The sequence below is a fragment of the Kitasatospora sp. NPDC002040 genome (assembly GCF_040296785.1).
In the GTDB taxonomy this organism is placed as follows: Bacteria; Actinomycetota; Actinomycetes; order Streptomycetales; family Streptomycetaceae; genus Kitasatospora.
In genome coordinates, this window is the sequence record NZ_JBEOXV010000006.1 from 1 (window position 1) to 113,995 (window position 113,995).

100 protein-coding genes and 2 pseudogenes (1 of these 102 cut by a window edge) are annotated in these 113,995 nt (G+C 71.3%); 53 read left to right on the forward strand and 49 right to left on the reverse strand.

Annotated features, from left to right (window positions below):
• Positions 1–198 precede the first annotated feature (198 nt).
• The 11 genes from ABT118_RS17035 to ABT118_RS17085 form a co-directional block, all read right to left on the reverse strand.
• Positions 199–3,393: a condensation domain-containing protein gene (locus tag ABT118_RS17035; RefSeq protein WP_350669279.1), complete on the reverse strand. Its 3,195-nt coding sequence runs from the start codon at positions 3,391–3,393 to the stop codon at positions 199–201.
• A gap of 102 nt (positions 3,394–3,495) precedes the next feature.
• Positions 3,496–4,752: a DUF3326 domain-containing protein gene (locus tag ABT118_RS17040; protein WP_350669280.1), complete on the reverse strand. Its 1,257-nt coding sequence runs from the start codon at positions 4,750–4,752 to the stop codon at positions 3,496–3,498.
• Positions 4,753–4,813: 61 nt separating this feature from the next.
• Entirely contained in the window at positions 4,814–6,574 is a 1,761-nt protein-coding gene (locus ABT118_RS17045; RefSeq protein ID WP_350669282.1) for a carbamoyltransferase family protein, read from the reverse strand.
• A 98-nt stretch (positions 6,575–6,672) separates the two neighbouring features.
• Entirely contained in the window at positions 6,673–6,891 is a 219-nt protein-coding gene (locus tag ABT118_RS17050; protein ID WP_350669651.1) for an MbtH family protein, read from the reverse strand.
• A gap of 80 nt (positions 6,892–6,971) precedes the next feature.
• Positions 6,972–8,264, reverse strand: coding sequence for an MFS transporter (locus ABT118_RS17055; protein WP_350669283.1), 1,293 nt, complete (start codon positions 8,262–8,264; stop codon positions 6,972–6,974).
• A complete protein-coding gene (locus tag ABT118_RS17060; RefSeq protein ID WP_350669285.1) occupies positions 8,261–9,490 on the reverse strand; it encodes an aminotransferase class V-fold PLP-dependent enzyme in 1,230 nt (409 codons plus the stop codon). The genes ABT118_RS17055 and ABT118_RS17060 overlap by 4 nt, the downstream gene beginning before the upstream one ends.
• 2 nt (positions 9,491–9,492) lie before the next feature.
• Entirely contained in the window at positions 9,493–10,773 is a 1,281-nt protein-coding gene (locus tag ABT118_RS17065) for a phenylacetate--CoA ligase family protein (protein WP_350669286.1), read from the reverse strand.
• Positions 10,770–11,660: a TauD/TfdA family dioxygenase gene (locus ABT118_RS17070; RefSeq protein ID WP_350669287.1), complete on the reverse strand. Its 891-nt coding sequence runs from the start codon at positions 11,658–11,660 to the stop codon at positions 10,770–10,772. Before ABT118_RS17070 ends, ABT118_RS17065 begins: the two co-directional genes overlap by 4 nt.
• Positions 11,661–11,785: 125 nt before the next feature.
• A complete protein-coding gene (locus ABT118_RS17075; RefSeq protein ID WP_350669288.1) occupies positions 11,786–14,905 on the reverse strand; it encodes a non-ribosomal peptide synthetase in 3,120 nt (1,039 codons plus the stop codon).
• On the reverse strand, positions 14,905–15,495 hold the full coding sequence (locus ABT118_RS17080; protein ID WP_350669290.1) for a DUF6817 domain-containing protein: 591 nt from the start codon (positions 15,493–15,495) through the stop codon (positions 14,905–14,907). The genes ABT118_RS17075 and ABT118_RS17080 overlap by 1 nt, the downstream gene beginning before the upstream one ends.
• A gap of 544 nt (positions 15,496–16,039) precedes the next feature.
• Positions 16,040–16,237 (reverse strand): hypothetical protein, encoded by a 198-nt coding sequence (locus ABT118_RS17085; protein WP_350669291.1) that lies wholly within the window; start codon positions 16,235–16,237, stop codon positions 16,040–16,042.
• Positions 16,238–16,836: 599 nt separating this feature from the next.
• On the opposite strand from ABT118_RS17085, the gene ABT118_RS17090 reads away from it, so the two are divergent.
• The 4 genes and pseudogenes from ABT118_RS17090 to ABT118_RS17105 all read left to right on the forward strand — a co-directional run bounded on the left by ABT118_RS17090 (position 16,837) and on the right by ABT118_RS17105 (position 20,110).
• Positions 16,837–17,838, forward strand: coding sequence for a helix-turn-helix transcriptional regulator (locus ABT118_RS17090; RefSeq protein WP_350669292.1), 1,002 nt, complete (start codon positions 16,837–16,839; stop codon positions 17,836–17,838).
• 759 nt (positions 17,839–18,597) lie between these two features.
• A pseudogene (locus ABT118_RS17095) lies at positions 18,598–19,029 on the forward strand (chitin binding peritrophin-A domain-containing protein); the annotation flags it as partial.
• Positions 19,030–19,178: 149 nt separating this feature from the next.
• Positions 19,179–19,442, forward strand: a complete 264-nt coding sequence (locus ABT118_RS17100; RefSeq protein WP_350669293.1) for a hypothetical protein — start codon at positions 19,179–19,181, stop codon at positions 19,440–19,442.
• 80 nt (positions 19,443–19,522) lie between these two features.
• A complete protein-coding gene (locus ABT118_RS17105; RefSeq protein WP_350669295.1) occupies positions 19,523–20,110 on the forward strand; it encodes a hypothetical protein in 588 nt (195 codons plus the stop codon).
• Between the two features lie 274 nt (positions 20,111–20,384).
• Here ABT118_RS17105 and ABT118_RS17110 read toward each other — a convergent pair whose 3' ends face one another.
• Entirely contained in the window at positions 20,385–20,585 is a 201-nt protein-coding gene (locus ABT118_RS17110) for a hypothetical protein (RefSeq protein WP_350669297.1), read from the reverse strand.
• A 310-nt stretch (positions 20,586–20,895) separates the two neighbouring features.
• On the opposite strand from ABT118_RS17110, the gene ABT118_RS17115 reads away from it, so the two are divergent.
• On the forward strand, positions 20,896–21,264 hold the full coding sequence (locus tag ABT118_RS17115) for a hypothetical protein (protein WP_350669298.1): 369 nt from the start codon (positions 20,896–20,898) through the stop codon (positions 21,262–21,264).
• Positions 21,265–21,288: 24 nt separating this feature from the next.
• On the opposite strand, the gene ABT118_RS17120 is transcribed toward ABT118_RS17115, so the two are convergent.
• A complete protein-coding gene (locus ABT118_RS17120) occupies positions 21,289–21,513 on the reverse strand; it encodes a hypothetical protein (protein WP_350669299.1) in 225 nt (74 codons plus the stop codon).
• 474 nt (positions 21,514–21,987) lie between these two features.
• On the opposite strand from ABT118_RS17120, the gene ABT118_RS17125 reads away from it, so the two are divergent.
• From ABT118_RS17125 to ABT118_RS17135, 3 genes are all read left to right on the forward strand, one after another.
• The gene (locus ABT118_RS17125; protein WP_030918248.1) at positions 21,988–22,191 is read left to right on the forward strand and encodes a cold-shock protein; all 204 of its coding nucleotides are present in this window, start codon (positions 21,988–21,990) and stop codon (positions 22,189–22,191) included.
• A 359-nt stretch (positions 22,192–22,550) separates the two neighbouring features.
• Positions 22,551–24,074, forward strand: a complete 1,524-nt coding sequence (locus tag ABT118_RS17130) for a DEAD/DEAH box helicase (RefSeq protein ID WP_350669302.1) — start codon at positions 22,551–22,553, stop codon at positions 24,072–24,074.
• A gap of 192 nt (positions 24,075–24,266) precedes the next feature.
• Positions 24,267–24,659: a CBS domain-containing protein gene (locus tag ABT118_RS17135; RefSeq protein WP_350669303.1), complete on the forward strand. Its 393-nt coding sequence runs from the start codon at positions 24,267–24,269 to the stop codon at positions 24,657–24,659.
• A gap of 46 nt (positions 24,660–24,705) precedes the next feature.
• On the opposite strand, the gene ABT118_RS17140 is transcribed toward ABT118_RS17135, so the two are convergent.
• Complete coding sequence (locus tag ABT118_RS17140) at positions 24,706–25,554, reverse strand: YihY/virulence factor BrkB family protein (RefSeq protein WP_350669654.1); 849 nt, start codon at positions 25,552–25,554, stop codon at positions 24,706–24,708.
• Positions 25,555–26,003: 449 nt separating this feature from the next.
• On the opposite strand from ABT118_RS17140, the gene ABT118_RS17145 reads away from it, so the two are divergent.
• Positions 26,004–26,297: a hypothetical protein gene (locus ABT118_RS17145; RefSeq protein ID WP_350669305.1), complete on the forward strand. Its 294-nt coding sequence runs from the start codon at positions 26,004–26,006 to the stop codon at positions 26,295–26,297.
• A gap of 248 nt (positions 26,298–26,545) precedes the next feature.
• Here the strand turns inward: ABT118_RS17145 and ABT118_RS17150 are convergent, their stop codons facing one another.
• The 3 genes from ABT118_RS17150 to ABT118_RS17160 form a co-directional block, all read right to left on the reverse strand.
• Positions 26,546–27,169 (reverse strand): hypothetical protein, encoded by a 624-nt coding sequence (locus ABT118_RS17150; protein WP_350669306.1) that lies wholly within the window; start codon positions 27,167–27,169, stop codon positions 26,546–26,548.
• 77 nt (positions 27,170–27,246) lie between these two features.
• The gene (fxsT, locus tag ABT118_RS17155) at positions 27,247–30,927 is read right to left on the reverse strand and encodes an FxSxx-COOH system tetratricopeptide repeat protein (RefSeq protein ID WP_350669308.1); all 3,681 of its coding nucleotides are present in this window, start codon (positions 30,925–30,927) and stop codon (positions 27,247–27,249) included.
• The gene (locus ABT118_RS17160; RefSeq protein WP_350669309.1) at positions 30,920–31,306 is read right to left on the reverse strand and encodes a hypothetical protein; all 387 of its coding nucleotides are present in this window, start codon (positions 31,304–31,306) and stop codon (positions 30,920–30,922) included. Before ABT118_RS17160 ends, fxsT begins: the two co-directional genes overlap by 8 nt.
• 788 nt (positions 31,307–32,094) lie before the next feature.
• On the opposite strand from ABT118_RS17160, the gene ABT118_RS17165 reads away from it, so the two are divergent.
• On the forward strand, positions 32,095–33,966 hold the full coding sequence (locus ABT118_RS17165; protein WP_350669310.1) for an FG-GAP-like repeat-containing protein: 1,872 nt from the start codon (positions 32,095–32,097) through the stop codon (positions 33,964–33,966).
• A gap of 598 nt (positions 33,967–34,564) precedes the next feature.
• Here the strand turns inward: ABT118_RS17165 and ABT118_RS17170 are convergent.
• Positions 34,565–35,266, reverse strand: a complete 702-nt coding sequence (locus tag ABT118_RS17170; RefSeq protein WP_350669311.1) for a pyridoxamine 5'-phosphate oxidase family protein — start codon at positions 35,264–35,266, stop codon at positions 34,565–34,567.
• Between the two features lie 72 nt (positions 35,267–35,338).
• Positions 35,339–36,238 carry a slipin family protein gene (locus tag ABT118_RS17175; protein WP_350669313.1) on the reverse strand — a complete coding sequence of 300 codons (900 nt, stop codon included), beginning with the start codon at positions 36,236–36,238 and terminating at the stop codon, positions 35,339–35,341.
• A gap of 421 nt (positions 36,239–36,659) precedes the next feature.
• Here ABT118_RS17175 and ABT118_RS17180 point away from each other — a divergent pair, with 421 nt between their 5' ends.
• The 4 genes from ABT118_RS17180 to ABT118_RS17195 all read left to right on the forward strand — a co-directional run bounded on the left by ABT118_RS17180 (position 36,660) and on the right by ABT118_RS17195 (position 39,128).
• A complete protein-coding gene (locus tag ABT118_RS17180) occupies positions 36,660–37,454 on the forward strand; it encodes a GAF and ANTAR domain-containing protein (protein WP_350669314.1) in 795 nt (264 codons plus the stop codon).
• A 172-nt stretch (positions 37,455–37,626) separates the two neighbouring features.
• Complete coding sequence (locus ABT118_RS17185) at positions 37,627–38,370, forward strand: hypothetical protein (protein ID WP_350669315.1); 744 nt, start codon at positions 37,627–37,629, stop codon at positions 38,368–38,370.
• 116 nt (positions 38,371–38,486) lie between these two features.
• Positions 38,487–38,855 (forward strand): PRC-barrel domain-containing protein, encoded by a 369-nt coding sequence (locus ABT118_RS17190; protein ID WP_350669317.1) that lies wholly within the window; start codon positions 38,487–38,489, stop codon positions 38,853–38,855.
• 102 nt (positions 38,856–38,957) lie between these two features.
• Entirely contained in the window at positions 38,958–39,128 is a 171-nt protein-coding gene (locus ABT118_RS17195; protein WP_350669319.1) for a hydrophobic protein, read from the forward strand.
• 88 nt (positions 39,129–39,216) lie between these two features.
• Here the strand turns inward: ABT118_RS17195 and ABT118_RS17200 are convergent, their stop codons facing one another.
• The 5 genes from ABT118_RS17200 to ABT118_RS17220 all read right to left on the reverse strand — a co-directional run bounded on the left by ABT118_RS17200 (position 39,217) and on the right by ABT118_RS17220 (position 42,269).
• Positions 39,217–39,651 (reverse strand): ATP-binding protein, encoded by a 435-nt coding sequence (locus ABT118_RS17200; protein ID WP_350669321.1) that lies wholly within the window; start codon positions 39,649–39,651, stop codon positions 39,217–39,219.
• A gap of 140 nt (positions 39,652–39,791) precedes the next feature.
• Positions 39,792–40,172, reverse strand: coding sequence for an STAS domain-containing protein (locus ABT118_RS17205; protein ID WP_350669322.1), 381 nt, complete (start codon positions 40,170–40,172; stop codon positions 39,792–39,794).
• Positions 40,173–40,289: 117 nt separating this feature from the next.
• Positions 40,290–41,183, reverse strand: coding sequence for a SigB/SigF/SigG family RNA polymerase sigma factor (locus ABT118_RS17210; RefSeq protein ID WP_502884576.1), 894 nt, complete (start codon positions 41,181–41,183; stop codon positions 40,290–40,292).
• A 122-nt stretch (positions 41,184–41,305) separates the two neighbouring features.
• A complete protein-coding gene (locus ABT118_RS17215) occupies positions 41,306–41,764 on the reverse strand; it encodes an ATP-binding protein (RefSeq protein ID WP_350669325.1) in 459 nt (152 codons plus the stop codon).
• Between the two features lie 85 nt (positions 41,765–41,849).
• Positions 41,850–42,269, reverse strand: a complete 420-nt coding sequence (locus ABT118_RS17220; protein ID WP_350669326.1) for an SsgA family sporulation/cell division regulator — start codon at positions 42,267–42,269, stop codon at positions 41,850–41,852.
• 373 nt (positions 42,270–42,642) lie between these two features.
• On the opposite strand from ABT118_RS17220, the gene ABT118_RS17225 reads away from it, so the two are divergent.
• From ABT118_RS17225 to ABT118_RS17240, 4 genes are all read left to right on the forward strand, one after another.
• On the forward strand, positions 42,643–44,769 hold the full coding sequence (locus ABT118_RS17225; RefSeq protein WP_350669329.1) for an MMPL family transporter: 2,127 nt from the start codon (positions 42,643–42,645) through the stop codon (positions 44,767–44,769).
• A 19-nt stretch (positions 44,770–44,788) separates the two neighbouring features.
• Positions 44,789–45,976, forward strand: a complete 1,188-nt coding sequence (locus ABT118_RS17230; protein WP_350669330.1) for a sensor histidine kinase — start codon at positions 44,789–44,791, stop codon at positions 45,974–45,976.
• Positions 45,973–46,689, forward strand: coding sequence for a response regulator transcription factor (locus ABT118_RS17235; RefSeq protein ID WP_350669333.1), 717 nt, complete (start codon positions 45,973–45,975; stop codon positions 46,687–46,689). The genes ABT118_RS17230 and ABT118_RS17235 overlap by 4 nt, the downstream gene beginning before the upstream one ends.
• Positions 46,690–46,920: 231 nt before the next feature.
• The gene (locus ABT118_RS17240) at positions 46,921–47,865 is read left to right on the forward strand and encodes a DUF389 domain-containing protein (RefSeq protein ID WP_350669336.1); all 945 of its coding nucleotides are present in this window, start codon (positions 46,921–46,923) and stop codon (positions 47,863–47,865) included.
• A gap of 8 nt (positions 47,866–47,873) precedes the next feature.
• Here the strand turns inward: ABT118_RS17240 and ABT118_RS17245 are convergent, their stop codons facing one another.
• Together ABT118_RS17245 and ABT118_RS17250 are read right to left on the reverse strand one after the other, a co-directional pair.
• Positions 47,874–48,479 carry a hypothetical protein gene (locus tag ABT118_RS17245; protein ID WP_350669339.1) on the reverse strand — a complete coding sequence of 202 codons (606 nt, stop codon included), beginning with the start codon at positions 48,477–48,479 and terminating at the stop codon, positions 47,874–47,876.
• A gap of 197 nt (positions 48,480–48,676) precedes the next feature.
• Entirely contained in the window at positions 48,677–49,372 is a 696-nt protein-coding gene (locus ABT118_RS17250) for a VC0807 family protein (RefSeq protein WP_350669340.1), read from the reverse strand.
• Positions 49,373–49,669: 297 nt separating this feature from the next.
• On the opposite strand from ABT118_RS17250, the gene ABT118_RS17255 reads away from it, so the two are divergent.
• Positions 49,670–50,473: an NPP1 family protein gene (locus ABT118_RS17255; RefSeq protein WP_350669341.1), complete on the forward strand. Its 804-nt coding sequence runs from the start codon at positions 49,670–49,672 to the stop codon at positions 50,471–50,473.
• Between the two features lie 74 nt (positions 50,474–50,547).
• Here ABT118_RS17255 and ABT118_RS17260 read toward each other — a convergent pair whose 3' ends face one another.
• Positions 50,548–50,757, reverse strand: coding sequence for a hypothetical protein (locus ABT118_RS17260; protein WP_350669342.1), 210 nt, complete (start codon positions 50,755–50,757; stop codon positions 50,548–50,550).
• A 313-nt stretch (positions 50,758–51,070) separates the two neighbouring features.
• Here ABT118_RS17260 and ABT118_RS17265 point away from each other — a divergent pair, with 313 nt between their 5' ends.
• On the forward strand, positions 51,071–53,068 hold the full coding sequence (locus tag ABT118_RS17265) for a TerD family protein (RefSeq protein ID WP_350669656.1): 1,998 nt from the start codon (positions 51,071–51,073) through the stop codon (positions 53,066–53,068).
• Positions 53,069–53,136: 68 nt separating this feature from the next.
• Here the strand turns inward: ABT118_RS17265 and ABT118_RS17270 are convergent, their stop codons facing one another.
• Both ABT118_RS17270 and ABT118_RS17275 read right to left on the reverse strand, forming a co-directional pair.
• Entirely contained in the window at positions 53,137–54,180 is a 1,044-nt protein-coding gene (locus tag ABT118_RS17270; protein WP_350669658.1) for a chitinase, read from the reverse strand.
• Positions 54,181–54,372: 192 nt separating this feature from the next.
• Positions 54,373–54,933 (reverse strand): annotated as a pseudogene (locus ABT118_RS17275) (carbohydrate binding domain-containing protein); the annotation flags it as partial.
• 192 nt (positions 54,934–55,125) lie between these two features.
• Here ABT118_RS17275 and ABT118_RS17280 point away from each other — a divergent pair.
• Positions 55,126–56,385 carry an NAD(P)/FAD-dependent oxidoreductase gene (locus ABT118_RS17280; protein WP_350669344.1) on the forward strand — a complete coding sequence of 420 codons (1,260 nt, stop codon included), beginning with the start codon at positions 55,126–55,128 and terminating at the stop codon, positions 56,383–56,385.
• A 65-nt stretch (positions 56,386–56,450) separates the two neighbouring features.
• Positions 56,451–56,915, forward strand: a complete 465-nt coding sequence (locus ABT118_RS17285) for a GNAT family N-acetyltransferase (protein ID WP_350669345.1) — start codon at positions 56,451–56,453, stop codon at positions 56,913–56,915.
• 291 nt (positions 56,916–57,206) lie between these two features.
• Here ABT118_RS17285 and ABT118_RS17290 read toward each other — a convergent pair whose 3' ends face one another.
• A complete protein-coding gene (locus ABT118_RS17290; RefSeq protein WP_350669347.1) occupies positions 57,207–57,716 on the reverse strand; it encodes a mycothiol transferase in 510 nt (169 codons plus the stop codon).
• 180 nt (positions 57,717–57,896) lie between these two features.
• Between ABT118_RS17290 and ABT118_RS17295 the strand changes: the two genes are divergently transcribed.
• The 4 genes from ABT118_RS17295 (at position 57,897) to ABT118_RS17310 (ending at position 63,171) form a co-directional block, all read left to right on the forward strand.
• On the forward strand, positions 57,897–58,445 hold the full coding sequence (locus ABT118_RS17295) for an LURP-one-related/scramblase family protein (RefSeq protein ID WP_350669348.1): 549 nt from the start codon (positions 57,897–57,899) through the stop codon (positions 58,443–58,445).
• A 138-nt stretch (positions 58,446–58,583) separates the two neighbouring features.
• Complete coding sequence (locus tag ABT118_RS17300) at positions 58,584–60,164, forward strand: aspartate:alanine exchanger family transporter (protein WP_350669350.1); 1,581 nt, start codon at positions 58,584–58,586, stop codon at positions 60,162–60,164.
• Positions 60,165–60,398: 234 nt separating this feature from the next.
• Entirely contained in the window at positions 60,399–61,007 is a 609-nt protein-coding gene (locus tag ABT118_RS17305) for a hypothetical protein (RefSeq protein WP_350669352.1), read from the forward strand.
• 1 nt (position 61,008) lies between these two features.
• A complete protein-coding gene (locus ABT118_RS17310; RefSeq protein WP_350669354.1) occupies positions 61,009–63,171 on the forward strand; it encodes a M48 family metalloprotease in 2,163 nt (720 codons plus the stop codon).
• On the opposite strand, the gene ABT118_RS17315 is transcribed toward ABT118_RS17310, so the two are convergent.
• The gene (locus ABT118_RS17315; protein WP_350669355.1) at positions 63,172–63,423 is read right to left on the reverse strand and encodes a LapA family protein; all 252 of its coding nucleotides are present in this window, start codon (positions 63,421–63,423) and stop codon (positions 63,172–63,174) included. It lies immediately after the preceding gene.
• A gap of 218 nt (positions 63,424–63,641) precedes the next feature.
• On the opposite strand from ABT118_RS17315, the gene ABT118_RS17320 reads away from it, so the two are divergent.
• Together ABT118_RS17320 and ABT118_RS17325 are read left to right on the forward strand one after the other, a co-directional pair.
• Complete coding sequence (locus ABT118_RS17320; RefSeq protein WP_350669357.1) at positions 63,642–65,087, forward strand: glyceraldehyde-3-phosphate dehydrogenase; 1,446 nt, start codon at positions 63,642–63,644, stop codon at positions 65,085–65,087.
• Positions 65,088–65,494: 407 nt separating this feature from the next.
• On the forward strand, positions 65,495–66,646 hold the full coding sequence (locus ABT118_RS17325; protein ID WP_350669358.1) for a CopD family protein: 1,152 nt from the start codon (positions 65,495–65,497) through the stop codon (positions 66,644–66,646).
• A gap of 30 nt (positions 66,647–66,676) precedes the next feature.
• On the opposite strand, the gene ABT118_RS17330 is transcribed toward ABT118_RS17325, so the two are convergent.
• From ABT118_RS17330 to ABT118_RS17345, 4 genes are all read right to left on the reverse strand, one after another.
• Positions 66,677–67,354 carry a TetR/AcrR family transcriptional regulator gene (locus ABT118_RS17330; protein WP_350669362.1) on the reverse strand — a complete coding sequence of 226 codons (678 nt, stop codon included), beginning with the start codon at positions 67,352–67,354 and terminating at the stop codon, positions 66,677–66,679.
• A gap of 56 nt (positions 67,355–67,410) precedes the next feature.
• Complete coding sequence (locus tag ABT118_RS17335; RefSeq protein WP_350669363.1) at positions 67,411–68,145, reverse strand: DUF2306 domain-containing protein; 735 nt, start codon at positions 68,143–68,145, stop codon at positions 67,411–67,413.
• Positions 68,146–68,296: 151 nt separating this feature from the next.
• Positions 68,297–69,262 (reverse strand): DMT family transporter, encoded by a 966-nt coding sequence (locus ABT118_RS17340; protein ID WP_350669365.1) that lies wholly within the window; start codon positions 69,260–69,262, stop codon positions 68,297–68,299.
• Positions 69,263–69,455: 193 nt separating this feature from the next.
• A complete protein-coding gene (locus ABT118_RS17345) occupies positions 69,456–70,550 on the reverse strand; it encodes an ROK family protein (protein ID WP_350669367.1) in 1,095 nt (364 codons plus the stop codon).
• 63 nt (positions 70,551–70,613) lie between these two features.
• Here ABT118_RS17345 and ABT118_RS17350 point away from each other — a divergent pair, with 63 nt between their 5' ends.
• Both ABT118_RS17350 and ABT118_RS17355 read left to right on the forward strand, forming a co-directional pair.
• Entirely contained in the window at positions 70,614–71,705 is a 1,092-nt protein-coding gene (locus ABT118_RS17350; protein ID WP_350669369.1) for a Gfo/Idh/MocA family oxidoreductase, read from the forward strand.
• Complete coding sequence (locus ABT118_RS17355) at positions 71,702–72,178, forward strand: heme-degrading domain-containing protein (protein WP_350669371.1); 477 nt, start codon at positions 71,702–71,704, stop codon at positions 72,176–72,178. The genes ABT118_RS17350 and ABT118_RS17355 overlap by 4 nt, the downstream gene beginning before the upstream one ends.
• Positions 72,179–72,199: 21 nt before the next feature.
• Here the strand turns inward: ABT118_RS17355 and ABT118_RS17360 are convergent, their stop codons facing one another.
• Both ABT118_RS17360 and ABT118_RS17365 read right to left on the reverse strand, forming a co-directional pair.
• The gene (locus ABT118_RS17360) at positions 72,200–73,225 is read right to left on the reverse strand and encodes a hemolysin family protein (RefSeq protein WP_350669372.1); all 1,026 of its coding nucleotides are present in this window, start codon (positions 73,223–73,225) and stop codon (positions 72,200–72,202) included.
• Positions 73,222–74,571, reverse strand: coding sequence for a hemolysin family protein (locus tag ABT118_RS17365; RefSeq protein ID WP_350669373.1), 1,350 nt, complete (start codon positions 74,569–74,571; stop codon positions 73,222–73,224). The genes ABT118_RS17360 and ABT118_RS17365 overlap by 4 nt, the downstream gene beginning before the upstream one ends.
• Before the next feature lie 278 nt (positions 74,572–74,849).
• Between ABT118_RS17365 and ABT118_RS17370 the strand changes: the two genes are divergently transcribed.
• Entirely contained in the window at positions 74,850–75,110 is a 261-nt protein-coding gene (locus tag ABT118_RS17370) for a hypothetical protein (protein ID WP_350669375.1), read from the forward strand.
• Between the two features lie 55 nt (positions 75,111–75,165).
• The gene (locus ABT118_RS17375) at positions 75,166–75,870 is read left to right on the forward strand and encodes an AAA family ATPase (RefSeq protein ID WP_350669377.1); all 705 of its coding nucleotides are present in this window, start codon (positions 75,166–75,168) and stop codon (positions 75,868–75,870) included.
• Here ABT118_RS17375 and ABT118_RS17380 read toward each other — a convergent pair.
• The 3 genes from ABT118_RS17380 to ABT118_RS17390 all read right to left on the reverse strand — a co-directional run bounded on the left by ABT118_RS17380 (position 75,852) and on the right by ABT118_RS17390 (position 77,942).
• On the reverse strand, positions 75,852–76,427 hold the full coding sequence (locus ABT118_RS17380; RefSeq protein ID WP_350669379.1) for a TerD family protein: 576 nt from the start codon (positions 76,425–76,427) through the stop codon (positions 75,852–75,854). The two genes, ABT118_RS17375 and ABT118_RS17380, sit on opposite strands and share 19 nt — an antisense overlap.
• Before the next feature lie 131 nt (positions 76,428–76,558).
• Positions 76,559–77,518 carry a M56 family metallopeptidase gene (locus tag ABT118_RS17385; protein ID WP_350669381.1) on the reverse strand — a complete coding sequence of 320 codons (960 nt, stop codon included), beginning with the start codon at positions 77,516–77,518 and terminating at the stop codon, positions 76,559–76,561.
• A gap of 7 nt (positions 77,519–77,525) precedes the next feature.
• Positions 77,526–77,942, reverse strand: a complete 417-nt coding sequence (locus tag ABT118_RS17390; RefSeq protein WP_350669384.1) for a BlaI/MecI/CopY family transcriptional regulator — start codon at positions 77,940–77,942, stop codon at positions 77,526–77,528.
• Between the two features lie 199 nt (positions 77,943–78,141).
• Between ABT118_RS17390 and ABT118_RS17395 the strand changes: the two genes are divergently transcribed.
• Together ABT118_RS17395 and ABT118_RS17400 are read left to right on the forward strand one after the other, a co-directional pair.
• Positions 78,142–78,717: a TerD family protein gene (locus ABT118_RS17395; RefSeq protein WP_350669385.1), complete on the forward strand. Its 576-nt coding sequence runs from the start codon at positions 78,142–78,144 to the stop codon at positions 78,715–78,717.
• Positions 78,718–78,826: 109 nt separating this feature from the next.
• Positions 78,827–79,408: a TerD family protein gene (locus tag ABT118_RS17400; RefSeq protein ID WP_350669387.1), complete on the forward strand. Its 582-nt coding sequence runs from the start codon at positions 78,827–78,829 to the stop codon at positions 79,406–79,408.
• 13 nt (positions 79,409–79,421) lie between these two features.
• Here the strand turns inward: ABT118_RS17400 and ABT118_RS17405 are convergent, their stop codons facing one another.
• Positions 79,422–80,987, reverse strand: a complete 1,566-nt coding sequence (locus tag ABT118_RS17405) for a serine/threonine-protein kinase (protein WP_350669391.1) — start codon at positions 80,985–80,987, stop codon at positions 79,422–79,424.
• A gap of 135 nt (positions 80,988–81,122) precedes the next feature.
• Between ABT118_RS17405 and ABT118_RS17410 the strand changes: the two genes are divergently transcribed.
• The 4 genes from ABT118_RS17410 (at position 81,123) to ABT118_RS17425 (ending at position 86,280) form a co-directional block, all read left to right on the forward strand.
• Positions 81,123–81,701: a TetR/AcrR family transcriptional regulator gene (locus ABT118_RS17410; RefSeq protein ID WP_350669395.1), complete on the forward strand. Its 579-nt coding sequence runs from the start codon at positions 81,123–81,125 to the stop codon at positions 81,699–81,701.
• A 139-nt stretch (positions 81,702–81,840) separates the two neighbouring features.
• Positions 81,841–82,941: an agmatine deiminase family protein gene (locus ABT118_RS17415; protein ID WP_350669398.1), complete on the forward strand. Its 1,101-nt coding sequence runs from the start codon at positions 81,841–81,843 to the stop codon at positions 82,939–82,941.
• Positions 82,942–82,997: 56 nt separating this feature from the next.
• Positions 82,998–84,164: an agmatine deiminase family protein gene (locus tag ABT118_RS17420; protein ID WP_350669399.1), complete on the forward strand. Its 1,167-nt coding sequence runs from the start codon at positions 82,998–83,000 to the stop codon at positions 84,162–84,164.
• Between the two features lie 109 nt (positions 84,165–84,273).
• A complete protein-coding gene (locus ABT118_RS17425; RefSeq protein ID WP_350669400.1) occupies positions 84,274–86,280 on the forward strand; it encodes a transglycosylase domain-containing protein in 2,007 nt (668 codons plus the stop codon).
• An 18-nt stretch (positions 86,281–86,298) separates the two neighbouring features.
• Here ABT118_RS17425 and ABT118_RS17430 read toward each other — a convergent pair whose 3' ends face one another.
• Together ABT118_RS17430 and ABT118_RS17435 are read right to left on the reverse strand one after the other, a co-directional pair.
• Positions 86,299–87,576, reverse strand: a complete 1,278-nt coding sequence (locus ABT118_RS17430) for a polysaccharide deacetylase family protein (protein ID WP_350669401.1) — start codon at positions 87,574–87,576, stop codon at positions 86,299–86,301.
• An 87-nt stretch (positions 87,577–87,663) separates the two neighbouring features.
• Positions 87,664–88,236, reverse strand: coding sequence for a TetR/AcrR family transcriptional regulator (locus tag ABT118_RS17435; protein ID WP_350669402.1), 573 nt, complete (start codon positions 88,234–88,236; stop codon positions 87,664–87,666).
• A gap of 256 nt (positions 88,237–88,492) precedes the next feature.
• Between ABT118_RS17435 and ABT118_RS17440 the strand changes: the two genes are divergently transcribed.
• From ABT118_RS17440 to ABT118_RS17480, 9 genes are all read left to right on the forward strand, one after another.
• A complete protein-coding gene (locus ABT118_RS17440; RefSeq protein ID WP_350669403.1) occupies positions 88,493–89,641 on the forward strand; it encodes an agmatine deiminase family protein in 1,149 nt (382 codons plus the stop codon).
• Positions 89,642–89,691: 50 nt separating this feature from the next.
• On the forward strand, positions 89,692–90,690 hold the full coding sequence (locus tag ABT118_RS17445) for an agmatine deiminase family protein (RefSeq protein WP_350669404.1): 999 nt from the start codon (positions 89,692–89,694) through the stop codon (positions 90,688–90,690).
• 62 nt (positions 90,691–90,752) lie between these two features.
• The gene (locus tag ABT118_RS17450; protein ID WP_350669405.1) at positions 90,753–92,423 is read left to right on the forward strand and encodes an ABC transporter substrate-binding protein; all 1,671 of its coding nucleotides are present in this window, start codon (positions 90,753–90,755) and stop codon (positions 92,421–92,423) included.
• Positions 92,420–93,379 (forward strand): ABC transporter permease, encoded by a 960-nt coding sequence (locus tag ABT118_RS17455; RefSeq protein WP_350669406.1) that lies wholly within the window; start codon positions 92,420–92,422, stop codon positions 93,377–93,379. Before ABT118_RS17450 ends, ABT118_RS17455 begins: the two co-directional genes overlap by 4 nt.
• Positions 93,376–94,230, forward strand: coding sequence for an ABC transporter permease (locus tag ABT118_RS17460; protein ID WP_350669407.1), 855 nt, complete (start codon positions 93,376–93,378; stop codon positions 94,228–94,230). The genes ABT118_RS17455 and ABT118_RS17460 overlap by 4 nt, the downstream gene beginning before the upstream one ends.
• Positions 94,227–95,249 (forward strand): ABC transporter ATP-binding protein, encoded by a 1,023-nt coding sequence (locus tag ABT118_RS17465; protein ID WP_350669408.1) that lies wholly within the window; start codon positions 94,227–94,229, stop codon positions 95,247–95,249. Before ABT118_RS17460 ends, ABT118_RS17465 begins: the two co-directional genes overlap by 4 nt.
• A complete protein-coding gene (locus ABT118_RS17470; RefSeq protein ID WP_350669662.1) occupies positions 95,242–96,078 on the forward strand; it encodes an ABC transporter ATP-binding protein in 837 nt (278 codons plus the stop codon). The genes ABT118_RS17465 and ABT118_RS17470 overlap by 8 nt, the downstream gene beginning before the upstream one ends.
• 129 nt (positions 96,079–96,207) lie before the next feature.
• The gene (locus ABT118_RS17475; protein WP_350669409.1) at positions 96,208–97,401 is read left to right on the forward strand and encodes an agmatine deiminase family protein; all 1,194 of its coding nucleotides are present in this window, start codon (positions 96,208–96,210) and stop codon (positions 97,399–97,401) included.
• Positions 97,398–98,276: a DUF8686 domain-containing protein gene (locus ABT118_RS17480; RefSeq protein ID WP_350669410.1), complete on the forward strand. Its 879-nt coding sequence runs from the start codon at positions 97,398–97,400 to the stop codon at positions 98,274–98,276. The genes ABT118_RS17475 and ABT118_RS17480 overlap by 4 nt, the downstream gene beginning before the upstream one ends.
• A 49-nt stretch (positions 98,277–98,325) precedes the next feature.
• Here the strand turns inward: ABT118_RS17480 and ABT118_RS17485 are convergent, their stop codons facing one another.
• On the reverse strand, positions 98,326–98,949 hold the full coding sequence (locus ABT118_RS17485; protein WP_350669411.1) for a TetR/AcrR family transcriptional regulator: 624 nt from the start codon (positions 98,947–98,949) through the stop codon (positions 98,326–98,328).
• Positions 98,950–99,146: 197 nt separating this feature from the next.
• On the opposite strand from ABT118_RS17485, the gene ABT118_RS17490 reads away from it, so the two are divergent.
• Both ABT118_RS17490 and ABT118_RS17495 read left to right on the forward strand, forming a co-directional pair.
• Positions 99,147–100,388, forward strand: coding sequence for an agmatine deiminase family protein (locus tag ABT118_RS17490; protein ID WP_350669412.1), 1,242 nt, complete (start codon positions 99,147–99,149; stop codon positions 100,386–100,388).
• A gap of 198 nt (positions 100,389–100,586) precedes the next feature.
• Positions 100,587–102,122, forward strand: a complete 1,536-nt coding sequence (locus ABT118_RS17495) for an MFS transporter (protein ID WP_350669413.1) — start codon at positions 100,587–100,589, stop codon at positions 102,120–102,122.
• 94 nt (positions 102,123–102,216) lie between these two features.
• On the opposite strand, the gene ABT118_RS17500 is transcribed toward ABT118_RS17495, so the two are convergent.
• Positions 102,217–103,185, reverse strand: coding sequence for a hypothetical protein (locus ABT118_RS17500; RefSeq protein WP_350669666.1), 969 nt, complete (start codon positions 103,183–103,185; stop codon positions 102,217–102,219).
• 66 nt (positions 103,186–103,251) lie between these two features.
• Here ABT118_RS17500 and ABT118_RS17505 point away from each other — a divergent pair, with 66 nt between their 5' ends.
• Both ABT118_RS17505 and ABT118_RS17510 read left to right on the forward strand, forming a co-directional pair.
• Complete coding sequence (locus ABT118_RS17505; protein ID WP_350669414.1) at positions 103,252–103,896, forward strand: TetR/AcrR family transcriptional regulator; 645 nt, start codon at positions 103,252–103,254, stop codon at positions 103,894–103,896.
• A gap of 182 nt (positions 103,897–104,078) precedes the next feature.
• Positions 104,079–106,598, forward strand: coding sequence for an ATP-binding protein (locus tag ABT118_RS17510; RefSeq protein ID WP_350669415.1), 2,520 nt, complete (start codon positions 104,079–104,081; stop codon positions 106,596–106,598).
• A 17-nt stretch (positions 106,599–106,615) separates the two neighbouring features.
• Here ABT118_RS17510 and ABT118_RS17515 read toward each other — a convergent pair whose 3' ends face one another.
• The gene (locus ABT118_RS17515; protein ID WP_350669416.1) at positions 106,616–107,110 is read right to left on the reverse strand and encodes a MarR family winged helix-turn-helix transcriptional regulator; all 495 of its coding nucleotides are present in this window, start codon (positions 107,108–107,110) and stop codon (positions 106,616–106,618) included.
• Between the two features lie 95 nt (positions 107,111–107,205).
• Here ABT118_RS17515 and ABT118_RS17520 point away from each other — a divergent pair, with 95 nt between their 5' ends.
• On the forward strand, positions 107,206–107,655 hold the full coding sequence (locus ABT118_RS17520) for an SgcJ/EcaC family oxidoreductase (RefSeq protein WP_350669417.1): 450 nt from the start codon (positions 107,206–107,208) through the stop codon (positions 107,653–107,655).
• Positions 107,656–107,723: 68 nt separating this feature from the next.
• Here the strand turns inward: ABT118_RS17520 and ABT118_RS17525 are convergent, their stop codons facing one another.
• Entirely contained in the window at positions 107,724–108,164 is a 441-nt protein-coding gene (locus tag ABT118_RS17525) for a hypothetical protein (protein WP_350669418.1), read from the reverse strand.
• Between the two features lie 245 nt (positions 108,165–108,409).
• Positions 108,410–108,985 carry a hypothetical protein gene (locus ABT118_RS17530; RefSeq protein WP_350669419.1) on the reverse strand — a complete coding sequence of 192 codons (576 nt, stop codon included), beginning with the start codon at positions 108,983–108,985 and terminating at the stop codon, positions 108,410–108,412.
• Positions 108,986–109,108: 123 nt separating this feature from the next.
• On the opposite strand from ABT118_RS17530, the gene ABT118_RS17535 reads away from it, so the two are divergent.
• Positions 109,109–112,201: an AfsR/SARP family transcriptional regulator gene (locus ABT118_RS17535; RefSeq protein ID WP_350669420.1), complete on the forward strand. Its 3,093-nt coding sequence runs from the start codon at positions 109,109–109,111 to the stop codon at positions 112,199–112,201.
• A gap of 364 nt (positions 112,202–112,565) precedes the next feature.
• On the opposite strand, the gene ABT118_RS17540 is transcribed toward ABT118_RS17535, so the two are convergent.
• Positions 112,566–113,995 carry the 3' portion of an ATP-binding protein gene (locus ABT118_RS17540; protein WP_350669421.1) on the reverse strand. 1,102 nt of this gene lie beyond the right edge of the window, so only the last 1,430 of its 2,532 coding nucleotides appear in the window; the start codon falls outside the window, past its right edge — the gene reads right to left on this strand; it ends in the stop codon at positions 112,566–112,568.

Below are 113,995 nucleotides of genomic sequence, written 5' to 3' on the forward strand. Positions count from 1 at the left end.
GCACCACATCCCCACACACCACAGCCACCGCACCAGGAGCCCGCCGCACCTGCTCCTCAAACAACCCCGGCAAACACCCCCCAACACCCCGCCCAACCGGTGCAAGACGACGGTCAACCGCCAACTCCGCACTCATCAGCACATCTTCCTTCCAGTCTTGGTTCAGGTGCCTTGTCAGGCGGTGTCGAGATCGTTGACTCAGGACATGGGAACAGCCGGGTGCACAAACGGCTTTCGCTGAGATTGCGTAGGCCTGCGGGATGAGGCCACGGGCATCACCGGTGACGTCGCATCGGCCGCGAAATCGCGCAGCAGTGCGACGTAAAGGTCCGCAAACCCTTGCACTGTAGAGCAGTTGAAGAGATCGGAGTTGTAGCGAAGCTCCCCACGGACCCCCTCACATTCCCCTTCGGCGGACTTCGCCTCAGCAAGGCCCAGCCAGAGATCGAAGCGCGCGATGGGGAGGTCAACGGGACGCTCCGTGCTGTGCAAACCGGGGAGTTGCAGACCGCTGCCGAACTCGTTCAGTGTCAGCATCACCTGGAACAACGGGTGCCGGGACATCGAACGGGGCGGGTTCAGCAACTCGACCAGTCGCTCGAAGGGCAGGTCCTGATGACTGAAGGCATCCAGATCCGCCTCCCGGACCCGCTCAAGCAACGCCCGGAACGAAGGGTCACCCGAAGTGTCCACCCGCAACACCAAGGTGTTGACGAAGAACCCCACCAGATCGTGCAACGCCTCATCGGTGCGGCCGGCCGTCGGAGCACCGACCACGATGTCATGCCCAGCCCCGAGACGCGTCAGCAGCACCGCCAACCCGGCCTGGATAACCATGAACACACTCGTACCGGTCTGCCGCGCGAGCCCCGCCAGCGACCGGTGCAACTCCGCGTCCAGAACGACCGGAACCCGGTCACCCCGATAAGAGTTCACCACAGGACGCGGACGGTCGAACGGAAGGGCAAGCTCCTCCGGAATCCCCGCGAGAGCCTCACGCCAGTACCGCGACTGCGCACTGGCAACGCTGCCCTCATCACAATCGTCCCCCAGCAACTCACGCTGCCACACCGCATAATCCGCGTACTGGGCCGGAAGAGGCGCCCACACCGGAGCCAGTCCCGCGACACGCGCACCGTAGGCAACCGACAGATCACGGCACAACGGCGCCAGCGACCAACCGTCCACCGCAATGTGATGCATCACCAACAGCAGCACGCGATCCTCCGGACCCAGCTCGAACAGCCAGGCCCGCAAAGGAAGTTCCGCGGCAAGATCGAAACCTTGGCCAGCCGCAGCCGCCAGCTCCCCAGCCAGATCCGACTCCGCCACCACCACCACACTCAGCGGAACCTCGACCTCCCCCAGCTCCACCACCCGCTGCCAGGGAACACCCCCCTCATCAACAAAGACCGTCCGCAGACTCTCGTGCCGCACCACCGTGTCGACCAACGCCGCACCCAGCGCAGCCCGATCCACCACCCCCCGCAGCCTCACCGCGTAAGGCAGGTTGTAGGTCGCCCCACCACCCTCGAACTGGTTGAAGAACCACAACCGCTGCTGCGCGAACGACGACCTGACCTGTCCGGCCCGCTTTTGCCGGACCACCGGAGGGCGGGTCACTTCGCCACCGTCGATCACCCTCATCAGTGAGGAAACGGTCTGCGCCTGGAACAGGGCCTTGAGCGGCACTTCCACGGAGAACACGGAACGCACACTGTTGATCAACTTCAGTGCGAGGAGGGAGTGACCGCCCAACGTGAAGAAGTTGTCGTGCAGGCCGACCTGTTCCAGGCCGAGGGCATCGGCGAACAACCCGCAGAGAACGCGCTCCTTCTCGGAGACGAGAATTCGCTCCGGCCTACGGCTCTCGGAGGCGGCGCCATCCTGTACCGACAGCACTCGCTGATCGCCCCTACCGCCCTCCGCTACGGGATACTCGTCAGCCATGACGACCGTACTCGGGGTGTGCGGGCCCTGCGCATCCGTCGACTCCGCCAGAAGCACCTGGCGTGCGGTGACACACCCCTCCTCCGTCTGCCGGATCCGGTGCCCGAGCACCGGGAGGGCCGTCACCGCCCCGATCCCCCCATCTGGCTGGACGACGGCCGCCGCGAGGATGCTTACCAGCCCCTCTACCAAGGCCTCGATGGTGCCGCGGTCGAACAGGTCGGTGGCGTACTCAAGGTGCCCGATCATTCCCCCGCCGCGAAGGCCCGCCCCTGGCACCTCGGCAAGGGTCAGGTTCAGGTCGAACTTGGCGATGGGGAGGTCGACGGGACACTCCGTGCTGTGCAGACCGGGGAGTTGCAGACCGTCACCGGTGTTCTCCTCCAGTGTCAGCATCACCTGGAACAACGGGTGCCGGGACATCGAACGGGGCGGGTTCAGCAACTCGACCAGTCGCTCGAAGGGCAGGTCCTGATGACTGAAGGCATCCAGATCCGCCTCCCGGACCCGCTCAAGCAACGCCCGGAACGAAGGGTCACCCGAAGTGTCCACCCGCAACACCAAGGTGTTGACGAAGAACCCCACCAGATCGTGCAACGCCTCATCGGTGCGGCCGGCCGTCGGAGCACCGACCACGATGTCATGCCCAGCCCCGAGACGCGTCAGCAGCACCGCCAACCCGGCCTGGATAACCATGAACACACTCGTACCGGTCTGCCGCGCGAGCCCCGCCAGCGACCGGTGCAACTCCGCGTCCAGAACGACCGGAACCCGGTCACCCCGATAAGAGTTCACCACAGGACGCGGACGGTCGAACGGAAGGGCAAGCTCCTCCGGAATCCCCGCGAGAGCCTCACGCCAGTACCGCGACTGCGCACTGGCAACGCTGCCCTCATCACAATCGTCCCCCAGCAACTCACGCTGCCACACCGCATAATCCGCGTACTGGGCCGGAAGAGGCGCCCACACCGGAGCCAGTCCCGCGACACGCGCACCGTAGGCAACCGACAGATCACGGCACAACGGCGCCAGCGACCAACCGTCCACCGCAATGTGATGCATCACCAACAGCAGCACGCGATCCTCCGGACCCAGCTCGAACAGCCAGGCCCGCAAAGGAAGTTCCGCGGCAAGATCGAAACCTTGGCCAGCCGCAGCCGCCAGCTCCCCAGCCAGATCCGACTCCGCCACCACCACCACACTCAGCGGAACCTCGACCTCCCCCAGCTCCACCACCCGCTGCCAGGGAACACCCCCCTCATCAACAAAGACCGTCCGCAGACTCTCGTGCCGCACCACCGTGTCGACCAACGCCGCACCCAGCGCAGCCCGATCCACCACCCCCCGCAGCCTCACCGCGTAAGGCAGGTTGTAGGTCGCCCCACCACCCTCGAACTGGTTGAAGAACCACAACCGCTGCTGCGCGAACGACGACCTGATCATGTGAGCTTCTCCAGCTGGTGCTTCGGGGACAAGAGAGGTGCGGGTGCTCCCGGAAGGCCGGCTCTCCGGGACCGCGCCACCGGCGCGACGGAGCCTGGCCGTTTAGACGGACCTGCCGAGCGTGCGCATCGGCCTGGCAATGGACTCGGGGTCGATGCCGCCACGCAGTGCGGCGATCAGCCCGGCGGCCTCGGCATAGTTGGATACCTCGATGACGCCGGGTAGACCGAGTTCGGCGGCCGTGACCTCAAGGATGGTGGTGTTTCCGCGCACCGCGATGACGGGAATGCGGCGGCTGAGTGCCTCAAGTACGGGAATGCCGCCGAGGGCACCGGCCGGTACCACCACCGCGACCACATCGTCGAACGTGATCTCGTCGGTCAGGCGGGACCCGCGGACGGCCTGCATCTGGGGAGCGCTTGCAAGCCCGATCAACACACACGCGAGCCCGCTAGTCGAGACGATCTCGCCGGCCGAACGAGCGTCCACCACGGCGTGGTCGAGGCTCAGCTCCTTAAAATTGATCATGGGCGCGTGGGCGGCGGGCACTCCCAGCGTGCGCACGATCAGGTGGGAGATGATCGCCTCTACGCCACCCACCGGATTGGCCTCGCGACCGCTGAAATGTGCCGAGTAATCATCGGCGACGAGGTCCTGCACGTTCGTCGTGACCGCGATGCTGGTGGCGCCGCGCTCGATAAGCTGCTGTGCCGCCTTCAGTAGCACGTCGGGGGCATCGACGGAGCCGACGTACGCTCCAGATGCGTTGCGAACGCACCGTGAACCGATGGGCTGATCCGTAATGACATAGTCGATGAGGTTGACGCCGTGCACGGCGCGAACTGCGTTCGTCACGTTGAGAATGTGCTCGATCGCCGCCTCGTCCGACCGCTCGATGATCAGCCCCACCCGATTGCCGCGTGAGCGGTGGAGGTTGATGTCCCCTCGGCTGAAGGCATCGATGCACGAGCCCTCCGTGTAGAGGACTCGTTCGCCGGAGCGGATGAAGTTCGACGCGTTCACGGCGTTCGGATTGGTCACAACAAGGTCAGCAACCTCCGCCAGGAGGGCAGTGACGGGCGCCGCATCCCCGGCGTATCCACCGATCGAGCACCCGATTCCAGTAGGAACAAGGCTCACGACGACGTCCAGCCCGGATCGCCTGGAATCCGGCTCGGGAGCCGGCTCGGGGAGTACGCCGCCATATTCGGTGCTCTCCACGATGATCCTGGCTTGATTGGCCTCGCTGATGTACCAGCGCAGCGCCGGCTCTTCAAAGGAATTCTCGACAAGCTCGAGCAGGCCCGCTGCACTGACGACATCGGAACGATCGAGTTCGTATCGACGATTCGTAATCACGTGTTCTCTTTCTCCATCCATCTGGATAATCGGTCTGGTGTGCCCCGCGCGAAGCGATGGCTCAGCTCTCGGTCAGCCGAGTGCGGTGGGGGTGTCGCTCGTGCTGCACGTGATCCGGCTTAGAAACCAGCAGGCCCTCCAGGTACAGGTAGTCCATCTCTGTCCGGTAGAACGTCCGCAGTGCGTCGGCAGGCGTCTCAACGATCGGCTCACCGTTGTCGTTGAAGGACGTGTTCATCAGGAGCGGAACCCCAGTGCGCCGATGGAAAGCGCTGATCAGCTGGTGGTAAAGGCCGTTGACGTCCGGTCGCACCGTCTGGACCCGCGCCGTTCCGTCGACGTGTGTGATAGCCGGAACGAGTTCGCGCTTGTCCTCCTTGACGGCCGGCACAAGGAGCATGAAAGGGCTCTCGCCCTCGCTGTCGAACCAGTCCGACGCATGCTCGACGAGAACCGATGGCGCGTATGGACGGAAAACCTCGCGGTGCTTGACGACCTCGTTGAGGAAGTCCCGCGTGGCCGGATGCCTTGGGTCGGCGAGAATGCTGCGATTGCCCAGGGCTCGCGGACCCATCTCCGATCCGCCCGCGACCCACCCGACCACGTGATGCTCGGCGAGCAGACCAGCCACCTCGCCAGGCGTGGACTCGCGCCAAGTCAGCTTTCCCTCATACGGCTTGAGCGCCTCAAGGACATTCTCGCGGCTATAGGTGCGACCCAACGACGCGGAGCGCATCGGAGTCCTGACCTTCCCGTCGAGAAGATTGTGGTATCCCCACAGCGCCGCGCCGATGGCACACCCGGCGTCGCCGGCCGGTGCCGGGATGAAGATGTCCTCGAACGGGCCCTCGGCGCGCACTCGCTGGTTCGCAACCGAGTTCAGCGCGACGCCACCACCGAGGCAGAGGTACTTCTTGCCCGTCAGCTCGTGGACCTGGCCCGCCAGGTAGAGCATGGCCTTCTCAAGCTCGTCCTGCACCTTGTACGCGACGTCCTTGGCCAGCTGGTGCTGCCACGAGCCGTTGTGGCGAGGATCGTAGTCGACGCCCTCCGAAGCCATCAGATCGGTCCAGATCGCCTCAAGGTCCTTCGGCTTGCAGGTGACGTCCAGACCGTCGAACGTGAGCCAGTCGCCCCACTCCGGCCGGGGCCGGCCGTACGGCGCCAGGCCCATGGTCTTCCCGCCCTCCGGGTACCCGCCGGACTTGAAGACGCCGAAGTCCGGCGCTCCCCACCGGGTGATGAAGTTCAGCTTCGCGGTGAAGAAGTCATAGAACAGGCCAAGGCCCATGTCGTCGTACTCGACGGGGTACTCGGGAGCGGAGTATGTCGTCGCGGCGATGCTCCGCAGCTCCGTACCCTCACCGACCAGGACGGTGTGCTTCTCAATGTTCTTCGTCCCCGGGAACCTGCTGCCGGCCTGGTCGACGATGAGCACCGCGGCATCGTCAAACGGCGAGGTGTGGTAAGCCACCGCAGCGTGCGCAAGGTGATGCGACGGCATCGGCAGCTGGTGGATCTTACTCTTGTCCTTGATCGGCAGCTCGTTGGCGATGCGCTGCGCCGCGCCGTCGCCGATCGGACGGTTGCCGACGACCAGGCCGATATCGTCGATTCCGATTCCCACGGATTCCAGGCAGTAGGTCACGGACCGCATCGGAATCGTCTTGGTGAGACGATCGAAATAGCCCTGAATCAGAAATCCCTCAGTGTGCTTGATCCGGTCGAGGCGCTCTTCCTCGATCGCGACCAGGACCTCACCGTCCTTGATGATGGCAGCAGAGCGGTCATGACTGAGGTTGAGCCCCAGGATGTAGGTCATTTCTTTCCTCCCCCTGCCTGCATCAACAGACAGGAATCTTCTCCCCTGACATGCGGTTCCACATGTCGGAACGCTGGCACCGAATACGTACTGCGGGCTCAGCCCGCGAGCTCCGCAGCATGCTTGACAAGGCTCTGGCGGCGCATGTCAACCCAGTTGGCATTGACGTACTCAAGGCACGATTCACGGCCGGACGGCCCGTGCACTGGATCCCATCCAGCCGGGACTTCCACAAACTCCGGCCAGAGCGAATGCTGATTCTCTGAATTTACCAGGACTAGATACATCGCATCTGGGTCATCAAATGGATTAGAGATAATGCGACTCCTTGATCAAATTTTCCAACGTTAGCCCATCACTGTTTCAGCCAACGCGGCGACGGGGAGGATCTGAAACCTCAGTCGACCTGTGCTGCGATCGCTTCTGAGGAATCAACGCCCTTGACAGCGGCATCGGATATTCCCCGAATCCGTCGGATAGGCGAGACCAGCGTGAGGGCCGCCGGCAGTAGGAGCATGGCACCGACGGCCGCGATCGTAGATCGAATTCCGAACGCCTGGCCCAGCAGGCCGCCCAGCAGTGCGCCGATCGGCATCGACCCCCAGGCGATGAATCGCATGGCCGCAGTCGTTCGTCCCATGAGGTGGCTCGGGGTGATCGCCTGTCGAATGCTGATGACGTTGACGTTGAAAAGGGTTGTTCCGAAACAAATGAGCATGAAGCCGAAGCCGACTACAGCAAGGTTCCAAAGCGATGCCCCGTTCGCTGTGGCCAGGAGCATGCCGCCTGCGCCGCTCAAGCATGTGGCGAAAACGATGCCTAGCCCCAGACCGCACACCCTGTTGATCCGCCCCACTGCCGCGACGCCAAGAATGGCGCCCAGGCTACCCTCGATCACGACAATCGCGATCTTCGTCGAACCCAGTTGAAGATCTCGCGCAAGATAGACGAAGAAGATTGCAAGAAGGGCCTGTAGCAGCAGGTTCCAGGTCGCCGCGATGATGGCGTTCCACCGGAGGAAGGGAGATCTGCGGATGAATCGAAGCCCCGCTCGAAGCTCTGCCCGCAGCGGCTTCGGATCGTGCGACCGTGAAGGAGCCGGATCGACCGATCGGATCGAACGCAGAATCATGGCCGACAGTGCGAATGAGACCGCATCCACCACAAGAGTGAACGGCGCCGACAGCACCTTGAGAAGTGCTGCCGCAACTCCCGGTCCCGCCATCTCCACCACGGACCGGCTGCTTTCGAGGCGTCGATTGGCGCCCAGCAGGTCATTTCGATTGACGATGGCGGGAAGGACGCTCTGGTGGGCGACGTCGAAGAAGACCGTACAAGTGCCCACCACGACAGCGACGGCACAGAGCCACTCGATGGTGAGGAACCCGGCCGATGCGGCGACCGGGACCAGCCCCACCGCCGCCGCACGGACCCAGTCCGCGACCATCAGGACACGTGGTAGGTACCAGCGGTCGACAAGAACACCGGCGACCAACCCGAATATCAGGAAGGGTGCCCTCTCTACTGCGGTCAGGACACCGAGCTGCCACGTCTCGGCTTCGAGGGATGAGATCGCTATGAGCGGGAAGGCGATCAGGCTGATCTGCGAACCGCCGAGCGAGAGGGTCTGCGCGACCCAGAGCTTGCGGAAATCCGACCGTCCAGCGGCAATCGGTAGCTGCTTCTTCATCGGCGCGCACCGCCCGCGACCGGCCCCATCCAGCCCAGCAGTTCGTCCAGCGCCTGGTAGAATCCCTCAATCTCCGAGACCTCGTTATACAAGTACGCCGAAACCCGGAGGACTTCACCGCCAGCTAGGTCGGATATCAGGGGCTGCGCACACAGGTGACCGCTGCGCACCATGTAGCCGTAGGAGTCGCTCAACAGGCGGGCGACCTCACCGGCGGAAATGCCCTCCGGCAGGCGCAAGCTCGCGAGTGCGATCCGATCGGTCTCGTCCGGCGGGCCGATCAGGCTCACCTCGGGGCGAGCGAGCGCCCCTCCGACCAGCGAAGCACAGAGCTCGCGTTCGTGCTGGTGGCGCTTCGGAGCATCCAACGCTTCGAGGTACTGGATCGCTGCGGTGCAGCCGATTACGGAGGCGATGGCCGGTGTACCCGTTTCGAACTTGAAGGGGATACGCCGATCGACACTGCCGTCGAGGTCGACCCAGTCGACCATCCCGCCACCCACCGTCAAAGGGCGCAGCCCCGCGAGCATCTCGCTGCGGCCGTAGAGACAGCCGACCCCCGTGGGGCCCAGCATTTTGTGCATCGAGAACGCCATGAAGTCGACATCCAGCTCTCGGACGTTGACGCGCTGGTGAGGCATGGACTGCGCGGCGTCCAGGACGATCGTGGCGTCGCAGGCTGCGCGGACCTCGGCTATCAGTTGCGCCACAGGGTGGACCACGCCCGTGGCGTTGGAGCAATGGGTGAGCGCGACCACCTTCGGCCGACCACGCAGAAGCGCCCGGAAGTGGTCCAGATCGAGCCGGCCGTGGGAATCCACCCGCACCAGGTCGAGGTGCCCGACCCTCCGCCACGGCAGCAGTTGGGAGTGGTGCGCGTCCAGACAGCCCACAATGTACGCGTCCGAGTCCAGGCCCAGACCGCTGGCGACCAGGTTCAGTGCCTCGCTCGTGTTCCGGACTAGGACCACTTCGTTCGCTGCGGCGCCGATGTGGCGCGCGATTTCCACGCGGGAGGCCTCGTAGGCATCCGAGGCCTCCTCGGACAGCCGGTGCTTCCCTCTGTGGATGTTCGCGCCGTTGGACTCGTAGTACTCAGTGATCGCCCGGATGACCGACCGCGGCTTCAGGGTCGTGGCTGCGTTGTCCAGGTACGAGATCTTCTTCTCATCGATCTCCCGCAGCAGCGCAGGGAAATCGTCCCGGTGGGTATTCAGACCGGACATGGTCACCTAGTCCCGGAAAGGCGGGAGACGCACGGCTGGAACTTGCCGCTGCGCTCGCCCGCGATGTAGTCCACTCGCTCGACGCGCACGAGGTCCGGCCCCAGAGCCTCCGTCAGACGCGCCTCCAGGGCGGTGATGTCGCCCGAGCGCACGTCGGCGCTGGGGACGTACCGGAAGGTGCATGCACCGTTCTGGTCCTGCTCCAGCTGGTAGAGATCGATACTGGGGGCATCTCCGACCAGCGCATCGGCAGCACCTGGCGTGACGACGCGGCCGTCCCGCAGCCGCACCGCCTGCGTGGCCCGGCCCTCGATCCGAACCATTGGCATGTCACTTCCGCAGTCACACGAGCCGCCCAGCGGTGTGAAGTAATCACCGGTGGCGTAGCGAATGCGCGGGATCAGCCCGTCATCCACTGTGGTGACGTACAGCTCGCCCATTTCACCGTCCTCCACCGGCTTGTCATCCCGAATGAACTCGACGTAGAAGTCCCTGTCGTTGATGTGCCGCTGCCCGTGGTGGCATTCGAAGCCGAGATAGCCCAGCTCTGACATTCCGATCATGTCGCCGATCGGAACGTCCGGTCCCATGAAGTCTTCGATCTGGCGCCGCGCCACACGCGTCATGAGGGTGTACCCGCACACGATGTGCAAGGGGCGCGGTGAAGTGATCTGTCTGCCGAGCCGCCGCGCCCACCTCGCTAGGAAGGCGAAGTGTGTCGGGTCCACAACCAGCAGGTCGGGTTGGTAGAGATCGATCTCGTCGAGTGCCTTGATGACCTGCCACTCCGGCGTGGTGAGGAGGTCGTGGGCGACGGTCAGTACCAGAGTGCCGTCCGGCAGCGTTCGGTCCTCCATGGACGCGAATCCTGTCGCGCACTCGACGTCCGAGCAGTTCGGCGGAGCGAACCGGCAGATTCTGGGCCTGCTGCCAGGACGCCAGAGCCCGTCGAAGCGACGGTTCACGCCCAGCGCGGCCGCCTGCCGCCGGGCGAGGTCGTACGCCAGGATGGCGCTGTTGAGACGGTCGCCGGACGTCCCGGAGCTCTGGAAACGCATGACATGGGGCGAGTTGAGGGTGTAGCCCTTGGCAAGCACCCCTGCGGGGAAGTTTCGCCGGTAGTGTGACTTCGAGGTGGGTGGAAGCCGCAGGAAGTCCGCCCTGTCCCGGATATCCGTGGGCTGGAGGCCGCTGGCCTCCATGTGGTCGCGGAAGAAGACGGTGCTGTTGAACGCGTAGGCGATCTCTTCCTGCACGGCCTCGAACGTGGTCGCGTCAGTCATGCCATGGCCACCAGGATCGAACGGTCCCCGGTATACGGCTTCCTACCATGTGCGAATTGCTCGTTATCGACGACCATGATGTCGCCTGTCTGCCAGGGGAGAGAGATCTCCTCCGCCGCGTAGGCGGCCCGGATGTGGGCCAGATCGGCTGGGTCGAGCGGGGTACCGTCGCCGTACATGGCGTTGCGGGGCAGCTCGTCCTCGGAGAAGCTATCGCGCAGCTCGCGTTCAACGCTCGCGGGAAGCGAACTCACGTGGAACAGGTGGGCCTGGTTGAACCAGACCTTCTCGCCGGTGGCCCGTGACTTGACGGTGGCCTGCACTACGTGCCGGGTACGGAGCCTCTCCCCTCCCAGCCACTCCGCCTGGATGCTGTGCTTCGCGCAGTACGCGTCGACCTCCCCGCGGTCTCGGGTTTGGAAGACCTCCTGCCAGCTCAGGTCCATGCCGAGACCGAAGTTCCGGACATACATGACACCGTGCCGCTCAAAGCGCTCATGTGTGGACGTCGGCACCCGGGCAGCAACGCGGGCGCTGTCGGCGATGGGCGTCTCCCCGCCTTCAGGCGCCGGCACCACACAGCCGAGAAAGAGTGTGGACGGCCATGAGTCCGTGTAGGACATCTCGTTGTGCTGGGGGATGGTCTGATCAGACGGGTACTCCGTCGACGTGAAGACTCTGCCCTTGACCCGCTGCCGCGGAGTCGAGCGATTGTCATAGTCGCGCAGTTCGCCAGCGAGACCTGTGGCCAGCTCGGCCAACCCCTCGGCGTCGAGCGGGGTGAAACCCCGCAGCAGGACGGCCCCGTGCTCATCACGTAGCCGCGCCAGCGTGTTCTCCGAGCTGGACAGCCACTCCCGCGCGTCGAGCCGAGCAACGGTCGGCATACACGCCACCGCTCGCGATCCGTCGACCAGCGGGGCGACTCGAACCAGCGCCGCGTTACTGACCGAGATGGACTTCCGCGCTCTCCCGAAGCGTCCCGTGGGGCTCACCTCGGTCTCCGAGGGCGTCATGCCTTCCCCGCCTTCTTCTCAAGGAGCTCGTCGATGAACCCGGCAAGCTCGGACACGATGGGGTGCTCGAAGAGACTGCGCAGCTTGACGTTCACCGTGAACTCCTCGCGCAGCTTTGCGATCAACTGGGTCGCCAGCAGCGAATGGCCGCCGATCTCGAAGAAGTCGTCGTCGGCTCCGGTGCGGTTCAGCAGTAGGAGCTTCGCCATGATGTCGGCGACCTTCTTCTCGGTCGGAGTCCGAGGTTCGGTGTACGACGCGGAGCCTTGGCTGTAGAAGCCGGGTTCAGGAAGCATCGATGCGTCGATCTTCCCGGTGCTCGTCAGCGGGAAGGCGTCCAACGCCACCAGGTGGGCGGGCATCATGAAGTCGGGAAGCCACTCGGCCATGAACTCGCGGACCCACTCCGCAGACCCGCGGCCACCCTCCGCATCGAGCAGGTATCCCACGAGGTGCGCGGTCGTACCCTCACCGGCCTCTACCACCAGGCTGTCCTTCACCCGCGGGTGTCGGCGCATGACCGCCTCGATCTCCCCCAGTTCCACCCTGAAGCCGCGGACCTTGATCTGACGATCGATGCGGCCGAGGATCTCGATGCTGCGGTTGGGAAGGAAGCGCGCCTTGTCACCCGTGCGATACATCCGTGCCGCCGGAGCAGAGTTGAAGGGGTCGTCGACGAATCGCTCCTGCTGCTCCACCGTTCCGGCGAGGTAGCCCTGGGAAACGGACGACCCGCCGATCCAGAGCTCCCCCGCAAGACCCGCGGGCAGAGGCCGGCGCTGAGGATCCAGGATGTAGGCACGCGCGTGCCTCAGCGGTACACCGACCGGCACGCTGGAGGCCAGAGCAGCCTGATCGTTGGAGGTGGCCTGCCCGCACAGCACGCCGACAGTCGTCTCGGTCGGGCCATAGTGGTTGAAGAGCTCGCAGCCGCCGAGGAAGCGTTGGAACAGGTTGTACCAACCCCAGGCAAATGGCTCTCCGCCCACGACCAGGGCCGTTCGAGGCATCAGCTTCTCTGGCGCCTCGGCCAGGGTGATCAGGGCACCCAGGTGGGACGGCGTGATCTTGAGGAGATCGTAGCTCTCCCGTGCCAGCAGCTCGGCGAGCGCCTGCGAGTCTGCGGAGACGTCCGGAGCGACGACCAGGAGCGACCCGCCGCTGACGAGCGGGGGGAACAGTGCTGTGTTGCCCAGGTCGGTGCCCAGCGAGCTCAGCGCGACCGAGTCGATCTTGCCGGTGAGCTGCAGGCGGTCAACGACGCCGTCCAGGTAAGCCACAAGTTGCCTGTGTCCGACCACCACGCCCTTCGGCGTACCGGTGGAACCCGAAGTGAAGAGCACATAGGCGGGGTCGTCATCGGCTGTCACCACGTCGGGTCGCTCACTGCTGCGGTGGGCGCACACCGTAAGGTCCGCGTCAAGGAGGACGATGTCGCAGTCCGGCGGCAGGTCCGAGCACGTTTCGGCGGTCGCCACCACGTGAGTGAAGCCAACTGCGGCGCTGATGGCGGTTCGACGCTTGGCGGGCAGATTCGGGTCGACCGGGACATAGCCCGCTCCCGCCTTGGCCGCCGCCAGCATCGCGACAATGGCCAGGTCAGAGCGCTCGAGGCAGAGGCCCACCAGTGTTCCGGCTCCCACACCGCGCTCGACCAGCTCGTTGGCCAGGCGGTTGGCGGCCTGGTCGAGCTCACGGTAGCTCCAGACGCGTGAGCCTGTCCTGATTGCCTGGCCGCCGGGCGCCCGCCGCGCGGTCTGTTCGACCTGCCGGTGCCAGTGCTCTGCGGGGCGGCCCGGCAACGCTGCGGGATTCGTGGCTGCCAGGAGGTGCCCTGCGGCGTCCTGATCCAGCATGGCGAGCGCCTGAACGGCGACGGAGAGGTCTCCGCCCAGTGCCGAAACGGCGGCCCGCAGACAGACGAACAGCGCCTCGGCGCCGCCCTCGGCCATTCCCAGGGCCCGGTAACCCAGCTTCAGGCGGACTTCGCCGTCCACACCCTGCGCCGAGAGATGGACTTTCCCGGCGTCATCGGATGGTTCGATCCACAGGTCGGAGAAAGCGGGTACTTCCTGCGAGGTGAACTCCGCGACGTCGCTGAACCTGAAGCCCGGCATACCGCGGCCGTGCTGCCGGGCCGGGTCCATGGAACTCTCGTCCGCGCGCTCGAACAGGTCGAGTTCCAGGTCCACAGACCGCAGAAGATCGTCCAGCGTGGTCTCATCGGACACCGAGGCGAAGATTGGCATCGGGGTTTCGAATTGGCCGATCGAGGTGAGCATCTCCTGGAACGGCCTGCGCGTGAACGCCGTGTTGACCGCCAGGCGATCCGGCCGTCCAGCGGCATGCCAGAGGGCGACGATCCAACCGGTCAGCAGCACGCTGCGCAGACCGCCGTCGAGCCTGTCACCGAGGCTCCGAAGCCTGTGTGCCAAGGGCGCCGGGACCGTCCAAATCAGCCCGTCCCGAGCCGATTCCTCGGAGTGCAGCTCCAGCGGCAGGTGCAGCGCGGGCAGGGCCGCCAGCTGCATTTCGCGGTCGGCCGCAAGCTCCCTCTCCCGCCCCAGAGCCGTGCCTTCTTCGTACTGCCACTGGGCGTAGTCGGCATACTGGAGGACATCCTCCCGGTGCCAGGCAGTGGCGTTCAGCCGTGAGGCGTACGCACGACGCAGGTCCTGGAAGAAGACCTCGACCGAGGCTTCGTCCATATTGACCCGGGGGACCGCCAGGACAAGTACCTGCTGCTCACCCGCGGTGGTGAAGAGGGTCAAGCGCAGCGCCTGCTCGTCACCCTCGTCGAGGTGTGTGTACAGCTCCTCGCGCATGAGCGCGGTCAGCGCCGCGTCGTCGCCGGACCGCTCCGACACCTGGATCCGGGGCTCGTCCTCGATCACCATCAGTACGGTGCTGTTCTCACCGAGGACCTCGCGGTACGCCGTGCGGAGGCTCTCGTGTACCAGCACCACGTCATTGAGCGCGAGCTCCAACACCTCGCGGTCTACCGGGGCCGCGAGGCTCACCCCGGCGACCGTCCGGGTCGCCGATCCGCCGGCCGCGAGACCGAGGACATGCTCCTGCTGCCTGGACAGGCGGAAGCCTTCCCAGTTCTGGGTCATCAGTTCTGCTCCGTGTCGATCCATAGTCTCCCCCCCGTGAACTTGTTCCATGTGTTGATTTCATTCGGGCCGAGGTAGTCGGCGGCGAGCTTCCAGAACTCGGCATACTCGGCCGGCACGTTGAGGTGGGCGTGACTGGCCTGCGGCGGCATGTGCGCCAGGACGTCGCCCAGCTTCATACGCAGGAGTTCCTCGAATCCATCCCGGCTCAACGGAATGTCCTCACCGGTCCGCCGGTCCTTCATCTCCGGCTTCCCGTTCGGGCGCATCATATTGCGGAAGCTCTTGCCCAATGACGCGTAGCTCATTACGGAGAAGTTGAAGATCAGCTGCTCCACCACTGATCCGACGACCGCTCGGAGCTCGACACGCTTCTCGTCGGGGATCGAGTCAACGTTGTCGTTGTGCAGCCCTTCTGTCCCGTAGGCACCGTGGAACAGTCCGGCAAGGCAAACGTGATCGTCGGCCTTCATGTCCTGAAGGATGCCGCATGCCCGGAACATGTGGTCCAGCAGCGTCTCCTCTTGGTGCGCGGCCTTATGCAGACCCAACTGCACCAGTTCGCGTCGGTATTGTTCGGCGTCAAGCATCCGACACTCCTTGTTTTTCTGCCCCTTGGATTTGGCGCGGGAACCACCGGAACTGCATGGCCTGCACAGTGCTGTGCTCTGCGCCAGCCCGTCTACTCGGCGCACATTCGTTGACCCGGGCCTCGCGTCCCGACAGCAGGGCACAGCTGTCCCCAGTAGTCGGGCTCACCACTCTGCAGAGCACGGCGAATGGACTTGCCGATCAGCCGGGCCGGCGGGAAACAGGCCACGTAGCTCTGATGCCGCAGACACTTGTCCGGCGCACTCAGCAGCTGACCGCAGACGCCCGTGCCGGACAATCAGCGAGGACATCCACTCACCGAGACCTCGCCTCGAAAATCCTGCTGGGTACTCATCGCAGAATTCGAAGATCACCAAATGATTAAAGATTCGGAGGAGCCGGACAAGAATCTCCGACCCCGAACCGAGACGTAAGAAGTCACGCACCGATCATGGCTGCCAGGATGGGATTCCCCCGGAAGAGAATCCCATCCTCTGGCTCAAATTCCGCGCTGCCACCGCGCACGTCAAAATCTGGCGAGAATCACGAGCCCCAGGTCACGTCGGCCGGCATCTGCACCTTGGCCGCGTAGGCAACCGGCGCCTGGGCGGAGCTGAGCAGCGCCGGGCTCGAAGTCGGAACGACACCAGCAGCGGCCGCCGGTGCGGCCGACACAAGCAGTCCTGAGCCGACAGCCAGAAGAACCGTGGTGGCAACCTTCGCAAGACGCTTCTTGAACATGACCTTCGTTTCCTGGTTTCGGAAGGAGGGGTCGGGGTCCCCGCCCCTCCTTCCGGGTGGATCTTGATGTCCATCAGTGTGTCCGCAGCTCAGAAGCCTAGGAAGGGGTTGGAGCTGTCATGATCCGGCCTTGGCATAAGCCGTCCAGGGAGCTCCGGGTCGAGCAGTCGATCAAAGTAGGCGGCGACCAGCCGTACGTCGCAACTGAGCAACAGGAAGCCGCTCAGCTCCAGATGCAACGCGAGCGCCCGCCCACACACCTCCGTCGCAGCCGCCTCTGCATCCTCCAGAGAGGGAGCCAGCATGAAGAGGCCGATGACTGGGCCGCCTGGAGCGTCTGGGTGCGCAACCACGTACTGGAGGGACTCAGTCGGGGTCGCGCACCTGAGGAAAAGGCTCGGCGCTTCGTTGGGCAGCCGAACGCCGGTTCGTGCGGCTAGCTGGGCATGAACCAAATACATGTGGCCAGAGTTACACCTCTACCAAACGCCCCAAAACCCCTCAGATTGGACGCTTTATGCCATTGCCTAAACCTGAAGGCTGGGGAATCCCGCTATGATCGTCTACAAAGCAGAACGTCGGCGGTGCAGGAGGAAGCGGTGCTCGAGCCACTCGGCTTGGACTCCACGGCAGAACAGCTCTACAAGTCCATGCTGGCCCATCCGGACGAGGACTTTACCGAACTGTCGACCCGTCTCAGGATGGACGAGAAGGACATCCACCGGGCCCTGCACGAGCTCAGCGCGCTTGCACTTGTTCGGCCTACTCTCCAGGAGGGAACCGGCTACCGCGCGGTCAGCCCTGATATGGCCATGGAGGCGCTGATCGCCCGCCAGCAAGCAGAACTTACGGCCCATCAGCTCCGGATCGACACCTCGCGCGCGGCCGCAGCCCAACTCATCGCTGAATGTTCGGCCATGACGATCGGTGCGACACTTGCAGGCGGCGACGCGGAGCGGCTCGTCGGCCCAGACGGCATCCGCGAGCGGCTGGCCGTCCTAGCCACGCGGGCTGAGCACGAGGTCATGACTTTCGCCCCGGGCGGCGGCCATCCCGCCGCCGACCTGGAAGCCAGCCGCCCGCCAAACGCCGCCCTGCTCGACCGTGGCATCCGAATGAGGACCATCTACCTCGACAGCGTCCGCAATCACTCCCCGACGCTGGACCACGTGAGCTGGCTCAGCGCCCGCGGTGGGCAGGTCCGCACTGCGGCTACCCTGCCGGTCCGCATGGTCATCATCGACCGCCACCAGGTGGTCCTACCCCTCACTACCTCGGATGCCCGTACGGGAGCAATGCTGCTCAAAAGCGAGGGAGTCGTTACCGCTCTCTGCGCCCTCTTCGAGAGTGTGTGGGCCACCGCCATACCCCTGGGCGAGGCCCCAACCACCGACCAGCATGGCCTGAGCAACCAGGAGGCCGAGATTCTTCGCCTCCTCGACACTGGCTTCACCGACGAGGCGATCGCCAAGCGCCTCGGTATCTCATCCCGGACTGCTCGCCGTCTCACCGCCGTTCTCATGGAGCGCCTGGAAGCCCGTAGCCGCTTCGAAGCTGGTGCCAATGCCGTGCGCCGAGGCTGGCTCTCGCCCACTCGCTGACAGGCCCGGTTGGCCCGTGAACCATCCAGATTCGAAACCGCACAAGCTCGTGTTGGCCCAGGCGGAGCTGAGAGAAATTTCGGCAGCGCCGCGCGGGCGCATGCCCGCCGTCCAGTACGGCCCCCATGGCCGGCTGAGTCGTTTGCTGTAACGGCCCCATAGCGATCCGTCGGCATGCACGAGCCAGGCCAAGCAACCTCCTACCCCGACGGTACGGCCTGCCGTGCTGCTCGGCTGATGACGGAAAAGGCTAGTGATCCGCTTGACGTTGGTATGCGAGCTCACGCTGGTCCATGACGCGTACGGACATCACATCGCCCTCACAGCAAGCGGAAACCCGTCTCCGGGTGGGTCCCGGCACCTTGGTGAAGCTGTCGCGCTCGTGCTGCTCGGGCTCTTGGCCCTAGGGGTCGGGTCCTTGTGGGCTGCCGACTTCCGAACGATGGTCACCCGCCTGTATCACCGTCAGATGGCGGAGAGGGAGAACCTGCCATCGCCGCTTCGCCGGCTAGCCCCTCCCCCCACAGGCCCTTCCGTTCAACGGGCGTTGGGAGCAGTGCTGGCGGTGGTCGGATGTGTCTTCGTCATCGGCGGCGTGTGCGTGGTCATGCCATAGCTGCGGTGCGTCGGATCGGCCTGGCCGCCCTCGACCGCCGCCCTGTTCCTGACCCTCCTCGGCGCAAGCCCCGCGCATGCCGCCTCGCAGACCCGACCCTGCCCCGGTGACCGGCAGTACTACACCGAGCCCAACAATCCGCCCAGTTCTGGGAGTGCTCCAACGGCGTCGCCTACCGCTTTGACTGCCCCGAGGACCTGTGGTGGGGCCTGTCCGTCCTCACCTGCACCGAACCCGCCCTGGCCGCCGAGGGCCGGGCCACCACCCTCACCGCCGGCCCCGCCCGCCTGACCCTGCTCCCGCTCGGACTAACGAAGATCAACGCCCGCTTCGACGCCGGCGGAGGCATCGCCCGCTGGGCCGACATCACCTTCACCTCCGCCGACGGCACCGTCCTGTGCACCGCCCGCGCCGACGACGACGGCAACGCCTCCTGCAACGCCACCCCCTCCGCCCTGGCCCTGGCCGGTGACCTGCTCACCGGCTACGCCGCCACCTACCGCGGCATCGGCCCGGACCACGACACCCACGTCATCCGGCCCGCCGGCGCCCACAGCACCATCGCCCTCCTCTGACCGCCCCAGGACGGCTGCGCGGGTAGGGCCCAGGACGCGCTGGGCCCGGGTCGCGACGAGGCACTGGCCGAGTCCGTCAACGCGGACAGCTACCGGCAGTCCTTGCAGAATCCGAAGGTCGTGGCGGCCTCGACGTATGGTTCGGCTGCATGAAAGACAAGGGGCACGGCGTCGCGAGCCCGCTGGAGCCGTTCGAGGCGGCCTCGGCCGTGGCCGGGCCCGCCGAGATCAGGCAGGCGCAGGACGACGTCGCCTGCAAGCGGCGGACGGGACTGGTCGAGACCTGGTCCGGGGTGGAGACCGCGCTCCAGAACCGGATGATCGCCCGCAACCTCGGCCCCCTCACGGCGATGCGCGACGCGACCGAGCGCACCCTCAGGGCCGCCGACACCGTCCTTGCGGACCGCGACTGAGGCAGCCCGCTTGGGGGTCGACGGCACGGGGCCAGCGACACGGCACGATCGGCGGCCGAGCGGATGAACGGAGTGAAGTGGTGAAGAACGGATCCGAATGCCCGGCCCCGGCCCGGCGCGGGCGCAGACCAGGGTCACGGGCCCTGCCCGGCCCGGCGGTCCGCCTGGCCCTGGGGCTCATCACAGGCACGGCCCTCGTCGTGATCCACGGGACCGGTGGCGCCGGGTCCGTTTCCGGGATCGCGCTCAAGCCCGCTCGACCGTCCGCCCAGGCCACGCCGCAATCCGCGTCCCGGGCCCAGGACGCGGACCGGATCCACGACGTCCTCGGCAACCGGCTCACCGAGGACGAGGACCCACTCGGCTCCGGCACCGGCTCCCCGTGCTCGACGTCATCGGCTCTCATGCTCACTCAGAAGTGCTACCGGGCCACGGATGCCACACTCCGTGACGCGCAACTGGCCCTGTCCCTGTCCCTGGCCTCGGCCGAGGACAGCTTCGGCACGCTGTCCTCGGCCGCACAAAAGATCACAGCCGCGGCCCGGACCTATTGCGGCCTCGGCTGTGCGGATAACCCCTCGTCCGCACGGACCCGCCACGACTGCCTCGCCCCGGCCGGCGTGATCGCCCAGGGACTCCCCGAGCTGCGCGACGGCCTCAGTCAGTGACCCGCAGAACCCTCTGGCAACCCGCCCTCCCACACCACCGGCAACTCCCTTCGCAGACAAGGCCGCCAGGGCCGCACGTTCGCGAAACGATCAGACCACCGGTCGGCGCGCGAAGCACACTCGGCCATCCCTGCCGAGGCCAGGGATTCGCGTGGTGACACGATGAATCCCGCTTGACCGTCGCCTGATCCAGGACCGGTGATCCCAGCAGCCCCGATGGATCACCAGGCAAGGTCCACCTGCTGCCGGCCGGGCGGGATCTTCGGCAGGCCGATCAGGGTGACGATACCCAGATGCTCCAGCAGCAGAGCCGCAGGTCCGGCCAGCCACCGAGCGCGCCCACCACGGTGGTGTCCGCCGCGAGCTTGAACCGGCTCGGGTCGAACTCGACGATCGGCGGGACCGGTTCGAGGTCGTGCGGGTGCTGGGAGACCACCGTTCGGGACGGGCGCAGCCGTTCCCCCAGAGGTCTCACTCCTGCTTTCTCCGGCCTCCACCACGTTGGCGACCGGAGTCAGCTCAGCCTACGAACTTTCAGAGCGTCAGCCGCGGTCAGCCCCCGCCGAAGTGCCGGTCACACTGCACACTGAAAGCCCAACTCCCCTGGATCCACCGAAACTTGAGCACCAGAAACCAAAGCGCAAGCTCGGCCGAGTTGAGGATCACGCGAAGGCCGCTCACGGGTCTCGGACGGTGGCTGGCCACGGCCCGGGCGGGAGGTCCCCCGGGGGTGGGGGTGGGTATTCGTGGGGTCGGTGGGCGTTCCGGATGAACGGGGCAGCGGAGTGTTCCTCGACGACCTGGGTCGGAAGCTCATCGTGACTCTCGGGGCGTGGCTGCTCTCGGCTGCGCCTTTCGCGATCGTTCTGGTGCGGGTGGCCCCGGGTCCCGTGCTGGTGTGGGCGCTCGTGGGCCTGGCGGCCGGTCTCCTGACGCGCCACTACCTGGAGCACATCCTGAACTCGCGGCTGTATCCCTGGCGCCGACGTCGGCGCCGACTCCGGCGCGAGCGGGCCGGACAGCCCGCCATCTGGATCAGACCCCGCACCTGGCGCACCATGAACCCCAACACGAAGGACCTCGTGCTCAGCCTCGCGGGCAGTTGGGCGATCGCGGCTGCGGCCGCAGGCCTCATCGCCCTGGCGCGGTCCTGACCGGCCAGGAGGCACGGACCGTGGTCAGAGTTTGAACAGTGCGGCGTACGGCTGGGTGATCCGCCTCTGCTGTGGGCCGAAGTCGACGAGGACCGCGATGTCGCTGTCGGCCTCGACGCTGACGACCCGGCCGAGGCCGTGCCGGTCGTGCGAGACCCGGTCCCCTGCCGCGAACCGCTTGCGCGGTGCTTCGACCTGGACTTTGAAGGGGCTGGTGGGCAGGTGGCGCCGGACTACTGATTTCGTCATCTTTTTCAGTATGCAGCGAAAGACACAGATCGACCCCACCCGGAAGCCCGAATTCGGCCGACCCCGAAATGGCGAGCGTCCTTGCGGTCTCCGGCTCGGGGTCGTCGCCCTGCGTGTGCACAGGGTGACGCCGGGGCCAGGTCGGTCGAACCACCCCCTCCCACTGGCAGGGGCGAGCTCAGAAGCTCCAACTACCTTGCCAGGCTGACCACTTCGCCCCATGTGTGCGGCCGGCACCTTGCCCTTGGCGTGGAGCTCCGGCATCTCCGGGGCGGTATTTCCCACCACTGTGAGCTGCGGCCTGCTAGAGTCTCCATTAGTTGCAGTAGTGGTTCCCATGAACTTTGCGTACACCTGCTGATGTCTCGCAGGTGCATTTGTTGTTTCCCGGCTCTTTCCGGGTGGGTACTCATCGCGGCGACTCGGATTCCGCACTGTGCGGGCTCCGGACAGCCCCTTGAAGGAGATTTCTTTATGGCTAATGGCACTGTGAAGTGGTTCAACGCGGAAAAGGGCTTCGGCTTCATCGAGCAGGAGGGCGGCGGTCCTGACGTGTTCGCCCACTACTCGAACATCAACGCCAACGGCTTCCGTGAGCTGCTCGAGGGCCAGAAGGTCGAGTTCGACGTCACGCAGGGCCAGAAGGGCCCGCAGGCCGAGAACATTCGTCCGCTGTAGTTTTTCTGTTGAGGCACCCGCTTGGCAGCGAGGGGCCCGCACCGCGTACACGCCCGGTGCGGGCCTCTCGGCATCGCTCCACCCCCGGCCGTTGAGGCCCCCTTGGCTCCGCCACCGGCAGCCGTCCCCACGCGAGTCGCACAGCGCCGCGTCCGGATCGGTGCCCCGCCGTGACATTCCACGGTTCGAGGATCTGCGCTCCCGCCCACTGCGGTGAGCGCCGACCTGAGGTGACGTGCCGCACGGTTCTACCGTCCACGCTCCACCCCGTCATACTTTTCGGCCCGCTTCCCCGCGGGCTCCGCCGGCGCCTCGCGCTGCGGAGCCGCGTCATGGCGTGCTGCCCAGGAAGGTCGCCCATGAACCGCTCCAGCCGCTCCTCGTACCAGAGCTCCAGCTCCCGCTCCGCCGCCGCCTCCCGCTCCGGCGGCAGCACCCGCTCCGGCTCCCGCTCCGGCGGCAACTCCTTCTACGGCGACCGGCCGTCCGGCGGCCGGAGCAGCCGTCAGCGCTCAGGCCCGCAGGGCGAGTTCGCGATGCCGGTGAGCACCACCCCGGCGCTGCCCGCCGTCGAGTCCTTCGAGGAACTGGGCCTGCCGAACGCGCTCCTGTCGGTGCTGACCCGACAGGGCGTCACCTCGCCGTTCCCGATCCAGGCCGCCACGCTGCCCAACTCGCTGGCCGGCCGTGACGTCCTGGGCCGGGGCCGCACCGGCTCCGGCAAGACCATCGCGTTCGGCCTCGCCGTGCTGGCCCGCACCGCCGGGCAGAAGGCCGAACCCCGCCGCCCGCTGGCCCTGATCCTGGTCCCCACCCGCGAGCTCGCGCAGCAGGTCACCGAGGCCCTCACCCCCTACGCCCACGCCGTGCGCCTGCGGATGGCGACCGTGGTGGGCGGGATGTCGATCGGCCGCCAGGCCCAGGCACTCAACCGCGGTGCGGAGATCGTGGTCGCCACCCCCGGTCGGCTCAAGGACCTGATCCAGCGCGGCGACTGCCAGCTGGACGGCGTCGGCGTGACCGTCCTGGACGAGGCCGACCAGATGGCCGACATGGGCTTCCTGCCGCAGGTCACCGAGCTCCTCCAGCAGGTCGCCGAGGGCTGCCAGACGATGCTCTTCTCGGCCACCCTGGACCGCAACGTCGACCGCCTGGTGCGCACCTTCCTCAAGGACCCGGTCACGCACTCGGTCGACCCGTCCGCCGGGGCGGTCAGCACGATGGAGCACCACCTGCTGCACGTGCAGAGCAGTGACAAGCACGCCACGATCGCCCGCATCGCCTCCCGCGACGGCGGGGTGATCATGTTCATCGACACCAAGCACGGCGCGGACCGCCTGGTGCAGGACCTGCTCGCGATCGGGGTGAAGGCAGCAGCCCTGCACGGTGGCAAGTCCCAGCCGGAGCGCACCCGCACCCTGGAGCAGTTCCGCACCGGAGCGGTGACGGCGCTGATCGCCACCAACGTGGCCGCCCGCGGCATCCACGTCGACGGCCTGGACCTGGTGGTCAACCTGGCGCCGCCGGCCGACCACAAGGACTACCTGCACCGGGCCGGCCGCACCGCCCGCGCGGGTGAGTCCGGCACCGTCGTCACCCTGGTGCTGCCCAACCAGCGTCGGGAGATGGCCCGGATGATGACCACCGCCGCCATCACCCCCGCATCCACCCGGATCCACTCCACCGACGAGGAACTGGCCCGCATCACCGGCGCCCGGGTGCCCACCGGGATCCCCACCGTGATCGCCGCCCCCGTCGTCGAGCGGAGCAGCCGCAGCGCCTCCACCAGCCGCAACCGCAACCGCCGTGGCCGCCCCTCGACCGGCCGCCGCACCCAGAGCCTGAGCAGCCGTCAGGCAGCGCCCGTCGTCCTCGCCGCGTAGGCGAGCCGGCCGTGCCCCGCTCCGCCGCGCGGAGCGGGGCACGCCCACACCCGCACAGCGAGCACCACGACCCCCTGGCGACCGCACCCGCACCCAGGCGCTGCCGCCCGCACCCACCGGACGCCACCGGGCTGCTGCCTGCGGCTCGAAACTCCGCCGTCACCGGCAGGACAGACAGCAAGGAACCCGCCCATGACCATCGCCCTGGAACGCCCGACCGCCACCACCGCCGCCACCGCCACCGTCGGCGACGTCATGAACCGCACCGAGCTGCAGATCAGCGACGACATCATGGCCGACACCGCGATGGACGTCCTGCTCAGCTCCGGCGCGGAGCACCTCCTGGTCCGCGACGAGGACGGCCGCTGCGCCGGACTGCTGACCCGCCTGCACCTGGCACCGTTCCAGGCCCGCTCCTGGTACACCGAGCGCACCCCCGTCCGCGACATCCTCCACGACCGGGCCCCGTTCGCCACCCCCGACATGCCCGCGGCCCTCGCGGTCGCCGCCATGCGCGCCCGTGGCCTCGACGCCTGGCCGGTCATCGACCACGACGGCCACGCCATCGGCCTGCTCACCGCATAGGACCCCAGAGGCGGTTCCGCCCCGGCCCGGCCGTGCGGATCGGCCCTCAACCCTCCACCGGGCGTGGGCCGGTGGAGGGCGGCCGAGCAGCGAGCTCGGCCGGGCCGGGTTGCTCCGCAGCGGCACGGCGCAGTTCCGCTGCGAACTGCGCGCCCGTCAGCAGCGCGAGGTTGGAGAGCCAGAGCCAGATCAGGAACACCACAGCCCCCGCGAGCGAGCCGTACAGGCGGCTGTAGGTGCCCAGGGCGCTGGTGTACAGCGTGAAGCCGGCCGAGAAGGCCAGCCAGAGCGCTGCCGCCAGAGCACCGCCGGGGAGGCTGGCGCGCCGTCGCCACGCCGGTTCGGGGCCGGTCCGGAAGACGATCAGCACCAGCATCGCCACCACCACGAGCAGTACGGGCCAGCGGACCACCGACCACACCAGCGGGGCCGTCCCGCCCAGGTGCAGCGCCCGGCCCGCGCCCTCGGCGACGGGACCACTGAGGACCAACGCCAGCGCGCTCACCGCCAGCAGCACCAGCAGCACCGCCGCTGTCGCCACGATCCGCGGGGCCTGGCGCAGCGGGGAGCGCCGGTCGGTGGTGCCGTGCATCCGGTGCAGCGCGCGCCGGAACACCGCCAGGTAGCTGCAGCACGACCACAGCGCGCTGCCGGCGCCCGCCGCCAGCAGCGTCCACCCGGCCGAACCGCCACCCAGTGCCTGGGTCAGTACGCCGTCCAGCTCCGTACCGGCCTGGCCGGGAACCAACCCCGCCAAGTGCGCCACCGCGTCCCGGGCCGCCGCGGGGCTGACCAGTGCGAAGCCCACCACCGTGGCCAGCAGCGCCGGCAGGACCGCCAGGATCGCGTAGTACGTCAGGGCTGCGGCGACGTCGGTGACGTCGTCGTCCCACATCGTCTGCGGCGTGCGCCGCAGCGCCCGCCACCACCGTCCGCCGCCGCCGCCCGAGGACCGAGCCACCGCACACCACCCCCACCCGCCGAGCACACCGAGCGCGCCCGACCGGCCGCCTCGACCGGATGCCCGCCCTGCTTGCCGCGAAACCGCCCCCGGTGGCTTCACGACCGACCCGCAGGCACAGGCCGGGGCTGCGGGGACGATCGACCGCCGACGCTCTGTCCGCCCGGCTTCCTCCAACGCCTCCACCTGGGCAGCGGTCGTGGTCGGCCGGGCTCCCGTCTCGGATACCGTGTTCTCTACGGGGTGCCACAACGGATGTGCCGCCCCCCACCGGAGGTAGTCAGCGTATGAGTTCAAAGCGCAGCAAGAATCCAGCCCTGCCTGTACTTGACGACGCATTCCGACTCGCGTCGGTCAAGGACGCCGAAGAGTCCACCCGTGACTTGGCCGCGCGGCTGGCGACCACCGAGCTGCGCCGCGCTTCCCACCCGGGCCGGGTCACCTGGGAGCCCATCGATCAGGCCGAGCCCGTACCGGTCCCGCCGACCGTGGTCGACGGTGACGGGGACCTGTGGCTGCGGGACCGGGGCACCGGCACCTGGACCATGCCCGAGTTCAACCCGAAGGACTTCCCGGCCCGCTGTGGCGAGGTTCTGACTTGGACCGAGCTGGCCTGCGAGTACGGCCCGCTGACCGCACTGGCCGACGACCGCCGCATCGGCGGCGGCCGGCGCTGACCGCACGGCCCGCTGGGACGAACCCGTCCCCGAAAGCTCCAGCTCACCGCCGCGCTCGACGACGGCGGTGAGCAGGTGAGCTTGGTGGCGGCGTGCGACGGCATCGAGCAGCGCGGTGCAGGCCCGGCATCACCCGGACGACCCGGGTCGGCCGCATCTGCGGCCACGTCAAAGCTCCGAAGAAGACTGTCACTGCGTCTGCCCTCGTCATTCCGCTCCGCACCGGATGACCGCTGAACGGGATGTCGTCAGTGACCGGAGGGACGCTCTGAACGGCCGGCAAGCCAGGTGGCGATGCGTTGGCTCACCTCACGATTGCCATAGCGACTGTCGCGGTGGGCCACCCAATCTAGGTGTCGCAGGATGTTCCCCGAGCGGTCCGGGCGGCCCACGGCGTACACATCGACGCCGGTCTCGCCGGTCGAAGCACAGACGTACACACTGCCGTCCAGGGCCATCATGCCGAAGCCCGGGTGGCCTGAGTGGATGCCGAGGAACGCCGATGCAGCTCCTCGGCCCATGATGTCCCAACGTTCCAGGAGCCGGACGCGAGTCCAGAGCGCCGGTGCGTGGTAGCCGTTCAGACGCTGCACAGCGGCGCGGTGCGACCGGGTGCCCTGGGGAAGCTGCACGAGGAACTCGCGCCGCTCGTCGAACAGGCCCGAGGAGACGGCAAGGTCGTACCAGTCCGCATTGAGCCGCTCGACAAGGTGCGGGGTGTCGTACCGATGGGAGAAGCCGTCGATCAAGTCTTCGGTGCCCCATCCAAGGACGAAGGGCATCATGCCCTCCGGTACGGCATCGGGTATGACCTGGAGACCAGCGCGCCGTAGCGGCTGGTGCACCTTGCGTTCGCGTTCCTTGATGCCCATCGGCCGATGGTCTACCAGACCCACGCCCCTTTCGGCTCTCCGATTTCTTCGCCCTTACACGCCCGTCCGGACGGCTCCTAGAAGGGCTGGGGTTCGAGGTCGCGGCTGATGCGCTGCCAACCCCGGCAGGCGATGGTGTTGGGGTGCTCCTCCCCGAAGAGGCGGAGCAGTTCGGTCATGGCGTGCTTGCGCAGCTCCACCGCCTGGGCCGGGTTGGACTTGCGGAGGGTGACCGCCAGGTTGGACTCGCAGGCGATGGCGTCGGGGTGGCCGGGACCGTAGCGGTTCACCAGGCCGGCGTGGGCGGCGCGTTCGAGTTCCTCGGCCTTGCCGGGCTGGCCGGCGTCGCTGTAGGCGTTGGCCAGGTTGATCATCGCGTTCAGGGTGTAGTGGTGGTCGGGGCCGAGCACGGAGCGCAGCGCGTCGACAGTGTGGCTGCCGTAGCGGATGGCGGATTCGACGTCGCCGCTGCCGCACAGGTAGATGCCGAGGTTGTTCTCGCAGGCCAGCGTGAAAGGGTGCTCGTCGCCGAACAGCCGCTGGTGGCCCTCGTAGACCGTGGTGGCCAGGTCCCGGGCGGCCTCCTTGTCGCCGGAGGCGCTGTGGTCGGCGGCCAGGTTGAGCGCGCAGGCCAGCGTGTCGGCACCCTCAGGGCCGTAGCGGTCCAGGTAGCGCTCGTAGGTCTGCTGAGTGAGCTGCCTGGCCTCCCGCAGGTGGCCTTCCCGGCGCAGCGACACCGCGAGGGACTTGGCGTTGCGCAGGATCTCCGGCAGGTCGGCCTGGAGCACGTCGGCGAGCTCCTCAGTGACCTCCCGGAGCAGTTCGATGGAGTCCTTGTAGTTGCCGATCTCGCGCAGATCGCGGGCAAGGTTGGCCTTGCTGGAGAGGGTGTAGGGATGGCGGGGGCCGAGTACGGCCTGCCGGCGGCCGTAGGTGTCCTGGTCGAGGTCGCGGGCGGCCTCGCTGTCACCGACCAGGCGGTAGTCGATCGCCAGGTTGTTGGCGATCGAGAGCGTGCGGGCGTGGTCCTCGCCGAACAGCTCGCGGAACTGACCGTACGTCTCCAGGTCCAGTTCCAGGGCGTCCTGGAACCGGCCGAGCGCCCGCAGGTCGGCGCCGAGCGAGCCGGCCGTCATCAGGGAGTACGGGCTGTGCTCGCCGAGCAGCTCCTTCTGCCCGGCCAGGGTCCGCTCGTCCAGCGCCCGGGCCTCGGCGAAGTTGCCCTGCACGCGGACCACGTTGGCGAGTTGGAAGTTGAGGCTGAGCACCTGGCGGTGCAGGTGCCGGTACTCGGCTTCGTTGACCTCGCCGGTCAGCCGGTTGTTCCAGGTGGTGTCGAGCTGTTCGGCCAGGGCGCGGGCGCGGTCCAGGTCGGAGCGCTTCCACAGGTAGCGGACCCGGTCGATCAGCAGCTCTCGGGTCTCATGGTCGCCGCAGTCCTGGGCACGGGAGGGGACCAGGTGCGGCCAGATCTTCTCGAACCGGGGCCAGTTGGCCGGGTTGTCGGTGTCGCCGAGAGTCGGGCGGGCGCCGACCAGGATGCGGTGCACCTCGTGCATCGCGGCCTCCTGGGCGGACTCGTCCATCTCGGAACGGACCACGGCCTGCACCAGCCGGTGCACCTGGAAGCTGTTGCTCCCCGCGTCCACCTTGGCCAGCGCGTACCGGCCGACCGCCTGGATCACCTTGCCGAGCATGAAGGTGTCGCTGAGGTCCTCGTCGTACTTCACCAGGGACTTGATCATCTGGTCGCTGTAGAACAGGTCCATCGAGATCGGCTCGGGGGCCATGAAAGCGCAGAGCTGCAACAGCCTTACCGCCGCCGGGGACTGCTCGCGCAGCCGGGCGATCGAGACGTTCCAGGTCGCCCCGACGGGCGTCGGGTAGTCGGCCGGGCGGCCGACCGCGAGCGCCCGGGTCGCCTCCTGCTGGAGCTGCTGGACGTAGGTGTCCACCGGGGTGCGGGTGGTGTCCAGCCAGGCGGCGGCCACCTCGACCGCCAGCGGCAGGTCGCCGACCGCCTCGGCCACCCGGTCCGCATCCGCCCGGGACAGGCCCCGGGTGCGCCGGCACAGGTGCTCGACGCTCTCGCCGCGGCTGAACACGTCCACGCCGAGCACGCCGGCCTGGCCGGACCAGGCCTGGTTCCGCGAGGTGACCAGGATGTGGCCCGAGCCGCCGGGGAAGAACCGGCGGATCTCGGACGGCTCGTCCGCGTTGTCGAAGATCAGCAGCCAGCGCGGAGTGGGGGTTCCCTTGCGCAGCGCCTCCCGGGCGCCCTCGGCGGCCTCGTTGACGCTGTCGCCGACCTGCAGACCCAGCCGGTTGGCCAGCTCGGCCAGTGCGGTCGGGATCAGCTCGGTCTGCTCCGCGTCGATCCACCACACCAGGTCGTAGTGGAACATGTAGCGGTGCGCATACTCCAGCGCCAGCTGGGTCTTGCCGACACCGCCGAGCCCGTACAGCGTCTGCGGGCTCGGCAGCACCACTGTCGGCCCGCCGACCAGACTCTCCCTCAACTCCTCCAGCACCAAGTCCCGGCCGGTGAAGGAGGGGTTGCGCCCGGGCACCGACCAGTAAGCCGGCTTGGTGCCGGGGAAGCGCGGGATCACCGCCTCCGGGTCAACCTCGGTCCCGACCCGGCCGAGGGCGCGCAGCAGGATCGCGGCGGCCAGGCTCTCCTCGCGGCCGACCAGGTCGATCGGGTTGTGCCCGCTGAACGGCGCGGTCAGACGGACGTCGCCGACCCGGACCGGGACGATCTGACGGCGCGACCCGGCAGCGTCCAAACCGCCCATCGAATCCCACAGTGCCCGGGCCTGAGGGTCGCTCAGGTAACCGGCCGAGAGCACCGCGACAATCCCGTGGGCGGCGTCGATGCCACGCTCGGTCCCCAGCCGGGCATCCGTACCGGCTCCGATCTCCCGGGGCACCACCCGGAAGCCGGCGCTCTCCACCACGGCGGCGATCCAGTCGGCCCAGGCCCGGTCCTCCGAGACGAAGGAGAGGTAGGCGAGCGGCTGGCTCCTGGCGAGGATGATCGGAGTGCCGATTGCGTTGACCGAGCGCGTGGGTGTCTGGTCCGGGAGCTGCGCACCGACCCGGGCCACCACGTAGTCGAAGAGGTCGTCGACGCTGATGAAACCGTCATGGCCACGGCCACCGGCACCGCCACGCAGTCCTTCGATCACGGCTGCCGTGAAGACCGAGGGCTGGGCCTCCGCACGGCTCTGGAGGTCGCTCTCGTGGCTGAACTGCAAGGAGGTCGATGACGTGATGATGTGCTGGGCCCTGCCGAGGAAGTGGGCGCCGACGTCAACAGTGGGTACTTCGCCCCGGGTGCGCATTCCCTTGGTGAAGGCCCCGCTGTAGCAGCAGTCGAGGAACACCACGATGCGGTTGCTGAGGCTGTCCTCCATCTGATCCGCCAGGAACTCCGCACTGACCGCGGTCGCTTCGATCAGAGCGGGCTCGGTGTCGGACGCGACGAAGTGCAGACGGTTGCGCCGGTCCTTGCGGCCGTGACAGGACAGGTGGAGCAGCAGCAGGTCGTCCCGGGACGCGCTCTGGTAGAACTGCTGGATCGCTCTGCGGCATTCGACGGCGGTGCCGTCCTGCACGATCGTGACCTCGAAGTCCGCGATGCTCGGGTCCGAGAGCACCTGCTCGAGTTCCACAGCGTCGGCCCTGGCCCCCGGAAGCTCGCTGAACCCCTCGCGGTAGTACTGGTTGGCGAGGATGAGGGCGCGCCTAGACATCCGGGGTCTCGTGCCCCCTCGTGACGAACGCCTCGATCGCCGCGCGCTGATCGGAGCGTGACGCCGAGGTGAGTATCAGCTCGTCATCGCCGATCCTGAGCTCGATCGTGCCGGAGTTGCGCCGGGCAAGCCAGTCCTGGGCGAGCGCGATGAGCGCCCGGAGCGTGGCGGCTCCACCGGCGAGCCCGACCAGCACCGATGTGTACGAGACGACGTCACCGGCCCGGGTACCGCCGGGTGCTTCGCCGCTCGTGGGGTTGGTGAGCCCGGTAGCGCCGATGCCACGCAACTCCTCCAGGAGGAAGCCCATGCCCCGTTCGGCGGCCAACTCGTCGTGGTCGGAAAAGGCAAGCCCGACCTCGAGGCGCGTCCCACTCACTCTGTTCCCCCAACTGGTGGCAGTCACGTACCGGTTCAGGCAGCCTTGCACATTCGTCGAGTACGAATGTGCCGATCGGACAACGGAATTGGAACAGGTCGTCACCTTGGATCCGCCGGCTCGACGGTGGTCTTGCTCACCATGAACGCTGTCACCACCACCACGGCTGGGAGGGCCCGCGCCCAGGTTGGCGTCGCCGCACAGCGCAGAACTCGTGCTTTCGAGGGCGGCCGTTCGCGTTGGTGGCCGTTCCTTGGGCCCCCAGTGCTCGATGGGATTCTGATGGGCCTTCAATCCGCTCGCCCGCATCTGGTCTGATGCTCCGTCGGTTGCCGGATCGGTGCTCCTTTGCCCCTCCTTCGGCGGTTGCGGCGTCGTTCTTCGCGTTTGAGGGCGTGGGCGATGACGTCAAGGGTTGGTGGAAGTGGTTGAGGACGTACTGCAGCCACAGCGGCGGTAGACACGTCCCACCGCGAGGTGGGCACCCATGACGGTCACCCTCGGGCAGCGGTCCGGTGAGCGGCAACTCCGCCCTGGCTCACGAGGAGCACGACCACAATCCGACCACCACTCCCCCGAAACCCCCGGTGAGGTGTGCTGATCCCTTGACCCGGGCACAAGTGCGGGCCGCGCGCTTGGTACAGCCGTCCGGGACGGCTGGGCACGGGCAGGCAGCCACTCGATCAGGCGACCCCGGGGTGTCGCTGCCCGGGCGCCGCCCGAAGCCGGGTGACCATCGGCTCGGCGAGCGGCGACGGGCGGTGCTCCGGGGATGAGGAGTGATGCGGATGCGCGGGCTGAGGGTGGCACGGACGGTCCTGGCGGCCGGACTGGTGGCGACGAGCACGGTGCTGGCCCTGCCTGGCAGCGCGGCGGCGGCCGGCGACGTCTTCGCGCCGCAGGTGGTCCACTCGGTCGGGCGCAGCCCGCGCGGCGTCGCGGTGGGCGACTTCACCGGGAGCGGCCGGCTCGGCCTGGCGGTGCCCAACGGCGAGGCGGACACCGTCTCGGTCCTGCTCGGCAACGGCGATGGAACCTTCGCCCAGCAGGCCGCCTTCCCGACCGGCCCGGGCCCGACGGCGATCGCGGTGGCCGACCTCGACGGCGACGGCCGGCCGGACCTGGTGACCACCAACCAGGGCACGAGCGGCGTCTCCGTGCTCCGCGGCAACGGCGACGGCAGCTTCCAAGCCCCGCGCAGCTTCCCCACTGGGACCCATCCGGACGCGGTGGCCGTGGGCGACTTCAACGGCGACGGCCGGCCGGACCTGGCCGTCGGCGTCCTCGGTGAGCAGCGGGTCGACCTGCTGCTCGGCAATGGCGACGGCACCTTCCGGCCCCCGGCCGGCTACCCGACGGGCACCGACTCCAACCCGGTCTCGATCGGCCTGTCCGACTTCAACGGCGACGGGCGACTCGACCTGGCGGTCGCCGATGACGGCATCAGCTCGGTCTCGGTCTTCCTCGGCAACGGGGACGGCACCCTCGGCCCGCGCACCGACTTCCGGGTTGGCGGCGTGCCGTACTCGCTCGCGGTCGGCGACTTCAACGGCGACGGCCGGCCCGACCTGGTGGCCACCGACGACGAGGACGGGGTCCGGGTACTGCTCGGCAACGGGGACGGAACCTTCCAGCCGAACGTCTTCTACCCCGCGGGCCGGCTTCCCGGATCGGTCGCGGTCGGCGACTTCACCGGCAGCGGCCGGCTCGACCTGGTCGTGGCCAACGGTGCCAACGCCCTCGCGCTGCTGCGTGGCAACGGCGACGGCACCTTCCAACCCCCGGACTTCTACCCCACCGGGAACGGCCACTTCTCCAGCCCGGACGCGGTCGCGGTCGGCCGGTTCACCGGCAGCGGCCGGCTCGACGTGGCCGTCAGCCACGGCCTGGACGACACCGTTTCGGTCCTGCTGAACACGCATCGGGCTCCGGTCACCACCACCCTCGCCTCCGCACCGAACCCCTCGACGTACGGCAGCCCGGTCGCCCTGACCGACACCGTCTGCCCGGTCGCCGCCGGGCCGGTGCCCACCGGCACCGTCAGTTTCGCCGACGGCGACCGGGAGTTGGGCAGCGCCGCCCTCGCCCCGGGCGGCGGCTCCGGCTGCGCACAGGCACAGCTCGGCTGGAACCGGCCACGGCCCGGCATGCACACCGTCACCGCCCGCTACTCCGGCGACAGCATCTACCTGCCCGGCCCGCTGGAGACGCTGGAACACCGGGTGGCCTGCGACCGGACGATCACCGGCGTGACCGGCCCCGTCCTCGCCACCGGCCCGAGCACCTGCCTGGTCGGCGCCCGCACCGGAGTGGTCCAGGTGGCACCCGGCGCGGCCCTGTTCGCCGCCGACTCGACGATCGACGGCGGCCTGAACTCCCAGGACGCGTCCGTCGTCGAGCTGTGCGGGAACACGGTCGACGGCGGCCTGCGAATCGCCGGCACCACCGGTCCGGTCCTGGTCGGCGCGCCCGAGCAGGGCTGCGCCGCCAACCGGATCGACGGCCAGACGGTGCTGACCGGCAACCGGGGCACCACGGAGATCGCAGGCAACACCATCGCCGGCCCGCTCCACTGCACCGGCAACACTCCCCCGCCGACCAACGCGGGCATTCCCAACACCGTCACCGGCCCGCGCACCCGCCAGTGCGCGACGCTGTAGCCGCCAAAGACCGCAGCACCGCTCCACAGCAGGTGACACGACGCGTTCCGGGCCGGCCGCACCGCGGCTGAGGCGGAGGACGCGGAGCTCGGGGACGGAGGCGCACGGCAGCTCAACGCCGAGGTTTTGCGGCCGTACGTCGGGCGGCGCAGCCTCGGCGGAGTCGCTCAGGCCGGTCCGTGTATCCCGAGATCGGGGCTCGCGCGCAGGGCCTTGTCGACACCGGTACGGCGGAACAGACCCGCCCCCTCCGGGGCAGGTGGCCGCCGATCATGGCGGCATGGACATCACCGCGAGCCTCCACCGCCTCCGTCCGACCGGGCGAAGGCCGGCGGGTTCTCGACGGCGGCAGCCTGCCGGCGCAGGATTCCGGCCGGCAACCGTGCTTCCTCGGGCGTCAGCGGCGCCCAGAGGGTGTCCTGGTCGTACGGCTCGCTGGAGATGTCCAGGACGATCGGCCCGACTTCCGTGGGCAGGACTCCCGGTGCCGGTTCGGTGGGCCGTTCGCCCCCCTCGGATTCGCCGACCGGGCCCGGGCCAATTCGGCGCCGGGGGGGCGGCCGTGGCCGACCGGACGGCCGGTCCGGTCGGCCACGGGTCAGTGCAGGTGATCGCCGGGGGTGACGGTACCGATGCGGCGGCCGGTGAGCGTGTCCGGTCGGATGCGGACCCACTGCGGCCGGTTGCCGCCGGCCCACGGTTCGGCACCGGGTTGCGACTCCAGGTCCTGGATCTCGGCCGGGTCCTCGACCGGCCGGGCCGGGCCGGTGAGCAGCACGCTCCATCCGGTGCTCGTCGAGTCGTCGATCCGGTCGACCTGGAAGGACACCACGGTGCCGGGTCTCGGTGCGGCGGCGCCGTGCGGGGCGGTTCGGTAGAGGACGGAGCCCGAACGGACGGTGTAGTTGACGGGCAGGACGGTCGGTCCCGGCTCTGCCGCCAGGGCGATCCGGCCGACTCCTCCGCTCCCGAGGCGGTCCCAGCACTCCTGAGCGGTGAGGTGGATCAGGACGGGGTGCACGACGGGCGGACCCTGGCCCGGGGGCGGGTCGTCGGGGCCTTCGGTCAGCTCCCGGTAGGTCAGATCCATGGCGGCGCCGAGCCGCAGGAGGCCCGCGGGGTCGAATCCGGCTCCTGCCGTCATGAGGAGCCGGAGGTAGGCCGGTGTCATACCTGCCCGTCGGGCGAGTGCTTCGTCGGTGAGGTCCAGGTGGTGCTGCCGGTCGGCGACCCGGCGGGCGAGGACGCCCTGGTCCGACGGGGGCGTGGTGCGTGCGGTACTGGAGTCGAGGCGGTTCACGGTGTGCTCCTCGCAGGGGCCGGGTTCGGTTCAGGTGCGGAAGAGGGCCGCCCCGAGGGACGTCATCGGCGGCTACCGCTGCGGGACGGCCCGGCCGCCGTTGACAGTCGTCTCCTGGACCGGCGGCGCGGGCTGCGGGACGAGCGGCAGCGCGGGGGTGGCCGCCGGCAGATCGGGCTCCTTCGTGTGGTGCAGAGTGGCCGCGGCGGTCTCCCGGGCGAGGAAGGAGCCGAGTTCGCCGATGGTGCTCATCAGCGGAGCGGGGAAGACGACGGTGGTGTTCTTGTCCACGCCGATCTCCACCAGGCTCTGCAGGTTGCGCAGTTGGAGTGCGAGCGGGTGAGCCATCATGGTGTCCGAGGCGTCGCCCAGGGCGGCGGCGGCGAGGGATTCGCCCTCAGCGTTGATGATCTTCGCCCTCTTCTCCCGCTCGGCTTCGGCCTGGCGGGCCATCGCGCGCTTCATGCCCTCCGGCAGCTGGATGTCCTTGAGCTCGACCAGGGTCACCTGCACGCCCCACTCGACGGTGGCGACGTCGAGGATCTCGCGGATGTCCACGTTGAGGGTGTCGGTCTCGGAGAGCGTCTCGTCCAGGGTGTGCCGGCCGACCACCTTGCGCAGCGTGGTCTGGGCGATCTGGTTGATCGCGGCGTCCACGTTCTCGATCGCGACGACCGACCTCACCGCGTCGACCACCCGGAAGTAGGCGACGGCGGAGACGTCGACGCTGACGTTGTCACGGGTGATGATGCCCTGGGACTGGATCGGCATCGTGACGATCCGCAGCGAGATCCGGTGCAGGACGTCCACGAGCGGGATGATCATGGTGAAGCCGGGCTTCCTCGGGGCGCGGATCCGGCCGAGCCGGAACAGCACGCCCTCCTCGTACTGCCGGACGATCTTCACGGACAGCGCGAACGCCACCAGGAGGACCAGCGCGAGAATGATGAGGACGACGACCAGGGTCTTCATGATGTCCCTCTGTTCAGTTGTGGTGGAGCCTGCGGGCGGCCGAGCGCACACCGCTGTGCGCGGTGATCGGGGAAATGCCGTACGGGCAGCGCGAAGTGACGGTCCGTTCGTGGTCCGGGCCGTCGGCGGAGGTTAGTGGCGGTCAGCTGCGCTGACATGGTGATCCTCGACGGGGGGAGGTCACCGGAGGTGCCCGGCTGTGAGCTGATCGCTCCTGGGGTGGGCGTGAGGCCGACCGTCGTCTCCGGGCTGGCTGCTGGCTCAACCACCTCCGACAGTACTCGCGCACCACGCCCGGTGTCGAAGGGCCTGTTCACGGCCCGGCCGGGCGGACAATGGGCTGCACAGTCGAGAATCCGACCACCCGCGTCGCACCGGCGGCGGGTCGGATCGGCTGCGGCCGAGGAGGAAGGAGCACGCCATGACGCACATGGGGCCGGTCTCTCCGGAGCGCGGGGACGCGTCGGTTCCGGGCCGTCCCGCCGGCCGACCGTCCGACGACGAGGACCTGCGGGAGAGTCTGGCCGGCCTGTCCCGGCTGGCCAGCGCCCGGTTGGACCTGCGAGCCCTGTTGACCCACGTCGCCGAGTTCGCCGTGCGCGCCATCCCGGGTGCGGACGGCGCCGGTCTGACCCTGCTGGAGGAGGGCCGGGCCGACACGATCGTGGCGAGCACCGGGTTCGTCCGGGAGGTGGACGCGATTCAGTACGGCCTCGGCGAGGGGCCGTGCATCACCGCGGCGGCCGAACGGCGTACGGTGCGTTCCCACTCGCTGGGCAGGGACCCCGCGTGGCCGCGGTTCGGACCGCAGGTCCACCGGCTGGGTGTGCACAGCGTGGTGTCGCTGCCGCTGCTGACCGGCGAGGGGGTGCTGGGGGCGATGAACGTCTATGCCCGGGCCGAGAACGCCTTCGACACACGGGCCGTCGAACTCGGTGAGCTGTTCGCGGTCCCGGCCGCGATCTCCGTCCAGAACGCCCAAGCCCTCGCCCGGGCCCAGCGGCTGGCCGCCCAGCTGCAGTCCGCGCTGACCCACCGCGCCGTGATCGACCAGGCGTTGGGCATCCTGATGAGCCGCAGCGGCTGCACCCCGGCCGAGGCCTTCGACAAGCTCCGGGTGATGAGTCAGGCCCAGAACCGGAAGGCCGCCGTGGTCGCGCAGCAGCTCCTCGACGAGGCCGTGGCGCGGGCCAGGGCCCGCCACGGCAGCGACTGACCTCCAGGGGAGCGATCCCCCGTCGACCGCCGATCCGGCGTAGCGTCAGGAGTACGGAGGCCGCCAGACGGCAGGCCCCGACCACCGTCGGCCTCCGACCACCGCGCGCCGCGTCCCGCCGCGGGCGGACCGGGCAGTTCGGCCGGGTGTTCGGGGCGCCCGGAGCACGCTCGTGGACATCTCCGGCCCGCTCGCCCGCGACCTCAGGATCCTCACCGCCGCCCTCGGCCGCCCCGACGTCGACCTGGCTTGCTCCGTAAGCGAGTTGACGGACAGCATGCGCCGTGCGGTGCCGTCCTGGCTCGGCTTCACGATGACCCTCGTCCGCGACGGGCCGCCGCTGGTGCTCACCGTGCTGGACGACGGTGTGCCGGCCGGCCCGGTCGCCGGCTCGGCTCGGCTGCCGCTCGCCCTCGCCGGTACCGCCGGGCAGAGCGGCTCGATCGTGTTCTACGCCGGCACCCCGGGAGCCTTCGTCGACTTCGCCGCCGACCTGGGCTTCGCCCTCGGGCTGGAGCCGGCCGCCGTCGTGCTGGACCGGCACCGGACCCCGCCCGGCAGGACCTCGGACCTCACCGGACCGGCCGCCGGGCTCGACCAGGCGATCGGAGTCCTCATCGACCAGGGGCGCACCCCCGAGGAGGCCCGGGCCGAACTCGGCGACCAGGCAAGGAACTTGCGAATCAGCCTCGACGCAGCGGCCCGGCAGCTCGACCGCCCGACGGCCCCGACCCCGCCCGACGTACCACCTGAGCGATTCGTCGCCAGCATCACGGTCCTGTGGACCATGGCCATGAGATGGCGCCGGTGCATGCCGTCCTCGCTGCCTCGACCGGCCCGTCGAAGGTGTCAGGCCGGCAGCTCGGACGTCACCGCACCGATTCTGGCCATCCGTCAGCGCCATTGCCCACCATAGAAACGGCTGCCGGGAGATCGCGGCGAATCCGTGGGGAGTGAACTTCGGCAGGCCGGGCAGGCGGGGTTCGAGCCGCGAGGAACGATCGCGGCGCGACGGCTAGAGGAGCTGAAGACATGGGCGACATGAACATCTGGGCTTTCCGGGCCGACGCCGGGCATGGAACGGGCACCGATCTGGTGGGCTTCCGGGTGGAGGCGACCGACGGGCACATCGGGAAGATCGACAAGCTGTCGGAGGAGGTCGACTCCAGCTACCTGGTGGTCGACACCGGCCCGTGGATCTTCGGCGCGTTCGTCCTGCTGCCCGCCGGCACGGTGGTGAAGGTCGACGTCGAGGACAAGAAGGTCTACGTCGACCGGACCAAGGACGAGATCAAGGCCGGCCCGGAGTTCAACCGGGACAAGCACGACGCGGACACCGGCTACCAGGAGCGGTACGCCGGCTACTACGGCCCGTTCTACGGGAGCGGGCCCTTCATCTGATCCGGCGTCGGGCCCACCCCGGTCAGGACGGCCGGGATCACGGCTCCAGGCGCTGACGACACCGCCGGCTACGCGACGGTGACCTAGATGACGGAGGCTTCGATGGTTCCCCTTCTCCTTGTCCTACTGCTGGTCCTGCTGCTCTTCGGCGCGGGCTTCGCACTCAAGATCCTCTGGTGGGTCGCGATAATCGTCCTGGTGGTGTGGCTGCTGGGCTTCGTCGCGCGCGGCACCGGCGCTTCGGGCAGCCGCAACCGGTGGTACCGCTGGTAACGATGCCCGTCGAGGAGGGTGGCGCCGACACCGGCGCCACCCTCCGGGGGCCGTCCTCCGAGGGACCAGTCTCCGCGAACCCGGGCCGTCACCGGGTGTCGATCTCGGCCCAGACGGTCTTGCCGTCCGGACGGGGCGTCGCGCCCCAGCGGTCGGACGTCTGCCGCACGATGTACAGGCCGTGGCCACCGGGCTGGCTGGGACGGTGCGGCTCCTTCGGCGCGGGCAGCGCGGGCGACGAGTCACTGACTTCGATCCGCAGGCGGGTGTCGGAGACGTCGAGGACCAGCTCCAGCGGACCGCCTGCGTGCAGCATCGCGTTGGCGACCAGCTCGGCCACCAGGAGGACGACGTCGTCGGCATCGGGCCACGACCAGTCGACCAGGGCGCTCAGCGTGAACTCCCTTGCCCGGGCGACGGGTTTGGGCCGGCCGGCCAGCACCAGCAGACGTCGCTGCCCGCCCGGCGGCAGGAAGTGCGCTGCCGTCCGACGGGCACTCAGCGTCTCCCCGGAGTCGTTCATCCAGTCTCAACCATTCGGATCGGTGGTCTTCGCACAGCTCGCGTCCCGCGCCACTACGGGAAACGCGGGTGACGCGGGTGATGCAGCCGAGCCCGTTACCCCGTCCCGGGTCCGGCGGTCGCGCGGAGCCCGGCCCGTGGTCACGGTGCCTCCGCGAGCGCGGCCCGGACCGTGGGGTGCAGCTCGAACAGGGTCTGGGTACAGGTGATTTCGAGCAGGCGCAGCACCGGCGGTGACGCGGCCGCGAGCCGCAGCCCGATGTCCGCCTCCAGTGCGGCCGCGCGAACCTTGAGCAGCAGGTTGAGGCCCGAGGAGTCACAGAACCCGACCTGTTCCAGATCGACCACCAGGATCCGCGGCCCGGTGCGGATCGCCTCGTCCAGGGCCTGCTGCGCGGGCGACAGCGATTCGATGTCCAGATCACCCGTCAGACAGCAGACCAGGGTGCAACCGAGGTCTGCACCCGACCGCAGCGTGACGGGGCCGGCCCCCGTTGGTGCGACGTCGTCCTGCACCGGCATCCTCATCCCCCTCCACAGATGTGCCTCGTGACTGTACTCACCCTGTGCCGACACGTCATCGGCCGGAGCCGGAGTACAGGCGCGTTGCCCGTACCGACGGCTCCGGCCGATGACGTGTCAGGCCGCGTCCAGGCCGGAGCGCAGCTGCTTGAGGGTGCGGCCGAGCAGGCGGGAGACGTGCATCTGGGAGAGCCCGAGCCGGGCTCCGATCTCGGACTGGGTCAGGTCCTGGGTGAAGCGCATCGACAGGATGAGGCGGTCGCGTTCCGGCAGGGCGGCGACCAGGGGCTTGAGCGAGACCAGGTCGTCGACCAGGTCGAGGCGTTCGTCCCGGCCGCCGAGGCGGGCCGCGAGCACGCCCGGGCCGTCCTCGTCGCCGGCGGACAGGTCGAGGGAGTCCGTGCTGTGGGCGTTGGCGGCGCTGAGGCCCTCGATCACCTCTGCCTGGGACAGCTCCAGGTGGGCGGCGAGCTCGGCCACGGTCGGTGCCCGGTCCAGCGTGTGGGAGAGCACGTCCTGCGCCTTGGCCAGTGCCAGGCGCATCTCCTGCAGACGCCGGGGCACGTGCACGGCCCAGGTGGTGTCGCGGAAGTGGCGGCGGAGCTCGCCCAGGACGGTGGGGATGGCGAAGGTGGTGAACTCCACGCCCCGGTCGGGGTCGAAGCGGTCGATGGCCTTGATCAGGCCGACCGCGCCGACCTGCATCAGGTCCTCCGAGCCCTCCCGGTGCGAGTTGAACCGGCGCAGCACGAACCGGACCAGCGACAGGTTGAGCTCGACCAGGGAGGAGCGCACGTACGAGTACTCGCGCGTGCCTTCCTCCAGCGTCGCGAGACGGACCAGGAGGACGCGGGTCAGGTCGCGGGCGTCCGTCGGGGCGACCTCGCTCAGGTCCTCGTCCCGGTCCAGTACCGGCGCGAACTGCCGGGGTCCGCCGGGTGCTGCGAGCCGTGCCGGTCCGTTCGGGCGTGCAGGTGCGTGCATCAGGATTTCGTCACTGGTCACAGCCATGTCGATCCTTCCCCTCGGCGGTACGGTCCGTCAGTCGGGTACCCGCGACTTCGGCGTCCATGCCACTTCCCCCTGTGAAGGGTCTGTGACGTTATCGGTGGGACAGGTGAAGACAGTCGGCCTCAGCGGCCGCCGAGCGGCCGACCGCCGTGGCCCCGGTCGGTGTGCGGATCGGATGTGCCGGACGGGCGGAAGCAGGCGGTGACGGTCTTGCCGTCCGTCTGCGGGCGGGCGTGCCAGCCGTCGGAGAGGGCGTCGACGATGCCGATGCCGCGCCCGCCGGTGGCGGTGGCGTCAGGGGCGCGCGGGACCGGCAGGACCGGGGAGGAGTCGTGGACGCTGACGTGGAGGCAGTGGTTGTCCCAGGTCAGTACGAGGATGGCGTTGCTGTGCGCGTGGAAGTGCGCATTGGTGATGAGCTCGGACACGGTCAGCAGGACGTCGTCGGCCGTCTCGGGCACCCGGGTGGTCCACCCGATCGTGTCGAGGTGGTCGCGGGTCCAGGCCCGCCCCGCCCGGATCCCACCGCTGATCGGAAAGGCGCGGGCCCAGCCCGTGGCCCTCATCGACTGTTCACCCATGCTGTCGACCTCCGCTCGTGTCGGTGCTGCCCGTCTACCCTGGTCGGCCGCTGCGATGCACAACCGGACCGGACCGGGGCCGACTTCAGTCCAGCAGCCGGGCCAGGCAGCCTTCCAGATCGAGGTGTCGGCCCTCCTCCCCCGACGGAACCAGGTCGAACGCGTCCTCCAGGAAGCGCTCCACCTGCCCGCCCGGAATCCCCAGCACGGCGACACCGGACGGTCCGCGCAGCTCGATCAGGAGCGTGCCGCGCGGACCGGGAGCCACCCGCACGTCGCCCACGCCGGACGGCGCCCGACGGCCTTCGTCCAGGAGTTCCCGGGAGAAGGTCCAGCACACCGCCGGCTCCTCCCCCGAGCCGGAACGGAGTTCGACGACCTGGAGGTGCACGGCGTAGGGCAGGCCGGACTCGAACACCAGGCCGCCCTCGAGCACCAGCTCCGGGTGGGCACTGCTCAGCACCCGGACGGCCAGACGGTGGGCGACAGACTTCGCGCTGTCCAATTGCTCCCCCTAGGTGACGGGCGCTCAGGCTGTACCGAACGGCGAGCCCTGGCGCAGAGGTTCTGCGCCTGCCCCCACCGCGCGGATTAACTCCCCTGACCCTGACGGATGTTCGTACCGTCACAGCAACGGTCACCGGTCGAGGACGCCGGCAGCCGGGCCGGGCCCGGGAGCGGCACTACTCCCGGGGGAGTACGGGAGCGGCCGGGACACCCGTGGGAGTACGGGCGATCTCCTGCGCCGGCGGGAGGGAACGGCGTGTCGGGGACGGGACGCTGGAGGCAGCCGGACGGTCCAGCAGGGGCTGCCCGGCCGAGTCCGCGTGGAGGGGACCTTGAGCGAGCAGACAGGGCGAACGGGCAGGTACCGCAGGGTGGTTCCCTGGGGTGTGGTGCTGCTGTGGGTGGTCGCGATCGCCGTCGCCGGGTCGTTCGCGGGCAGGCTCGCGGACGTCCAGCGCGACCGGACGGCGGACTACCTGCCGTCGGGGGCCGACTCCACTCAGGTGGCCCGGCTCCAGGAGGAGCTGCCGGGCGGCGAGGTGACCGGCCTGCTGCTGGTGTACCACCGCGACGGCGGCCTGACCGCAGCCGACCGGGAGACCGCCGAGCGGCAGGTCGCGGCGGTCACGGTCCCGACCACCACGGCGGGCGGCGGACCCGGCGCCAGGCCCGCCGCGCTGCTGGCCGCCTCGACGGACCCCCGGGACTTCGCCGCGACCGTCCGCGGGCCCGGCGCCGTGTCCGCGGACGGCAGCACGCTCCGGTACGCGCTGGCCACGGCCGCGCCCGGGACGGACGACGACGCGAAGAAGGCCTTCGTCGAGGGAGTCCGGGCGCACGCACGCGGCGGCGACGGGCTGAGCGTGTCGGTCGGCGGCGACGGCGCCGCCGAGGTCGACGCCAAGGAGGTGTTCGGCTCCATCGACGGGACACTGATGCTGGCCACCGGCCTGGTGGTGGCGCTGCTGCTGATCCTCACCTACCGGAGCCCGGTCCTGTGGCTGGTGCCGCTGCTGGTGGTCGGCGCGGGTGCGATCTGCGCGCGGGCCGCCGTGTACGGGCTCGCCTCGGGCTTCGGGCTCACCGTGACCAGCCAGAGCGCCGGCATCATGACGGTGCTGGTCTTCGGCGCGGGCACCGACTACGCACTGCTGCTCGTCGCCCGTTTCCGGGACGAACTGCGCCGCACCCCCGTCCCGTACGACGCGATGCGCACCGCGCTGCGCGGCTGCGGGCCCGCGGTGCTGGCCTCCTGCGGGACGGTCGTGGCCGGGCTGGCCTGTCTGCTCGCCGCCGACCTCACCAACATCCGCGGCCTCGGCCCGGTCGGCGCGGTGGGTGTCCTGTGCGCACTGGTCGCGATGCTGACGCTGCTGCCGGCGGTGCTGGTGCTGCTCGGGCGGCGGGTGTTCTGGCCGCTGATCCCCGTGTACGGCAGCGAGCCCGGACAGCGCAGGCTCAACATCTTCGCCGCGATGGGGAGTTCGGCCGGTCGACGGCCGGTCGCCGTGCTGGCGACGGGAGTTGTGCTGCTCGGCGCGCTGGCGCTCGGCGTGTTCAACCTGCCGGGCGCGCTCAAGCGGGAGGACAGCTTCACCGACCGGCCCGAATCGGTCGTCGCCATGGCCACCCTGGCCAAGGCCTTCCCCGAGCGCAGCAGCAGGCCGATCGAGGTGATGGCACCCACCGCGGCCGCCGACCGGATCCTCGCCGACGCCCGATCCGTCGAAGGCGTCGCGAGCGCCGAGACCGGCCGCAGCGGCGGAGGCTGGACCGAGATCGCCGTCACCGCGAAGGCCGCACCGGAATCCGCCGCGGAGACCGCCGTGATCGAACGGCTGCGGACCCGGCTCGACGGCGCGCACGTCGGCGGCGCAAGTGCCCAGCAGCTCGACCTGGCCGCCACCAACGCCCACGACCGCCTGGTCGTGGTGCCACTGGTGCTCGTCTCGGTGCTGCTCGTGCTCGTCCTGCTGCTGCGCAGCCTGGTCGCCCCGCTGCTGCTGGTCTCCGCCGTCGTACTGGTGTGGGGCGCGGCGCTGGGGATCGGCGGGCTGCTCTTCGGCCCGCTGTTCGGCTTCACCGGCGTGGACCCGGGGCTGCCCCTGCTGACCTTCGTCTTCCTGGTCGCCCTCGGCGTCGACTACGGCATCTTCCTGATGCACCGCACCCGCGAGGAGACCCGGCGCGGCGCCGGGCCGACCCAGGCGGCGCTGACCGCGCTGCGCACCACCGGCGGAGTCATCGCCTCGGCCGGGATCGTGCTGGCGGCGACCTTCGCGGTGCTCGCCTCGCTGCCGCTGGTGATGTTCGTGGAGCTGGGCACGGTGGTGGCGGTGGGGGTGATCCTGGACACCTTCCTGGTCCGCACCTACCTGGTGACCAGCGCGAGCGTGCTGCTGGGCGGCCGGGTGTGGTGGCCGGCCCGGCCCGCCGCCGCCCCCGGTCCGGTGGCCGGACCCGCGCCGGAACTGGTCGGCGACCGGCGCCGAGGGTGACCATGTGCGGGTGGCAGAAGTGACCGACCCCCAGAATCCGGCCGAGCGCGTCCTACGCGCGCTGCACCAGGACCCGCTGGCAGCCGCGCACCCGGTGCGGACCGACGCGGTGATCGCGGCCGGCGTCGCCCTGCTCGGCGGGGCGCTCGCCTGGGCCGACACCGCGATGCGCCCGGACGCCGCCGGGTGGGCCCTGCTCACCTGCACGTCCCTGCTGCTGGCCTGGCGGCGGCGCCACCCGCTCGGGGTGATGGCGGCGGTCGTCGCCTGCATCGCCCCGTACCAACTGCTCGACAACGCCCACGCCGCCCCCGTGCCGGCCGGCATGCTCGCCCTGTACACCGTGGCGGCCACCGGCAGCGTGCGCCGGACGGTGACGGTCGGCGTGTGCGTGGTCGGCTTCGCGGTGACCGCCATGTCGTTCAACGGCGTCCACCGCGCCCTGGACGTGCTGCGCACCTCGGGCTGGCTGGTGGCGGCCCTCGTGCTCGGGGTCGCGGTCCGCAACTACCGCAAGTACCTGGCCGAGGAGCGGACCCGGCTCGGCCAGGACGGTGACCGCAGGATCGCGGAGGAGCGGCTGCGGATCGCCCGCGACCTGCACGACCTGCTGGCCCACAGCATCACCCTGATCGGTGTCCGCACCTCGGTCGCCGCCCACGTCCTGACGGTGGATCCGGACCGGCTCGACCGGGCGGCGATCGCCGAGGCGCTGGACTCCATCGCCGACACCTGCCGCGAGGCCAGGGCGGAGCTGCGCACCACCCTGACCGTGCTCCGGGCCGACCAGCACGGGCCGCTGCCGGACCTCGCGGGGCTGCCCGACCTGGTCCGGACCGCCGAGGCGGAACTGACCCTGGACACCGGCGGAGCCCGGGTCCCGCCCGCCGTGGGGGCCGCCGCCTACCGGATCGTCCAGGAGTCGCTCACCAACGCGGTCCGCCACGCGGGCCCGGGCGCCACCGTCCGGGTCCGGGTCGCTGCGGCGGACGGCGCGCTCCGACTGACCGTCAGCGACGACGGGTGGGGACCGGGCTCCGGCATTGTCGGCTCCGGGACCATGGGCTTCGGCATCGTCGGCATGGGCGAGCGGGCCCGCAGCGTCGGGGGCACCGTACGGACCGGCCCCCGCCCCGGCGGCGGTTTCGAAGTCGCGGCGACCCTGCCGCTCCCACCCCGCTCCCCGGAAACGGAGGCCGACGCATGACCACTCCGACCAACGGTCGGGGCCGCGCCATCCGGGTGCTGCTCGCCGACGACCAGGCACTCGTCCGGGCCGCCTTCGCGATGCTCGTCGGGACGGCCCCCGACATGACGGTCGTCGGACAGGCCGGCACCGGACGGGAAGCCGTCGAACTGGCCCGCGCCGAAAGGGCCGACGTGGTGGTCATGGACATCAGGATGCCGGGCACCGACGGTATCGAGGCGACCCGGCTGATCGCCTCCGACCAGGACCTGGCCGGGGTGAAGGTGCTGGTCCTGACCACGTACGACACCGACGAGAACGTGGTCGAGGCACTCCGGTCCGGTGCCTCCGGCTTCCTGGTCAAGGACACCCGGCCGGCCGAACTCCTCGCCGCCATCCGCACGGTGGCCGGCGGTGAGGCACTCCTCTCCCCGGGCCCGACGGCCAGTCTGATCGCCCGGGTCCTGCGCACCCCGGGCACCACCGCACCGCCCCCCGTCGCCCCACCCGCCCTCGACTCGCTCTCGGCCCGGGAACGGCAGGTCCTCACCCTGGTGGCCCGCGGCCTCAACAACACCGAGATCGCCGAGGACCTGGCCCTGAGCCCCTTCACCGCGAAGACCCATGTCAGCCGGATCATGGGCAAGTTGGGGGTGCGCGACCGGGCGCAGCTGGTGATCGCGGCCTACGAGTCGGGGCTGGTGGTGCCGGGAGACGCCGAGCCGGCACCCTGACGCCCCGTCCGGGCGATGTCGGCTCCGAGCGGGCGACGTCTCCACCGGTGTGGCAACGGCCCGCCTCCCCCCACGGAGGCGGGCCGTCTGCTCGGTCTCGACCCTAGGTCGTGGACGCGTCCGCCACGGACTCCCCTGATGCCGCCTTGTCGTCCCCCGGGGGTGTTCTGACACTTCGTTGACGCTACGGCCGCACCGATACTTCGGGCCGTGCGTCGTTAGGGTGACGGGATGCTGCATCTACGACTGATCGTCCCGACCGACCTCCGCGACACCGTCCTCACCGCACTCGACAAGTGGGTCGGTGTCACGCACGTGGTGGTCCTGCCCGGTGCAGCCGTGCGGCCGACCGGGGACGTGGTGCTGTGCGATGTGGCGCGGGAGGCGGCCGACGAGGTGCTGGCCGGGCTGCGCGAGACCGGGCTGGCCGAGCACGGGGCGATCGACGTGCAGCAGCTGGAGCTCACCATCTCCGCGGCGGCCGACCGGGCCGAGGAGCAGGCTCCCGGCGAAGGGGCGGACGCGCTGGTCTGGGAGGCGGTCTCCGAGATCACCCACGAGGAGTCCACCCTCACCGGGGTCTACCTGGCGTTCATGGCCGTGGCCACCATGCTGGCCGCCTGCGGGGCGGTGCTGGACAGCGCGATCCTGGTCGTCGGCGCGATGGTGGTCGGTCCGGAGTTCGGCCCACTGGCCGGATTCTGTGTGGCACTCGTCCAGCGCAGGCCGCGCCCGGCCCTGCGCTCGCTCAACGCCCTGCTGGTCGGCTTCGCCGCCGCGATGCTGATCACAGTCGGGTTCTCACTGCTGATGGACGTCCTGGGCCAGTTCAGCCAGGCCCGGTTCGAGGCCGCCCGCCCGAACACCTCGTTCATCTGGCAGCCCGACGCGATGTCCTTCGTGGTTGCGTTCCTGGCCGGAGTTGCGGGCCTGCTCTCGCTCACCTCGGCCAGGGCCGGAGCCCTGGTCGGCGTGGCGATCTCCGTCACCACCGTCCCGGCCGCCGCCAACGCGGCCGTGGCGCTCGGCTACCGGGACTACGGCCAGGCGGCGGGATCCGCTGTCCAACTGCTCCTCAACCTGCTCGGCATCGCGATCGCCGGGGTGCTCACCCTGCTGGTGCAGCAGACGGCCTGGCGGATCATCCGGTCCAGGCCCCACCGGTTCCGGCACTGACGCCGCTGTCAGCGCTGCTTCGGGATCGGCAGCGCCTCGTGGTGGTGCCAGACGAGTGACCGGTCCTCCCGGCGGAGCTCGGCGGAGCCCCACTCCAGTCGGACCACCCCGTCCGCCAGCGAGCACGCGTAGGCGACCAGGACGAGCCTGGCGTCCCGGGCGAGGCGGGCCAGGTCCGCGTGCGGTTCGGGCTCGTCCGGGAGCTCGATGCCGAGGTCCAGCTCTCCCTGCCGGGAGTCGGGACCGTGCCTGCGGATGAGATCGGCGCGGAGACCCGACCGGCTGCGGAGTCTGGCCGTCGTCACGGGCACGTCCTTCTTCGCGTAGCGGATCGGATAGATGACGTGCCCGGCCAGCACGGCGACCGTTCTCGCCTGGAGCCGGACCAGCTCGACACCGGGCAGCTGCGAGAGACCGGCCGAGAGCTCCTCGTACTGCGCGGCGTAGAGCCCGTGTCCGTACGCTTCGAGCGTCTGGGTGCGGACGCCCTCGTGGCCGCCCTGGGCCCGCTCGTGGGCTCGGACCAGGCAGGCGGGCACGATCGCCGCGACGTCCGTGGCGACCGGGCCGAAGACGGTGCGCGCCCACGGGCTGGCAAAGCGTTGGCCGGACATACGGATCCCCCAAGTGGTCGCCCTGCGGTCGATCTGATGGTCCGACAGTCCGCTGATCGCCCGGCTCGGGCAAGGGCGCATCGAGGGATCTCACGATGCACGGCGTCGAGCCGGGCCACGGCAGGGAGCCGGTCGTCTCTCCCGTCACGTTGGCGGGGAGACGACCGGCTGGATGCGGTGTGCGGGCGACGCCGGGCTCAGGCGGCCTCGGTGCCGATCCGCTCGGCCATCCGTCCGGCGAAGACATTGCCGACGGCGATGCCGCAGGTGATGGCGGCGGCGAGCATCACCGGGCCGAGCCAGACCATGGTCTCGACCGGGAGGGTGTAGGCGCCGGCGACCTTGGCCGCGCACTCGGCGAGCAGTGCCGTACCCCAGACGAGCGAGAAGGTGCGCTCGTTGCGGCGGAAGCCCGCGTCGGTGGCGGAGAGCCGCTGCCAGGCCGCCAACCGGACCGCGCTGCCCTTGACCAGGAACGGCCGCAGTCCGGCGCTCATCACCGGCCGACCGAGCAGCGCCGAGACCAGGACCGCGCCGCCGATGACGCTGGAGACCGCACCGTCCTTCGCGATCATCAGCCGGGCGTCGCCCGCCACCGCCGACAGCGCGATCCCCACCACGTTGACGGTGAGCATCAGCAGGGCGAGCGAGTTCGCCGGACGCCGCCGCAGCAGGCCGGTCACCGTCCGCACGACCGGTACCGCACTGCCCAGCCCCAGCGAGGCGACCAGCCCCAGCCCGAGCACCGAGTGCGCCGCGAAGTACACCGCCAGCGGCAGCGCCACGTCCACGGCCAGCGGGACGAGAGCGGCGACCCGCGGGTCCACGGCGGCGGCGCGGTGGCCACTCTGCGGGTTGCTGGTCCGGGCCTTGGTGTTGGTGATGAGTGCCATCGCTGTATCCCCTGTCCGATGATTCCCCGGCGGCTCCCTGCTGCCTCATCGAGAATCCCGCGACCGGGCCGGCGTCCGGCAGTGCCGCCGGTGACGACATCGTCATGACGGATGTCACCACCGAGGGCGGGCCGGCGGCTCCGGACGCCACGGCCTTCCGCCCACGACACCCCAACTCCCCCGGCTCCTAAGGGGACTGATCCATGACCGACGCCGGCCCGTCCGCCGGACTTCACCTGCCGGGCGGGCCGCGCCCCTAAGCTCCTTCGACAGTGTCCACGACAAAAGGAGCCCGGCATGGCGATACCCGCGCAGCACCGCAAGGCCCCCCGCCTCGGCCGGCGGCTCGGCACGCTCCTCGGCACCGGCGTGCTGGTCCTGGCCCTCCCCGGATCCCTCGCCCACGCCGACTCGCTGCCCAACCTGCCGCAGCAGGCCGGGGGTTACGAGACCTCGTTCTCACCCGCGTACGACTACGACACGGACGGCTGCTACGCGGTCTCCGCCATCGCACCCGACGGCACGCTCAACCCCGGGCTCAAGACCAGCGGTGCGGTGAACGGGAGTTGCCACGACCAGTCCGACCTGGACCGGTCGCAGACCTACGCCCGCTCGAAGTGCAACAACGGCTGGTGCGCGATCGTCTACGCCAGCTACTTCGAGAAGGACCAGACGGTGAGCGGCTGCTGCGGCCACCGCCACGACTGGGAGCACGTCATCTCCTGGGTGGACCAGGCGTCCAACCGGGTCGAGTACCTGACGGTCACCCAGCACAGCGGCCAGACCACCTACCCGCGCTCCGCCGTGCGGTTCGACGGCGACCACCCCAAGGTGGTCTACCACAAGGACGGGCTCCCGGCCCTGACCCACCTGTTCCGCCTCGCCAACAGCAACGACGAGCCGCCGGAGAACCACTACCACTCCTGGCGCCGGCCCCCGATCGTGGACTGGAACGGCTGGCCGACCACCGCCCTCCGTGACCGCCTCAACAACGCCGACTTTGGCTCGGCCACCATCAAGACCACCGACAAGGACGACCGCTTCCGCAACCTCCTCAACGCGTCCAAGCCCGCGGGAATCGCCTTCGACCCCTGGGCCTGAGCCTGCCCGCCTGCCCCCGTACGGGCCCGGTGGTCCACCCCCGGGACGGGGTGGACCACCGAGCCCGGGGCGGGTCAGTGGGTGGCAGCGGCCGGTGGGGGCGCGGGGCAGGTGGCGGGCGTGGAGTCGTGGTGGCCGGCCAGCCAGAAGCCGGCCAGCAGACCGGTGACGGCGAGGACCTTGTGGCGGTTGCTCTTCCACCACGAGGGAGAACCGGCCGCCATGAAACGCAGCTGGGTGTAGTCCGGGTGCTCCCGGGGCGGTGCGTCCTTGAACATTCCCATGTCCGGCGAACCTCCTTCCACCTTCAGGGGGTTCATGACCATACGCCCTGCTCTGTCTTGATCGCAGGCCTTTATCCCGGCACCGGCAGCCACACCGGCACCAGCGGTCTCCCCGGGGCCGCCGCACTGACGGAGGATCACGATCCGGTTGCGTGCGTACAATCCCTCCATACCAGCGGCACATTCCCTGACGCCGGGCTAGGCTCCCCCCAGCCGCACGGCCCCGGGCCGATGGCGGAGGACTGACGATCAGTGAGACGGCTGCCCTGCTGCTGCGGGCTGCCCTGCCGGTGGGGGACATCAAGTGCACGAAATGGTCAAGGGCGCCAACGTCGGGTTGGCCGCGCTGGACGAGGACATCGACTCCCTCATCGTGAGCCTGGGCTGGAGCAGCCCCACCGGCGACGGCGACGCCGACGTCTCGGTGCTGCTGCTCACCGAGGAGGGCAAGGTCCGGAGCAACGCGGACTTCTTCTTCTACAACAACCCGACCGCCGAGGACGGCAGCGTGCAGCTGCTGGGCCAGGTGCCGGCCCAGACCGGCAGCGAGGACCGGATCCAGCTCGACCTGGCCGCCGTCCCCACCGACGTCGCGCGGGTGGTGATCGCCGCGAGCCGGCACGAACGGGCCGCCTTCGGCCAGTTGGACGACCTCCGGCTGGGGCTGTCCGACCGGACCGGCGAGCAGCTGCTCAGCTTCACGATCACGGACGCGAGCACGGAGAGCGCCTTCGTCTTCGGCGAGCTCTACCGGCGGAACCAGGAGTGGAAGTTCCGAGCCGTCGGACAGGGCTACGACACCGGACTGGCCGGGCTGGCCACCGACTTCGGCATCGAGATCGAGGAGTCCGAGGACAGCGCCGGGACCGCCTCCGCCCTCGACGAGCCGACCGCCGAGGAGCCGGCCGCGGATGCGTCGGCCGTCGATGCACCCGCCGCCGAGCCGGCTGCCGCCCCGGAGCCCGCCGCCGCAGCGGAGCCGACCGGGGCAGCAGCCCCGGAGCGGCGGCTGCGCACCGCCAAGAAGAAGGTCACGCTCCCCAAGGAGCCGAAGAAGTCGCTGGCGGAGAACGAGAGTTGGAGCTCGGCCCGGCTCTTCCCGGCCGGCACGCTGAAGAGCGACCGGGAGCGGGAGGTCAGGGCCACCTCGGTTCTGCTCTCGGTGATGGCGCAGGTGCCGGAGTTCGGCCGTCGGCTCACCGCCGCGTTCGGGGCCCCGGCCGGCCGGATGGAGACCTTCACCGAGGTCTCGCTCCCGCACGGCGACTCCCCGCGCCGCCCCGACGGGGTGATCCGGGTGGAGCGGGCGGGCCGGCTGTGGACGGCGCTGCTGGAGAGCAAGACGAACGGCAACCCGCTCAAGGCCGACCAGGTCCAGGCGTACATGGACATCGCCGCCCGCCGCGGGTACGAGGCGGTCATCACCCTCTCCAACGACGTCGCCCTGGAGGGCAGCCCGCTGGTGCCGGTGAAGATCGACGGCCGGCGCAAGCACAAGGTCGCGCTCTGCCACCTCTCCTGGGCCGAAGTCGCCTACCAGGCACAGATGTTGATCAGCCACGAGGGTGTGGTCAACCCGGCCCACGCCTGGCTGCTGCAGGAGCTGCTGCACTACCTCCAGCACGACAACTCCGGCTGCCACGGCTTCCAGAACATGGGCCCCGCCTGGGTCCCGGTCCGGAACGGGATAGACGACGAGACCCTCTCCCCGGGCGACGAGCGCGCCGTCCAGGTGGTGGAGAGCTGGGAGCGGCTGATCCGGCAGGTCTGCCTCCGCCTCGGCGGCGAGCTGGGCACCAAGGTGCTGCCGGTCCAGCGGACCCGGCGGGGCGAGGACCCGCGGGCCCGCCGGTCCGCACTGGCCGACGGCCTGTGCTCGGACGGACGGCTGCACGCGGAGATCCGGGCCGACCAGGCTCCGGGGAACATCTCCGTCGTGGCCGACCTCCGGGTCGGGAGGCTGCGCACCTCGATCGAGATCCCGGCCCCGGAGCAGGGGTACCCGTTGAGCTGGGCCAAGCGCCTGGTCCGCCAACTCGCCGACGCTCCGGCCGACCTGCACGTCGAGACGCTGACGGACGGCACCGCTCCCGGACCGCGCGGCACGCTGGAGAAGCTCCGTCCCGAGCCCGGCGACCTGCTGCCGAAGGACGCCTCCAAGGTGACCGGCTTCCGACTCTCGCTGTCGAAGAGCGTCGGCAGCACCCGCGGCAACGCCGAGTCCGGCTTCATCCGCAGCGTCGACGCCGCCGTCGAGAAGTTCCAGCACAGCGTGGTCGCCGCCCTCGCGCAGCGGCAGCCCCGGCAGTGACGCGGCCGAGGGCCCCGGGAGCGTCGAACGCTCCCGGGGCCCTCGGTCCTCATCGGTTCAGCGGGTGATCAACGGCCCTGGAGGGCCTTGACGTTGTCGCCGAAGGACCAGCCCTTGGAGCCGTCCCAGTTGATCGACCAGGTCATCAGGCCCTTCAGCTGGCCGCTGAAGGAGTTGTAGGCCTGGCTGACCAGGCTCGGCGCCATGTAGCCGCCGCCCGCGCCGGTCTGGGCCGGGAGGCCGGGCACCTGCTTGTCGTAGGGGACCTTGATGGTGGTGCCCTGGATGGTCAGGCCGTTGTTCAGGCAGGTGGTCTGGGCGGTGAAGCCCTGGACGGTGCCGGCCTGGTAGGAGTCGCCGGAGCAGCCGTACATGCTGCCGTTGTAGTACTGCATGTTCAGCCACCACAGGCGGCCGTTGTCGACGTACTTCTTGATGATCGGGAGGTAGGAGCCCCAGATCGAGCCGTAGGTGACGCTGCCGCCGGTGACGTACGCGGTCTCGGGGGCCATGGTCAGACCGAAGCCCGCAGGCATCTGGGCCAGCACGCCGTCGATGATGCGGATCAGGTTGGACTGGGAGGCGGACAGCGTGGTGATGCTGCCGCTGCCGGACAGGCCGGTCTCGATGTCGATGTCGATGCCGTCGAAGTTGTACTTCTTCAGGATCGGCACGACGGTGGCCACGAACTTGTCGGCGACGGTGCTGGAGCTCAGGTCGATGCCCGCGGCGGCGCCGCCGATCGACATCAGCAGCGTCGCGCCGGCGGCCTTGGCCTGGCACATCTCGGCGGGGGTGGAGACCTTGACGCCGGCGTCCATGCCGTCCTGCCACAGGACGGTGCCGTCGGAGAGGATCACCGGGAAGGCGGCGTTGATGACGTTGTAGCCGTGCGCGGCGATCCGGCTGTCCGTGATCGGGACCCAGCCCATGCCCGGGTGCACGCCGTTGGAGGCGCCGTCCCAGTTCTCCCAGTAGCCCTGCAGGACCTTGCCGGACGGCTTGGGCTTGGTGGCGCAGGTGTCACCCGGCGAGGTGGTCGACGGGGAGGGGCTGGCCGAGGGGCTGGTCGACGGGCTGCTCGACGGGCTCGCGGACGGCGAGGGGCTCACCGACGGGCTCGCGGACGGGGACGGGCTCACCGAGGTCGACGGCGACGGCGACGCGCTGGTGGACGGCGAGGGGCTGCTGCCGCCCGGGCCGGTGAGCGAGACGTCGTCCGCGTAGTACGCGGGCTGCCCGTACCAGCCGTGCAGGTAGACGGTCACCGAGGTGGTGCTCGCCCCGGTGGTGAACCCGACGCTGAGCTGGCTGTACGACGCGCTGTTCGGCGTCCAGGTGGACTGGGCGCCGGAGAGGCCGGTGCCGGTGGCACCCAGGTAGACGTAGCTGCCCTGGACGTAAGCGCTCAGCGTGTACTGGGAGTTGGGCTGCACGCTGATGGTCTGGGTGCACTGCGCGTTGTCCGAGCCGGCCGGCGTGGCCTTGAGCGCACCGGTGCCCGCGTGGACCGGGCTGCTGACGGCCGCACCGGATCCACCGGAACAGGTCCAGCCGGAGAGTCCGCTCTCGAAGCCGGGGTTGGCCACCAGGTTGGGCGCGGCGGCCCCGGCCGTGACGGAGCCGACGGCGACGATGCCGGCGCCCAGGACGGCGGCGAAGCTCACCCCGGCGATGGAGCGGCGCAGGACACTCGGCCCGTGCGGGGCCCGGTCGGCGTGCAGTGCGCGTTCCACGGTGGCCCGGTGCGGGCGCTGGTCGTGCGGCCTTCGACGGAACATGAAGTGCTCCATTTCCCGCCGAGCGCCATGGGGTTGACCGGCGCGTGGGGGCGTGACGCCCGGCTTGGGGTGAGGTGGGGACATGTGGGGATGTGCCGAACCGGATCGTAGGAGGGGCCGCCGGGCCCGTCAATAGGTCTGGACCATTGGCAGATCCGGGCCAGGTCCCGGCCCCGGCCCGGGACCGCCACTATTGACAGTTCGTCACATTGCTGACGCAGTAGCACTGCACCACTCCCACCAACCGGCAGCACGCCCGAAGGGGGCGATCAGCGCATGACCAAGCCTGAGAGCGCGGGAGACGGTTACGACGTCGTCATCAGCGGAGCCAGCCTGGCCGGCAGTGCCGCGGCGATCCTGCTCGCCCGGCGCGGCGCCCGCGTCGCACTGCTGGAGCGCCGCTCGGACCCGGAGGCGTACAAGGTGCTCTGCACCCACTCCCTCACCGCCAACGCCTACCCGGTGCTGGCCGAGCTCGGCCTCGTCCCCGCCCTGGAACAGGCCGGCGCCGTGCTCAACCGGGCCCGCTGGCACACCCGTTGGGGCTGGATCGAGCCCCGGCCCGAGCCGGGCGGCCCCGAGCTGCCGTACGCGTACAACGTGCGGCGCAGCACCCTCGACCCGTTGATCAGGTCCCGGGCGGCGGAGACTCCCGGCGTCGATCTGCTGCTCGGCCACCAGGTGACCGGGCTGGTGCAGGAGGCCGGCCGGACGGTGGGCGTGCGTGCGTCGACCCCGGGCGGCGAGCGCGAGCTCCGGGCCCGCCTGGTGGTCGGCGCCGACGGCAAGGACTCGGCCGTGGCGAAGTACGCCGGGGTGCCCACCCGGCAGGACCGGAACGGGCGGTTCAGCTACTTCGCGCACTTCCGCGGTCTTCCGCTGCCCGGCGGGGTCGCCCGGGCCTGGTTCCTCGAACCCGACATGGCGTACGCGTTCCCGAACGACGACGGGGTGACGGTGCTGGCGGTGCTCCCGGAGAAGAAGTGGCTGCCGGCCTTCCGGGAGGACCTGGAGGGCAGCTTCCTCGCGTTCGTCCGCGCCCTGCCCGAGGCACCGCCGATCGACTCCGCCGAGCGCGTCTCGAAGATCATCGGGATGGTCGACTACCCGCTGCACAACCGCAGGCCGACCGCGCCGGGCCTCGCGCTCATCGGCGACGCCGCCCTCACCAGCGACCCGCTGTGGGGCGTGGGATGCGGGTGGGCGCTGCAGTCCGCGCAGTGGCTGGCGGAGGCGGTCGCCCCGGCCGCGACCGGTCGGGGCGACCTGGACCGGTCACTTGCGGCGTACGCCCGCAGGCACCGGCGGCTGCTCGGCCACCACCGGCTGGCCACCGACCACGCCAAGGCCGGTCCGTTCAACCCCTTGCAGCGGCTGATGTTCGCGGCGGCGGCGCGCGACGCGGCGATGGCGCGGCACATGCACCTGTACGCGTCCCGCCTGATCGGTCCGCTGCGGTTCCTGAACCCGGTGGCCCTGGCCAGGGCTTCGGCTGTCAACCTCCGGCACCGCGGGGCGGGGCCGGGCGGCCGTTGAGCCCTCCGGTGCCGAGCGGGGCCGGAGCCGGAAAAGCAGTTGCGGTGCGTTCATAGGGTGCAGCCATGCCCTCTCTCCTCCGCCTTGCCGAGATCACCCCCGACAACCTCGACGCCGCCGTCGCCCTGACGGTCCGTCCGGACCAGGAGCACCTGGTCGAGCCGGTGGTGAAGTCCCTCGCCGAGGCCTACGTGCACCCGGGCGTGGCGTGGCCGCGGCTGATCCTGGACGGCGACCGGGCCGTGGGGTTCCTGATGGCCTTCCTGGAGATCGACTGGGACGGCAAGGGCACCGACTTCCGCTCCGGCCTCTGGCGCCTCAACATCGCGGCCGGCGAACAGGGCCGGGGCTACGGCCGCTTCGCGGTGCAGGCCGTGGCCGAGGAGATCCGGCGCCGGGGCGGCACCCGCCTGGTGGTCACCTGGCACCCCGGCCCCGACGGCCCGGAGGGCTTCTACCTCGGGCTCGGCTTCCGGCCGACCGGCGAGCTGAGCGGAGGCCAGACGGTCGCCGTGCTGGAACTGGACTGATCCGCGCGGAGCACGGCGCCGCCACCGGGGCTGCCTCCGGCGGGTGGGGCGCGGGAGCCTCCGACCGGCGCGCTTGAGGAGGCACAGGCCGGTCGTGGGCTCCCGCACCCCCGCAGGGGTACGGCTCCCGGCGGTCCGGCAGTGGACCGCCCGGAGCCGCGCCGCGGATCTCGAACGGATCTGCGGGTGCGGCCCTGGAAGAGATTCAACCCGGCGGCGCACCGGCGGGGCATTGGTCCCGCACACCAGCCGGAGCCCCGTCCCCTGGGTGATCGGACAGCCCGGGACGTTTCAGCGCCGCCGCAGCACACCCCGGACGAAGGCCGCCTGGCCGGCGTGCTGGAGGCTGTCGGAGACCACACTGACCAGCCGCACGCCCAGCGACACCGGCGGCGTCCAGCTCTCGTCCACGATCCGGTCGAGCGCGGGGCCGCCGAGCCCGCGCAGGTACGCCAGGGTGTGCTCGTGCACGGCGTCGTAGTACCCCGTGAGCAGCCGCCCGGACTCCACCCGGACCGCGGCGACGTCACGGGCGGTGTGCCCGTAGCCGGTGGCACCGACCGGGAACGGCAGGCCGAACCGCTCGTGCCAGCCACCGGCCGTCCACAGCTGCTCGGTGCCCGCGACGTCGGCCACGTGGTCGTCCTGAATCCGGGTCAGGTGCCAGATCAGCCAGGCCACCGAGTTGGCCTGCGGGTCGAGCCGCGCCACCAGCTCCTCGGGCCCGAGCCCGGCCACCGCCTCGTGGACGACCTCCCGCACCCGGCCGAACGCATCGACGAGCAGACCGGCACCGTTCACTGCGGAGCTCCTTCCCAGGCAGACCGTGAGTACGCCACCCCAGTAAAGCCGGGCGCCGCCGTCACCACCACAGCCCTCGGTACCGCACTGACCCGCGCGCACCCCGGATGCCGGCACAGCGCGCGGCCTGATCCGATCGGCGGTAGGAAGGCGGGAACCGCCGAGGAGAGGACACCGACGATGTTCGACGAACGACGGGCCCGTCATCGGGCCAACGACGCCTTCGACAACGGCGAAGGCGTCACCCGCTACCGGATGCAGCAGAAGATGATCTCCATCGGCAACGACTACTGGATCGACGACGAGGCGGGCGAGCACGTCTACAAGGTCAACGGGAAGGCGCTGCGGATGCGCCGGACGTACGCCATCGAGGACCGCGACGGCCACCGGGTCGCCAAGGTGCAGGGCCGGCCGCTGCGGATCAAGGACTCGATGGAGATCGAGGACGCGGACGGGAAGCGGATCGCGCTGGTCAAGAAGGCCCTGATCGGCCCGCTGCGGGACCGCTGGCGGATCAAGCAGGAGGACGGCGGCGACCTCTCGGTGCACGGCAACATCGTCGACCACGAGTACACGATCGAACGGGACGGCATCAAGGTCGCCGAGGTCTCGAAGAAGTGGTTCCGGGTGCGCGACACCTACGGGCTGAACATCGGGCCCGGCGCCGACCACGCCACGGTGCTGGCCGCCGCGATCGCGATCGACGCCATGGCGCACCCCGGCGACTGACGCGCGCGGCGCCGGGCGGGTGCGCTGGTGGCAGGCGGCCGACGGCGGTGCTGCCGGTGCCCCGTCCGGGCGACGGGGTTGCGCCGAATGTCCCAAGGGGCTTGGTCCGGGGCACGCCTGCGTGGCTGAGTGGGTGCCATGTGGCAGTTCTTCGCCGATCACCCGTGGGTGACGGTCTTCGCGGTGATCGCGGCAGGTTCCCTGCTCGGCCTGGCCCGGCTCGGTCCGATCCGGCTGGGCGCCGCCGGTGTGCTGTTCGTCGGCCTGCTGGTCGGAGCGCTCGATCCGGACATCGGCCCCGCCGTGCCCGCCGGGGTGTCCGTGCTCGGGCTCGCCCTGTACGTCTACACCGTGGGCCTGGAGTCCGGGCCCGCGTTCTTCCGTGAGCTGAGACCCGAACTCGCGGTCATGGCCGGGGCGGTGGTCTCCCTGGTGGTCACCGCTGTGGCGGTCGGCCTGCTGGGGAACCGGGTCTTCGGGATCAGCGGACCGTACCTGGCGGGCGGCTTCGCCGGGATCAGCACCACCACCCCGGGGCTGGCGGCGGCGCAGGCGGCCTCCGCCGACCCCGCGCAGCCGGCCGTCGGGTACGCCATCGGCTACCCGCTGGCGGTGGTGGTCACCATCCTGTTCATCGCCGGGCTCGCCGCCGTCCGCTCGTGGCCGGGGCGGCGCGATCCGGGCGAGGACCTGCCGCGCCGCCTGGAGACCGTGACGGTGGCCGTCCGCAACGGCGCCGACTGGGCGGACGTACCCGGCGCGGCCCAGGGCCGGGTGCTGGCCAGCGTCGTGCAACGGGCGGGCGGGCAGCCGGAGGTGGCGTCCGGGGTGGGGCGGCTGGCGCCCGGTGACCGGGTGGTCGTGGTGGGCGGCCCCGACCAGGTACGGGCCGCCGTCGCCGCCCTCGGCGACCTGGCCGACGAGCACCTGCTGGACCGCCGCGACCGGATCGACTACCGCCGGGTGCTGCTCACCAACCCGGATCTGGCCGGACGCACGGTGGCCGACCTCGATCTGGCCGACCGCTTCGGCGCGCTGGTCTCGCGGGTCCGGCGCGGCGACCGGGAACTGCTGGCGCAGAACGACCTGCGCCTCCAACTCGACGACCGCGTCCGGGTGGTGATGCCGCGCGAACGTTCCGACGAGGTCAGCCGGTACCTCGGTGACACCGAGGCCAAGGTCAGCGAGGTCGACGCCATCAGCGTCGGCATCGGCCTCGCGCTGGGCTTCCTGATCGGGATCCCCAGCCTGACCGTCGGCTCGGCCACCCTCTCGCTCGGAACTGCGGCCGGGCCCCTGCTGATGGCGATGTTCCTCGGCTGGCTGCGCCGCACCGGGCCGCTGGTGTGGACGCTGCCCACCCGGGCGAACCTGACCCTGCGCCAGATCGGCCTGCTGCTCTTCCTGGCGTGCGTCGGCCTGACCTCGGGCTACGCCTTCCGGCAGAACGCGTTCTCGCTGTTCGGTCTGAAGCTGCTGGTGGTCCTGCTGATCAGCGCGCTGCTGAGCTACGCGTTGATGGTCCTGGCGGCGCGCCTGCTGGGCCAGAGCCGGCCCCGGACGATGGGCCTGCTGGCCGGCTACGTGGGGAACCCGGCGATCACCGCGTACGCCAACACCCGCTCCTCGGACGCCCGGGTGAACACGGGCTACTCGACCTTGTTCGCCCTGGCGATCCTGGTGAAGATCGTCTGCATCCAGCTGATCGTGGGCCTGTGACGAGGACGGCCGAGAACGAGCGGACCCTGGGGGCACCGTGCCGGCCGATCCGGAGGTGGACCGAACGGCCTGATTCACGCCGATCACCGGACAGGGCGGGAGCACGGGTCCATACTGACGGCACGTGGCGACGCATCCGTCCGAATTCGCGGCGTCGCAACGGGGGTTGATGCCGCAACGGGGGGTTGGCGCACACTCATGACGACTGCGGAACCGTCCGGAAGCGCCGGATTCATGGGGCAGTGGCGGGCCGACGCGGAACGCCGCCGGCTCGCGCGGGCACTGGCCGAGCTGGTGGTGGCCGAGGTCGCCCCGCAGGAGCTGCCGCTGTTCGAGCGGCGGGCCCGGAGCCACTTCCGTCCCCGGCTGCGGCGCCGCAGGCCCTTGTCCATCGACATCGTGGGGCTGGCGACCGACGTGGTCACACCCGCAGCGCTGTCGGCGGCGGCCGGAGTGTTCGGGACGATGTCGGCCCAGTGGATGAGCCGGCTGGCCTCGCGCCTGGCGAACCGGGTGCCGCGGCGTCGACAGCAGGCCGAGGCGGAGCCGCCCGAGCCCGCCGCACCGGCCCTGCCGCCGGCGGAAGCGGCGCCCGCACCGACCGCGGCGGAGCTGGTCCGCTGGCGGGCGGCGGCCCTGTCGGGCGCCCTGCGCCACGTGTCCGACCGCCAGCGGGCGGAACAGATCGCCGACTCCGTCCTGGCCGAGCTGGTCCGCGTGCTGGCCGCAGGTGCCTCGGAGGTAGCGGCCCTCGGCCCCAATGAGCCCACTCCGGGCGGAGGCGGCGGCCCGGCCGGGGACCCGGCCGGAGACGGGAGCGGTCCGGCGGCGGACGGGGGCTGACGTGTTCGTCCGGGCCCTCCTCTTCGGTGTCGCCCTGATGGCCGCGGCGGTCACGATCGCCTTCCCGGCCACCACCAGCCGGGAGGACACCGCCGGCATGGCGTACAGCATGTGCTGGCCGGGTGCGGTCAGGCAGTACCAGTTGACCCTGCCGATGTCCCCGATCGAGCGCGAGATCCTGCTCCAGGTCCCGGTCTGGCCCCCGCGACAGGTGGCGGGAGAGGACGGACCGGCCCTGCAGCGGTACCTGGCGCAGCACTGCCCCACGCCCCCGGTGCCCCGGGGCGAGTTCCGGGTGGGCCTCGCGCTGGGGATCCTGGGAGTGGGGGGCCTCGTGCTGTACTGGCTCGGCCCGTACTGGCAGATCCTCTTCCACCGCCTGCTGAGACTGCGACCGGGAACCGGCTACCGGCCCGACCTCGCCGAGGCGGTGTTCCGGTTGGCGGCCGAGGCCCGCGTCTCCGTCCACGGGGTGTGGCTGAACCCGAACGACTACACCTCGAACGCCGTGGCCTTCGGGCACTGGCGGCGGCGGCACATCGAGCTCGCCACCGGCATGGAGCGTCGCTTCGACGAGGACCGGGCCGGCTTCGAGGTGGTCGTCCGCCATGAACTCGGCCACATCCGCCACCGCGACCTCGACACCACCCAGGGCATCACCGCACTGTGGGGCGCCTTCCTGGTCCTGCTCGTGGCCGCCTTCGGCTTCGCCGTGTCGGGTGACGCCGGGGACGGTACCTACCTGGGGCGGCTCTCGTTCCACCTGGCCATGCTGGCCTGCCTGTTGTACGCGGCCCGGAACGCCTTCCTCCAGTCCAGGGAACTGCACGCGGACGCGTTCGCCGTCCGGGGCAGCGCCGACCGAACGGGTCAGGGGGAGGAACGGCGGCGCAGCCTGGACACCTTCTTCGTCGACCTGGCCGCCGGACGCGACGGCGACGGTCTGCCGTTCGGCACCCACCCCGCCCTCCGGCGCCGCCGGGCGGCCCTGCGCCACCCCGCCCTCGCCGGGGAACTCAGCTTCTGGGACGCCGCGTTGACCGGCTGTGTCGCCCTGCTGGCCGTGAACCTGCTGCTCGGCGACAGCTTCGAGATCATGCTGACCGGCGGACGCCTGGGCTTCCTGGAGGTCGACACGCTGCGCCCGGTCTACACCTGGCTGGCGCTCCCCCTGCTCCTGCCCACCGGCGCGGTCCTCGGGGCCGGCGTCCGGCACACGGTCACCGCGTGGCGCGGTGCGCGCGGTGGACGCGCCGTGACGGGGCGGCTGGCGCTGCTCGCCCTGGGCCTGTTCGCGGGGTTGTCCGCCGGGGTCGCACTCCACCCGAGCCAGACGTACGGGAGCCGGAACGAGCAGTTGCGCACCATGTGGTGGAGTCCGCTCACCGACTCGCCCGGGCTCGGCCTCGCACTGACAGCGGCCCTGTCGGTCCTGGCGCTCGCCCTGTTCGGCCTCGCCTGCGACGCCCTGTGCGGACCACGGGCCGCGTCCTGGTGGGCGGGTGCGTACGGAGTGTCCGTCACGGCCGCCTGGTTCCCGACGGCCCTCCCGGGCGGAAGCGCCCCGTACGTCCGCGGCGTGGTGATCGGGGGCGCCCTGCTCGGGGGCGTGCTCGGGGGCGCGTTCCTGGCGTTTCCGCGCCGGCGGCCGGACCGGGCGCCCGGCCCACTGCCGCTGCTCCCACCGGAGCCGGGGAGACGGACCGAGGCCCCGTCCGTCACCGGGCCTCGACTGCTGCTCGCCCATATCGTCACCGCCGCCGCCACGGTCGTCACCGCCTTCGCGGCGGCCCACCTCCTGGCGGAGGCCACCGACTCGCCGCCCGCCCTGGTCGCGGCCCTCGGCCTGGTCTGCTGCGCAGGCGTCCTGACCGGTGCGGCAGCCGCCCCGCACGACGTCGAGTTCCGGCGCCGCATCCGATACGCCCCGGCCTGCCTGATCGTCAGTGCGGCCGGAGCCGTGCTGGAGGCGCTGGGGGGCGACTGGCAGGGTCTGCTGCTCGGCGCGGCCGCCGCCGGCCTCGCGGTGACCGGCCGGAACACGGCGTCCGCCGTCTACGCCTTCCGCCGGCGCCGCGACCCAACCTCCCCGACCGATGCCCTCTCCCAGCCGCACCCGACCGGTCGGCAGGACGAGCCCGGTACGCCCGGGCCTGCCGGGTGACTACGCCTTGGCCCGGCGGCGGGCGACCATCCAGCCGATCGCCGCGCCGACCACCAACGTGACGGCCAGGACCAGCCAGAGGGGCAGGGTGACGGTCGAGATCCAGAGCCGGATCTCGACCGAGTCGGTGTTGACGGCGATGAACCAGACCGCCAGCGCCGCCAGAACGGCGATCCCGATCGTGCGCAGCCGGACGTCCTTGCCCCGGACGGTCACGGTCGACGGGCCCGCTGAAGTCGTTTTGTCAGCCATGAAGTCAGTATGCGATCTTGCCCCGAGAGTCGCCGCTCGGGCCGATCACCAGGATCACGGCGGTGCGCAGGTCCAACAGCGGCGTCCCGTCGGATCCCTGCCCGCCGGCGGGTGGCAGAGGTCGGTCCATCGGCACTGGTCAGCAGGGGTCCGCCTCAAGGCTCGGGGTGAACCCTGGCTAACATGGAGGCAACCCTCCTAGCTCGAAAGATGGACCTGTGACTGTCAATGAGGACGTGTTCACGAACTGGAAGACCCGCGAGGAGATCGCGGAGTCGATGATCCCGATCATCGGGAGACTGCACCGGGAGCGGGACGTCACGGTCCTGCTGCACAGCCGTTCCCTGGTGAACAAGTCGGTGGTCAGCATCCTCAAGACCCACCGGTTCGCCCGTCAGATCGCCGGTGAGGAGCTCTCGGTCACCGAGACGCTGCCCTTCCTGCACGCGCTCACCACGCTGGACCTGGGCCCCTCCCAGATAGACATCGGCATGCTGGCCGCGACCTACGCGGCCGACGACCACGGGCTCTCGGTCGAGGAGTTCACCGCCCGCGCGGTGGCCGGCGCCACGGGTCCCGACAAGCTGGAGCGCCGCGAGCCGCGCGACGTCGTGCTGTACGGCTTCGGCCGGATCGGCCGCCTGCTCGCGCGCCTGCTGATCGAGAAGGCAGGCTCGGGCAACGGCCTGCGGCTGCGGGCCATCGTGGTCCGCAACAGCGGCGGCGAGGACCTGGTCAAGCGTGCTTCGCTGCTGCGGCGCGACTCGATCCACGGCCAGTTCCACGGCACCATCACGGTCGACGAGGCGAACAACCGGATCGTCGCCAACGGCCACGAGATCACCGTGATCTACTCCGACGACCCGACCACGGTGGACTACACCGCGTACGGGATCAAGGAAGCCATCCTGATCGACAACACCGGCCGGTGGCGTGACCGCGAGGGCCTGTCGAAGCACCTGCGCCCCGGTATCGCCAAGGTGGTCCTGACCGCTCCCGGCAAGGGCGACGTGCCCAACATCGTGCACGGCGTCAACCACGACACCGTCAAGCCGGACGAGCAGATCATCTCCTGCGCCTCCTGCACCACCAACGCGATCGTCCCGCCGCTGAAGGCGATGGCGGACGAGTACGGCGTGCTGCGCGGCCACGTGGAGACCGTCCACTCGTACACCAACGACCAGAACCTGCTGGACAACTACCACAGCTCGGACCGCCGCGGCCGCTCGGCGGCGCTGAACATGGTGATCACCGAGACCGGTGCGGCCTCGGCCGTCGCCAAGGCGCTGCCGGACCTCAAGGCCAAGATCACCGGCAGCTCGATCCGGGTGCCCGTGCCGGACGTCTCGATCGCGATCCTCAACCTGCAGCTCGCCCGGGAGACCACCCGCGAGGAGGTCCTCGACCACCTCCGCGAGGTGTCGCTGACCTCGCCGCTGCGGCGCCAGATCGACTTCACCAACGCGCCCGACGCGGTCTCCAGCGACTTCATCGGCTCGCGGCACGCCTCGATCGTCGATGCCGGTGCCACCAAGGTCGAGGGCGACAACGCGATCCTCTACCTGTGGTACGACAACGAGTTCGGCTACTCGTGCCAGGTCATCCGGGTGGTCCAGCACGTCTCCGGCGTGGAGTACCCGACCTACCCGGCCCCGGCGGCCTGATCCGGCGTCATGACGTGAGCGGTGGGGCGGCGACTTCGGTCGCCGCCCCACCGTCGTTCGCGGCCGCTCGCATCCGAGGCACCCGTGCGGTGCCCGTGACCTGGGACACCTCGCCCGCGCCGCCGGTACGACGGGCGGGCCGGCCAGGCATACGAACGAGCGTTCTCGCTACTGAGCGGGGGTGCGGGGGGGGGTGGGATCCGCCGGTTTCCGGCCATCCCGTCGGGGCTCGAACCGGTGCTGCACAACGGCTTGCAGCAGTACTTAGGCATGGCTAACCTAAGGCTCCCGTTCCCCCCTTTCTAGTGAGGCAGGCCCCCGTGCCCCCGCTGTTGCTTCCGCATGCCCTGACGCCCCTGGCGGGGGCTGCGCCCTCGACCCCGCTCGGCCCCTTCGTCGACAGTGCCGTGACCTGGACCGTCTGGGTCACCCTGATGGGATCGGTCGGCCTGCTCGCCCTCGCGCTGCTCGCCGCCGTTCCCGCCGCCGCCCGCACCGCACCGCTCGCCCTGCCCGTGGTCACCGCCCGGCTCGCCCTGGCCGGCGCGGTGCTCGGGGTGCTCGCCGTCCCGGCCCTGCTCACCGACGCGGCCCACGGCGCCTCCAGCAGCCACGGCTACGACTACTCGGCCGCCTGGGGTGCGCTCTTCGACGGCACCAACGCGGGCCGCCTGGCCGGGATCGAGGTCGTCGGCTCCCTGCTCGCGGCCGCGCTGGCCGCCCCCCTGACGGTCCGTTCGGTCGCGGCCGGCCGGGCCCGCGGCTGGCTGCTGGGCTCGGGCCTGCTGGCCGCCGCGGTCGCGCTCGGAGCCACCAAGTTCCCCGCCAAGCCGCCCGCCGACTGGGGGCGCGGCAGCTTCGATGCCCTCGTCTGGCAGCTGCACCTCCAGGGCGGCGGCGTCTGGATCGGCGGCCTGCTCGGCCTGGTGCTGCTCGCCCTCCCCCAGGCGGTGCCCGCCACCGAGCGGCGCGCCTTCTGGGCGGCCACCATCCGGCGCTTCTCCGTCGCCGCCATGGGCTGCGTCGCGGCCATCACCCTGTCCGGGCTGTTCCTCTACTGGGCGCACGTGGACGGGCTGACGCAGCTGGTCACCACCATGTACGGCCGGGTCCTCGGCGTGAAGATCCTGATCTTCGGCGGGCTGCTGCTGCTCGGCACCTTCAACCAGTTCTGGCTGCACCCCCGGATCGAGGCCCTGCGCGAGGAGGGTGACCAGCGGCCGCTGACCACCGTGCTGCTCCGCCGCTTCCCCGCGGTGGTGGCCGTCGAGGTCCTGCTCGCCCTGGCGCTGCTGTTCGTCGCCCCGTTCCTGCACGGCTCCGCCCGCAACCAGGCCTACCAGGCCAAGGTGGCCGAGCAGTCCGCCACCGACATCCCGGCCAAGAAGCTGCCGAAGCTCCCGGCCAAGCAGGTCGGCGCCTCGACCTGGGCCTGGGGCACCGCCGAGACCGTCGCCGTGGTCGCCGTCATGGTCGGCGGCTACCGCTTCTCCGGCCGCCTGGCCACCCGCCGCCGCGAGGCGGCCGCCGAAGCGGCCCGGGTGCCCGCCGCGGCCTGACCCGTCGGGGCCGCCCAACTCCCTTGTCGGTCAAGGGAGTCGGGCGGCCCCCAGGGCGGTGATCCCCAGCAGCAGGACGCGCAGGCCGCTGTCGACGGCCTCGTTCCGCTCGGCGGCCGACAGGTCCGGCTGCAGGTTGAGCAGGATGGTGGCCAGACCGTGCACGGTGGCCCAACTGGCCATCACCGCCGCCCCGGTCTCCGCCGCCGGCAGGCAGCCCACCGCGCTCAGCCGGGTGAGCGCGGCGAGCAGGATCGCGTCGGGGTGCGCCCCGCCCTCCGACTCGGCCCCGGTTTGGTGGCCCGGCGCCCCGGGCGTACCGACCCCGGACGGGTTGCCGTCCATCGCGGTCCGGAACAGCCCCGGCTCGTCGAGCGCGAACTGCACGTACGCACGGCCGACTTCGCCCAGGTGGAACACCGCCGCCGCCCGCGGCTCGGCGGGCTCCGCGACGGCGGCGACATGCGCCGCCATCGCCGCCCCCAGCTCGCCCAGTGCCTGCCGGGCCACCGCCGACTTCAGCGCGGCCAGGGTCTTGAAGTGGCCGTACGCCGAGTTGGGCGCGACCCCGACCAGCCGGGTGACCTCCCGCAGGACGACCGCCTCCGGCCCACCGGTGCGGGCCAGTTCGATGCCTGCCCGGATCAGAGCCGCCCGGAGGTCACCGTGGTGGTAGCTGGTACGGGTGCGGCGGCTCTGCTGGGTCATGGCACGGATCCTGGCACGAACGGATCCCGCACAGCCAGCCCGCCCCTCACGAGTGGTCAGACCGCCTCCGGTGCGACGAACCGCAGGCCAGGGAGGTCGCGGCGCCGGATCATGAGTTCGGCCACCACGATGTTGGGCAGCCAGCACAGGAACGGCACCGCGGCGTACGCCTGCCGGACCAGGTGGTCCACGTCGCCCCCGGCGGCCCCGCCCGCCAGTACCTGGACCAGGATCAGCACGCCGAACCAGAGCCGCAGGGTCGGTGCGGCGAAGGTCAGCGCGAAGCTGCGGATCATCCAGGCCTGGTGGCTCGCGAAGTCGCCCGCGCGGGCCGCCCGGTAGCCGCGCCAGGTGGTCCACCCCCAGAGCACGGCGAGGGTGCCGAAGCCGAAGAACCCGGCGAACGCCACCGAGTTGAAGAACGACATCACCAGCGCCGCGACCGAGCCGATCCCGACGGCGGTGACGTAGCCGCGTCCGATCCAGCGGTGCACCCGGGGGAAGCGGCGCCGGATCGCCCGGACGAACTGGAACGGGCCCACGGCCAGGGCCAGTCCGGCCGTGGTGATGTGGACGTAGAAGGCGATCTGGACCGCGAACGGCCGGTCCGCGTAGGTGGTGGCGAGGCCGACCCGGTCGGCGGCGAGGTCCTGGAGGCTGCCGGCCGCGTACTGGCCGACGGAGTATCCCGTGATCGCCACCGACAGCAGCAGCATCACGGTCCAGCTGAAACGGGAGCCGCGCCGGGGCCGGGAGGCGGTCGCGGGCGGTCGGGAAATGATTGCGGTCATGGCTGAGAAGCCCTCTTCTCGGGCTGGGCAGGACAGGAGAACAGCGGCACGAGCTCAATCTGTACAGTGTGAGTTTTAGTGCCGCCCCGACGCCGTGTCAACCGCCGGCGACGGCTCACGGAGCGGGGCGGCAGCCGGATGTGACGGTTGATCAGGCCTGTGCGAGCCGGGATTCCGCCAGCGCCAGGCCGAGCACGGACGACAGCAGGAGCAGCGTGCCCGCGATCGTCGCGGCCGTGAGCCGCTCACCGAGCAGCGTCACCGCGAGGACGGTCGCACTGACCGGCTCGATCAGCATCACCACCGACGCGGTCGTCGCCCGCACCACCGCCGCCCCGGCGAAGTAGAGCGGATAGGCCAGCGCGGTGGTGACGACGGCGAGATACGTCAGCAACAGCAGCACCCGGACCGGGTGGTCGGTGTGCGGCAGCAGCCCTTCCTGCCGGGCCAGCGGCAGCAGCAGCACCGCGCCGATCGCGAAGGACCACATGGTCAGACCGAACGGGGCTTCGCCGACGCCGTGGCGGCCGGTCCAGCGGGCCAGCAGCGTGGCCGCGGCGTACCCGGTGGCGGACAGCAACGACAGTGCCACGCCCCCGGGTCGGACCGCGCCGTCCCCGTTGCCGAGCACCAGGACCGCCAGCCCGGCCAGCGCTCCGAGCACGGCCAGGAGACCGTGGCGGCCGGTCCGCTCGTCCAGCAGGAGCCGGCTGCCGACGGCGGTGAGCACCGGTCCGGCCCCGAGGGTGACGATGGTGGCGACGGCCAGCCCGGTCTGCTCGACCGCCCCGAAGTAGGCGGTCTGGAACACGGCCAGCATGGTGCCCGTCCCCGCCAGCAGCAGCACCCGCCGGCGCGGTGCCTGCGGCCGCCGCACCGCGCGGACGGGACGGGTGGAGCGGGTGGAACGGCGCAGCAGGTGCACGGCCAGCAGCAGGGCGAAGCCGCCGGCATGGCGCCAGAAGGACAGGGCCGTCGGGCCCGGTCCTTCGGACCGGTGGACGAGGTCCGCGACGGCTCCGGTGGTGCCCCAGGCGGCACCGGCGGCGGCGAGGCAGGCGAGGCCGCGCCGCACGGGCAGGCGGCGGGTCGCGGCGGACAGGGCGGGTTCAAGCACGGTTCGGGACACTGGTGCGTTCTCCGGATGCGGGAGGCGGTCGTGGTCTCGCGTGTGCGGGCACGACCGACCCGCGCGTCAGGCCCGTGGGCCCGGCGCGCCGGCCTCAGTGGCGACCCGCGTCAGACGGCGGGAGGCGGGAGCACGGAAAAACGCATGGGCGCCACCCTAGGGCCTGTCGTCAAGCCGCCGGTCACGCGACGCCGGTGACCGCGCGGCCGAAGAGCGGGGCGAGGACGAGTTCGGCGGCGCCGATCGCCACGCCCGCCGGGCCGGCGGGGGTGAGCTGGACCGAGGTGTGCTGCCAGGAGCGGTCCGGGAAGCGGTCGGCGAGCTCGGCGGTGACCGCCCGGAGGTAGGGCCCGGGGTCGGCGTGGACGGTGCGTCCGCCGAGCACGATCCGGTCCACGTCCAGGAGTTGGACCAGGTTGCCCGCCCCCACCGCCAGCAGTCGGGCCGCCGTCGCGCTGTCGCCCGCGGCGAGGGCGGCCAGGCACAGGGCCTCCAGGCAGCCGCGGGCGCCGCAGCTGCACGGGGGGCCGTCGAGCTGGAGGATCTGGTGGCCGAACTCGCCCGCGTTGGTCCGCGCGCCGCGGTAGAGCGATCCGTCCAGCAGCAGGCCGGCGCCGAGGCCGTCGGCGAGGTGGAGGTAGGCGGTGTGTCCCGGGGCGGCGCAGGCGAGCGCGGCGGCGTTGGTGTCCTTGTCCAGTCGGACCGGCAGTCCGTCCAACTCGGCGGCCAGCGCTGACCGGAGCGGGAAGTTGTCCCAGGCGGGCAGCCCGGCCGGGCGGTGCAGCACGCCGTTGGCGTGGTCCAGCGGCCCCCGGCAGCCGACCCCGACGCCGAGCAGGTCACCGCCGACCGGAACGGTCCGGGCCGCTTCGCGGATCCGGTTCGCGATCAACTCGACCAGGTCGCGCGGCAGTTCGTCGGCCAGGCCGCGGCCGATCACGACCTGGTGGCGGACCGCGCCGGTCAGGTCGACCAGCAGCACGGTGGCCTCCCTGCGGTCCAGCTCCACGCCGACCGCGAAGCCCGCGTCCGCCCGCAGCCGGAGCACCGTACGCGGCTTGCCGCCGGTCGAGGCGCCCCGCCCGCCCTCCTCGACCAGGGTGGTCGCCAGCAGCCGGGCCACGATCTTGCTGATCGCCTGCGGGGTGAGGCCGGTGGCCTCGGCCAGCTGCACCCGGCTGCTGCCGTCGGGGGCGGCCCGGAGCAGGCGCAGCACGAGGGCGGTGTTGTGGTCCCGGAGGCCGGTGAGGTTGGTGCCGACGTGCGCTGCGCTCATGCCCGCCATTCTGCCCCGCTGCCCCGGTTGCACTTAGACAACAGCGTTGCTTAACTGGATGCCATGAGCCTCCACCTCACGGACCCCACTGCCCTGCGCGTCGGACTGGTCGGCTACGGCCTGGCCGGGGCCGCGTTCCACGCCCCGCTGATCGCCACCACCCCGGGGCTGCGGCTGCACTCCGTGGTCACCGCGAGCCCGGAGCGCCGGGCCGAGCTGCACCGCGACCACCCGGACGCCCTCGCCGTGGACGACGTCGACGCCCTGCTCGCCGACCCCGCCGCACTGGACCTGGTGGTGGTCGCCTCCCCCGACCACACCCACGTCCCGGTCGCCGCGGCCGCGCTCGCGGCCGGTCTGCCGGTCGTGGTCGACAAGCCGCTGGCCGGCTCCGCCGCCGAGGCGCTCGCACTGGTCGAGCAGGCGGAGCGGCTCGGCCTGCTGCTGACGGTGTTCCAGAACCGGCGCTGGGACGCCGACTTCCGCACCGCCCGGCAGCTGATCGCCGACGGCAGCCTGGGCAGCGTGCACCGGTTCGAGTCGCGCTTCGAGCGCTGGCGGACCGAGGTGGCCGTCAACTGGCGGCAGCACCCCGAGGCCGTCCGCACCGGCGGGACGCTCTTCGACCTCGGCAGCCACCTGGTCGACCAGGCCGTCCAACTCTTCGGCCCGGTCGGCTCGGTGTACGCCGAGGTGGACGTCCGGCGCCCCGGTGCCCGGGTGGACGACGACGCGTTCGTCGCGCTGACCCACACCGGCGGCGTGCGGTCCCACCTGTGGATGAGCGCCCTGGCCGGACAGCCGGGCCCGCGCCTGCGCGTCCTCGGCGACCGGTCCGCCTACACCGCCCCGCAGCTCGACCCGCAGGAGGCGGCGCTGCGCGCGGGCCGGCGCCCGGCGGCCGGCTGGGGCACCGTGGCCGAGGCCGACTGGGGCACCCTCGGCACCCTGGAACAGACGCAGCCGTACCCCTCGCTGCCCGGCGCCTACCCCGCCTTCTACACCGGCGTGGCCGCCGCGCTGCACGAGGGCACCCCGGCCCCGGTCGACCCGAGGGACGCGGTGTACGTGCTGGGCGTGCTGGAGGCCGCCCGCCGCTCCGCCGCCACCGGCCGCACGGTGGAGGTCGCCGCCGCCGAGGAGGTGCTGGTATGACCCCGGCCGAGGCCGCCGAGCTGGTCGCCCTGATCGAGGAGCAGGAGCGCCGCCTGGTGCTGCCGCACTTCACCAACGAGGACGCCTGGCGGCTGGGCGGCACGCTGGTGGAGCTGGCCCGGGAGCAGGCCGCGCCGGTGACCGTCGACATCCGGCGCGGCGCCCAGCAGCTGTTCCACTTCGCCCTGCCCGGCACCAGCGCGGACAACGACGCCTGGCTCCGGCGCAAGACCCGCACGGTGGAGCGGTACGGCTGCTCCTCCTACCTGGTCGGCCTGCGGTTCACCGCCCGGGGCAGCAGCTTCGAGCAGAGCTCCCGGCTCGACCCCGACCGGTACGCGGCCCACGGCGGGGCCTTCCCGGTCACCGTCGCCGGGGTCGGCGTGGTCGGGGCCGTCGCCGTCTCCGGGCTCCCCCAGGGCGACGACCACCGACTCGTCGTCGGCGCGCTCGAACGGCACCTGGCGGGCTGACCCCGCCCGCCTGAGCCCGCCTCAGCCCGCCGTCGGGGCCGGCCCGACCAGCTCCTTGAGCACGTCCTCCAACGTGACCAGGCCGGTCGCGCTGCCGTCGGCGGCGACGGCCGCCGCCAGGTGGGTGCCGGAGCGGCGCATCGCGGTGAGCACGTCGTCCAGCGGCGTGTCCTCGGTGACCCGGGCGATCGGGTGCAGGGCCCGGGCCGAGAACGGCTGGTCCCGGTCGGTGTCCTGATCCAGGGCGTCCTTGATGTGCAGGTAGCCCGAGACCCGGCCGTCCTCGCGCAGCACCGGGAAGCGGGAGAAGCCGGTCCGGGCGGCCAGGTCCTCCAGCTCGGCCGGGGTGGTGGTGCTGTCCGCGAAGACCACCTCGGCGCTGGGGGTGACCACCTCGGAGACCGGGCGGGAGCCCAGCTCCAGGGCGTCCTGCAGCAGCTCGGTGTCCCGGGCGCTGAGCAGCTCGGCGTCCGAGGCGTCCTTGACCATCCGGGCCAGCTCGTCCTCGGTGAACACCGAGCCGATCTCGTCCTTGGGTTCGACCTTCAGCAGCCGCAGCAGGCTGTTGGCGAAGGCGTTGACCGAGAAGACCAGCGGGCGCAGCGCCCGGGTGGTGGCGACCAGCGGCGGCACCAGCAGGTACGCGGCCCGCTCGGGGGCGGCCAGCGCGATGTTCTTCGGGATCATCTCGCCCAGCAGCATGTGCAGGTAGGTCGCCACGGTCAGCGCGATCGCGAAGGCGATCACATGGGTCAGCGCCACCGGCACCCCGACGCTGTGGAACAGCGGTTCCAGCAGGTGCGCGATGGCCGGTTCGGCCACCGCGCCCAGCACCAGCGAGGAGACGGTGATGCCGAGTTGGGCGGTGGCGAGCATGGCCGAGACGTGCTCGAGACCCCACATCACGGTCCGGGCCCGGCGGTCGCCCGCCTCGGCCCGGGGCTCGATCTGGCTGCGCCGGACCGAGATCAGCGCGAACTCGCCGCCGACGAAGAAGGCGTTGGTCACCAGGGTGAGCAGGCCGAGCAGGAGCTGAAGGGCGGTCATCGGGCGTCCCCATGGCGGTCGTCGGAGTCCTGGTCGGACGGCGGCTCGGCCGCGGTGATCCGCACCCGTTCGGCGACGTGGTGGTCCACGCTCTCCACCAGCAGCGTCCAGCCGTCGATCCCGACGCTGTCGCCGGGGACCGGGATCTGGCCGAGCTGATGGGCGATCAGGCCGGCCAGCGTCTCGTACGGGCCGTCCGGCACGGTCAGGCCGATCGCGTCCAGCTGGTCGGTGCGGGTGATGCCGTCCGCGTCCCACTGGCGGCGGCCGTCGGGGCCGGTGCCGAGGAAGACCAGGTCGGGGATCTCGGTCGGGTCGTGCTCGTCGCGGACCTCGCCGACCACCTCCTCGACGATGTCCTCCAGGGTGACGATGCCGGCCGTGCCGCCGTACTCGTCGATCACCACGGCGAGGCTCTCCTCGCCGCGCAGGCGGTCCAGCAGCCGGTCGACGGTGAGGGTCTCGGGCACCAGCAGCGGCGCGGTCATCAGGGCGGAGACCCGGCGCACGGTCCGCTCGGCGGCGGGGACGGCGAGGGCGTGCCGGATCAGCACCACCCCGACCACCTGGTCCATGGTGTCGCGGTAGACCGGGAAGCGGGAGAGCCCGGTGGCCCGGGTCAGGTTGGCCACGTCGGCGGCGGTGGCGTGCTCCTCCAGGGCCTGGACGTCCACCCGGGGGGTCATCACGTTCTCCGCCGTCAGCTCGCGCAGGCGCAGCGCCCGGACGAACAGGTCGGCGGTGTCCGGCTCGATCGCGCCCTCCCGGGCGGAGTGCCGGGCCAGCGCGATCAGCTCCTGCGGGGTGCGGGCGGAGGCCAGCTCCTCGGCGGGCTCCAGGCCCAGCCGGCGCACCACGCGGTTGGCGGTGTTGTTCAGGTGGCCGATCAGCGGGGAGAACGCCGCCGAGAACAGGTACTGCGGGGTGGCGACCACCTTGGCGACGGCCAGCGGCCGGGAGATGGCCCAGTTCTTGGGCACCAGCTCACCCGCCACCATCAGCACCACGGTGGACAGCAGCACGCCCAGGAACAGCGCGACGCTCTCGGCCGCCCCGGTCGACAGGCCGGTCGCCTCCAGCGGTCCGCGCAGCAGCGCGGAGACGGACGGCTCCGCCAGCATGCCGATCACCAGGCTGGTGACGGTGATGCCCAGCTGGGCGCCGGAGAGCTGGAAGGTGAGGCGTTTCACGGCGCGCAGCGCGCCGGGCGCGCCGCGCTCACCGGCCTCGACGGCCCGTTCCACCTCACCGCGCTCGACGGTGGTGAGCGAGAACTCGGCGGCGACGAAGACCGCACAGGCGAGGGTCAGCGCCAGGGCCAGCAGGAGCAGCAGGACCTCGGTCACCGTGCCACCCCCGCACCTGGCTGAGTGAGCGTCAGGACGGGCATGGCACGGCGGGAACTGGGAGGTTCGTCCATCGCGGGGACTGCGGCTCCTTCTGGAACGGGTTCGGACAGCCCGGCAGCGGGCTGGTCTACAGGAGTGTAAATGAATGGCAAAGCCTCGCCCCAGCCGGGCTGCGCCGGTGCGGGGAACGGGCACCCCGTTCTCTACAGGCCTGTAGAGTCGTGCGCCGAGGAGCCGGGCACCACCCCGGCACCGCACGGCGACCAGGGGGAGCGATGGGACGCGGCCAGCAGGAGCACACCGGCACCGCCTTCGAGCCACCGCCCGAGGAGGTCCGCCCCGCCTACCAGCCGGTCGAGCTGCTGGTCGGCGACGAACCCTACGACGGCTGGCAGATCGGCCGGATCAACGGCTGGTGGGACGCGCCGGACGGCCGCTCCTGGTGCCGGGTCCGGGCGGTCCGGGGCGGCGCGGGCCCGCAGTGGGTCCCGTTCGACCCGGACCGGATCGTGCTGCTCCCGTCGAGCGGGACCTGAGCACCACCCGCCGCAGTACCGCCCACCGCACCGGAATCGCTGGAGAGAGCGCACGTTGCCCACCGCCATACCCCCGGCCCCGCCCGTTTCGCTGAGCCCGCTCGGCCTGGTCGACCTGCGCGGAACGGGGCCCGTCCCCGGCATCCTGCGCTACCCGCCGGGGGCGGTGCTGGTGGTGTCCGGCGTCCCCGGCAGCGGGAAGAGCACCGCGCTGAACCGCTGGTCCGCCGCCGCCGAGGTGGTCGACCCCCGGGTCACCCACGTCGCCTGCGAGGGCGTCATGCCCGGCTGGCTCCCGTACCCGGTCTACCGGCCGTGGGCCCGGCTGCGGCACTTCCACTGGCTGTGCGCGGCCGCCCGGACCGGGCGGCCGCTGCTGGTGCACGACTGCGGCAGCCGGCCGTGGATCCGGCGCCGCCTGTCCCGCTCGCTCCGGCGGCAGGGCCGTGAGCTGCACCTGGTGCTGCTCGACGTCAGCGCCGCCGACGCCCTGGCCGGACAGCACGCGCGCGGCCGCCGGGCCCCGCGCCGGGTGTTCGCCCGCCACCACCGGGGCCTGGACCGGCTGCTGCACGCGCTGGCCGCGACCGGGGCGGCCGCCGTCCCGGAGGCCGCCTCGGTCACGCTGTTCGACCGCGACTCGCGCGAGCGGCTGCCCGGGCTGGAGTTCGGGCCGGAGTTCGGGCCGGAGTTCGGGCCCGGGGCCCGCCCGACGGCGGGCCCCGGTGTGCCGAAGCCCCGTCAGACGTTGACGCCGTAGTCCTGGGCGATCCCGCGCAGGCCGGAGGCGTAGCCCTGGCCGATGGCGCGGAACTTCCAGTCCTCGCCGTGCCGGTAGAGCTCGCCGAAGACCATCGCGGTCTCACCGGCGGCGTCCTCGGACAGGTCGTAGCGGGCGATCTCCTGGCCGTTCGCCTGGTTGACCAGGCGGATGAAGGCGTTCCGGACCTGGCCGAAGCTCTGCTTGCGGTTGTCCGCGTCGTAGATCGCCACCGGGAAGACCACCTTGGCCACGTTGGCGGGCACGGCCGCCAGGTCGACCTTGATCTGCTCGTCGTCGCCGTCACCGCCGCCGGTGAGGTTGTCGCCGGTGTGCTCGACCGAACCCTCGGGGCTCTTCAGGTTGTTGAAGAAGACGAAGTGCTGGTCGGACAGGACCCGGCCGCTCTCGGTGCACAGCAGCGCACTGGCGTCCAGGTCGTAGTCCGCACCGGAGGTGGTGCGGGTGTCCCAGCCGAGGCCGACCAGTACGGCGGTCAGGCCGGGGGCCTCCTTGGTGAGCGAGACGTTGCCGCCCTTGGCGAGCGAGACTCCCACGATGTCCCTCCTGGGGTGAACGGCCGGGCTCCGAGCGCCCGGCGACCGACCTTGCAGGTCGCGAATCTACAGCACTGTAGAGATTCGGCCGCGGCCGGGCCGCCCGGGGTGACACCAGGTCAGCAGCAGGGTCAGAGCAGCCCGTTCGTCGGCGCGGCCCCCGCCGCGTGCAGGATCAGCAGCAGCGCCATCGAGGCGTTCAGCGCGGACACCGCCGAGATCGTGGTGCCCGCCGCCGCCACCAGCGCCGCCAGTCCGGCCGGGCTGGCGGCCGGGGGCCAGGCCCGGGCGTCCGGGCCCGGTGCCAGCAGGGCGGCGACCCGCCGGGGCACCGGGCCGGGCGCGGCGAAGCCGGCCAGCCCCGCCGGCACCGCGCGGGGCGCGGCCAGCGCGGCCCGGCCGACCGCCCGCGCGGTCAGCCGCCGGTCGCCGACCACCCCGGCCGCCTCCTCGTCCGCCCACCGCTCGGTCCCGTACGCGACCGCCTCGCGCAGCGGCCGCAGGAACGGGTTCACGCTCGCCGCCAGCCGGACGGTCAGCAGGTAGCGGTGGTGACGGGCGCTCAGGTGGGCCCGCTCGTGCGCGATCAGGGCCCGCCGCTCGCCCTCGTCCAGGCAGGCCAGCATCCCCGTGGACACCGCGATCCGCCCGCTGCGGCCCGGCACCGCGTACGCGTACGCCTCCCGGTCCGGCAGCACCGCGACGTCCGGCCGGTGCGAGTCGTACGGCACCGCGGCCAGCGCGGCCCGGGCCTCGGACCGCACCCGCAGCTGCCGCCACGCCGTGGTGAGCGCGGCGGTCACCACCACCGCCAGGGCCACGATCGCCCCGGTGCCGACCGCCTCGTCGTACGGCACGGCCGCCCGGACCTCCGGGTCGGCCCAGGCGTCGGGGAGCGGGTTGCCGGGGATCTGGGCGGTGCCCACCACGCCCAGCAGGCCGAGGCAGAGCGTGCTGGAGAGGCCGAGGATCGCGCCGATCACGGTCAGCAGCCGGGTCGCGGCCCTCGGGTGCAGGTGCTGCTCGGCCAGCCTGGCGATCGGCAGCGCGGTCAGCGGCAGGACCAGCGGCAGGAAGACGAAGACGCCCATCCCCGGATCAGCCCCCGCCGCCGGCCCCGGGCTGTGGGACGCCTTCGCCCAGCAGGCCGCGGATCAGCTGCTCGTCGTCGGCCGACAGCGCGGTCACGAAGCTGGCCAGCACCGCCTGCCGGTCCCGCTCGCCGTCCAGCATCCGGCGCATCCGCAGCGCGGCCAGGCCGGCCCCGTCGGCGGTCGGCGACCACTGGTAGGACCGGCCGTCCCTGACCCGGGTGACGGCGAGCTTGTCGTGCAGCCGGGTCAGGATGGTGATCACGGTCGAGTAGGTCAGGTCCTCGAACTGCTCCTGCACCCACATCGCCGACACCGGCTCGCCGGCCCGGTTCAGCACCTGGAGGACCTGGGTCTCCAGCTCCCCCTGGGCCCGCCTCGGGGGCCGGTCGGACTGGTCCGGAACGGACCCGTTGTGCGCCACGGCGCCCCTCCTGACACGACTTCGCCACGCCCGTGCGACAGCGGCCGCCCATCCTAACGGCCCGTCCCCGGCGCGCCCGCTGGACCGTTGGCGAACCGTTCCGACCACCGCGAACACGGGAACCGCGGAGCCTTCGAACGAGTTCTACATTGTTGTAGATTCGATGCTCCGTCAGCACCACACGACTTCAAGGAGAACCATGGGCGTCAGCCTCAGCAAGGGCGGCAACGTCTCCCTGACCAAGGAGGCCCCCGGCCTGACCGCCGTCATCATCGGTCTCGGCTGGGACGTGCGCACCACCACCGGCGCCGAGTTCGACCTGGACGCCAGCGCCCTGCTGCTCGACGCGTCGGGCAAGGTGCGTTCCAGCGGCGACTTCGTCTTCTTCAACAACCTGAAGAGCGCGGACGGCTCGGTCGAGCACACCGGCGACAACCGCACCGGCGAGGGCGAGGGCGACGACGAGCAGCTCAAGGTCAACCTGGCCGGCGTGCCCGCCGACATCCAGCGGATCACCTTCCCGGTCTCCATCTACGACGGCCCGAACCGGCAGCAGAACTTCGGCCAGGTCCGGAACGCGTTCATCCGAGTGGTGAACCAGGCCGGCGGCGCCGAGATCGCCCGCTACGACCTCTCCGAGGACGCCTCCACCGAGACCGCGATGGTCTTCGGCGAGCTCTACCGCAACGGCGCCGAGTGGAAGTTCCGCGCCATCGGCCAGGGCTACGCCTCCGGCCTGGCCGGCATCGCCCAGGACTTCGGCGTCGCTCTCTGACACCGGCTCCACCGGTGGGCCGGCCGCACCCGGCCGGCCCACCACCGCCGTACCCCGCAGCCGCACTGACCCGGCGCACCCGGCCGGCCTCCCGAAGGAGCAGACGAGCATGAGCGTCAACCTGGCCAAGGGTCAGCAGATCAGCCTGCAGAAGGCGGACGGCGGCGCACTCTCCGTGGTGCGGATGGGCCTGGGCTGGCGGGCCGCGCCCCGCAAGGGCTTCCTCGCCAAACTGATGGCCCGGGAGATCGACCTGGACGCCTCGGCCGTGCTCTTCGCCGGCGGGCAGTCGGTCGACGTGGTCTTCTTCCAGAAGCTCACCAGCACCGACGGCTCCGTCCGGCACACCGGCGACAACCTGACCGGCGGCGCGGGCACCGGGGCCGACGACGAGTCGATCCTGGTCGACCTCACCAAGGTCCCCGCCAAGGTCGACCAGATCGTCTTCACGGTCAACTCCTTCACCGGCCAGACCTTCGCCGAGGTCCAGGACGCCTTCTGCCGCCTGGTCGACGAGACCACCGGCCAGGAGCTGGCCCGCTACACCCTCACCGGCGGCGCCCGCTGCACCGCCCACATCATGGCCAAGGTGCACCGGGTCGGCAGCGGCTGGCAGCTGGTCGCGATCGGCGCCCCCGCCGACGGCCGCACCTTCCAGGACCTGATGCCCGCGATCGCCCAACACCTGTGACCGGGGCGGCGGTTCAGCCGTCGTGCCGGTAGTAGTCCATCGAGACCCGGACCGGCCCGTCCCCCGGTGACGCCTCGACCACCCGCACCACGACCAGGTCGCGGGTGCTGCGGCTGCGGACGCAGAAGGTGCGGCCGGGGCCGAGGCCGGCGAACGGGAGGGCGGTGGCGAGTCGGCTCTCGATGCCCCGGACGCAGTCGCCCGGGGTGAGCCGGTCGCCGGGGGCGATGTGGCTGTCGCTGTCCTCCGGGACCAGGAACTCGGTGCTGCTCCGGCCCAGGTACCAGGAGACGGCGTCCTGCGGCACCACCTTGCCGGCCCTGAGGTCGAACTCGTACGAGCTGTCCGGTGCGAGCAGTTCGACCCCGGTGTGGACGGCGGTGTAGCCGGTCGCGGTCGGCGCTGCGGACGGTGCGGGCGTGGGGGTGGCGGTGGGCGTGGGGGTGGCGACCGGAGCGGCCGCGAGGGTGCCGGGGCCGGCCTCCTCGTCGTCCGCCGGGTCCAGCAGGACGAAGGCGCCGGCCGCGCCGACCAGCAGGGCCGCCGTCACGGCCAGCGCCGTCCGCCTGTGCCCGCCGCGCCGCGGTGCGGGCACAGCCGGAGCGGTGGCGGCCGGTGCCGGAGCCGGGGCGAGCACCGTCGGGGCCGGGCCGAAGGCGGTGGGCAGTTCCGACCGGTGCCGGATCTCGGTGCTGACCGGGTGCGGCAGCCAGTCCTCGCTGAAGCTCAACTGCCCGCCCATCAAAGGGTGTCGGCGGGCCGCGTCGATGATCTGGGCGGGGTTCGGCCGGTGCGCCGGGTCCTTGGCCAGGCAGTGCAGCAGCAGCTGGTGCAGGCCGGGCGGCACCCGGGACAGGTCGGGCTGCTCGTGCACGGCGCGGTACAGCGCGACCGACTCGGGACCGTCGCCGAACGGCGGGGTGCCGCCGCTGATGCAGACGGCCAGCGCCCCCAGCGCGAACACGTCGGTGGCCGGTCCGGCCGGGCGGCCGAGGGCCTGCTCGGGCGCCATGTAGCCGGGTGAGCCGATCCGCAGGCCGGTCCCGGTGAGGGCCCCGGCGTCGGCGGCCCGGGCGATGCCGAAGTCGATCACGCGCGGCCCGTCGGCGGCGAGCAGCACGTTGCCGGGCTTGAGGTCGCGGTGCACCACCCCGGCCGCGTGGACGGCCTGCAGCGCCTCGGCGACCCCGGCCATCACCAGCAGGACCGTCCGCTCCGGCAGCGGCCCGTGCCGGTGCACCACCTGGTGCAGCGAGGGCCCCGGCACGTACGCGGTCGCCAGCCACGGCAGCGCCGCGTCCACGCCCGCGTCGACCACCTGCGCGGTGTAGAGCCCGTGGATGCGGCGGGCGCTGGCGACCTCCTGGGCGAAGCGCTCCCGGAAGCCCGGGTCCTGCGCCAGCTCGGGCCGCACCACCTTGAGCGCCACCGGCCGTCCGGCGGGCGTGTGGGCCAGGTAGACCCGGCCCATCCCGCCGGCGCCCAGCCGCGCGGTCGGCCGGTACCCGCCCACCTGCTGCGGGTCGTCGGCGGACAGCGGTTCGAAGGTGGCGGGTGTGGGGAAGTCCGAAGTGGTCACGATGGCTCTCCAACGGGTGGTCGCGGGCGGGTGGGGCCGCCCCGGCAGCCGGATGGCACCGGATCCTATCCGACTGTAATTTCAGTCAGGACCACCCTCCGCCACCCCGGCTGCCGCCCGGTAGGGTGGTGGCCCGTGGCAGACCGGAAGACTTCAATCCTGGAAGCGGCGGCGCGGGTCATCGCCCGGCGCGGTGTCCGCGGCTTGCGCGTGGAGGAGCTGTCCGCCGAGGCGGGCGTGTCCACGGCGCTGATCTACTACCACTTCAAGGACCGCACCGGCATCCTGCGGGCCACGCTGGAGTTCATCAGCGACCGGGCCGAGCGGTACACCACCGGCCACCTCGACGCCGCCGGGCCGCTGACCGCCCTGGACGAGCTGAAGCAGACCCTGCTGCTGGAGTTCCAGGACACTCCCGAGGTGCGGGAGAACAGCACCGCCTGGGGCGAGCTGCGCGCCAGCGCGGTGTTCGAGCCGGAGCTCCGGGAGGACCTGGCCCGCTCCACCCTGGTCTGGATCCAGGAGGTCGCCCTGCTGCTCGGCCGGGTGCAGCCGATGAGCGGCGCCGCGGCCCTGGCCGGCTCGGCCGAGCGGCTGACCGCCCTGGTCGAGGGCCTGAGCATCCGCTGGCTCAGCGGCAGCCTGCCGCTGGCGCACGCCCGTGAGCTGCTGGGCGGCGCGGTCGACAGCGAGCTGACCCACCTGCGCGGCTGACGCCGCCCCTGCCGACGGCCGCCCTCGGGATGGCCGGGCCGAGTCGGCATCGTCACATTGACTGAATTTTCAGTCAATGCGAGAGTGCAGGGACCAGCGCGCACAATGCTCGGGCGGGCGATACTCGATGGGAAGACCCATGAACGACCCCCACGGCACCAGCCGTTCCCTGTTCGGCCGGCTCTTCGGAGCCGCGGCCTCGGTGCCCCCCGTCCCGGACCAGGACGAGGAACTTCCCCGCTGGTGGGTGGACCGGGACGACGTACCGCACGCGCGGACCTGGATGTCGTGGCCGTCCCGCAAGTCCGTCTGGGGCAGGCAGCTGTCCGGGGTCCAGCAGGACATCGCGCTGATCGCCCGGACCGTCGCCCGCTACGAGCCGGTGGTGCTGTGCGCCCCCGACGAGTACAGCGTCCGCGAGGCCCGGGCCGCCTGCGGCCCCTCGGTCGAGGTGACCGCCGCCATCCCCACCGACGACCTCTGGATGCGCGACACCGCCCCGGTCTTCCGCCGGGACGGCACCGGCGGGCTCGACGCGGTCGGCCTCAACTTCAACGGCTGGGGCCACAAGCAGACCCACCGCGACGACGCCGAGGTGGCCGCCGGCATCGCCGCCCGGCTCCGGCTCCCGTTCCACTACGCCGACTTCGTCGGCGAGGGCGGCTCGGTCGAGACCGACGGCGACGGCACCGTGATGGCCACCGAGAGCAGCCTGGTCAACAAGAACCGCAACCGCGGCATGAGCCGGGACGAGATCGAGCAGGCCGTCCTCGACGTCTACGGCGCGGACCGGATGATCTGGGTCCCCGGCATCAAGGGCCGGGACATCACCGACGACCACATCGACGTCACCTCACGGTTCGTCAGGCCGGGCGTGGTGCTGGTGCAACTGCCGCCGGCCGACCGCAACGACGTCTGGGCCAGGGACGCCCGCGAGCAGTTCGACATCCTGTCCCGCGCCACCGACGCCCGGGGTCGGCGGCTCCAGGTGATCCGGGTCGACGGCCCCGACACCGTGCGCTCCAGGGACTCGAAGTTCGTCGACTCCTACCTCAACTTCCACGTCGTCAACGGCGCGGTGATCTCCGCCCAGTTCGGCGACGCGGTCAAGGACGCCGCCGCGCTGCGGACCCTGGCCGCCGCCTTCCCCGGCCGCGAGGTCGTCCAGCTCGACGTCGACCGGCTGATGGCCGGCGGCGGCGGCATCCACTGCTCGACCATGCAGGAACCGCTGCCGTAGCCGGGCCCCGCCCGCCGCAGTCCTGTCCATCCCCTCCCTCCTGCCGGAGTGTTCCCGTGCCTGAATTCCCGTTGTCCCGCCGTTCCGTGCTGCGCGCCGCCGCCGGTGCGAGCCTGCTCACCCTGGGGGCCGCCGCCTGCGCCCCCTTCGACGACGAGGAGGAACCGGCCGCCCCCGGCGCCACCCCGCCGCCCGCCCCGGACGCCGTACCGGGGCGCAGGTTCGGAGCCGAGTGGGAGAGCCACGCCCGCACCTTCATGGCCTGGCCCGCCTCGACCGGCATCTGGGGCGACCAACTGCCGGAGGTGCGTGCGGACATCGCCCGGCTGGCGCAGGCGGTCGGGGGCTTCGAGGCCGTGGTGATGCTGGCCCGCCCCGGGCAGGTGGACGCCGCCCAGCGCGCCTGCGGCTCGGCGGTCGAGGTGGTCCCGCTGGCGGTCGACGACCTGTGGGCGCGCGACACCGTGCCGGTGTTCGTGGAGGACTCGGGCGTGCTCAAGGGCGTGGACTTCAACTTCAGCGGCTGGGGCAACAAGCAGAAGGAGCACGGCAACGACACCGCGCTGGCCGCCGCCGTGCTCGGCAGGTACGGCATCGAGCGGGTCCGGACCCCGGTGGTCGGCGAGGGCGGCTCGTTCGAGACCGACGGCCAGGGCACCCTGATGGTCACCGAGAGCTCGGTGGTCAACGAGCGCCGCAACCCGGGGAAGAGCCGGGACCTGATCGAGGCCGAGCTGAAGCAGGCGCTCGGCGTCACCAAGGTGATCTGGTTCGCCGGGGTGCGCGACCAGGACATCACCGACGCGCACGTGGACTGCCTGGTCCGGTTCGCCGCCCCCGGCGTGGTGCTGCTGGACCAGCCGTTCCCCGGCGCGCCCGCCGACGTCTGGTCCCGCTCGGCCGCGCAGGCCCGGGAGGTGCTGCGGACCGCCACGGACGCGCACGGGAAGCCGCTGCAGGTGATCGAGCTGCCGCAGCCCGACCCGGACCGGATCACCGGCCGGGGCGACGCCTTCGTCTCCTCGTACATCAACTTCTACGTCGCCAACAAGGCGCTGTTCCTGCCGGAGTTCGGCGACAGCCGGGCGGACGACCGGGCCCAGCAGATCCTCCGCGACCACTTCCCCGGCCGGGAGGTGGTGCCGGTGAAGATCGACGGCATCGCCTCCGGCGGCGGCGGGATCCACTGCTCCACCCACGACCAGCCCGGCAAGCCGGGCTGATCACGCCCATGTGACCCTGATCACGGCCCGATTCGAAAACCTGATCGCCCCCCGATCACGTTCTTCTCCAGAAGAGGAAACGTGACGAGCCACAATGCGGGGGCAGACCGTGCGCATCCGACCGGGCAGGCCGAACGAGTTACCGGAGTCGACCAGGCGGAGCCGGCGGTGGAGCCGGCTCCGCCCCGACTACCCCCGCCGGGGCCGCCGGGGGCTGCGGCGCTGGCTGCCGTCCTGGCGGCAGCTGCTCGGGGGCGCGCTGCTCGGCACCGTCGCACTGACCGGCACCGCCGCCTGGATCTACCTGCACACCGAGATCCCCCGCGACCTCAACTCCTTCGCCACCCAGCAGAACAACGTCTACTTCTGGGCCGACGGCACCGAGATGGCCCGCACCGGCCTGGTGAACCGTCAGGAGGTGCCGCTCGACTCGGTGCCCGAGTCGGTCCGGTGGGCGGTGCTCTCGGCCGAGAACGCCGACTTCTACTCGGACTCGGGGATCTCGGCCAAGGGCATCGGACGGGCCGTGTTCACGATCGGGACCGGCGGCGCCACCCAGGGCGGTTCGACCATCACCCAGCAGTACGTCAAGAACATCTACCTGCAGCAGCGCCAGACCCTCTCCCGCAAGGTCGAGGAGGCCGTCATCGCCGTGAAGCTCGACCGGCGGCTGTCCAAGGACGAGATCCTGGCCGGCTACCTGAACACCAGCTGGTTCGGGCGCGGCAGTTACGGCATCGAGCGAGCCGCGCTGGCCTACTACGGCAAGCACGCCTCGGAGCTCGGCCCCAGCGAGGGCGCCTTCCTGGCCTCCACCCTCAGGGGCGCCGGCCTGTACGACCCGGCGATCAGCCCAGAGAACCGCAAGCGGGCGGTCGAGCGCTGGGCCTGGACCCTGGACCGGATGGTGCAGACCGGCCACCTGTCCGCCGCCGAGCGGGCCGCGTACACCGAGTTCCCCGAGCCGAAGCGCCCGGCGCCGCACACCGGGCTGGGCGGCCAGACCGGCTACCTGGTGGAGCTGGCCCGGTCGTACGTGGAGGGCAACGGCGGCCTGACGGCGGCTCAGCTCGACCTCGGCGGCTACCAGATCCACACCACCTTCGACCGGGCCAGGACGGCCGCGCTCGCCAAGGCCGTCGAGGAGCAGGGACGGCAGCTGGACCCCGAGCACCGCCCGGCCGACCAGAACGTCCGGGTGGGCGCCGCCAGCGTCGGCACCGACGGGCGGATCCTCGCGCTCTACGGCGGCCCGGACTACCTCAAGCAGGGCTTCGACAACGCCAACGCCTCGAACGTGCCCGCCGGTTCGGCCTTCACCCCGATCGTCTACGCCGCCGCACTGGACCAGGGCGTGCAGCTCCGCCGGGGCGGCGCCCGCACGCCGGTCTCCCCCGGCACGCCGTACGACGGCGACGACGGCGTCAACGTGATGACGCCCGAGGGGCCGTACTGGGCCCGGAACGGCAAGATCGTGACCGTGGCCAACGACGGCAGGCGGTCCTACGGCCGGATCGGCCTGCGGACGGCCGTCGAACAGTCCGTCAACGGGCCGATGCTGCAACTCGGCATGGACGTCGGCCTGGAGGGGGTGCGCCGGACCGCGCTCGACCTCGGCCTGCTGCCAGCGAGCCTGGGCGAGGCGGTGCCGGCCTTCTCGCTCGGCAACTCCAGGCCGAGCACGATCCGGCTGGCCGGCGCCTACACCGCCTTCGCCGACGGCGGCCGCCGCACGGATCCGTACTCGGTCAGCCGGGTCACCCGCAACGGGGCGCAGCTGGCGCTGCGGCTCCCGGCCGCCGCGCAGGTGCTGCGCCCGGAGGTCGCCCGCCAGGTCGACGAGGCGCTCCGGGGGGCGGTCCAGAGCGGTACGGCCGGTGCCGCCCGGGTGGCGGGGCCGCAGGCGGCGGCCAAGACCGGTACCGCCGCGGACCGTACGGCCGGCTGGTTCGTCGGCTACTCGGGCGGGGTGTCCACGGCGGTCACGGTGTTCCGGATGGACCCGAAGACGATGGAGCTGTTCGCGCTGGAGGGGCTGGCGGGGGCGGCGTCCACCGCCCCCGACTGGGCCCATCCGGCCGCGATCTGGGCCGCGTACGCGGCGGCGCGGGACTGAACCGCGCCGCCCGGGCGGCTACTTGACCAGGGTCGCCCAGTCCGGGGCCTGGGCCGGGTCCAGCTGCCGCAGCTGGTCCAGCACCTTCGGATCCTGGGCGTCCATCCAGTCCGCCAGCTCGCGGAAGGAGACGCAGCGCACGCCCTCACGGCCGCAGACCGACTTCACCACGTCCTCGACCGCCTGCATGTAGATGCCGCCGTTCCAGGTCTCGAAGTGGTTGCCGATGAACAGGGGTGCCCGGCTGCCGTTGTAGACGCGCTCGAAGCCGTTGAGGTAGCCGTCGCGGGTCTCCTTCCGCCAGGCGGGGTACTTGCGCGGGTCGCCCTCGGTGGAGTCGCCGGACTGGTTGGCCAGGAAGTTGAAGTCCATCGACAGCACCTGGGACGAGCGCCCCGGGTAGGGCAGCAGCTGGAGCGGGAAGTTCCAGATGCCGTCCCTCCGGGACGGCCAGACCTGGAACTCGCCCGGGGAGCTGGCGTCGTAGCGCCAGCCGTAGGCCTTGGCGGCGGCGAGCATGTTCTTCTGCCCCTCCAGGCAGGGGGCGCGGCCGCCGACCAGCTCCTTGCGGAAGTCGAAGGGCAGCGGGGGCAGCGAGGTGAGGCCGGTGTTGGTCTTCCAGTCGGCCACGAAGGAGTAGGCCTGGTCGATCTCCGAGCGCCACTCCTCGACGCTCCAGTCGCCGCCGCCCTTGGCGTTGCAGAAGTGCCCGTTGAAGTGGGTGCCGATCTCGTTGCCCTCCCGCCAGGCCTCGCCGAGCTCGTGCAGGGTGTCCTTGATGTGCCCGTCGGTGGGGAAGGAGATCGCGGCCTCGCCCGGAGCGTGCTGCGGCGGGCGGTAGAGCGTGCGTTTGCTCTTGGGGACCAGGTAGATGCTGGTCAGGAAGAAGGTCATGTGGGCGTTGTTCTCCCGGGCCACCTTGCGGAAGCGGGAGAACAGGCGGTCGTCGTTCTCCAGCGCGCCGTCCCAGGAGAACACCACGAACTGCGGCGGCTTCTGACCGGGCGCCAGCTTCTCCACCGGCGGCCGGCCGGGCTGCGGGCCGGTGTCGGACATGGAGCCGTCGCCGATCACCCGGGTCTGCCCGTCCCAGCTCGGACTGGGGCTCGGGCTCGGGGTGGCCGGGGGGACCGGCAGCGGGACCACGGGCGCGGGCGCGGCCGCGGGCGACCCGGTCGGGGCGGCGCTCGGACCGGCCCCGCTCGGTCCCCCGCTGCCGACCGCGACCGCGGCCAGCACGGCCACCACCGCCCCGGCCCCGAACGCCACCCGTCGACCACGCCTGATTCCCGCCATCGGCCCTGCCCCCGCAACGCATCGCTCGTGAACTGACGATCACTCACCATGACAGGTGGGGCGTATGCGACGGTTAAGTGTTCGGATTCAGCCGCGCCCGAGCTCGGCGGCGATCGCGCCCTTCAGCAGTCCACGGGCGTGTTCGAGCGGCAGCGAGCCGCTGAGCCAGCGGACGCTGAGGCCCTCCAGCAGTGCGGTGAGGCGCTCGGCGGACGCGGCGTGGGCCGGGGCGGTGCCCATCGGGTGGGCCCGGCCGAGCAGTTCGGCGATCTCGTGCACCCAGGTGTGGGTGGCCATCGCCAACTCCTCGCGCAGCTCGGGCTCGAAGACCGCGCTGGCCCTCAACTCGCCCCAGGCCGTGCTGTTCTCGCGCACCTCGGCGGTGTCCTGGAGCTCCAGCAGCAGCATCTGCTCCAGCTCGGCCCGGGGGTCGTCCGGCGGCGCCCCGGGCTCCCGCTCGGCGGTGTAGCGGTCGGCGCGGTCGCTGATGAACTGCAGCGTCTGGTGCAGGATGCCGGCCCGGTCGGTGAAGTGGTAGTAGATCAGCGAGGTGGAGACCCCGGCCTCCGCTGCCAGCTCGCCCACGCGCAGCCCGCGTACGCCCCGCCGCGCTATGACGCGGGTGGCGGCTCTGAGTATCTCTGTTCGACGGTCGGACACGAGCGGTCACTCTACTCGCCGGCGGCGCTACCTGCTGCATTTTCCTGATCGATTCTTCAGGAGAGCGGATCGTGCGCCGACGGAGAGACTTCCCAGCTCAACCGGCATCCCCCGGGTCGAGCCTGGCCCGGACCCGGCCGCATCCACCCTCCGGCCACCCCTTGGCCAACTTGAGACCACTCACGCCTTGACTGAATTTTCAGTACGGAGCAGGATGTGGGTCACCCCACACCTCCCAACCCCTCTAGGGAGTCACATGGACACGCCAGCAACGTCCCGCCGGAGCCTGCTCCGGTACGGCGCGGCGGCCCTGCCCGTCCTGGCCCTCGGGACGGCGGCGCTCTCCACCCCGGCGCACGCCGCCCCCGCACCGACCGCGTTCCGGATGCCCGCCGAGCACGACCGGCACCTCCGCACCTTCATGGCCTGGCCCGCCCTCGCCTCGGTCTGGGAGAACCGGCTCACCGCCGTCCGCACGGCCGTCGCCAACGTCGCGTACGAGCTCTCCCGCTACGAGCCGGTGGTCGTGCTGGCCCGCCCCGGGCAGGCAGCGGACGCCCGGTACTACTGCGGCTCGGGCGGGTACTACGGCATCGAGGTGCTGGAGATCCCGAACGACGACCTGTGGATCCGCGACTTCGGTCCGACCTTCGTGGTCGCCCCCGGTGGTGCCGTGGCCGGGGTGGACACCAACTTCAACGGCTGGGGCAAGAGCGGCACCAGCTACCAGCAGCCCTTCCGCAACGACGCCGCCGCCGCGGCGACCCTGCTGACCGAGTACGGGGTGCAGCGGATCGAGGCGTCGTTCGTCGGCGAGGGCGGCTCGCTGGAGACCGACGGCCAGGGCACGCTGCTGGCCACGGTCAGCTCGCTGGTGAACTCCAACCGCAATCCGGGGATGAGCCAGGGCCAGGTCGAGCAGGCGCTGAAGGCCTCGCTCGGCATCGAGAAGGTGATCTGGGTGCCCGGCCTGGCCGGGCAGGACATCACCGACTGCCACATCGACTGCCTGGCCCGCTTCACTACCCCCGGCCAGGTGATCCTGGACCGGCCCGGACCCGGCACCGACCCCAAGTGGGTCGCGGTCTACCGCGAGGCGAAGCAGGTCCTGGAGAGCGCCACCGACGCGGCCGGGCGCCGCCTCCGGATCACCGAACTCCCGGCCCCGGACCGCAGGTTGATCCGAGGCCGCGGCAAGGAGTTCCTCTCCAGCTACACCAACTACTACACCGCCAACGGCGCCGTCCTGGTGCCGCAGTTCGGCGACAGCCGGGCGGACGCGGTCGCCGCCGCGATCCTCCAGGCCCAGTACCCCGACCGCACCGTGGTCCAGCTCGACATCGACGCCATCGCGGCCGGCGGCGGCGGCATCCACTGCGCCACCCAGTCCCAGCCGGCCGCCTGACCGGCACCGGCCCGCCTCCCACTGCCACGCTCAACAAGCAGGAGAAGAACATGAGTTACCGCATGCCCGCCGAGTGGACCGAGCACCAGGGCTGCCTGATGGCCTGGCCGACCCGGGCCGAGCTGTGGGGCGACACCCTGGACGAGGCCCGCCGGGAGTACGCCCAGGTCGCCCGTGCGATCGCCGAGTTCGAGCCGGTGACCATGGTCACCTGTCCGGGGCAGGGCGAGGACGCCCGCGCCCTGTGCGGCGACGGCATCGAGGTGGTCGAACTCCCGCTGGACGACTCGTGGTTCCGCGACTCGGGCCCGATCTTCGTGCTCGGCCCGGACGGGCAGCGCGCGGGCGTGGACTTCCGGTTCAACGCCTGGGGCGGCAAGCACCACCCGTTCGACACCGACGACCGGATCGCCGCCGCGCTGCTGGAGCGGCTCGGCGTCGAGCGGATCGACTCCCGGATGATCCTCGAGGGCGGCGCGATCACCGTCGACGGCGAGGGCACCCTGATCACCACCGAGCAGTGCCTGCTGCACCCCAACCGCAACCCGGGGATGAGCAAGGAGGAGATCGAGGCCGAGCTGATCGCCAAGCTCGGTGTCACCACGGTGATCTGGCTGCCGTACGGCGGTCTGCTCGACACCGAGACCGACGGGCACGTGGACGGCGTCTGCGCCTTCGTCGCCCCCGGCAAGGTGGTCGTGCAGCTCCCGAGCGACCCGGCCCACCCGGACTACCAGCGGATGCGCGACAACCGCGCGGTGCTGGAGGCGGCCGTGGACGCCCAGGGGCGCAAGCTGGAGATCATCGACCTGCCGCAGAGCTCGTTCGTCGAGGTGGACGGCAAGCACACCGAGGTGGGCTACCTCAACTTCTACATCGCCAACGGCGGCGTGGTCGTCCCGGTGGCGGACCGCCCCGAGGACGAGGGGGCGCTCGCGGTGATCGCGGCCGCGCTGCCCGGCCGCAAGGTGGTCGGCGTCCGCTCCCGGGTGATCGCCTACGGCGGCGGCGGCGTGCACTGCATCACCCAGCAGGTGCCGGCCGTCTGACGCACCGCCGGCCCGCCCCCGCTCCGCACCTCCCCCTGTCGAGCACGGAAGAGAGAGCCCCGATGCCCAGCACACCGCTGCCCAGCACCCCGCTCCGCCCCCGCAGATCCTCCGGCCGCCGGTTCGCCCTCCCGGTCGCCGCCCTGACCGCCCTCACCCTGGCCGCCGCCTGCTCCGGCCCGCCGAAGAGCGGCGGCACCGGTGACACGTCGACCTTCAAGCTGTCCGCCGACACACCCGCGCCGAAGGGCCAACTCGACTCCTTCACCTGGGCCGTGTACGCCGAGCCGCCCACCCTGGACTACATCGCCGCCTTCGACTACCCGCAGAACACCATCCTCTCCAACGTCTGCGAGAGCCTGATGCGGTGGACGCCGCAGCTCACCCTGGCCCCCGGCCTGGCGGAGAAGGCGTCCAACCCCGACCCGACCACCTGGGTCTACGACCTGCGGGCCGGCGTGCACTTCCACGACGGCAGCGTGCTGACGGCCGACGACGTGGTCTACAGCCTCGGCCGCCAGATGGACCCGGAGAACGCGGCGGCCTGGGCCTCGCAGTTCCAGAACGTCAGCACCATCACCAAGACCGGCCCGCTCCAGGTCACGGTCAAGCTGACCCAACCCGACTCGCAGTTCAACCAGTACATGGCCACCGCGGCCGGTGTGGTGGCGGCCAAGGCCGGGGTCGAGGCGGCCGGCAAGGACTACGGCACCACCGGCAGCCTGGACTGCACCGGCCCGTTCACGCTGGGCAGTTGGGCCAAGGGGCAGTCGGTCGAGCTGGACCGCTTCGACAACTACTGGGGCACCAGGGCGAAGTCGGCCAAGGCCGTCTTCCGCTTCCTGACCGACTCCTCGGCCCGGGTCAACGCGATGATCAGCGGCGAGGCCGACGGCGGCTACCTGATCCCGACCGAGAGCTACGAGCGCCTGCGCACCAGCGGCGTCGGCAGCCTCTACTTCGGCGAGGGCCTCAGCACGGTCAACGTCAACGTCACCAACATGAAGGGCGCGCTGGGCGACCTCCGGGTCCGCAAAGCGCTCTCGCTCGCGCTGGACCGCTCCGGCTTCGTGAAGTCCGGCCTCGGCGGGGCGGGCACCGTCACCGGTTCGCTCACCACCCGCGGCGCCTGGGCCGCCGCACCGGCGGACGTGCAGAAGGACGCGTTCACCGGCCTGACCCCGACCGTGCAGGACGTCGAGCAGGCCAAGGCCCTGGTCAAGGAGGCCGGCGCCACCGGGAAGACCATCACGGTGGCGACCAGCTCGATCGGCCAGGACGTCTCCCTGCTCGCCACCGCCGTCCAGGCGGCCGGCAGCAGGATCGGCCTGAACGTCCAGCTGAAGACGATCGCGCCGAACGCGTTCACCGCGCTGTTCACCGACGCCTCGGCCCGCGAGGGCATCGACATGTTCCCGGAGACGTACTACGACTCCATCACCGACCCGCTGGACCTGCTGGCCAACTTCAAGACCGGCGCGTTCCAGAACTACGCGGGCTTCAGCGACCCGGCGTACGACGACCTGGTCAAGCAGGCCACCACCACCTCGGACCTCGCGCAGCGGTCGGCGATCACGGCGAAGCTGCAGAAGACCGCCTCCGAGCAGCTGCTCTGGGTCCCGGTGGCGGAGTGGCCGACCGCGGTGTTCCTGAACAAGCGGATCACCGGCGCGCCGACCACCATCTCGTACATGTACTACCCGTGGGCGGCCGATGTGGGAGCCACCCGGTGATGTTCCTCCGATTCGCCGCCCGACGGCTGGCGGAGATGGCAGCGACGCTGCTCGGCGCCTCCTTCGTGATCTTCGGAGCGATGTACCTGGCGCCGGGCAGCCCGGCCAGCTTCCTGCTCTCCGGGCGCTCGGCCTCCCCCGAGGCGCTCCAGGCGATCAACGCCCAGTACCACCTGGACGACCCGTTCGCGGTCCAGTACCTGCGCTGGCTGGGCCAGTTGGCGCACGGCGACTTCGGCCGGTCGATCACCTACCGCACCGACGTCTCCCGGCTGTTGGCGGACCGGCTGCCCAGCACGCTGCTGCTGGTGGCGATGGCGCTGGTCCTGGTCGTCGTGCTCGGCCTGCTGCTGGGCTGGATCGGCGCGGTCAGGGGCGGCGCGGTCGACTCCGGCATCCTGGTCACCACCGCGTTCGCGGTCGGTACGCCGGCCTTCGTCGCCGCGGTGCTGCTGCAGGGCCTGTTCGCGGTGCGGCTGGGCTGGTTCCCCACCGGCGGCACCGGGGAGGGCTTCGGCCAGATGCTCTGGCACCTGACCCTGCCCGCGATCGCGCTGGCCTGCTACCTGATCGGCATGCTGGCCCGGGTCACCCGGGCCGCGATGCTCGACGGCCTGGGCCAGGAGCACGTCACCGTGGCCCGCAGCCGCGGGGTGTCGGAGCACCAGGTGATCCGCCGTCACGTCTTCCGCAACGCGCTGGGCACCGTGCTCACCACCGGCGGTCTGATCATCTCCACCCTGCTGGTCTGCACGGTGCTGGTGGAGTCGGCGTTCAGCGTCGGCGGCATCGGCCAGCTGCTCGAACTGTCCACCACCACCAAGGACTTCCCCACCGTGCAGGCGATCTCGCTGATCATGGTCGGGCTGTTCATGACGGTGAACCTGGTGGTCGACCTGCTGCACCCGCTGGTCGACCCCCGGGTCACCCTCGGTCCGAGGAGGTCCGCGGCATGACCGCCACCGTCCTGCACCGCCCCGGCCTGGCCAGGATCAGGACCGCCCGGGCCCCGCTCTACCGGATCTGCCTGGGCTTCGTCCTGCTGGTGGTGCTGCTCGCACTGCTCGCCCCCTGGCTGGCCCCGTACGACCCCAACACGGTCGACCTGGGCAACGCGCTGGCCGGCCCTTCCGGCGAGCACCTGCTCGGCGTCGACGCCTCGGGCCGGGACACCCTGTCCCGGCTGATGACCGGCGCCCGCACCTCGCTGCTCGGACCGCTCGGCGTGGTCGCCTTCTCCACCCTGGCCGGGGTCGCCGTCGGCGTCCTGGCCGCCTGGCGCGGTGGCTGGCTCGACTCGGTGCTGTCCCGCAGCACCGAGCTGATCTTCGCCTTCCCCGGCATGCTGCTGGCGATCCTGATCGTCGCCGTCTACGGCGAGGGCCTGCTCGCCCCGGTGATCGCACTGGCGGTGGCGTACCTGCCGTACGTCAGCCGGCTCACCCGCTCACTGGTGCTGGCCGAGCGCGAACGCCCCTACGTCGAGGCGTACCAGGTGCAGGGGCACTCGGGCCTGCAGATCTGCCTGCGGCACGTGGTGCCCTCGATCGCCCCGGTGATCCTGGCCCAGTCCACCATCAACTTCGGCTACGCCCTGCTCGACCTGGCCGGTCTGGCCTTCCTCGGGCTCGGCGTCCCCGCGCTGACCCCCGACTGGGGGCGGATGGTCTTCGACGGCCAGTCCGCGATCCAGCAGGGGTACCCGCTGTCGGCGGTGGTGCCCTGTGCGGCCATCGTGCTGACCGTGGTCGCCTTCAACGTGGTCGGCGAGCGCTGGGCCGACCAGGTCTCCAGGAGGGACCGATGACGACACCGTCGAAGACAGCACCGAAGACAGCGCCGAAGACCCTCGACATCCAGGCGTTCCGGCTCCATCTGCCGGGCGCCGTACGGCCCGTGCTCACCGGGGTCGACCTGTTCGTCGACGCCGGGGAGACCGTCGCCCTGGTCGGCGAGTCGGGCTCCGGCAAGAGCCTCACCTCGCGCAGTGTGCTCGGGCTGCTGCCGCCCGGCGCCGGCACCGAGGGCACGGTGCGGGTGAACGGCGAGGACGTCCTCACCATGACGCCCGAGCAGTTGCGCGGGCTGCGCACCGGCACCGCGTCGATGATCTTCCAGGACCCCCGGGCGGCCATCAACCCGCTGCGCCGGATCGGGGACTTCCTGACCGAGAGCCTGCGGCTCAACACCCGCACCGACCGGGCCGCCGCCACCGCGCGGGCCACCGAGATGCTGGACGCCGTCGGCCTCACCGCCAAGGTGCTGCGCCAGTACCCCGGCCAGCTCTCCGGCGGCATGCTGCAACGGGTGATGATCGCGGCCGCGCTGATGGGCGACCCGGCCCTGATCCTCGCCGACGAGCCGACCACCGCCCTGGACGTCACCACCCAGGCCGAGGTGGTGGCACTCCTCGCCGACCTGCGCGAACGCTTCGGCACCGGGCTGCTGTTCGTCACCCACGACCTGGGCCTGGCCGCCGCGATCAGCGACCGGGTGTACGTGATGTACGCCGGACGGATCGCCGAGACCGGCCCCGCCGAAGCCCTGTTCGGCCGGCCGCTGCACCCCTACACGGCAGCGCTGCTCGACTCGACCCCGCGCCTGGACGCCCCGCAGGGGCGGCTGGCCGCGATCGAGGGCCGGCCGCCGAGCCTGCGCGACGAGGTACCGGGCTGCCCGTTCGCCGCCCGCTGCCCGCTCGCCACCTTCCTGTGCAGCCAGCAGGCGCCCGCCCTGCTCCCGGTGGTCGGCGAGCCGACCCGCCGGACGGCCTGTCACCACAGCGACCAGCTCCGGGAGATGAGCACCGATGCCACCCATGCCTGAGGCCGCCGCCCCGGCCGCCCCGCCGGAGGACTCGCCGCGCACCGTCCTGCAGGTGGTCGGCCTGCGCCGGACGTACGGGAGCGTGCAGGCGGTCGACGACGTCTCGTTCCGGCTGGCCGAGGGCGGCTCGCTGGGCATCGTCGGCGAGTCCGGTTCGGGCAAGACCACCACCGCCAGGATCGTGGTCGGGCTCGAACGCGCCGACGCCGGACGGGTGCTGGTGCACGGTCAGGACCGGACCCGGGCGCAGCGCGGCCGGGCCGCCCGCCTGGCCAGGGCGCGCGAGGTGCAGATGGTCTTCCAGGACCCCTTCCTCTCGCTCGACCCCAGGACCACGGTCGGCGCCGTGCTGCGCGAGACGCTCCGGCTGCACTTCCCGGACGGGGACCACCCCCGCCGGATCGCCGAGCTGCTGGAGCAGGTCGGCCTCGGCAGCCGGGAGGCCGGCGCCCTTCCGCGCCAGCTGTCCGGCGGGCAGCGCCAGCGGGTCGCGATCGCCCGGGCGCTGGCGGTCGAGCCGTCCGTGCTGGTGCTGGACGAGGCGGTGGCGGCGCTCGACGTCTCGGTGCAGGCGCAGATCCTCAACCTGCTCTCCGACATCCGCGAGCAGACCGGCATCGGCTACCTGTTCATCACCCACGACCTGGGCGTGGTGCGCTGTGTCACCGACCAGGTGATCGTGATGCGGCACGGCGCGATCGTGGAGGCCGGGGCGACCGCCGAGGTGCTCGCCCGGCCGCAACACCCGTACACCCGGCTGCTGTTGGACTCCGTCCCGCGGCCGGGCTGGGATCCGCGCGGGATCGCCGCGGCCCGCCGGGCACTGTGACGAGCGGGTCCGGGCCGGGCGGCCCGGACCCGTTTCGCCTGATTGGCGGAGCACCGGATCACCGGCGCTCCGGGTGCAGGCCTCTACTGTCGGAGATCAGCCGTAGCCCGCACGAAGACGGGAAACCCCATGACAGACCTCTCCCGCCGGACCCTGCTGCGGTCGGGCTCGGCCGTCGCCGCACTGGCGCTGCTCGAAGGCTGCTCCTCCGGCGCCGCCGACGACGCGCCGTCGGCCTCCCCCTCGGCCGCACCGTCGACCGCGCCCTCGGTCACCCCCGCGAGTACGCCTGCGGGCAGTCCGAGCCCGGCGGCCGCCTTCGCGATGCCGGCCGAGTCGACCCCGCACGTCCGGACCTTCATGGCCTGGCCCGCCCTGGAGGAGGTGTGGGGCGACCAACTGCCCGCCGTCCGGCAGGACATCGCGCGGGTGGCGCAGACCATCGCCCGGTTCGAACCGGTGGTGCTGATGGCCCGTCCGGAGCAGAGCGCCCAGGCCAGGCAGCTCTGCGGCGCCACCGTCGAGGTGATCGATCTCGCGGTGGACGACCTGTGGGCCCGGGACACCGGCCCGACCTTCGTCACCGGCCCCGGCGGGATCGCGGGGGTGGACCTCAACTTCAACGGCTGGGGCAACAAGCAGGCCCACGGGAACGACAGCCGGGTGGCGGCGAACCTGCTGGAGCGCTACGGCATCCGCCGGGTCCAGGCACCGATCACCGGCGAGGGCGGCGGCATCGAGGTGGACGGCGAGGGCACCCTGATGGCCACCGAGAGCTCCTGGGTCAACCCGAACCGGAACCCAGGCAAGACCCGGGACCAGATCGAGGCGGCGTTCAAGGAGCTGTTCGGGGTGCAGCAGGTGATCTGGTTCGCCGGTGTCGCGGGCCAGGACATCACCGACTGCCACATCGACGCCCTGGCCCGGTTCGCCGAGCCGGGCGTGGTGGTGATCCACCGTCCGGGCCCGGGCGCACCGGCCGACATCTGGTCCAAGGCCTCCGACCAGGCGCTGGAGGTGCTGAAGACCGCCACCGACGCCAAGGGCCGCAAGCTGCGGGTGGTCGAGCTGACCGAACCCGAGCTGACCGAGGACCGGGGCAAGGACTTCCTCGCCACCTACCTCAACTACTACGTGGTCAACGGCGGGTTGATCATGCCCCGGTTCGGCGACAAGGCCTCCGACGACCGGGCCGCCGGCGTGCTGGCCGAGCTGCACCCCGGACGCACCGTGGCCCCGGTCGAGATCAACGCGATCGCGGCGGGCGGCGGCGGCATCCACTGCTCGACCCAGCAGCAGCCCTCCTCCCCCGGTGCCCCGTGACCACCGAACCGCGCCGACGGGGCCTGCGGCACGTCGTCGTCCTGGTGCTGATGGCCGTGCTGGTCGCGGCCGGCATCGGGCTGTACTTCAACGAGCGCAACAGCCGCCAGCAACCCCGGCACGTGGGCGCGGAGTTCGAAGGTGACGGGGTCGAACTGGAGATCACCGCCCAGGAGATCGACACCGAGGCCCAGCAACTCGTGCTCTACACCGTCCTGGTGCCGCACGGGAGCCTGGCCGAGAGCCCCGATTCGCTGGTCTTCACCCGGGCGGTGGAGGTCACCGCGAGCTCGCTCACCAAGGCCACCCTGCGCAGCACCCCCGGCGAGGCGGTCACCGCGCAGCCGATCACGGTCGGCCTGTACGGCGGCACGCCCTCCGACTACCCCTTCGACCGCTACCGGATCTCGGTCGGCTGGAACGCCACGGTCGGCGGAGTCGGTGGGGCCGGCGGGGCCGAGTTGCCGGTCGCACTGACCTTCACCGACGCCGACCCGTTCTTCACCGTCCGGCCCTCCAGCAACGCGGCCGCCTCCGGCACCACCGTGCTGGAGGCCAAGGTCAGCAGGTCGCGCAGCACCTTCATCCTGGCCTGGTTCATGATCCTGGCGATGTGGGCGCTGGCGCTGTCGGTGCTGGGCGGCGCCGAGGTGCTGTACCGCAAGCGGCAGGGGCTGGTCTGGCCCGCCCTGGGGTGGATGGCGGCCACGCTGTTCGCGCTGGTCGGGCTGCGCAACGCCGCGCCCGGTACGCCGCCGATCGGGTCGCTGATGGACTACGTGGCGTTCTTCTGGGCGGAGGGGATCATCGCGGCCAGCCTGACCTGCACGGTGGCGTTCGGGATCAGGACCGAGCGGCGGGCGGCGCCGACCTGACGGCGGGTCCGTGCGGGGCTTCGGTCAGGGCTTGGGGTCGGACTGTGGCTCAGGGCTTGGCGAGGCCGTGTACGAGGGCCCGCATCACGGCGGCCGCGTCGAGTTCGGCGTCCAGCGCCTGGATCGCGGCCAGTCCGTCGGTCGCCGCCGCCATCGCCTCGCCCAGCGGGCGCGGGTCCAGGCCGTCGCCGCGCTCGTCCGCCAGCACCTGGAACAGCGCCACGAAGCAGGCCCGCCAACGCCGGTACTCCGCCTCCAGTGCGGTCCTGACCCGCTCGTCGGTGACGGCGAACCAGTGCAGCGCCGAGTGCAGCCGGGACAGGTCGCCGGCCTCCGGCTGGGTGAGCAGCCCGACCATGCGCTCGGCCCGTTCGGCGAAGGTGCCGGCCGTGGCGGCGGCCTCCTCCAGCGGGGTGATCCACTCGGCCCTGATGTCCTCGACCACCGCAACGATCAGGTCGGTGCGGTTCTGGAAGTGGTAGTGGCACATCCCGTGCGTGACACCGCTCAGCGCGGCCACGTTGCGGGTGGTGAACGGGACTTCGCCGTCCCCGGCGAGCAGGCTGCGGGCCGCCGCGAGCAGCCGCGCCCTGGTCTGCTCGCCCTTGGCCGAGGCCCGCGGTCTACGGGCCGGGTCGACGGCGGTGCGGAGGTCCTGAGCTCGGTTGGCCACCCGCACACTCTAGCGAGCCGGGGCCCGCCGGGAGTCGATCTTGCCCGTTTGCCGATCGAGCGTCCACCACCCTTTTCCTGCAAGGAAATTGACGGTCCATCAGTTCCGTTCGAGTTATTGACCGAGCGCTTGGTCAGTTATAGCGTCCTCGCCATCGGCAGCGCAGCGGCCGACACCCCCACAGTGAGGACAGCGAGATGAACGAGCACGTGGAACGGCAGGGGCCGACCGGCAGAAGCCACGCCCGTCCGATCGACCGGCGCAGCATCCTGGCCATCGCCGGCGCGACCACGGTCGGCGTGGTCTGGGCGGCCAACAGCGGCACCTCCCAGGTCGCCCACGCCGAGGTCACCGCCGGGTGCAGCCCCAGCCCGACGCCCAGCCCCACCCCCACCGGCGGCACCGGCACGTACTCCGTCCCGGTCGACACCGTCCAGCACACCCGGACCTGGATGGCCTGGCCCGACAGCACCGCGATCTGGGGCAGCGGCGGCGGGCGGGGCACCTCGCTGGCCAACGTCCAGGCCAACATCGCCCTGATCGCCAACACCATCGCCAAGTACGAGCCGGTCACCGTGTGCGCCAACTCCGCCAGCGTCACCAAGGCGAAGTCGATGTGCACCCACCCGAACATCACCGTGATCGGGACCATCCCGGTGGACGACTGCTGGATGCGCGACTCCGGCCCGGTCTTCCGCACCAACGGCGCGGGCGGGCTCGACGCGATCGGCCTGAACTTCAACGGCTGGGGCAAGCGCCAGACCTCCACCAAGGACGGCCAGGTCGCCGCCAAGGTGGCGGCCTACCTCGGCGTCCCGTTCACCGCCGCCGGGATCACCGGCGAGGGCGGCGCGATCGAGACCGACGGCGCGGGCACCCTGATGGCCACCCGCAGCAGCCTGCTGGAGCCCAACCGCAACCCCGGCATGACGGAGGCCCAGGCCACCGCCGCGATGTGCGCCGCGTACGGTGCCAGCAAGGTGATCTGGTTCAACGGCTACGTCGACTCGGGCGACATCACCCGCGACCACGTGGACGCCACCTCGCGCTTCCTGGCCCAGGGCAAGGGGCTGGTCCAGCAGCCGAACGCCAAGGACCCGCACGACGGTTGGTACAACGACGCGATCAACCAGTACAACGTCCTCTCCACCTCGGTGGACGCCAAGGGGACCACCGTGCAGGTCACCAAGCTCGGCGGGCCCGACTACAACGTGATCCGGTCGACCGACCAGAACTTCGTCGGCTCCTACGCCAACTTCTACGTCTGCAACGGCGCGGTGATCTCGGCCCAGTTCGGCGACAGCCGGGCCGACGCCGCCGCCAAGGCGACCCTGGCCGGCCTGTTCCCGGGCCGGGTGATCGAGCAGCTCAACATCGACGCCATCGGTGCGGGCGGCGGCGGCATCCACTGCGTCACCCAGCCGCAGCCGGTGCCGTAGCCCGGACTGCCTTAACCCGGACTGCCGTAACCCGGGCTGTCGTAGCCCGGGCTGCCAGAACCCGGGCGCCGACCCGAACGGCCGACACCCGCGCCCCGGACACCCCTGACACTCGTGTCTGTCCGGGGCGCGGGTTCACCGGTCGCCTACCGTCGTGACAGCGAGTCAGCACTGCTGCACAGCGAGGAGATCGGCCTCATGGCACGCAAATGGTGGACCCTGGTCGCCGTCCTGGTGGCGACGTTCATGCTGCTGCTGGACATCACCGTGGTCAACGTGGCCCTGCCGGCGATCCGGGCGGACCTCGGGGCGAGCTTCACCGATCTGCAGTGGGTCTTCGACGCCTACGCGCTGACGCTGGCCGCCCTGGTGCTGACGGCCGGTTCGCTGGCCGACCGGCTCGGGCGGCGGCGGATGTTCAGCATCGGGCTAGCGATCTTCACCCTCGCCTCGCTGTTCTGCGCACTGGCGCCGAACCCGACCGTCCTCAACCTGGCCCGGGCACTCCAGGGCGTCGGCGGCGCGGCGATGTTCGCGGTGTCGCTGGCCCTGATCGCCCAGGAGTTCACGGCCGGGCGCGAGCGCGGCGCGGCGATGGGCGCGTACGGCGCGACGATCGGCATCGCAGTGGCGGTCGGACCGCTGGTCGGCGGGGCGCTCACCGACGGGCTGGGCTGGGAGTCGATCTTCTACCTCAACCTGCCGATCGGCGTCGCGGCGCTGATCGTCACCCAGCTGAAGCTGCGGGAGAGCCGCGACCCGAACGCCACCCGGGTCGACTGGGGCGGCGTAGCCACCTTCAGCTGCTCGCTGTTCCTGCTGGTGCTGGCCCTGGTCCGGGGCAACGCCGAGGGCTGGGGCAGCGCGCTGATCATCTGGCTGTTCGTGGGCGCGGCCGTGCTGCTGGCGGCGTTCGTGCTGATCGAACTCCGGGTCGCCCAGCCGATGCTGCCGCTGGGGCTGTTCCGGCGGCACGCGTTCACCGGGGTGCAGTTGGCCGCCTTCGCGGTCTCCGGCTCGCTGTTCGCCCTGTTCCTCTACCTGACCCTCTACCTGCAGAACTTCCTCGGCCTCTCCCCCTTCCAGGCCGGGCTGCGCTACCTGCCGATCACCGTGCTGAGCTTCTTCGTCGCACCGATCGCGGGGCTGATGCTGTCCCGGGTGCCTGCCCGGTTGATGCTCGGCGCCGGGCTCGCGGCGGTCGGGGTCGGCCTGCTGCTGATGAGCGGCGTCGACGCGGACTCCGAGTGGACCACCCTGCTGGCCGGGTTCCTGGTCGGCGGCGCGGGCGTCGGCCTGGTCAACCCGGTGATCGCGGACGTGGCCGTGAGCGTCGTCCCCAAGCAGCAGAGCGGCATGGCCGCCGGGATCAACGACACCTTCCGCCAGGTCGGCATCGCCGTGGGCATCGCCGTCTGGGGCGCGATCTTCATCGGCCGGGGCGCCGACAAGGTCAGGGACCTGACCGCGGGCACCCCCGCCGCCACCGGCTCCCACCCGCGCGAACTGGTCGAGGCCGCCTCCTCCGGCAACCTCCCCCAGGCCGTCGCCGCCTTCCCGCCCGAGTCCCGCCAGGCCATCACGGACGCGGCCCGCGAAGGCTTCCTGGCCGGCTTCAACGAGATCCTGGTCCTCGGCGCCGTCCTCAGCTTCGCGGGCGCCGCGCTCGCGCTGTGGCTCGTCCGCGAGAACGAGATCGAGCGCACCGACCAGACCGCCGAACCGGCGGCGTAGCTCGGGGCCGCTCCTGCCCGCCGGTCATCACTCACCTTTCACTGGAGCGGTTCTGACCCAGCGACAGCGTTCCCGGCGCCTGGCCGCCGCGACGTCACTGGGCCGAGCCGGCCGGCGGGTTGCCCAGCTCGCCGATGAGGTGCCGGTAGGTCGTGAAGGCCGGCTTGGGGGTGTGGTCGTCGCGCAGGAGGCCGAAGTGGTGGAAGAGCCCTTCGGCGTTGCTGTCGGCGTCCCGCAGGGCGAAGAGCGAGTAGCCGTCGATGTTCAGCTCGGCGGCGAGGGCCGCGACGGTCCGGATGACGGTGCCGAGGGCGGTGGCCTGCTGCTGCTCGGTGCGACCGGGGCCGGTGGGCCAGCCGTTCTCGCAGATGCGGATCGGGACGGTGTCCGGGATGCCGGCCTGCGGCAGGTCGGTGCGGCGGAACGCCGTCAGGACCGCGGTGACGGCAGCTGCCAGCTGGTCGGCCGCGATGGGCCGGAACACGTCCGGGAAGAAGTCCAGGCCGACGTAGTCCAGGTCCGCTCGGAAGCGCGCGTCGGCCAGGGCCCCGAGGTCGGACCAGAAGGTGTCGGACGGGTCGAAGGTCGGCACGGCGTTGAAGCCGACCTCCACCCGGCGGCCGAGGGATCGGGCCTCCTGCTTGGCGGCGACCACGCCTTGGACGAGCGCGTTCAGGACGTTGGGGATGCTGCCGTCGACCGGAGGAAGGTCGAGGTTGGGCTCCTCGCAGATCTGGACCGACGCCAGCCCGGGGCCGCCGGTCCGGACCGCCCGGCGGACGAACTCCGGCCAGCCGTCCAGCGCACCCGACGGCTCGCGGAACTGCAGCACGAGGTCCAGGGTGCGGCCGCGCTGGAGGTAGGCGTGCGGATCGGCGGGTGTGGGCTGAGGCGGTGTCACGGTGGCGGCGAACGACCGGTAGGCGCGTACGGACAACGTGGCCGCGTCGCCCTGGAGCTGGTCGAGGGCGTCGATGATCCGATCCGGTGCGTCCGGCCGGACCGGATGGATGATGCCCTGGTCGTCGCCCAGGATGCCGCCGGGATAGATGCCGAAGGTCATGGTCACGCCGTCGCCCCCAAATTCTTGGTGTCACCCCAAATTTGTGGTGACACTATCATGCGCGGTATGGGCCTTCGAGAGATCAAGAAGCAGCAGACCCGTACGGCGATCGCCGACGCGGCCCTGCCGCTCTTCCTGGAGCACGGCTTCGACCAGGTCACGGTCGCCGAGGTGGCACGGCACGCGGGCGTGTCCACCAACACCGTGTTCAACTACTTCCCCGCCAAGGAAGACCTGTTCTTCGACCGCCAGGCCGAGGTCGAGGACCATCTCGCCGCACTGGTACGCGTCCGCCCCCCGGGCAGCTGCCCCGTCGAGGCCGTCCGCGACGACCTGCTCTCCACCCTGCGGCAGGACCACCCCGCGCTCGGACTCCAGCCCGGAGCACCCGCGTTCTGGCGGGTCATCCAGGACAGCCCGGCCCTGTCCGACCGCGAACGCGAGATCGGCGAACACATCGAGGCCGCCCTGGCGACCGCCCTGACCGAGCACCCGCCGAACGCCGCACGCCCGGCAGGGGTCGCCGCTGCCGCCGCGTTGCCCCCGCTCCTCGCGGGCGCCATCGCCGGGACGCACCGCGCCGCCCTGCGCGAACTCCGACGACGCATCATGTCCGGCGAACCGCCCGCACCCGCCCGCGACGCCGTCGCCTCGGCCGCCCTCCAGGCATTCGACCTGCTCTGCTCCGGACTTCACGCGGCCGGCGGGTGAACGGGCTGAGCACCAGGGGCGCCGCCACCGAGCAGGCCCGCTGAGGTGATCACGTGGACGCGGTGAGCGGCGGCCTCCGTACAGCTCCAGCGCGACCACCCAGGAGACTTGCCGGATTTCCCCCGTCCCGGTCGGCCCGCACCCTAGGGTGTCGGCATCGGTCACAGGCTGGGGGCGGCACCGTGGGACCCGGAGTTTCGAACCGCATCGACGGCGGTGTCTTCTTCAGCACGGTCATCCAGAGCGGCACGGTAAACCTCACCCTGCCGCCGGAGATCACCCCGGCCCTGTCCGGTCTGCCCGCACCCACCCCTTCGTTCTCCGGGCGGGAGGACGAACTCGACCGGCTGCTACGGGACTTGGATCCGACTGCGGACCGGCCGCGCCAGGTCCCCGTGACGGCGGTGGAAGGGCTCGGCGGGGTCGGGAAGACCGCGCTCGTCGTCCAGGCGGCGTCCCGTGCCCTCGCCCGACCGGGCTGGTTCCCCGGCGGAGTGCTGTTCGTCGACCTGTTCGGCTACGACCCCGCGCTCCGGGTCGGACCCGAACTCGCCCTGGACGGATTCCTCCGGGCGCTGGGCCTGCCCTCCGCAGCCGTCCCGGCCGGGCTCCAGGACCGGGTCCGGCTGTACCGGAGCGTCCTGGCCGCCTTCGCCGAGCAGGACCGGCGGATCCTGGTCGTCATCGACAACGCCTCCGACGCCGGACAGGCCAGGCCGCTGCTGCCGACCGACGGCCGTACCGCTGCCCTGGTCACCTCACGCGACGCGCTGGACCTCGACACCCGCCGCCAGGAGCTGCGACCGCTGGACCGGGCAGGCTCGGTGGCGCTGCTCGACCGGGCGATCCGCGCCGCGCGCGCCGCCGATGCCGCCGACGACACCCGGGTGGCCGACGCCCCCGACGAGGCCGACGCCGTCGCGGAGCTCTGCGCCGGCCTGCCCCTGGCCCTGCGGATCGTGGCCGCGCTGCTCGCCGACTTCCCGGCCCGCCCGCTCTCCTCCGTCCGCGAGGCCCTGCAGTCCGCCGACGACCGCCTGGACGTGCTGGGCCGCCGGGACCGGGCCGTCCGCGCGGCGTTCGACCTCTCGTACCACCGCCTCGACCCCGAACACGCCCGGGCCTTCCGGCTGTTGGCGGTGAATCCCGGCCCCGACCTGTCCACCGGGGCCGCCGCGGACCTGCTCGACCGGCGCGGCCTGAGCACGGAACTGCTGCTCCAGGACCTCGCCCGGGCCCACCTGGTCGAGGCCGGCCACCAGTGGGGACGCTGGCGCATGCACGACCTGGTGCGGCTGTACGCCCACGAGCGCGGGCGGGCAGATGGCGAGGCCGACCTCGGGGCCGAGGAGCGGGAGGATGCCCAGGACCGGCTCCACGAGCACTACCTGACCGGTGCTCAGGCTGCCGACGCACACTTCGAGGTGCCGCTCGGCCCCACCGGCGACCGGTTCCCGAGCCGCGCGGACGCCCTGGCCTGGCTCGGTGCCGAGCACCGCAACCTGGTGGCCACCGTCCTCGCCGCCACCACGGACAGCCCGGGGACAGCGGTCACTCTCACGCTCCTGCTCAGCCGATTCCTGTACCAGCGGCGGGACTTCGCCGACCAGCTGGCCATCGCCGAGGCCGCGCACCCGATGGCCGTCGGACTCCGCGTCCCCACCGCTGCCGCCCGCATCCTCAACATGCGGGGCATGGCCCTGCGCGGACTGGGACGGTACGAGGAAGCTGCCGACGCCCACCGCCGGGCGACCGCCGAGCACCACGCTCTCGGCAACGACCGGCTCGAGGCCGGGACGTTGAGCAATCTCGGCGTCGCGCTGGCGCTGCTGGGACGTTCCGACGAAGCCGTCGACGCCCACCGCAAGGCCATCGTCCTGCTCCGGACCGTGGGAAACCTGCGCGACGAAGCCGTGGTGCGCGACAACCTCGGGACCGCCCTCCAACACCTGAACCGCGCCGAGGAGGCCGTCGCCGAACACCGCCGCGCCGCCGAGATCCACCGAGGGCTCTCCAACCCGCCCGGCGAGGCGGATTCGCTGAACAACCTCGGCGTCGCACTGACCCTGCTGGAGCGTGACGCCGAAGCCGTCGAGGTCCTGCAGCGGGCCGTCGCCGCCGGCCGGGACCGCGAGGACTCCCACGCCAAGGCCCGGGCTCTGTGCAACCTCGGCAGCGCCCTGAACACTGTCGGCCGCTTCGACGACGCCGCCGAAGCGTTCCGACTGGCCGTGGACGTGCTCGCCGTGATCGGCGACCACGGCGAGGAAGGCGCGGCGCTGCTCGACCAGGGCGGCGCACTGCTCTGCGCGGACCGCTCCGGCGAGGCCGTCGAAGTCTTCACCCGCAGCGCAGCCGCCTTCCGGGAGTCGGACGACCCCCGGGAGAGCCACGCGGTCAACGGGCTGGCCACCGCCCTGCGCGAAGGCGGGCTGCTGGAGCGGGCCCTTTCGGTCCGCCGGCAGGCCCTGGCGCTCTCCCGTTCCCGGGCGGACCGCCTGGTGGAGGCCGCCGTCCACCTGGACCTCGCCCTCGACCTCCGACAGGCGGCCCGGTACGAGGAGGCGTTGGCGGCACACGAGCTGGCCATCTCCGGCTTCTGGCACGCCGACGATCCCCACAGCTCGTACCTCGCGACGGTGGCACGGGACGAGAGCATCCGGCTGCACCACGAGTTCCAGGTGCGGCGCGGCGTTCGCTGACCGCAGCCGGCCTGGCCTCAACCCTGGCTCTCCGGGCGGGACTTGGCGCGCCGGGGCGCCACCTGGGTGCGGATCTCCTCGGTGGCCGCGCGGAAGGCGGGCGCGGCCCGGGCGAAGTAGTCGAAGAGCAGCGCCTGTTGCTCGGGCGAGTAGCTGCCGATCACCGCGGCGACATGCCTGCGGGCCGGGCCGACCACGTCCTCGACCCGGTCCAGCGCGTCCGGCACCGCCTCCACCATGACGCGGCGCCGGTCCGCCGGATCGGCCACCCGCCGGGCGTAGCCGGCCCGTTCGAGCCGGTCGATGAGCCGGGTCGTCGCGCCTGTGGTCAGCCCGGTGCGCGCGGACAGCTCACCGGAGGTCATGCTCCCCGCCAGGCCGATGAGGCTGAGGGCGTACCACTCCGAGGTGTGCAGCCCCGCCGCCTCCGCACTGGCCAGGCCCTGGAGGCCGACCGCGTCCAGGTACTGCCGGAAGACCGTGTGCGCGTCCGCGCCGTTGCCTGTTGCCATTCCCCGGGGCTCCTTCTATCTTAATATCTGCACGCATGCAGATACTGCACATGAGCAGCATCTGTCTCAGTCTAACCATCGGGGAGTGGTCCGTCATGCAGTCAACCAGCGAAACCGCCGCCGTCCAGGCCGTGCTGAACCGGCTCGTCGACGCCTGGGCGCGGCACGACGCCGAGGCGTACGGCGACCTCTTCACCGAGGACGCCACCTACATCACCTACATCGGCACCCGCTACCAGGGCCGGCCCGACATCGTGGCCTGCCACCGCACCCTCTTCGGCGGCCTCGCCAAGGGCACCCGGCTGGCCGACGCCACGCTCGACATCCGCTTCCCCGCCCCCGGCCTGGCCGTGGTGAACGGGCGCGGGGACACCTACAAGGGCAAGCGCCCCCAGAAGCTCAGCAAGATCCAGACGTACACCCTGGTCCGCGGCGACGACGGGCAGTGGCTGATCGCCGCCTTCCAGAACACCAAGCGCAAGCCCCTGCTGGAAGCCCTGTCCTACCGCCTCGCCCCGGGCCTGGTCCCGGCCGCCGGCCGCTGACCCCGCCGCCTGCGCCCGCCCTGCCGCCGGTCATCGAGATCGGCCGGAAGCCGACCGGGCGGTAGTGCTCAGTGGCCCAGCCGGTGTCGGACGTAGTTCGGGTGGGCCGCGCCGACCTCGATGCTGTTCTCGTCGAGGCCGTTGACGATCCGCAGGCAGCCACTGGCGAAGGTGAACTCCACCGCCACAGTTCCTGCCGCCAGGTCACGGTCGGCCGGTTGCCATTCGAGAAGCGTGACCTCACGCAGTACGTCGCCGAGGCACAGTTCGAGGCGTTCGTCGCTGTGGGACCACCGGGGCGTGAACTCGGACGACTCCCACCCGGTGATGGCCGCCGTGGTGTCGATGGCGTCCCAGCCGATCGAGAGTTCGTCGAGCTTCCAGTGGCAGAGCTCCACCTGGATGCCGTCGAAGTCCAGCACCACCGGGCAGTCGGCGAACCAGTCCCCGTCCTCGGCGAACCGCACCAGCGCGAACCCCGTCAGCCGCCTACCGGTGAGCTCCGCCAAGCGTGATCCGTGCACCTGCCGAATCGCGTCGACCCCGATCAGGAAGGACGGCTCAAAACCAGAGATCCCCATGTTCACAGCACCTGAGTCTCCCGGCCTTTGACCCAACCGGCCAGCACATATCGACCAGGCGGATCTCCGGGCATCAGCGGCATGCGGCGCCGGGTCGGATTGTGGGCGGCCCGAGATTCTCTTCCTGCTTCTCCGGCGGGGCCGCTACGGGGTCGGTTCGGGGGCTGACGGGGTCACTGCTTGCCGGTGACCCGTTGGGCGATGGCGACGAGGTGTTGCAATCCGGTCCGGTAGTGGGCTTCGAAGCGGGTGCGGTCTTCCTCACTGTCCGCCTCACTCTCTTCGACGCACATCTCGGCCATGCCCTGGAAGTCGTCGAGGGCTCCGTTCCAGTGGTCGGCCAGCTCGGAGTCCGGGACGGGGGTCGTGGTCCGCATGCGCTTCACGGTGTCGCGCAGGGCCGCGCAGGCGTCCCAGATCTGGCCGTTGCTCGTCCCGAGCGAGTCCCCGACGGCCTTGACCGTCTTGTTGAGTTCGAGGATCGACTGTCTCCCGCCGTCGTCGTGCCACCAGCGCTGGACAGCCCTGCTGGGCGGGGACTGCGTGGTGGAGGACGGGCCCGACGAGAGAGGCGAGCCGGTGCATGCGGTCAGTACGGCGACCGCGAGCGCTGCACAGGCCAGAGCCGACAGGGCTCGCCCACTACGGGCTGGATGTCGCATGTCTTCCCTTCCGGATTCGGTGGTTCGGGAAGTATGCGCCGCCGCCCTTGCAACGGCCTTGCAGTCTGCAAGCGGAATGTGTGGCACCCAAATGCTCCTTCGTGGTGCGGACCCCTGGGAACCATCCGGTATCAGCAAGCAAGAGAGCCTTGATCCCTGACGGACCGTCGGCGATCATCACCTGACTTTCACAGATATCCAGGGGGGGATATGGCGATCAGACTGCTCGGGCAGGTCGGTCTCATGGTGAACGGCGGCTTCGTGTCCGTCGGTGGCTCGCGGCCGAGCTGCGTTCTCGCCGTGCTGGCGCTGAGCAACGGCCAGCCCGTCTCGGTCGACGCCGCGGTCGACCGGGTGTGGGGGGACGATGCGCCGCCGGCGGCCCGAGGCACCCTGTATGCGTACGTGTCGCGGCTCCGCCGGCTGCTGGCGGGTCAGGACGGCGTGTCCCTGCGGCGCGTGGGCCCGGGGTACGTGCTGGAGGCGGCGGCGGAACTGGTGGACGTCCACCACATGCGGGAGCTGACAGCCCGCGCGCGGCAGGCGCCCCCGGACGCGGCGCTGGGCCTGTGGCGGGAGGCGTCGGCACTGTGGCCGACCGGGCAACCGCTCGGCGGGGTCACCGGACAGTGGGGTGAGGCGGTCCGGGAGGCGCTGAGCCGGGAGCGGGTCGACCTGCTGGTTCAGCTCTACACCGCCGAACTGGCTGCGGGCCGGCATGCCGAGGTGGCCGGCGACCTGTCGCAGCTGATGGTGGAGTATCCCCTGGCCGAGCCGCTGGCGGCCCAGTTGGTGACCGCGCTGCACCGCTGCGGGCGGACGGCGGAGGCACTGGAGGCGTTCGAACAGACCCGGTCAAGGCTCAGATCAGAGCTCGGCAGCCATCCCGGCGCGGTGCTGCAGGCCGCCCACCGCCTCGTGCTCACCGCGCCCGCGGCGAAGCCGCAGGGGGCCGTGCTGCCGCGGCAGCTCCCGGCCCGGGTGGAGCTGTTCGTCGGTCGGCGGCAGGAGCTGGCCGCACTCGACGCCTGGGCCGCCGGAAACGGATCGGGCCCACTGATCGTCTCGGGCATGGCGGGGGCGGGAAAGAGCTCCCTGGCCACCGCGTGGGCAGCCCGATCCGAGTGGCCGGACGGCCAGTTGTACGTCGATCTGCAGGGTTGGGGACCCGGCAGGCCGCTCCGGCCGCTGGAGGCGCTCGGCCAACTGCTGGGCGCGCTCGGGGTGCCGCCGGCGCGGATCCCGGCCGTCGAGCAGGAAGCCGCCGGCCTGTTCCGCTCGCTCGTCGCCGGGAAGCGGCTGCTGCTCGTCCTGGACAACGCCCGCGAGGCGGAGCAGGTCAGACCCGCACTGCCCAGTGACGGTGGGACCCGGGTGGTGGTGACCTCACGCGAGCGGCTGCCCGGGCTGATCGCCCGCGAGGGAGCGTGCGAACTCCTGCTCCAGCCGCTGACCGAGCCCGAGGCCGCGGAGCTGGTGGCGTGCCTGGTCGGCCAGGACCGGGCAGCGGCGGAACCCGAGGCGGCCGCCGCCCTGGCCCAGGTGTGCGGACGGCTTCCCCTGGCGATCCGGATCGCCACCATCGCCGTCCCCCGCCACCACGGCACCACCCCGATCGCCCGGACCGTGGCCCGCCTGGCCGGCGACTCGGCGCTGACCCGCCTCACCGTCCGGGGCGACGCCCAGGCCAGCCTGCGCACCGTCTTCTCCTACTCCTACCTGGCCCATTCCGCCGACGTGCGCGCCACGTTCCGCGCGCTCGGCCTGCTGCCGGTCCGCGAGTTCACCACCGAACTCGTCGCGGCCCTGACCCAGAACCAGGTTCCCGACGCGCAGGAGCACCTGTGGGACCTCGCCGACAGCCACCTCGTGATCGAGGCGGCCGACGGCCGGTACACGCTGCACGACCTCCTGCGCACCTACGCACGCGACCTCACGGAGGACCAGGACACCCTGACCGCGCGCGCCGCCGCGCTGTGGCGCGCCCACGACTGGTACCTGCACCGCGCCGACGCCGCCGCCCGGCTGCTGTTCCCGCAGTTCGTCCGGCTCCCCGTGGACCCGCACCCGGCCCGCTTCAACACCCCGGACCAGGCCCGCACCTGGCTGGTCACCGAGGAGGAGAACCTGACCGCGATCGCGACGCAGGCGGCCGACCATGGACTGCCCCGGACGGCCTGGCAACTCGGCGACACCCTGCGGCCGTACTTCGCCGCGCAGCGCGCCCTGGTGCGCTGGCTCACCGTCGCCGAGGCAGCGCAGGCGGCCGCGGCGAGCGCCGGCGACGACTGGGCCCGCACCTCCGCCGCCGCCGGGCTGGGCTTCCTCCACCACTGCCGGGGCGACTACCGACGCGCCATCGCCTACGGGCGCCGGACCATCCGGCACGGCGAACGGGCCGGCTGGGCCGAGGCCGTCGCCTCCGCCACCGACAAGGTCGGCATCGCCTGCTCCATCCAGGGCTGGACCGCCCACGCCATCACCCACATGGAACGGGCCCTGGCGATCAACACCTCCCTCGGCCGCACCACCGGCCGGGCGATCGGACTCAACAACCTCGGCGCCGACCTGCTGCGCACCGGTGAACTCGACGACGCCGAAGCCCGGTTGGCCGAGGCACTGGCCCTCAGCCGCGCCGCCGGGACGACCCGCACGGAGGCCGCGACACTGATCAACCTCGGCGCCGTGCACCACCGCCGCGGCCGGTTCGAGCAGGCACGCACCTGCCTCCGCGACGCAATCGACCTGGACACCCGGGTCGGCCACCGCGACGGCGAGACCGCCGCACTGACCAACCTCGCCTGGGTCGAACTCGACGACACCCACCCCGAACAGGCGCTGCGGCACGCCCGAACCGCCGCTGCGATGGCCCGCCGCAGCGCGGACCCCTACGCACAGTCCCGAGCGCTGCTGGTCCTCGGCGCCACCCGGCTGCGCCTGGGTGGCCTGCTGGTCGCCCAGGCCGTCTTCGGGAAGGCGCTTGCCCTGGCCGAGGAGAGCCATGTCCGCCACCCGCTCGTCGCCGCCCTGATCGGCCTGGCGGAGACCGACCGACGCCGGAACCGGGCAGCGCCCGCCCGCGAGCGCGCAGCCCACGCCCTGCAGCTGGCACGCGAATCCGGCTACCGGCCGTTGGAGGGCTTCGCCCTGCAGGTACTGGCCGCACAGCACCTGGCCGACGGTGAGGTCCAGCCGGCCGGCGCCCTGGCGGCCGAAGCACTCACCCTGCACCGCGCCACCGCCCACCCCTTCCACATCGCCCGTGCCGAGGCTCTGCTGCGGAAAATCAGGAGCACGGCCTAGAAGGCCCGGAGCCACGGTCGACCCCGGGCCAACCCGGCCTTCGGGTGCGGCGGCCAACCGCATCCGAAGGCCGGGTTCCGTGCGCAGTGATCAACTGGCCAGGACCTTGCCGGCCCAGAGGCTGCCACTGGCGACGCACTTGTAGTCCCTGACGTTCGACGCCGCCATGAAGTAGGAACGGCTGGCAACGGAGCCGCCTGGGCCGTGGCCGGGGCCGCAACAGCCGCGCCCGCTCCCAGCAGGACCGACACCGCTGCCAGACAGACAGCACCACGCATACCGTTCACTCGCTTGCGCATGTACCTGTTGTCGGAACAGTGAGGCCCAACCCCGAACCAAGTCCTGCGGAGAGCCGAACGGCATCTCATTCCTGCCCGTCCTGGGACGGTCCGGCGGCGGGGAGGGTGAGGAGCATGGTGGTGCCGCCGCCCGGGGTGTCCTCGACTTCGAGGGTGCCGTCCATGGCTTCGGCGAGGCCGCGGGAGAGGGCGAGGCCGAGGCCCACGCCCGTGGTGTTGTCGGTGTCGCCGAGGCGTTGGAACGGGAGGAAGACGCGGTCGCGGTCCTCGGTGGGGATGCCGGGGCCGCGGTCGACGATGCGGATCTCGACGCGTGCGGCGTGGGTGCTGGCGGTGACCAGGACGGGAGCGCCCGGGGCGTTGTGGCGGAGGGCGTTGGTGATGACGTTGGCCAGCACCCGTTCCAGCAGGGGCGGGTCGGCCAGGACCGGCGGGACGGTGGCGAGGTCGAGGGGCTGGACGGGGGCGTGGGGGTCGGCGAGGGAGTCGAGGGCCCGGGGCAGGACTTCGTCGAGGTGGGTGGGTTGGAGGTGCAGCACCAGCGCGCCGGCCTGGAGGCGGCTCAGGTCGAGCAGGTTGTCGACCAGGCGGTTGAGCTTGAGCAGGGATTCGTCGGCGGTGGCGAGGAGTTCGGCCCGGTCCTGGTCGGAGAACTCGACGTCGGGGCTGCGGAGCGAGCCGACCGAGGCGAGGGCGGCCGCGAGCGGGGTACGGAGGTCGTGGCTGACGGCGGCGAGCAGGGCGGTGCGCATCCGGTCGGCGGCCTTGATCGGTTCGACCTCGGCGGCGGCGGTGGCGAGGCGGTCGCGTTCGAGGGCGGCGGCGACGTGCGCGGCGAAGGCGATCAGGACGCGCTGGTCGGCGGCGGGCAGCCGACGGCCGGTGAGGACGAGCAACGCGTCGGCGCCGACCGGAAGTTCGGTGACCTCGCGGTCGGCGACCGGGTCCGCACCCGAGTCGCTGCGGGCGATGACGGTGCCGCCGGTGCGTTCCAGCAGGGCAGCGGAGTCCATCGAGAAGGCCGTCCGGGACTTCTCCAGCAGGGCGGGCAGGGCGTCGGCGCCGCGCAGGACGCTGCCCGCCAGGGTGGAGAGGGTCTCGGCCTCGGCGGTGGCCCGGGCGGCCCGGGCGGTGAGGCGGGTGGCGTGGTCGACCACGGTGGAGACGGTCAGGGCGACGGCGGCGAAGACCGCGAGGGCGATCACGTTGTTGGGCTCGGTGATGGTGAAGGTGTGGACGGGTGGGATGAAGTAGTAGTTCAGCAGCAGTGAGGCGGCCACCGAGGCGAGCAGGGCGGACGCCGAGCCGCCCAGCAACGCGACCACGACGACGCCGAGTTGGAAGATCAGTGCGTCGGTGGTGAGGTTCAGCCCGGCGTGCGAGAGGCCCAGGGTGAGCAGCACCGGGAGCACGAGTCCGGCCGCGTACCCCGCCACGGTGCGGCGGGTGGAGTGGCGGCGGCCGAGCGAGGGCAGCCGGCCCCGGCCGCTGAACT

Bases quoted from the DNA above. Each gene is read 5' to 3' on its own strand.
- ABT118_RS17055 (WP_350669283.1), bottom strand. From the start codon at position 8,264: ATGAAGAAGCAGCTACCGATTGCCGCTGGACGGTCGGATTTCCGCAAG.
- ABT118_RS17250 (WP_350669340.1), bottom strand. From the start codon at position 49,372: ATGGCACTCATCACCAACACCAAGGCCCGGACCAGCAACCCGCAGAGT.
- ABT118_RS17445 (WP_350669404.1), top strand. From the start codon at position 89,692: ATGAGTTACCGCATGCCCGCCGAGTGGACCGAGCACCAGGGCTGCCTG.
- ABT118_RS17135 (WP_350669303.1), top strand. From the start codon at position 24,267: ATGACCATCGCCCTGGAACGCCCGACCGCCACCACCGCCGCCACCGCC.
- ABT118_RS17060 (WP_350669285.1), bottom strand. From the start codon at position 9,490: ATGTCCGGTCTGAATACCCACCGGGACGATTTCCCTGCGCTGCTGCGG.
- ABT118_RS17260 (WP_350669342.1), bottom strand. From the start codon at position 50,757: ATGGGAATGTTCAAGGACGCACCGCCCCGGGAGCACCCGGACTACACC.
- ABT118_RS17190 (WP_350669317.1), top strand. From the start codon at position 38,487: ATGGGCGACATGAACATCTGGGCTTTCCGGGCCGACGCCGGGCATGGA.
- ABT118_RS17165 (WP_350669310.1), top strand. From the start codon at position 32,095: ATGCGCGGGCTGAGGGTGGCACGGACGGTCCTGGCGGCCGGACTGGTG.
- ABT118_RS17305 (WP_350669352.1), top strand. From the start codon at position 60,399: ATGGGGCAGTGGCGGGCCGACGCGGAACGCCGCCGGCTCGCGCGGGCA.
- ABT118_RS17465 (WP_350669408.1), top strand. From the start codon at position 94,227: ATGACGACACCGTCGAAGACAGCACCGAAGACAGCGCCGAAGACCCTC.
- ABT118_RS17255 (WP_350669341.1), top strand. From the start codon at position 49,670: ATGGCGATACCCGCGCAGCACCGCAAGGCCCCCCGCCTCGGCCGGCGG.
- ABT118_RS17345 (WP_350669367.1), bottom strand. From the start codon at position 70,550: ATGAGCGCAGCGCACGTCGGCACCAACCTCACCGGCCTCCGGGACCAC.
- ABT118_RS17200 (WP_350669321.1), bottom strand. From the start codon at position 39,651: ATGAACGACTCCGGGGAGACGCTGAGTGCCCGTCGGACGGCAGCGCAC.
- ABT118_RS17065 (WP_350669286.1), bottom strand. From the start codon at position 10,773: ATGACTGACGCGACCACGTTCGAGGCCGTGCAGGAAGAGATCGCCTAC.
- ABT118_RS17130 (WP_350669302.1), top strand. From the start codon at position 22,551: ATGAACCGCTCCAGCCGCTCCTCGTACCAGAGCTCCAGCTCCCGCTCC.
- ABT118_RS17295 (WP_350669348.1), top strand. From the start codon at position 57,897: ATGTTCGACGAACGACGGGCCCGTCATCGGGCCAACGACGCCTTCGAC.
- ABT118_RS17515 (WP_350669416.1), bottom strand. From the start codon at position 107,110: ATGGCAACAGGCAACGGCGCGGACGCGCACACGGTCTTCCGGCAGTAC.
- ABT118_RS17240 (WP_350669336.1), top strand. From the start codon at position 46,921: ATGCTGCATCTACGACTGATCGTCCCGACCGACCTCCGCGACACCGTC.
- ABT118_RS17330 (WP_350669362.1), bottom strand. From the start codon at position 67,354: ATGACCCAGCAGAGCCGCCGCACCCGTACCAGCTACCACCACGGTGAC.
- ABT118_RS17210 (WP_502884576.1), bottom strand. From the start codon at position 41,183: ATGGCTGTGACCAGTGACGAAATCCTGATGCACGCACCTGCACGCCCG.
- ABT118_RS17370 (WP_350669375.1), top strand. From the start codon at position 74,850: ATGGGACGCGGCCAGCAGGAGCACACCGGCACCGCCTTCGAGCCACCG.
- ABT118_RS17180 (WP_350669314.1), top strand. From the start codon at position 36,660: ATGACGCACATGGGGCCGGTCTCTCCGGAGCGCGGGGACGCGTCGGTT.
- ABT118_RS17335 (WP_350669363.1), bottom strand. From the start codon at position 68,145: ATGACCGCAATCATTTCCCGACCGCCCGCGACCGCCTCCCGGCCCCGG.
- fxsT (WP_350669308.1), bottom strand. From the start codon at position 30,927: ATGTCTAGGCGCGCCCTCATCCTCGCCAACCAGTACTACCGCGAGGGG.
- ABT118_RS17265 (WP_350669656.1), top strand. From the start codon at position 51,071: ATGGTCAAGGGCGCCAACGTCGGGTTGGCCGCGCTGGACGAGGACATC.
- ABT118_RS17300 (WP_350669350.1), top strand. From the start codon at position 58,584: ATGTGGCAGTTCTTCGCCGATCACCCGTGGGTGACGGTCTTCGCGGTG.
- ABT118_RS17460 (WP_350669407.1), top strand. From the start codon at position 93,376: ATGACCGCCACCGTCCTGCACCGCCCCGGCCTGGCCAGGATCAGGACC.
- ABT118_RS17035 (WP_350669279.1), bottom strand. From the start codon at position 3,393: ATGATCAGGTCGTCGTTCGCGCAGCAGCGGTTGTGGTTCTTCAACCAG.
- ABT118_RS17070 (WP_350669287.1), bottom strand. From the start codon at position 11,660: ATGCCGACCGTTGCTCGGCTCGACGCGCGGGAGTGGCTGTCCAGCTCG.
- ABT118_RS17535 (WP_350669420.1), top strand. From the start codon at position 109,109: ATGGCGATCAGACTGCTCGGGCAGGTCGGTCTCATGGTGAACGGCGGC.
- ABT118_RS17490 (WP_350669412.1), top strand. From the start codon at position 99,147: ATGAACGAGCACGTGGAACGGCAGGGGCCGACCGGCAGAAGCCACGCC.
- ABT118_RS17495 (WP_350669413.1), top strand. From the start codon at position 100,587: ATGGCACGCAAATGGTGGACCCTGGTCGCCGTCCTGGTGGCGACGTTC.
- ABT118_RS17440 (WP_350669403.1), top strand. From the start codon at position 88,493: ATGGACACGCCAGCAACGTCCCGCCGGAGCCTGCTCCGGTACGGCGCG.
- ABT118_RS17505 (WP_350669414.1), top strand. From the start codon at position 103,252: ATGGGCCTTCGAGAGATCAAGAAGCAGCAGACCCGTACGGCGATCGCC.
- ABT118_RS17475 (WP_350669409.1), top strand. From the start codon at position 96,208: ATGACAGACCTCTCCCGCCGGACCCTGCTGCGGTCGGGCTCGGCCGTC.
- ABT118_RS17450 (WP_350669405.1), top strand. From the start codon at position 90,753: ATGCCCAGCACACCGCTGCCCAGCACCCCGCTCCGCCCCCGCAGATCC.
- ABT118_RS17150 (WP_350669306.1), bottom strand. From the start codon at position 27,169: ATGGGCATCAAGGAACGCGAACGCAAGGTGCACCAGCCGCTACGGCGC.
- ABT118_RS17500 (WP_350669666.1), bottom strand. From the start codon at position 103,185: ATGACCTTCGGCATCTATCCCGGCGGCATCCTGGGCGACGACCAGGGC.
- ABT118_RS17080 (WP_350669290.1), bottom strand. From the start codon at position 15,495: ATGCTTGACGCCGAACAATACCGACGCGAACTGGTGCAGTTGGGTCTG.
- ABT118_RS17140 (WP_350669654.1), bottom strand. From the start codon at position 25,554: ATGTGGGACGACGACGTCACCGACGTCGCCGCAGCCCTGACGTACTAC.
- ABT118_RS17205 (WP_350669322.1), bottom strand. From the start codon at position 40,172: ATGCCGGTGCAGGACGACGTCGCACCAACGGGGGCCGGCCCCGTCACG.
- ABT118_RS17235 (WP_350669333.1), top strand. From the start codon at position 45,973: ATGACCACTCCGACCAACGGTCGGGGCCGCGCCATCCGGGTGCTGCTC.
- ABT118_RS17385 (WP_350669381.1), bottom strand. From the start codon at position 77,518: ATGGGCGTCTTCGTCTTCCTGCCGCTGGTCCTGCCGCTGACCGCGCTG.
- ABT118_RS17360 (WP_350669372.1), bottom strand. From the start codon at position 73,225: ATGACCGCCCTTCAGCTCCTGCTCGGCCTGCTCACCCTGGTGACCAAC.
- ABT118_RS17395 (WP_350669385.1), top strand. From the start codon at position 78,142: ATGGGCGTCAGCCTCAGCAAGGGCGGCAACGTCTCCCTGACCAAGGAG.
- ABT118_RS17215 (WP_350669325.1), bottom strand. From the start codon at position 41,764: ATGGGTGAACAGTCGATGAGGGCCACGGGCTGGGCCCGCGCCTTTCCG.
- ABT118_RS17280 (WP_350669344.1), top strand. From the start codon at position 55,126: ATGACCAAGCCTGAGAGCGCGGGAGACGGTTACGACGTCGTCATCAGC.
- ABT118_RS17120 (WP_350669299.1), bottom strand. From the start codon at position 21,513: ATGACGAAATCAGTAGTCCGGCGCCACCTGCCCACCAGCCCCTTCAAA.
- ABT118_RS17045 (WP_350669282.1), bottom strand. From the start codon at position 6,574: ATGACCTACATCCTGGGGCTCAACCTCAGTCATGACCGCTCTGCTGCC.
- ABT118_RS17125 (WP_030918248.1), top strand. From the start codon at position 21,988: ATGGCTAATGGCACTGTGAAGTGGTTCAACGCGGAAAAGGGCTTCGGC.
- ABT118_RS17085 (WP_350669291.1), bottom strand. From the start codon at position 16,237: ATGTTCAAGAAGCGTCTTGCGAAGGTTGCCACCACGGTTCTTCTGGCT.
- ABT118_RS17315 (WP_350669355.1), bottom strand. From the start codon at position 63,423: ATGGCTGACAAAACGACTTCAGCGGGCCCGTCGACCGTGACCGTCCGG.
- ABT118_RS17350 (WP_350669369.1), top strand. From the start codon at position 70,614: ATGAGCCTCCACCTCACGGACCCCACTGCCCTGCGCGTCGGACTGGTC.
- ABT118_RS17520 (WP_350669417.1), top strand. From the start codon at position 107,206: ATGCAGTCAACCAGCGAAACCGCCGCCGTCCAGGCCGTGCTGAACCGG.
- ABT118_RS17195 (WP_350669319.1), top strand. From the start codon at position 38,958: ATGGTTCCCCTTCTCCTTGTCCTACTGCTGGTCCTGCTGCTCTTCGGC.
- ABT118_RS17400 (WP_350669387.1), top strand. From the start codon at position 78,827: ATGAGCGTCAACCTGGCCAAGGGTCAGCAGATCAGCCTGCAGAAGGCG.
- ABT118_RS17100 (WP_350669293.1), top strand. From the start codon at position 19,179: ATGAAAGACAAGGGGCACGGCGTCGCGAGCCCGCTGGAGCCGTTCGAG.
- ABT118_RS17175 (WP_350669313.1), bottom strand. From the start codon at position 36,238: ATGAAGACCCTGGTCGTCGTCCTCATCATTCTCGCGCTGGTCCTCCTG.
- ABT118_RS17415 (WP_350669398.1), top strand. From the start codon at position 81,841: ATGAACGACCCCCACGGCACCAGCCGTTCCCTGTTCGGCCGGCTCTTC.
- ABT118_RS17355 (WP_350669371.1), top strand. From the start codon at position 71,702: ATGACCCCGGCCGAGGCCGCCGAGCTGGTCGCCCTGATCGAGGAGCAG.
- ABT118_RS17075 (WP_350669288.1), bottom strand. From the start codon at position 14,905: ATGACCCAGAACTGGGAAGGCTTCCGCCTGTCCAGGCAGCAGGAGCAT.
- ABT118_RS17285 (WP_350669345.1), top strand. From the start codon at position 56,451: ATGCCCTCTCTCCTCCGCCTTGCCGAGATCACCCCCGACAACCTCGAC.
- ABT118_RS17245 (WP_350669339.1), bottom strand. From the start codon at position 48,479: ATGTCCGGCCAACGCTTTGCCAGCCCGTGGGCGCGCACCGTCTTCGGC.
- ABT118_RS17470 (WP_350669662.1), top strand. From the start codon at position 95,242: ATGCCTGAGGCCGCCGCCCCGGCCGCCCCGCCGGAGGACTCGCCGCGC.
- ABT118_RS17430 (WP_350669401.1), bottom strand. From the start codon at position 87,576: ATGGCGGGAATCAGGCGTGGTCGACGGGTGGCGTTCGGGGCCGGGGCG.